The sequence below is a fragment of the Acinetobacter sp. A47 genome (assembly GCF_000805455.1).
Lineage (GTDB): Bacteria > Pseudomonadota > Gammaproteobacteria > Pseudomonadales > Moraxellaceae > Acinetobacter.
The window spans coordinates 1-115,343 of sequence record NZ_JSUS01000071.1; the positions used below are offsets into that span (position 1 = coordinate 1).

General features: G+C 45.2%; 111 protein-coding genes, 2 tRNA genes and 1 pseudogene (1 of these 114 running past the window's edge). 28 read left to right on the top strand and 86 right to left on the bottom strand.

Annotated elements, in window-relative coordinates:
* Together OC23_RS15315 and OC23_RS15320 are read right to left on the bottom strand one after the other, a co-directional pair.
* Positions 1-556, bottom strand: a 556-nt coding sequence (locus tag OC23_RS15315) for a sodium:solute symporter family transporter (RefSeq protein WP_038345786.1), incomplete at its 3' end; no start/stop codon positions are given.
* Between the two features lies 1 nt (position 557).
* Complete coding sequence (locus tag OC23_RS15320) at positions 558-890, bottom strand: DUF485 domain-containing protein (protein ID WP_004773206.1); 333 nt, start codon at positions 888-890, stop codon at positions 558-560.
* A 185-nt stretch (positions 891-1,075) separates the two neighbouring features.
* On the opposite strand from OC23_RS15320, the gene OC23_RS15325 reads away from it, so the two are divergent.
* The 3 genes from OC23_RS15325 to OC23_RS15335 all read left to right on the top strand — a co-directional run bounded on the left by OC23_RS15325 (position 1,076) and on the right by OC23_RS15335 (position 5,900).
* Positions 1,076-4,570: a PAS domain-containing hybrid sensor histidine kinase/response regulator gene (locus OC23_RS15325; protein WP_161792305.1), complete on the top strand. Its 3,495-nt coding sequence runs from the start codon at positions 1,076-1,078 to the stop codon at positions 4,568-4,570.
* A 12-nt stretch (positions 4,571-4,582) separates the two neighbouring features.
* A complete protein-coding gene (locus OC23_RS15330) occupies positions 4,583-4,909 on the top strand; it encodes a hypothetical protein (protein WP_152607852.1) in 327 nt (108 codons plus the stop codon).
* A 229-nt stretch (positions 4,910-5,138) separates the two neighbouring features.
* On the top strand, positions 5,139-5,900 hold the full coding sequence (locus OC23_RS15335) for a hypothetical protein (protein ID WP_038345790.1): 762 nt from the start codon (positions 5,139-5,141) through the stop codon (positions 5,898-5,900).
* Between the two features lie 45 nt (positions 5,901-5,945).
* Here OC23_RS15335 and OC23_RS15340 read toward each other — a convergent pair whose 3' ends face one another.
* The 4 genes from OC23_RS15340 to def form a co-directional block, all read right to left on the bottom strand.
* The gene (locus OC23_RS15340) at positions 5,946-7,142 is read right to left on the bottom strand and encodes a hypothetical protein (protein WP_038346433.1); all 1,197 of its coding nucleotides are present in this window, start codon (positions 7,140-7,142) and stop codon (positions 5,946-5,948) included.
* A gap of 66 nt (positions 7,143-7,208) precedes the next feature.
* Positions 7,209-9,320, bottom strand: a complete 2,112-nt coding sequence (locus OC23_RS15345) for a TonB-dependent copper receptor (protein ID WP_038345791.1) — start codon at positions 9,318-9,320, stop codon at positions 7,209-7,211.
* A 73-nt stretch (positions 9,321-9,393) separates the two neighbouring features.
* The gene (locus tag OC23_RS15350; RefSeq protein ID WP_038345792.1) at positions 9,394-9,831 is read right to left on the bottom strand and encodes a DUF2946 family protein; all 438 of its coding nucleotides are present in this window, start codon (positions 9,829-9,831) and stop codon (positions 9,394-9,396) included.
* 20 nt (positions 9,832-9,851) lie between these two features.
* On the bottom strand, positions 9,852-10,382 hold the full coding sequence (def, locus tag OC23_RS15355; protein ID WP_038345793.1) for a peptide deformylase: 531 nt from the start codon (positions 10,380-10,382) through the stop codon (positions 9,852-9,854).
* Between the two features lie 122 nt (positions 10,383-10,504).
* On the opposite strand from def, the gene OC23_RS15360 reads away from it, so the two are divergent.
* The 3 genes from OC23_RS15360 to OC23_RS15370 are packed head-to-tail and all read left to right on the top strand — an operon-like array spanning position 10,505 to position 13,405.
* Positions 10,505-11,656 (top strand): LysM peptidoglycan-binding domain-containing protein, encoded by a 1,152-nt coding sequence (locus tag OC23_RS15360; RefSeq protein ID WP_038345794.1) that lies wholly within the window; start codon positions 10,505-10,507, stop codon positions 11,654-11,656.
* A 10-nt stretch (positions 11,657-11,666) separates the two neighbouring features.
* Positions 11,667-12,797: a DNA-processing protein DprA gene (gene dprA, locus OC23_RS15365; protein ID WP_038345796.1), complete on the top strand. Its 1,131-nt coding sequence runs from the start codon at positions 11,667-11,669 to the stop codon at positions 12,795-12,797.
* A gap of 38 nt (positions 12,798-12,835) precedes the next feature.
* A complete protein-coding gene (locus tag OC23_RS15370) occupies positions 12,836-13,405 on the top strand; it encodes an L-threonylcarbamoyladenylate synthase (RefSeq protein WP_038345797.1) in 570 nt (189 codons plus the stop codon).
* Between the two features lie 398 nt (positions 13,406-13,803).
* Here the strand turns inward: OC23_RS15370 and OC23_RS15375 are convergent, their stop codons facing one another.
* Both OC23_RS15375 and OC23_RS15380 read right to left on the bottom strand, forming a co-directional pair.
* A complete protein-coding gene (locus OC23_RS15375; RefSeq protein WP_038345798.1) occupies positions 13,804-14,724 on the bottom strand; it encodes a DMT family transporter in 921 nt (306 codons plus the stop codon).
* A gap of 103 nt (positions 14,725-14,827) precedes the next feature.
* Positions 14,828-15,481 carry a TetR/AcrR family transcriptional regulator gene (locus tag OC23_RS15380; protein ID WP_171194812.1) on the bottom strand — a complete coding sequence of 218 codons (654 nt, stop codon included), beginning with the start codon at positions 15,479-15,481 and terminating at the stop codon, positions 14,828-14,830.
* A 135-nt stretch (positions 15,482-15,616) separates the two neighbouring features.
* Between OC23_RS15380 and OC23_RS15385 the strand changes: the two genes are divergently transcribed.
* The 5 genes from OC23_RS15385 to OC23_RS15405 all read left to right on the top strand — a co-directional run bounded on the left by OC23_RS15385 (position 15,617) and on the right by OC23_RS15405 (position 20,494).
* Entirely contained in the window at positions 15,617-16,837 is a 1,221-nt protein-coding gene (locus OC23_RS15385; RefSeq protein ID WP_038345802.1) for an MFS transporter, read from the top strand.
* A 229-nt stretch (positions 16,838-17,066) separates the two neighbouring features.
* Entirely contained in the window at positions 17,067-18,293 is a 1,227-nt protein-coding gene (locus tag OC23_RS15390; RefSeq protein WP_038345806.1) for an MFS transporter, read from the top strand.
* The gene (locus OC23_RS15395) at positions 18,290-19,060 is read left to right on the top strand and encodes a helix-turn-helix transcriptional regulator (RefSeq protein WP_038345808.1); all 771 of its coding nucleotides are present in this window, start codon (positions 18,290-18,292) and stop codon (positions 19,058-19,060) included. Before OC23_RS15390 ends, OC23_RS15395 begins: the two co-directional genes overlap by 4 nt.
* A 118-nt stretch (positions 19,061-19,178) precedes the next feature.
* On the top strand, positions 19,179-19,724 hold the full coding sequence (locus OC23_RS15400; protein ID WP_038345809.1) for a glutathione peroxidase: 546 nt from the start codon (positions 19,179-19,181) through the stop codon (positions 19,722-19,724).
* A gap of 173 nt (positions 19,725-19,897) precedes the next feature.
* Positions 19,898-20,494, top strand: coding sequence for a hypothetical protein (locus tag OC23_RS15405; RefSeq protein WP_038345811.1), 597 nt, complete (start codon positions 19,898-19,900; stop codon positions 20,492-20,494).
* An 80-nt stretch (positions 20,495-20,574) separates the two neighbouring features.
* Here OC23_RS15405 and OC23_RS15410 read toward each other — a convergent pair whose 3' ends face one another.
* The 10 genes from OC23_RS15410 to OC23_RS15455 all read right to left on the bottom strand — a co-directional run bounded on the left by OC23_RS15410 (position 20,575) and on the right by OC23_RS15455 (position 28,750).
* Positions 20,575-20,994 (bottom strand): F0F1 ATP synthase subunit epsilon, encoded by a 420-nt coding sequence (locus tag OC23_RS15410; protein WP_004881989.1) that lies wholly within the window; start codon positions 20,992-20,994, stop codon positions 20,575-20,577.
* Between the two features lie 28 nt (positions 20,995-21,022).
* Positions 21,023-22,417, bottom strand: a complete 1,395-nt coding sequence (gene atpD, locus OC23_RS15415) for a F0F1 ATP synthase subunit beta (RefSeq protein ID WP_004798063.1) — start codon at positions 22,415-22,417, stop codon at positions 21,023-21,025.
* 30 nt (positions 22,418-22,447) lie between these two features.
* Positions 22,448-23,317, bottom strand: a complete 870-nt coding sequence (gene atpG / locus OC23_RS15420) for a F0F1 ATP synthase subunit gamma (protein ID WP_038345814.1) — start codon at positions 23,315-23,317, stop codon at positions 22,448-22,450.
* 77 nt (positions 23,318-23,394) lie between these two features.
* The gene (gene atpA, locus OC23_RS15425; RefSeq protein ID WP_038345815.1) at positions 23,395-24,939 is read right to left on the bottom strand and encodes a F0F1 ATP synthase subunit alpha; all 1,545 of its coding nucleotides are present in this window, start codon (positions 24,937-24,939) and stop codon (positions 23,395-23,397) included.
* A gap of 42 nt (positions 24,940-24,981) precedes the next feature.
* Entirely contained in the window at positions 24,982-25,518 is a 537-nt protein-coding gene (locus tag OC23_RS15430) for a F0F1 ATP synthase subunit delta (protein ID WP_038345817.1), read from the bottom strand.
* Between the two features lie 11 nt (positions 25,519-25,529).
* Entirely contained in the window at positions 25,530-26,000 is a 471-nt protein-coding gene (locus OC23_RS15435) for a F0F1 ATP synthase subunit B (protein ID WP_038345819.1), read from the bottom strand.
* Positions 26,001-26,039: 39 nt separating this feature from the next.
* Positions 26,040-26,285: a F0F1 ATP synthase subunit C gene (gene atpE, locus OC23_RS15440; RefSeq protein WP_000424060.1), complete on the bottom strand. Its 246-nt coding sequence runs from the start codon at positions 26,283-26,285 to the stop codon at positions 26,040-26,042.
* Between the two features lie 82 nt (positions 26,286-26,367).
* Positions 26,368-27,243: a F0F1 ATP synthase subunit A gene (gene atpB / locus OC23_RS15445; protein ID WP_038345821.1), complete on the bottom strand. Its 876-nt coding sequence runs from the start codon at positions 27,241-27,243 to the stop codon at positions 26,368-26,370.
* Positions 27,244-27,341: 98 nt separating this feature from the next.
* Positions 27,342-27,740 carry an ATP synthase subunit I gene (locus OC23_RS15450; protein WP_038345822.1) on the bottom strand — a complete coding sequence of 133 codons (399 nt, stop codon included), beginning with the start codon at positions 27,738-27,740 and terminating at the stop codon, positions 27,342-27,344.
* 170 nt (positions 27,741-27,910) lie between these two features.
* Positions 27,911-28,750 (bottom strand): metal ABC transporter solute-binding protein, Zn/Mn family, encoded by an 840-nt coding sequence (locus OC23_RS15455; RefSeq protein ID WP_038345823.1) that lies wholly within the window; start codon positions 28,748-28,750, stop codon positions 27,911-27,913.
* Positions 28,751-28,916: 166 nt separating this feature from the next.
* Between OC23_RS15455 and OC23_RS15460 the strand changes: the two genes are divergently transcribed.
* The 3 genes from OC23_RS15460 to znuB are packed head-to-tail and all read left to right on the top strand — an operon-like array spanning position 28,917 to position 30,979.
* On the top strand, positions 28,917-29,414 hold the full coding sequence (locus OC23_RS15460; RefSeq protein WP_038345824.1) for a transcriptional repressor: 498 nt from the start codon (positions 28,917-28,919) through the stop codon (positions 29,412-29,414).
* Positions 29,387-30,175 carry a zinc ABC transporter ATP-binding protein ZnuC gene (gene znuC / locus OC23_RS15465; protein WP_038345826.1) on the top strand — a complete coding sequence of 263 codons (789 nt, stop codon included), beginning with the start codon at positions 29,387-29,389 and terminating at the stop codon, positions 30,173-30,175. Before OC23_RS15460 ends, znuC begins: the two co-directional genes overlap by 28 nt.
* Positions 30,176-30,178: 3 nt before the next feature.
* On the top strand, positions 30,179-30,979 hold the full coding sequence (gene znuB, locus OC23_RS15470; RefSeq protein WP_038345828.1) for a zinc ABC transporter permease subunit ZnuB: 801 nt from the start codon (positions 30,179-30,181) through the stop codon (positions 30,977-30,979).
* A 7-nt stretch (positions 30,980-30,986) separates the two neighbouring features.
* Here znuB and OC23_RS15475 read toward each other — a convergent pair whose 3' ends face one another.
* The gene (locus OC23_RS15475) at positions 30,987-31,613 is read right to left on the bottom strand and encodes a LysE family transporter (protein WP_038345829.1); all 627 of its coding nucleotides are present in this window, start codon (positions 31,611-31,613) and stop codon (positions 30,987-30,989) included.
* 158 nt (positions 31,614-31,771) lie between these two features.
* On the opposite strand from OC23_RS15475, the gene OC23_RS15480 reads away from it, so the two are divergent.
* The 3 genes from OC23_RS15480 to OC23_RS15490 all read left to right on the top strand — a co-directional run bounded on the left by OC23_RS15480 (position 31,772) and on the right by OC23_RS15490 (position 35,570).
* Positions 31,772-32,692 (top strand): Dyp-type peroxidase, encoded by a 921-nt coding sequence (locus OC23_RS15480; RefSeq protein ID WP_038345830.1) that lies wholly within the window; start codon positions 31,772-31,774, stop codon positions 32,690-32,692.
* A 174-nt stretch (positions 32,693-32,866) separates the two neighbouring features.
* The gene (argS, locus tag OC23_RS15485) at positions 32,867-34,657 is read left to right on the top strand and encodes an arginine--tRNA ligase (RefSeq protein WP_038345831.1); all 1,791 of its coding nucleotides are present in this window, start codon (positions 32,867-32,869) and stop codon (positions 34,655-34,657) included.
* A 298-nt stretch (positions 34,658-34,955) separates the two neighbouring features.
* A complete protein-coding gene (locus OC23_RS15490; RefSeq protein WP_038345832.1) occupies positions 34,956-35,570 on the top strand; it encodes an SPOR domain-containing protein in 615 nt (204 codons plus the stop codon).
* 58 nt (positions 35,571-35,628) lie between these two features.
* Here OC23_RS15490 and OC23_RS15495 read toward each other — a convergent pair whose 3' ends face one another.
* The 8 genes from OC23_RS15495 to guaA all read right to left on the bottom strand — a co-directional run bounded on the left by OC23_RS15495 (position 35,629) and on the right by guaA (position 42,026).
* Entirely contained in the window at positions 35,629-36,282 is a 654-nt protein-coding gene (locus tag OC23_RS15495) for a glutathione S-transferase family protein (RefSeq protein ID WP_038345833.1), read from the bottom strand.
* Between the two features lie 97 nt (positions 36,283-36,379).
* Complete coding sequence (locus OC23_RS15500; RefSeq protein WP_038345834.1) at positions 36,380-36,778, bottom strand: OsmC family protein; 399 nt, start codon at positions 36,776-36,778, stop codon at positions 36,380-36,382.
* Positions 36,775-37,722 (bottom strand): pirin family protein, encoded by a 948-nt coding sequence (locus OC23_RS15505; RefSeq protein WP_038345836.1) that lies wholly within the window; start codon positions 37,720-37,722, stop codon positions 36,775-36,777. The genes OC23_RS15500 and OC23_RS15505 overlap by 4 nt, the downstream gene beginning before the upstream one ends.
* A 135-nt stretch (positions 37,723-37,857) precedes the next feature.
* Positions 37,858-38,121, bottom strand: coding sequence for a DUF2798 domain-containing protein (locus OC23_RS15510; protein WP_038345837.1), 264 nt, complete (start codon positions 38,119-38,121; stop codon positions 37,858-37,860).
* 10 nt (positions 38,122-38,131) lie between these two features.
* A complete protein-coding gene (locus OC23_RS15515) occupies positions 38,132-38,455 on the bottom strand; it encodes a DUF3861 domain-containing protein (protein WP_038345838.1) in 324 nt (107 codons plus the stop codon).
* A gap of 140 nt (positions 38,456-38,595) precedes the next feature.
* The gene (locus OC23_RS15520; RefSeq protein ID WP_038345840.1) at positions 38,596-39,123 is read right to left on the bottom strand and encodes a PadR family transcriptional regulator; all 528 of its coding nucleotides are present in this window, start codon (positions 39,121-39,123) and stop codon (positions 38,596-38,598) included.
* Positions 39,124-39,296: 173 nt separating this feature from the next.
* Positions 39,297-40,214 (bottom strand): restriction endonuclease, encoded by a 918-nt coding sequence (locus OC23_RS15525; protein ID WP_038345842.1) that lies wholly within the window; start codon positions 40,212-40,214, stop codon positions 39,297-39,299.
* Positions 40,215-40,457: 243 nt separating this feature from the next.
* Positions 40,458-42,026 carry a glutamine-hydrolyzing GMP synthase gene (gene guaA, locus OC23_RS15530; RefSeq protein WP_038345843.1) on the bottom strand — a complete coding sequence of 523 codons (1,569 nt, stop codon included), beginning with the start codon at positions 42,024-42,026 and terminating at the stop codon, positions 40,458-40,460.
* Between the two features lie 442 nt (positions 42,027-42,468).
* Between guaA and OC23_RS15535 the strand changes: the two genes are divergently transcribed.
* Positions 42,469-43,695: a DUF445 family protein gene (locus OC23_RS15535; RefSeq protein WP_171194825.1), complete on the top strand. Its 1,227-nt coding sequence runs from the start codon at positions 42,469-42,471 to the stop codon at positions 43,693-43,695.
* Positions 43,696-43,742: 47 nt separating this feature from the next.
* Here the strand turns inward: OC23_RS15535 and OC23_RS15540 are convergent, their stop codons facing one another.
* Positions 43,743-44,111 (bottom strand): NirD/YgiW/YdeI family stress tolerance protein, encoded by a 369-nt coding sequence (locus OC23_RS15540; RefSeq protein WP_038345846.1) that lies wholly within the window; start codon positions 44,109-44,111, stop codon positions 43,743-43,745.
* A gap of 143 nt (positions 44,112-44,254) precedes the next feature.
* Complete coding sequence (locus OC23_RS15545) at positions 44,255-44,671, bottom strand: DoxX family protein (RefSeq protein ID WP_038345848.1); 417 nt, start codon at positions 44,669-44,671, stop codon at positions 44,255-44,257.
* 236 nt (positions 44,672-44,907) lie between these two features.
* On the opposite strand from OC23_RS15545, the gene OC23_RS15550 reads away from it, so the two are divergent.
* On the top strand, positions 44,908-45,546 hold the full coding sequence (locus tag OC23_RS15550; RefSeq protein ID WP_038345849.1) for a DedA family protein: 639 nt from the start codon (positions 44,908-44,910) through the stop codon (positions 45,544-45,546).
* 12 nt (positions 45,547-45,558) lie between these two features.
* Here OC23_RS15550 and OC23_RS15555 read toward each other — a convergent pair whose 3' ends face one another.
* From OC23_RS15555 to OC23_RS15575, 5 genes are all read right to left on the bottom strand, one after another.
* Positions 45,559-46,149 (bottom strand): LysE family translocator, encoded by a 591-nt coding sequence (locus OC23_RS15555; RefSeq protein ID WP_038345850.1) that lies wholly within the window; start codon positions 46,147-46,149, stop codon positions 45,559-45,561.
* 209 nt (positions 46,150-46,358) lie between these two features.
* Positions 46,359-46,748 carry a hypothetical protein gene (locus OC23_RS15560; protein ID WP_038345851.1) on the bottom strand — a complete coding sequence of 130 codons (390 nt, stop codon included), beginning with the start codon at positions 46,746-46,748 and terminating at the stop codon, positions 46,359-46,361.
* Positions 46,749-46,757: 9 nt separating this feature from the next.
* Positions 46,758-47,600: a ParA family protein gene (locus tag OC23_RS15565; RefSeq protein WP_038345852.1), complete on the bottom strand. Its 843-nt coding sequence runs from the start codon at positions 47,598-47,600 to the stop codon at positions 46,758-46,760.
* Positions 47,601-47,681: 81 nt separating this feature from the next.
* Complete coding sequence (locus OC23_RS15570) at positions 47,682-48,074, bottom strand: SirB2 family protein (RefSeq protein ID WP_038345854.1); 393 nt, start codon at positions 48,072-48,074, stop codon at positions 47,682-47,684.
* A 9-nt stretch (positions 48,075-48,083) separates the two neighbouring features.
* Positions 48,084-48,392: a BolA family protein gene (locus OC23_RS15575; RefSeq protein WP_038345856.1), complete on the bottom strand. Its 309-nt coding sequence runs from the start codon at positions 48,390-48,392 to the stop codon at positions 48,084-48,086.
* 189 nt (positions 48,393-48,581) lie between these two features.
* Here OC23_RS15575 and OC23_RS15580 point away from each other — a divergent pair.
* A tRNA-Gly gene (locus OC23_RS15580) sits at positions 48,582-48,657 on the top strand.
* Positions 48,658-48,702: 45 nt separating this feature from the next.
* A tRNA-Gly gene (locus OC23_RS15585) sits at positions 48,703-48,778 on the top strand.
* 248 nt (positions 48,779-49,026) lie between these two features.
* Here the strand turns inward: OC23_RS15585 and OC23_RS15590 are convergent.
* The 7 genes and pseudogenes from OC23_RS15590 to OC23_RS15620 form a co-directional block, all read right to left on the bottom strand.
* Positions 49,027-50,314, bottom strand: a pseudogene (locus OC23_RS15590) (MFS transporter); the annotation flags it as partial.
* A gap of 122 nt (positions 50,315-50,436) precedes the next feature.
* On the bottom strand, positions 50,437-51,462 hold the full coding sequence (locus OC23_RS15595; RefSeq protein ID WP_038345858.1) for an enoyl-CoA hydratase/isomerase family protein: 1,026 nt from the start codon (positions 51,460-51,462) through the stop codon (positions 50,437-50,439).
* A 12-nt stretch (positions 51,463-51,474) separates the two neighbouring features.
* Complete coding sequence (locus OC23_RS15600) at positions 51,475-52,248, bottom strand: enoyl-CoA hydratase (protein ID WP_038345859.1); 774 nt, start codon at positions 52,246-52,248, stop codon at positions 51,475-51,477.
* 21 nt (positions 52,249-52,269) lie between these two features.
* Positions 52,270-53,397: an acyl-CoA dehydrogenase family protein gene (locus OC23_RS15605; RefSeq protein WP_038345861.1), complete on the bottom strand. Its 1,128-nt coding sequence runs from the start codon at positions 53,395-53,397 to the stop codon at positions 52,270-52,272.
* Between the two features lie 10 nt (positions 53,398-53,407).
* Positions 53,408-55,057, bottom strand: a complete 1,650-nt coding sequence (locus OC23_RS15610) for an AMP-binding protein (RefSeq protein WP_038345863.1) — start codon at positions 55,055-55,057, stop codon at positions 53,408-53,410.
* 80 nt (positions 55,058-55,137) lie between these two features.
* Complete coding sequence (gene mmsB / locus OC23_RS15615) at positions 55,138-56,028, bottom strand: 3-hydroxyisobutyrate dehydrogenase (RefSeq protein WP_038345865.1); 891 nt, start codon at positions 56,026-56,028, stop codon at positions 55,138-55,140.
* An 11-nt stretch (positions 56,029-56,039) separates the two neighbouring features.
* Positions 56,040-57,557: a CoA-acylating methylmalonate-semialdehyde dehydrogenase gene (locus OC23_RS15620; RefSeq protein ID WP_038345867.1), complete on the bottom strand. Its 1,518-nt coding sequence runs from the start codon at positions 57,555-57,557 to the stop codon at positions 56,040-56,042.
* Between the two features lie 165 nt (positions 57,558-57,722).
* Between OC23_RS15620 and OC23_RS15625 the strand changes: the two genes are divergently transcribed.
* Positions 57,723-58,604 carry a LysR family transcriptional regulator gene (locus OC23_RS15625; protein ID WP_038345869.1) on the top strand — a complete coding sequence of 294 codons (882 nt, stop codon included), beginning with the start codon at positions 57,723-57,725 and terminating at the stop codon, positions 58,602-58,604.
* A 60-nt stretch (positions 58,605-58,664) separates the two neighbouring features.
* Here OC23_RS15625 and OC23_RS15630 read toward each other — a convergent pair whose 3' ends face one another.
* The 4 genes from OC23_RS15630 to OC23_RS15645 form a co-directional block, all read right to left on the bottom strand.
* Positions 58,665-60,101, bottom strand: a complete 1,437-nt coding sequence (locus OC23_RS15630; protein ID WP_038345871.1) for an amino acid permease — start codon at positions 60,099-60,101, stop codon at positions 58,665-58,667.
* A gap of 192 nt (positions 60,102-60,293) precedes the next feature.
* Positions 60,294-60,653, bottom strand: coding sequence for a RidA family protein (locus OC23_RS15635; RefSeq protein ID WP_038345873.1), 360 nt, complete (start codon positions 60,651-60,653; stop codon positions 60,294-60,296).
* Positions 60,654-60,663: 10 nt separating this feature from the next.
* On the bottom strand, positions 60,664-61,767 hold the full coding sequence (gene alr, locus OC23_RS15640; protein ID WP_038345875.1) for an alanine racemase: 1,104 nt from the start codon (positions 61,765-61,767) through the stop codon (positions 60,664-60,666).
* 24 nt (positions 61,768-61,791) lie between these two features.
* Positions 61,792-63,048 carry a D-amino acid dehydrogenase gene (locus OC23_RS15645; RefSeq protein WP_038345877.1) on the bottom strand — a complete coding sequence of 419 codons (1,257 nt, stop codon included), beginning with the start codon at positions 63,046-63,048 and terminating at the stop codon, positions 61,792-61,794.
* Between the two features lie 139 nt (positions 63,049-63,187).
* Between OC23_RS15645 and OC23_RS15650 the strand changes: the two genes are divergently transcribed.
* Entirely contained in the window at positions 63,188-63,655 is a 468-nt protein-coding gene (locus OC23_RS15650) for an Lrp/AsnC ligand binding domain-containing protein (RefSeq protein WP_038345879.1), read from the top strand.
* 32 nt (positions 63,656-63,687) lie between these two features.
* Here the strand turns inward: OC23_RS15650 and OC23_RS15655 are convergent, their stop codons facing one another.
* Positions 63,688-64,887, bottom strand: coding sequence for a capsule biosynthesis protein (locus OC23_RS15655; RefSeq protein WP_038345881.1), 1,200 nt, complete (start codon positions 64,885-64,887; stop codon positions 63,688-63,690).
* A 10-nt stretch (positions 64,888-64,897) separates the two neighbouring features.
* Positions 64,898-66,841 carry a capsular polysaccharide biosynthesis protein gene (locus OC23_RS15660; protein WP_227505568.1) on the bottom strand — a complete coding sequence of 648 codons (1,944 nt, stop codon included), beginning with the start codon at positions 66,839-66,841 and terminating at the stop codon, positions 64,898-64,900.
* 219 nt (positions 66,842-67,060) lie between these two features.
* On the opposite strand from OC23_RS15660, the gene OC23_RS15665 reads away from it, so the two are divergent.
* From OC23_RS15665 to OC23_RS15675, 3 genes are all read left to right on the top strand, one after another.
* Positions 67,061-68,071 carry a hypothetical protein gene (locus tag OC23_RS15665; protein ID WP_038345885.1) on the top strand — a complete coding sequence of 337 codons (1,011 nt, stop codon included), beginning with the start codon at positions 67,061-67,063 and terminating at the stop codon, positions 68,069-68,071.
* Positions 68,064-69,068, top strand: a complete 1,005-nt coding sequence (locus OC23_RS15670; protein WP_038345887.1) for a glycosyltransferase — start codon at positions 68,064-68,066, stop codon at positions 69,066-69,068. Before OC23_RS15665 ends, OC23_RS15670 begins: the two co-directional genes overlap by 8 nt.
* 98 nt (positions 69,069-69,166) lie before the next feature.
* Positions 69,167-70,342 (top strand): SGNH/GDSL hydrolase family protein, encoded by a 1,176-nt coding sequence (locus OC23_RS15675; RefSeq protein ID WP_038345889.1) that lies wholly within the window; start codon positions 69,167-69,169, stop codon positions 70,340-70,342.
* A gap of 13 nt (positions 70,343-70,355) precedes the next feature.
* Here OC23_RS15675 and OC23_RS15680 read toward each other — a convergent pair whose 3' ends face one another.
* The 25 genes from OC23_RS15680 to OC23_RS15795 all read right to left on the bottom strand — a co-directional run bounded on the left by OC23_RS15680 (position 70,356) and on the right by OC23_RS15795 (position 95,663).
* Positions 70,356-71,117, bottom strand: a complete 762-nt coding sequence (locus OC23_RS15680; RefSeq protein ID WP_038345891.1) for a heparin lyase I family protein — start codon at positions 71,115-71,117, stop codon at positions 70,356-70,358.
* A 91-nt stretch (positions 71,118-71,208) separates the two neighbouring features.
* Complete coding sequence (locus tag OC23_RS15685; RefSeq protein ID WP_038345892.1) at positions 71,209-72,159, bottom strand: alpha/beta hydrolase; 951 nt, start codon at positions 72,157-72,159, stop codon at positions 71,209-71,211.
* 20 nt (positions 72,160-72,179) lie between these two features.
* On the bottom strand, positions 72,180-73,109 hold the full coding sequence (locus OC23_RS15690; RefSeq protein WP_038345895.1) for an NAD-dependent epimerase/dehydratase family protein: 930 nt from the start codon (positions 73,107-73,109) through the stop codon (positions 72,180-72,182).
* Between the two features lie 4 nt (positions 73,110-73,113).
* Positions 73,114-75,294 (bottom strand): glycosyltransferase, encoded by a 2,181-nt coding sequence (locus OC23_RS15695; RefSeq protein WP_038345901.1) that lies wholly within the window; start codon positions 75,292-75,294, stop codon positions 73,114-73,116.
* A complete protein-coding gene (locus OC23_RS15700; RefSeq protein WP_038345903.1) occupies positions 75,294-75,947 on the bottom strand; it encodes a hypothetical protein in 654 nt (217 codons plus the stop codon). Before OC23_RS15700 ends, OC23_RS15695 begins: the two co-directional genes overlap by 1 nt.
* A gap of 11 nt (positions 75,948-75,958) precedes the next feature.
* Entirely contained in the window at positions 75,959-77,188 is a 1,230-nt protein-coding gene (wecC, locus tag OC23_RS15705) for a UDP-N-acetyl-D-mannosamine dehydrogenase (protein ID WP_038345905.1), read from the bottom strand.
* 55 nt (positions 77,189-77,243) lie between these two features.
* Positions 77,244-78,365 carry a non-hydrolyzing UDP-N-acetylglucosamine 2-epimerase gene (gene wecB / locus OC23_RS15710; protein ID WP_038345907.1) on the bottom strand — a complete coding sequence of 374 codons (1,122 nt, stop codon included), beginning with the start codon at positions 78,363-78,365 and terminating at the stop codon, positions 77,244-77,246.
* 137 nt (positions 78,366-78,502) lie between these two features.
* Entirely contained in the window at positions 78,503-80,200 is a 1,698-nt protein-coding gene (locus OC23_RS15715; protein WP_038345908.1) for a polysaccharide biosynthesis/export family protein, read from the bottom strand.
* A 5-nt stretch (positions 80,201-80,205) separates the two neighbouring features.
* Complete coding sequence (locus OC23_RS15720; protein ID WP_038345909.1) at positions 80,206-81,306, bottom strand: capsule biosynthesis protein; 1,101 nt, start codon at positions 81,304-81,306, stop codon at positions 80,206-80,208.
* Positions 81,287-81,958, bottom strand: a complete 672-nt coding sequence (locus tag OC23_RS15725) for an ABC transporter ATP-binding protein (RefSeq protein WP_038345910.1) — start codon at positions 81,956-81,958, stop codon at positions 81,287-81,289. Before OC23_RS15725 ends, OC23_RS15720 begins: the two co-directional genes overlap by 20 nt.
* A complete protein-coding gene (locus OC23_RS15730) occupies positions 81,955-82,779 on the bottom strand; it encodes an ABC transporter permease (RefSeq protein ID WP_038345911.1) in 825 nt (274 codons plus the stop codon). Before OC23_RS15730 ends, OC23_RS15725 begins: the two co-directional genes overlap by 4 nt.
* A 300-nt stretch (positions 82,780-83,079) precedes the next feature.
* Positions 83,080-83,445, bottom strand: coding sequence for a ribonuclease E inhibitor RraB (locus OC23_RS15735; protein WP_038345913.1), 366 nt, complete (start codon positions 83,443-83,445; stop codon positions 83,080-83,082).
* 128 nt (positions 83,446-83,573) lie between these two features.
* Positions 83,574-84,047: a GNAT family N-acetyltransferase gene (locus OC23_RS15740; protein WP_038345915.1), complete on the bottom strand. Its 474-nt coding sequence runs from the start codon at positions 84,045-84,047 to the stop codon at positions 83,574-83,576.
* Positions 84,048-84,072: 25 nt separating this feature from the next.
* Positions 84,073-84,738 carry an RluA family pseudouridine synthase gene (locus tag OC23_RS15745; protein WP_038345916.1) on the bottom strand — a complete coding sequence of 222 codons (666 nt, stop codon included), beginning with the start codon at positions 84,736-84,738 and terminating at the stop codon, positions 84,073-84,075.
* A gap of 102 nt (positions 84,739-84,840) precedes the next feature.
* Positions 84,841-85,293, bottom strand: a complete 453-nt coding sequence (locus tag OC23_RS15750) for a hypothetical protein (RefSeq protein ID WP_038345918.1) — start codon at positions 85,291-85,293, stop codon at positions 84,841-84,843.
* Positions 85,294-85,866: 573 nt separating this feature from the next.
* On the bottom strand, positions 85,867-86,754 hold the full coding sequence (locus OC23_RS15755; protein WP_038345920.1) for an EamA family transporter: 888 nt from the start codon (positions 86,752-86,754) through the stop codon (positions 85,867-85,869).
* A gap of 72 nt (positions 86,755-86,826) precedes the next feature.
* The gene (locus OC23_RS15760) at positions 86,827-87,525 is read right to left on the bottom strand and encodes a hypothetical protein (RefSeq protein WP_038345921.1); all 699 of its coding nucleotides are present in this window, start codon (positions 87,523-87,525) and stop codon (positions 86,827-86,829) included.
* A 41-nt stretch (positions 87,526-87,566) separates the two neighbouring features.
* Positions 87,567-88,142: a DUF4126 domain-containing protein gene (locus OC23_RS15765; protein ID WP_038345925.1), complete on the bottom strand. Its 576-nt coding sequence runs from the start codon at positions 88,140-88,142 to the stop codon at positions 87,567-87,569.
* A gap of 127 nt (positions 88,143-88,269) precedes the next feature.
* The gene (locus OC23_RS18900) at positions 88,270-88,413 is read right to left on the bottom strand and encodes a zinc ribbon-containing protein (protein ID WP_004637424.1); all 144 of its coding nucleotides are present in this window, start codon (positions 88,411-88,413) and stop codon (positions 88,270-88,272) included.
* A gap of 136 nt (positions 88,414-88,549) precedes the next feature.
* The gene (locus OC23_RS15770) at positions 88,550-89,269 is read right to left on the bottom strand and encodes a PIN domain-containing protein (RefSeq protein ID WP_052209187.1); all 720 of its coding nucleotides are present in this window, start codon (positions 89,267-89,269) and stop codon (positions 88,550-88,552) included.
* Positions 89,250-89,906, bottom strand: a complete 657-nt coding sequence (locus tag OC23_RS18610; protein WP_052209188.1) for a hypothetical protein — start codon at positions 89,904-89,906, stop codon at positions 89,250-89,252. Before OC23_RS18610 ends, OC23_RS15770 begins: the two co-directional genes overlap by 20 nt.
* Before the next feature lie 77 nt (positions 89,907-89,983).
* A complete protein-coding gene (gene acnD / locus OC23_RS15780; RefSeq protein WP_038345927.1) occupies positions 89,984-92,590 on the bottom strand; it encodes a Fe/S-dependent 2-methylisocitrate dehydratase AcnD in 2,607 nt (868 codons plus the stop codon).
* Positions 92,590-93,747: a 2-methylcitrate synthase gene (prpC, locus tag OC23_RS15785; RefSeq protein ID WP_038345929.1), complete on the bottom strand. Its 1,158-nt coding sequence runs from the start codon at positions 93,745-93,747 to the stop codon at positions 92,590-92,592. The genes acnD and prpC overlap by 1 nt, the downstream gene beginning before the upstream one ends.
* Positions 93,748-94,075: 328 nt before the next feature.
* On the bottom strand, positions 94,076-94,960 hold the full coding sequence (gene prpB / locus OC23_RS15790) for a methylisocitrate lyase (protein ID WP_005228322.1): 885 nt from the start codon (positions 94,958-94,960) through the stop codon (positions 94,076-94,078).
* Positions 94,953-95,663, bottom strand: coding sequence for a GntR family transcriptional regulator (locus OC23_RS15795; protein ID WP_038346436.1), 711 nt, complete (start codon positions 95,661-95,663; stop codon positions 94,953-94,955). The genes prpB and OC23_RS15795 overlap by 8 nt, the downstream gene beginning before the upstream one ends.
* Before the next feature lie 451 nt (positions 95,664-96,114).
* On the opposite strand from OC23_RS15795, the gene OC23_RS15800 reads away from it, so the two are divergent.
* A complete protein-coding gene (locus OC23_RS15800) occupies positions 96,115-97,329 on the top strand; it encodes an aromatic amino acid transaminase (RefSeq protein WP_038345932.1) in 1,215 nt (404 codons plus the stop codon).
* A gap of 60 nt (positions 97,330-97,389) precedes the next feature.
* Here the strand turns inward: OC23_RS15800 and dld are convergent, their stop codons facing one another.
* The 4 genes from dld to lldP form a co-directional block, all read right to left on the bottom strand.
* Positions 97,390-99,096, bottom strand: coding sequence for a D-lactate dehydrogenase (gene dld / locus OC23_RS15805; RefSeq protein WP_038345934.1), 1,707 nt, complete (start codon positions 99,094-99,096; stop codon positions 97,390-97,392).
* 294 nt (positions 99,097-99,390) lie between these two features.
* Positions 99,391-100,542 (bottom strand): FMN-dependent L-lactate dehydrogenase LldD, encoded by a 1,152-nt coding sequence (lldD, locus tag OC23_RS15815; protein WP_038345937.1) that lies wholly within the window; start codon positions 100,540-100,542, stop codon positions 99,391-99,393.
* Complete coding sequence (gene lldR, locus OC23_RS15820; protein WP_038345939.1) at positions 100,539-101,291, bottom strand: transcriptional regulator LldR; 753 nt, start codon at positions 101,289-101,291, stop codon at positions 100,539-100,541. The genes lldD and lldR overlap by 4 nt, the downstream gene beginning before the upstream one ends.
* A 19-nt stretch (positions 101,292-101,310) precedes the next feature.
* Positions 101,311-102,978 carry an L-lactate permease gene (lldP, locus tag OC23_RS15825; RefSeq protein WP_171194814.1) on the bottom strand — a complete coding sequence of 556 codons (1,668 nt, stop codon included), beginning with the start codon at positions 102,976-102,978 and terminating at the stop codon, positions 101,311-101,313.
* Positions 102,979-103,360: 382 nt separating this feature from the next.
* Here lldP and OC23_RS15830 point away from each other — a divergent pair, with 382 nt between their 5' ends.
* Positions 103,361-104,731, top strand: a complete 1,371-nt coding sequence (locus OC23_RS15830; protein ID WP_038346437.1) for a phosphomannomutase/phosphoglucomutase — start codon at positions 103,361-103,363, stop codon at positions 104,729-104,731.
* 54 nt (positions 104,732-104,785) lie between these two features.
* Here OC23_RS15830 and galE read toward each other — a convergent pair whose 3' ends face one another.
* The 10 genes in view from galE to OC23_RS15880 are tightly spaced (at most 38 nt apart) and all read right to left on the bottom strand, a layout consistent with a single transcriptional unit that may run on beyond the window.
* Complete coding sequence (gene galE, locus OC23_RS15835; protein ID WP_038345943.1) at positions 104,786-105,802, bottom strand: UDP-glucose 4-epimerase GalE; 1,017 nt, start codon at positions 105,800-105,802, stop codon at positions 104,786-104,788.
* Positions 105,795-107,468 carry a glucose-6-phosphate isomerase gene (gene pgi / locus OC23_RS15840; protein ID WP_081407336.1) on the bottom strand — a complete coding sequence of 558 codons (1,674 nt, stop codon included), beginning with the start codon at positions 107,466-107,468 and terminating at the stop codon, positions 105,795-105,797. Before pgi ends, galE begins: the two co-directional genes overlap by 8 nt.
* A gap of 2 nt (positions 107,469-107,470) precedes the next feature.
* Entirely contained in the window at positions 107,471-108,730 is a 1,260-nt protein-coding gene (locus OC23_RS15845; protein WP_038345946.1) for a nucleotide sugar dehydrogenase, read from the bottom strand.
* Between the two features lie 20 nt (positions 108,731-108,750).
* Positions 108,751-109,626, bottom strand: a complete 876-nt coding sequence (gene galU / locus OC23_RS15850) for a UTP--glucose-1-phosphate uridylyltransferase GalU (RefSeq protein ID WP_038345948.1) — start codon at positions 109,624-109,626, stop codon at positions 108,751-108,753.
* 11 nt (positions 109,627-109,637) lie between these two features.
* Positions 109,638-110,255, bottom strand: a complete 618-nt coding sequence (locus OC23_RS15855; protein WP_038346438.1) for a sugar transferase — start codon at positions 110,253-110,255, stop codon at positions 109,638-109,640.
* Positions 110,239-111,414, bottom strand: a complete 1,176-nt coding sequence (locus tag OC23_RS15860; protein ID WP_038345949.1) for a glycosyltransferase family 4 protein — start codon at positions 111,412-111,414, stop codon at positions 110,239-110,241. Before OC23_RS15860 ends, OC23_RS15855 begins: the two co-directional genes overlap by 17 nt.
* Positions 111,404-112,282, bottom strand: coding sequence for a glycosyltransferase family 2 protein (locus tag OC23_RS15865; protein WP_038345950.1), 879 nt, complete (start codon positions 112,280-112,282; stop codon positions 111,404-111,406). The genes OC23_RS15860 and OC23_RS15865 overlap by 11 nt, the downstream gene beginning before the upstream one ends.
* Positions 112,283-112,308: 26 nt before the next feature.
* A complete protein-coding gene (locus tag OC23_RS15870; protein WP_038345952.1) occupies positions 112,309-113,568 on the bottom strand; it encodes a hypothetical protein in 1,260 nt (419 codons plus the stop codon).
* Positions 113,540-114,643 carry a glycosyltransferase gene (locus OC23_RS15875; RefSeq protein WP_038345954.1) on the bottom strand — a complete coding sequence of 368 codons (1,104 nt, stop codon included), beginning with the start codon at positions 114,641-114,643 and terminating at the stop codon, positions 113,540-113,542. The genes OC23_RS15870 and OC23_RS15875 overlap by 29 nt, the downstream gene beginning before the upstream one ends.
* 38 nt (positions 114,644-114,681) lie before the next feature.
* Positions 114,682-115,343: the 3' portion of a glycosyltransferase family 2 protein gene (locus OC23_RS15880; protein ID WP_038345955.1), read on the bottom strand. The gene runs 178 nt beyond the window's last position; 662 of the gene's 840 nt are visible here — the last part of the coding sequence; its start codon lies beyond the right edge, outside the window — the gene reads right to left on this strand; it ends in the stop codon at positions 114,682-114,684.

Sequence of the window (115,343 nt, forward strand, 5' to 3'; positions counted from 1 at the left end):
AGTTCAGGCCAAACAGGAGCTTGATCAGCTGGCCTGCACCGACCATCTGTGCAATCAGGTAAAACGCCACCACAACCAGTGAGCTGAAGGCCGCCAGAGTACGTACCGGCTTTTCTTCCAGACGGAATGACACCACATCAGACAGGTTATATTTGCCCAGATTACGCAAGCGTTCTGCCACCAGGAACAAAACAATTGGCCAGCCCACCATAAAGCCCAGTGAGTAAAGCAAGCCATCAAAGCCTGAACTGAACACCATTGCCGAAATCCCCAGAAAGGAAGCCGCAGACATATAGTCCCCGGCAATTGCCAGACCGTTCTGGAAACCGCTAATTCCGCCACCTGCGGTATAGAAGTCCTGTGCCGACTGGGTTTGCTTGGCTGCCCACTTGGTAATGAACAGGGTAAAACCGACAAAGATTGTAAACATGATGATTGCATGCCAGTTGGTCGCCTGCTGTTCAGCTGCGCCCAGATCCGGACTGGCAAATGCAATACTGGTAAAGCAAAAGCTAAGTAGCGTAAACAGTATCGCCTTGCATGAAGTTCCTTTCATCTCAATGCATCCCTTTTTCATGTGCAATGGCCTCAACTTCCTTGAGGGCTTCTTCATTTAGCTGGTCAAGCTTATTGTTGGCAATATAGGAATACACACCACATAAGATAAACGACAACACGATAATGCCCAGACCCAGGGGAATACCCCATGTGGTGACACCGCCGCTAAATGAACTAGCTAAAAATTCTTTGTTGTAACCAACCAAAAGCATAAATCCAACATAGATAAACAGCATGATTGCTGTTAATGTCCAACTTAATGTACGCTTTTTGCTGACCATTTCCTGAAACTTTGGATTATGTAGAATTCGATCTACCTGAGAATCATCCATAATCAACTCCTTATTTTTGTGTCCGACCGTGGACCCCTTTTTTACGTGGGATTTTTCATGATCCAACTTAACAAGATTCTGCTTGACTCGTAACTTAGACTTTGGTCTCTAAATGCAATTCTCTACTCCTTGCCGTACCTGCGCTTCAGGTATGATGAAAAATGGAATTTGATCACGTGAGCAATATGAACAGTTGGCTTATTCTTGGGGTACTGGCCCTGTACATTGTGCTGTTATTCGGCTGTGCTTTTTTTGGTGAAAAACATGCCAGCCGGCTGAGTACACGCGGAAGAATGCTGCTGTTCAGCCTGACCCTCGGCGTGTACTGCTCTTCATGGACTTTTTACGGGGCAACGGGAGCTGCGGTTCGCCAGGGAGTGATCTTCCTGCCGATTTATCTTGGCCCGCTGCTTTTTATCTGGTTTGGCTATGACATCTGGAAGCGTCTGGGGCGTATCCGCCAGCATCATGCCATTTCATCAATTGCCGATTTTGTCGCTGCCCGTTATGGCAAGAGCGGCAGTCTGGCCGCTCTGGTCACCATTCTGGCGGTGATTGCGATTGTGCCCTATCTGGCCTTGCAACTACGCGCCATTGCACTGAGCGCCTCGGTGATTCTGGAGCAGAATGCCCATCTTCATACCACCACCAACAGTGTGCTGGTGCTGACCGCTGTACTGGCGATTCTGGCCATGATTTTCGGTACGCGGCATATTGCCCATACCGAACAGCACGGCGGCCTGATGCTGGCAGTCGCCTTTGAGTCCTTTGTGAAACTGTTTGCCCTGCTCAGTGTCGCAGCCTTCTTCTTATTGCAGTCACCCGACAACCTCAGACAGGTCAGTACCGATGTACATCAGCATTTTCATGACCTGCAACAGCTGGGAGTTCCTGAGACCTTCTGGGTGCAGACCCTGTTGGCTGCACTGGCCATGATCTGCCTGCCACGCCAGTTTCACGTGGCAGTGGTAGAATTGCGTGATGAAAAGCATATTCGCGGAGCGCGCCGCTGGTTTGCTGCCTATCTGATCCTGACCGTGATGGCGATCATTCCAATTGCTAGCTGGGCCTTACATTCATTACCCGAATCACTCGGTACCCCGGATATTGCAGTATTGGCCCTGCCCCTGAGCTATCAGCAGGAATGGCTGGCACTACTGGCCTTTCTGGGCGGATTTTCAGCCTCGACCGGCATGCTGCTGGTGGCTTCGGTGGCCTTGTCGATCATGCTCAGTAATGACCTGATCATGCCAGCCTTGTGGCGTTTTAACATTATTTCACGGCATGACCAGCATTTGCCACGCGTGCTCAAGCTGACCCGGCGGATCAGTATTATCAGCGTGATGTTGCTGGGCTTTTTATTTTTCCATTTCTTTAATGATATTAACCAGCTGTCGGTATTTGGCTTACTGGCCTTTAGTGCCGTGGCTCAGTTTTCTCCGGCCCTGATTGGCGGTCTGTACTGGCGTGGCGCAAGCCGTCAGGGGGTCTATGTCGGCCTGTTAATGGGCTTTGCCATGTGGAGTTATACCTTACTGTTCCCAACAGTCTTGCGTAGCCTGCCCGACCAATATCAGGATCTGGCACAGCACATTTTACTGTTCGGGCCGTTCGGGATTAACGCTTTACGTCCTGAAGCACTGCTCGGTTTCGAGTCGTTTGCCCCGCTAACCCACGGTGTGCTCTGGTCACTCGGCCTCAATGTAGCCCTGTATATCTGGGTATCGCGCCTGTATCGTCCCAGCGTGGCCGAACAGATTCAGGCCGAAAGCTTTTTCTATTATGAAAGCAAACCGCTACCTTCGGCGCAGTCCAATACCGATCTCACCGACCTGCACCTCAATGCCGCACGCCTCAAGGTCGGTGACTTGCTGGCGCTGGCCAAACGGGTCACGGGCGACAAGCCGACCCTGCAAGCCTTCCAGCAGTTTTGTGAACAGAATCATGTGGTTTTAAATGAAAACCATGTCGCCAACGGCATGTGGTGGCGCTTTACCGAGCAATATCTGGCCGGAATTATCGGGGCGGCTTCGGCCCGGACCTTACTGACCACGGCCATGATTAACAATGGTCTGGCACTGGGTCAGGTCGCCAATATTCTGGACCAGGCCTCACAATGGCAGCGTTTTAACCAGAACCTGCTGATGACCATGATTGACCACATGACCCAGGGAGTCAGTGTCGTCGACAAGAACATGTGTCTGGTGGCCTGGAACAACCAGTATCTCAAGCTGTTTGATTATCCTAAAGATCTGGTGTATGTCGGCTGCCCGATTGCCGACCTGATCCGCTATAACGCCGAACGCGGCGAATGTGGCCCCGGCCCGGTCGAAGAACATGTGCGCAAGCGGATACACTGGATGAAAGTAGGCAGTGCACATGAATTTGAGCGAATCCGTAAGGATGGTCTGGTGATTCAGATGCGCGGCAACCCGATTGAAGGCGGTGGTTTCGTGACCACCTTTGCCGACATTACCGCGTTCCGTGAAAATGAAGCAGTACTGGAACAACGTGTCAGCGAACGTACCCAGCAGCTTGCCAATGCCCTGACCGAACAGCAACTGGCGCTGGAACAGGCCGACAAGGCCAATCAGTCAAAAAGCCGCTTTCTGGCAGCGGCCAGCCATGACCTGCTCCAGCCCATGCATGCCGCACGCCTATTTAGTACGGCACTGGAGCAAAGCGTCCACACCGCAGAAGACCAGCAGACCCTGCAACAGCTGGACCGTGCCCTGTATGGGGCAGAAAGCATGCTCTCTGCCCTGCTCGATATTGCCCGTCTGGAAGGCGGGACAATTCAGCCAAAACGTCAGGCCTACTCATTGCATGACCTGTTAAATGATCTGGAATTACAGTTCAAGTCGATTGCTGCCCAGCGTGATATCCAGTTAACCGTCCACGATACCCGATTCTGGGTCGACACCGATCCGCAATGGATGCGACGGATTATCCAGAACTTTGTCAGTAATGCACTCCGCTATACCGCGCAAGGTCGCGTGGTGGTGGGCGTGTTACGGTCTGCCCAGCGTCCAGCGCATATCCGGATCGGGGTCTGGGATACTGGTCCCGGCATTAATGAACAGCAACGGGTCAAACTGTTTCAGGAGTTTGAGCGCTGCGGACATACCTCGCCTTGGGGTGAACAGGGACTGGGGCTGGGACTGGCCATCGTACAACGGATGACCAGCCTGCTGGATTTTCCCGTGCATGTGTATTCCGAGCTGGGTAAGGGTTCCTGCTTTATGATTGAAGTCCCGCTTGCCGAAGCGCCGAAAACACAGGCCATCCCTCCTCAGGCCACCGCACTGCAACATACTGCCTATAAGGTACTGTGTCTGGACAATGATGAAACCATTCTGGACGGCATGCGTACCTTGCTCAGCAAATGGGGCTATCAGATCTTTACCGCCACGGAACCGGAAGAAGCATTACGGCTGATTGAACAGGAAGACATTCAGGTCTGGCTGATCGATCAGCATTTAAATCAGGACCAGCGTGGACTGGACTTCATCGAACAATACCGTTCGGCCCATGTACCGGTGGCGCTGATTACCGCAGACTCTGATCCGGAGTTGCCACAATACCTGAAACAGCAGAATATCGTATTGCTCAAGAAACCGCTCAAGCCGGCGGCCTTGCGTGCCTGGCTGTCGGGCCTGAAAATCATGCCGATGCAATAAGTATTGTGGGCGGTGTGGTTCCGGGATCATGATAGGCACGGCGGTTTTTACCGGCTCTGGTTCAAGATCTTTGGCTTAAGTTCCAGACCCGATGCAGCACAGCTGCCCCAAATCGATCCGGATATTCGCCCGAACGGGGCGGCCCGCCGGCAGACAACTGCAATTGCCTGCCGGTATGCCTGGTTTAACAAAGCTTTGGGCATTGCTCATGAGCAGTTCAAGCAAGCCATGACAGGCCGCTCCAGCCTGTGGAATGACCGGATTTTTTGCAGTCATAGGCAAAAACCATCAAAATCCAGTCCTTGGAGCATTGATCGATTGACCAAAGTGCTCAAATGACTTTTGCCTATGGCAAAAATCTCCACTTACATTAGTGTACGTTTGTACACTTACTTACAATTAAATAAATCATTGTTTTTATTTTATAATTTTAACCCAAAAAGCCTATCTACAACTTTAGTCGTATTCTACTTGCTTTCTTGATATTGCATTAATTGATCCATTGAATAGAAACTGTATCTCAGCAGATCAGGTTTCTCAGCACAGACTGTCGAAAAGGACATTGATCATGAAGAATAGCCACCCCACCACAGACCATAGCTCACAACAGTTTTATCGCCAATACAGTGCCAATGCATTATTACCACAACTAGACTGGCAACAGATTTTTGTTCATAGCAAACTTGAAGATACGCACTTACGCGCTTTGGATACGCTGTATCAGGCAGCCGTGCCACTGGCCTTGAAAGTCTTCCATGAGCTTGATTTTGATGTATTTGCACCGGCAGCCTATCATCCACAAGGCCTGGGCTTATTTGAAAAACTGTCCCAGCAAGAAGCAAAGTTTCTGGATGTGCTAGAAGCGGAAACAGCCCATCTTGACCATGAAACACGCCATCAGATCTGGAGCATGCTATTACGTGGCGGTGCCGTACTGGTCTTTAAAGCCTGGTTAAGCCATGCCAAAGGTCATGAAAACCAGCTGGACAAGAACCAGTTTGACGAACTTTCCGATTTGCTGTTTATCAAAACCCCGCCTGAACAGCTGGCACAGCGTTTAAAAGTGGATGCCCATGCACCACTGACCCATATTTTCCTGATGTATGATAATGATGTGTTCCTGGATCACTTCAATAGCCTGGAAACAGCGGCCCTGTTTGTAGATCTGGGGGTGTATGACGCGGCCTTCCTGAGCCTGCGTGATGATCGTGTGGCAGACTACCTCAAGCGTAAGGGCTATGTAACCCAGACCCAGATTGATGACTTGCAATGCGCCTTGAACCCCTTGTATTGCGATAGCCTGATGCCAAAACAGGACTGTCTGGCCTGAACCTGAAAAAGCCACAACCAGCATTGTGGCTTTTGCTTCGGTATTTCATGATGTACGGGCATGCTTCTCTAGACGCTGTTTATGAATCTGCATCACCACATCACTGAACTCGTTCAAGACATAATTGGCCCACAAACGACTATACCAGTTATATTCAGTCGACAAGCGGTAATCAATGCTCAGGATCAGTTTGGTGGTGTGGGCATCGATCTGCTCTAGCTGATAATCGGTTTTTAGCAAATCAAAATACCTGCCACCCATGACCAGATGATCATCCAGTGAACCTTTTGGAAACGAATCCGGTGCAAACTGGTAGTGCCATGACAACAGATACGGCGCATGAGATGCGGTCACCTTTTCTTTAAACCTGACCCCGCGTTCCCACTCGATGGTACGCACCAGTTGCCCATCCTGCTGTTCGGTCATGCCAAATACCGGTTTGGGAAAACCCATGGTAAAAATAAAACTGTCCTTGACTTCCTCGGGATGAATCTTGCCAATCTGGTTAATGGCCTGAAATACCTGCTGTGCTGGCGCATGAATTACCACCGAGCGCCGGGTTTGACCGTATTCGGTACGACTAAAATCAGGTAATAACAACCATAAAATCAAAGGCAGTAGTGCAAAAGAGTAAATTCGGGTACCGGGTTTCCACAAATAACGGCAAATCAGACGCATCAGACCTGCCCCCAGCAGCAAGCCGGTCAGTAAAATCGGTAACAGCATGATCAGGCAGATAATGCCTTCCCGCAAGACAATCACGCAAAATACAATCACCAGTACAAACACCAGCGGCTGGACGCTGAACAGCTTGGACAGGAAAATGGGGTTGGGCTGCTTGCGAATCATGAAGTATTCACATAATGCCCCCAGCAAGGCTGGCACAACCAGAACAATGACAAAGGACATCAGGTCTCTGGCGTAGCTCGTTAACAGTACAGTCGCTGCAATCAGGCCAACCGCCACAATCAGGGGCAATATCATGACCAGTGAGCTTCTGGGTGGATAAGCCTGTTCCAGCGGATAAAGCAGATCCGCTCTGACCCCGTTCAGGACGATCAGGTAAGCCTGGGGCTGATGCTTGATTTTGTGAAATTGGTACTGCTTAAAACCTGCCTGTGTCAGTATTTCATCCAGACTGGCGCGCGTCTGTTCGGTCCATTCTTCGACCTGGATACGGGCATACCCATGTTGTTTTAATTCTTGAATAATTGTTGTTTTTTGTTCCTGAAGTTGATGCATGCTGGCCTCGGTTCCCATCTCAGTCAGCCCAATGCAGGTCATTGAGCTGACTGATTCTAACCTAGCTTAGAACTTCATGCTCATCCGCATCCAGTAATTTCGCCCGGTATTGTTGAATTGTTCTTCACTGGCAAAGCCAAAACCCGAACTCCCTGCTTTATTGAGATGTTCGGTATAGGTCTTATCCAGAACATTGTCCACGCCTACCGAAAGGTCAATATTCTGATTGAGGCGGTAACTGCCATTCAGGGACAGTGTTGAAAAACCTGCACTTGGCTTTAAGTCATAGCCGACGATATTGCCTTGATGCAGGCTGACGCGATTTTGTTGATCCACCACACGCCATAACATGCCGAGCGTATATTGATCAGCCACATAACGGACATTGACCCGACCTTCTAAAGGTGCAATTTGGGGTAATGGCGTATTGTCGCTGGTATTTTTACCCCACGCATACATGGCACTCACATCGGCCTGGATATGATCGCTAAACTGATAGCCAACGCCAGCCTCAGCCCCGGCAATGGTGGCATCGACATTCTTGGCACCTGCGGTAATTCCGCCACCGCCATGTCCGCCTGCATGTAAATGACTATGATCGTGATAACTCATCAGGATATAGTCATCAACCAGTCCGGCATAGGCAGACACCCAGGAGTTAAATGCACCCTGTTGCTGGGTATAGCCAACATCCAGCTGCAAGGTTTTTTCCGGACGCACCCCGTTAAAGGTATTGCTCGAACCGGTATTGCCATGTACAGGGCTAAACAGCTCCCAATAATCTGGCATACGCTCGACATAGCCCAGCCCGACATAACTGTTCAGGCCATGCTCGTCATTTTGATTTTCCAGTCGCACAAAGGCACTTGGCAAGGTCTTGTTCAGTCGGGTATTGAATCCGGCTGTTTTCGAGTCAGCACGTTCATCTTCAACTTTGACACGATCAACTCGCGCACCGGCTACCAACTTGTTCTGCGGATTGAATTGATAGCTCAACTCGCCAAAAGCGCCATAAGACTGGAACCGCATATCCTGACTGAATGGAACATTCATGGACGGCATCGTTGAAGAGGACATACTGCCCCCATGTTTATTGAACTGGGAGTCAACCCCGCTGATCAGGCTCCACTGGTCCCATTCAGAGGTCATGGCCAGACGTGAATTCAGGGTACGGCGGGTTACCTGCATTTCCATTGGCATCGGCATTTTCATGACATGGTCACCGTGCTTCATTTCAACCATAGGCGGGGTTCGCAAGCTGAAATTGTCCATGATGTGATCGTTATAGCTATAGTTCACCTGCCCTTCGATTTTCTTGATCACATCGGTGACATTTTTCTTTTCAAAGCGCAGGCCCAGACTCTCACGGGCAAATTGTGCACCATCCATCCCGCGTCCGGCATATTCAGCCTCGCCATCGGCCTTGCCACCGGTCAGCTCCAACCAGGTATTTTCATCCGGAGTCCAGCCCAGCGCCACATCGGCATTCCAGCGCTCCCATGAAGAAGGCACGGTTTTACCGTCACCATCCTGATAGCTGTTCGACTCGGAACGGTTGGCATTTAAACGGATATATTTTTTCTCATCCCCCAGCGCCGCTTCAACATTCTGGTCTAAACGCCCAAATGAACCCCACAGTACACTGGCCTGTCCACGATACGGTTTGGCCTGAGTCAATTTTTCAGGTTGACGTTCAAAGATCACGGTTGCAGCTGAACCGGTATTGGCATATTGAACCGTTTGCGGCCCTTTAATCACCGAAATACGATCATAGCTTTCAGGTGAAATATAAGAAGTCGGGGCATCCATCCGGTTTGGGCAGGCTCCCAGATTTTCCGTACCATCGGTCAGGATCTTGATGCGTGAACCAAACATGCCACGGAAGGTCACATCACTATTGGTACCGCCACTCTGTATGGCATTAAAGCCCATAATACTTTGCAGGTAGTCGGCGCCATCGGTTGCAGGGATCGGCTGGATCGGTTGTTTTGGGTCGGCCTGCACCACCAGACCATTGCTCTGGTTAGGCTGTTGCGCGGTCACTACAATCGGCGCCAGCGATACATGGGCATGTGAAGATATAGACGAATCGACCGGATTTGCCCACACCAGAGCAGTATTTGAGGCAGCCAGGATCGCAACCGTGAGCGGTTGTAATAAAAATTGAGGTTGAGCCATGAGTGGTCTCTCTTAAAACATAAGTAAAACTGGGCTAGAGTTTTAAAAAACCCTAATGAAAATAACGTTTTATTTATGCAAAGAGTGGTGGGGCGCGCCCTTGGGGCAATAGAAATAAGCGTTGCAGTGCAAAATAAACATGCTTGAACGCTTGCTGATAAGCCACTAAACGGATCTGGATCCGGACCAGTACTTCTTTTACACCCAATTCAGGCGGCAAGACCAGATTGGCATACACCGTACAGTACTGACACTGGTGATTAGGATCGTGATGATCATGTTTCGGCATCTGGGCCTGAGCATGCTCCAGCTGATGGCTATGCGGCTGGGAGTTATGCGCCGAATGGCTCTGCATGCTTTGTACTTTGGGTAACAGTAGCGCCTGGGTGATGGTTTCACACACCGGCGCAATCTGGTATTGCTTCGGAAGCAGCGGCTGCAAGAAAACCGCAATCTGTAAACAGACCGCGGTAAATGCCAGCAACAAGCCCCAACGAAACAAAGACAACATAGATGAGTGCAGTTTGCAGCTTAACGTTTTACTGCAACTTTTTCCTTTTCACGTTGACGAACCACTTTTTCCACTTTTTCGCGGGCACGCTGACGTTTTAAAGGCGATAGATAATCGACAAAAAGCTTGCCATTTAAGTGATCCATTTCATGTTGGATACAAACAGCGAGAAGTTCGTCAGCTTCTAACTCAAATGCTTGACCTTCAAGGTTAATTGCCTCGATTTTTACGCGTGACGGACGCTCAACTTTGTCGTATATTTGAGGCACAGAGAGACAGCCCTCTTCATATGGCTGGGTCTCTTCGGTCAGTGGAGTGACTTTGGGGTTAATGAACACCATCGGTTGATTTTTCTCTTCCGAGATGTCCATAACAATAAGCTGAATATGATGATCAACCTGAGTTGCCGCCAAACCGATACCCGGTGCCTCGTACATGGTTTCAAACATATCTGCTGCAAGCTGACGAATTTCATCAGTGACTTCTTCGACTGGCTTGGCAATGGTACGAAGGCGGGGATCAGGAAAACTTAAAATAGGTAATAAGGCCATACTGTCGTCCTCACTTATGCCATTGATCAAAAAACCAACTGAAGGGAATGCTTGATCAAAAAATTGTGTGTAAAGTCGTTATTATAACGCAACTACACACATAATTTTCAGGAATTATGATAATGAAAAAGGTTTTAAACGGCATACCATCTTTTCATGCCTTGGGGTTAAAAAAACAACTGATTGCGGCTGCAATTTGTGCAGGATTGGGCCTGAGTGTCAATTTTGCCCATGCTGCCAGCCCGAATGTGAGTCCACCTACGGTTAAAGCTGGGGCACCGCATGTCTATGTGGTGAAAAAAGGCGATACCCTGTGGGATATTTCCGGCAAGTTTTTAAAGAAGCCCTGGCGCTGGCCTGAGATCTGGGCAAGCAACAAGCATGTCAAAAATCCGCACTGGATTTATCCGGGTGATCGCCTGCTATTGTGCAGCCTGAATGGCAGACCACTGATTGGTAAGGACGAAGGCGACGGCTGTGACGGTATTATTCGCCGCTATACCGGCAATACCTCTAACCTGCGTCCGCAAGTCCGCATTGAAGCTTTAAATAATAGCGTTCCGGTCATTCCACTCACCCATATCCAGCAATGGCTGGAACGCACCTCTGTCCTGCCTGCAGAAGCAATTGCCAATACTCCTTATATTCTGGGCACTGCAGATAACCGCGTATTGGCAGGCAAAGGCCAGAGCGTATATGTACGCGGCCAGGGCCTTGAAAATGGCCAGCGTTATGGGGTGTTCCGTGAAGGCGAGCCTTACATCGTACTGGACCAGAATGGTAAAAAGCAGAATCTGGGGGTTGAACTGACCCAGGTGGCATCAGGCGTGGCGATTCGTAGTGAAAACGATATCACCACAGTCGAACTGACCGACAGCTATAATGGCGAAGTGCGTCGTGGTGACCGTGTCATGCCGGAACAGGATGCCATGTTGCCTACCCTATTTTATCCAACCGATGCCAATCAGGTTAAAGACGGCGGTAAAATCATCCGGGTAATGGGTTCGATTGGCACAGCCGCAAAAAATGGTGTGGTCACCGTTGACCGTGGCAGCGCAGATGGCGTTGAAATCGGGCAGGTATTCAGTATCTATCAGGATGGAGAAACCGTGCGTGATCCGAAAACCAAAGAGCAAGTCAAGCTTCCTGGCCAATATCTGGGCAGCCTGATGATCTTCAAGAGCTTTGAACGGATCAGCTATGCCTATGTACTCGACAGCGAGCTGCCGATCAAGCTAGGTTCAGAGATCAAACCGCCACGTCTGGACGATTAGGAACCGCACCATGTTGAATCAGCTATCGCCTCATCACTACCATACCGTGCTGGTGTGGTACCTGGTTCAACATTCACTTTCCAGTTTTCAAAAAATCCTGCAGTACTTTGGTAGCTGTGAACAGGCAACCCGGCCACAGCGTTTTGCAGAGTGGTCACAACTCGGCTTGCACGCCAATCATTTAAAACGTCTGGCCGAGTTTCAGACCCCTCAGGGCCGGCAACAGTTTGAACAGCTGGTTCAGCTGGTCTGCCGTCACAGTGACTTTATTTTAACGCCCGAAGATATCGGTTATCCCACCCAGTTACTTCCCTATCCGGACCGCCCTCCGATCCTGTTCGGGCAAGGTCAGGCTCAGGCACTCTTACAACCGCAAATTGCCATGGTGGGCAGTCGCAAGCCAAGTCCGCATGGACGCCAGGTGGCTTATGACTTTGCTTATTATTTAAGTGAAAAGGGATTTTATATTAGTAGTGGCCTGGCACACGGAATTGATCAGGCAGCCCATCAGGGGGGACTGGTTCATCACCGGACCATCGCAGTGACAGGAACAGGCCTGGACACGGTCTACCCTGCCCAGCATCAACAGCTCGCCCGGCAGATCACCTGCTCGGGCGCAATTGTGACGGAATTCCTGCCGACCACCAAGCCTTTACAGCAGCATTTTCCTCGCCGTAACCGTATCGTTAGCGGTTTAAGTCTTGGGGTATTGGTGATTGAAGCAGCACTCAAAAGCGGTTCACTGATTACCGCACATGAAGCCGCCAATCAGGGCAAAATGGTCTTCGCCATTCCCGGCCATATTTATAGCGAGCATCATCAAGGCTGCCATCAACTGATCCGCGAAGGGGCCATTCTGGTCGATCATCCTGAACAGGTGATTGAGGATCTGGCCTTACCGACCCAGTGGCAAGCCCAGCAGCAACCCGCAACAGAGAGCAGCTCGGCACCGCCAACGCTACCCGCACATTTAATTGGGCTGTATCAGGTTTTGGACTGGGTCGGACAGGATCTGGACCAGCTGGCGCAGCGTTACCCGACCCCGATTGCCGACTTAACCGCCCAGTTGATGGAACTGGAATTGCTCGGTTTAAGCATGCAACAGGCCGGTCGCTATTTACGTTGCCGTCCAATGCATTAAACTAGTAACCTCTCCCTCTATCCATACCAGTTTATGCCATGATTACCACGTCGATTCCTGAAGCAGCGCAACTCTTACAACAAGGACAGGTTCTGGCTTATCCGACCGAGGCCGTATGGGGACTAGGTTGCGATCCGTTTAATGAACAGGCTTTTCTACAGATTCTGGAACTCAAACACCGCCCCGTCGAAAAAGGGGTGATTTTACTGGCCGGACACATCGATCAGGTCGAACATTTGCTTCAGGATTTAAGCCCTGTCATCCGCCAGCAGGTCATCAGCAGCTGGTCAAACCGCCAGCCCTCCGAACGTGCCACCACCTGGCTGGTACCCGCCGACCAGCACATCCCGAACTGGATCAAGGGCCAGCATCCGCTGGTGGCAGTGCGGGTCACCACCCATCCGCTCTGTGTGGAGTTATGCCGGCAGTTTGGAGGTTTCATCGTTTCGACCAGTGCCAATCCAGCCGGACAGACACCTGCGCATAACCTGACAGAGGCTCAAGCCTATTTTGGCAATGCATTACATTATCTTGAGGGCGATTTGGGATTGAGTCGGGAACCGAGCCGCATCCTCAATGCGCTGACCGGTGAAATTGTTCGCGCATAGTGATTTAGGTGAATAGCAGACAAAAAAAAGCTCAGTTATATAGGGATAACTGAGCATAAAAAGGATGTGTATAATCACATCCAGAGGGTTCATCAATTCGGTGAGCAACTTGTTCATTCTTAAATGAATCATCTTGCTGTGGCTGGTATTATGAGCTATTCATTCCATTTATACAAATTTATTATTTCACTAACAAAAAGTGTGAAAAGGGCACCAATTTTGTCACTTGAGGTTTTTTAATAAAATTATATTTTTATTTTTATTCAGCTTTTTTCGAGCATAAACCCACGCCCTCATAAAAAAATATAGTTGCAAATCAGATAGAAAGAACATTCTCTCCAAAAAAAACCGGGTGCGTTTGTTGTTTTTTTAACCAAACACACCGCTTCGGTTCATCTTTATGAGGCAGATTCTGCCAGTTTCACCGGTGCTTTCATGCTTTTCTTTTGCGCCATGATAATCCCGACCAGAATCATGATGCCACCAACGCTATGGTAAATCGTCCAGTGTTCCGATAACCAGACACTGGCAATAATGGCGGTAAATACCGGCATCAGGTTCATGAAAATACTGGTCCGGTTAGGGCCAATGGCCTGCACGGCAACCATCCACAACAAGGGAGCAATCAGTGACGGGAACATCCCGGCATAAAGCACGCTTGCCGCATTCGCCGCATTGATGCCATCTAAGCCGAACCAGAGTAAAAACGGCAGGTGATACAATAAGGCAAAAGCAATCTGTACATAAAGACTGATCAACAAGGGCAGTTGCAGTTGCCATTTTTTCAGGAATACCCCATAAAAGGCATAAAACCCGACTGCCAGCACCATCACCGCATCGCCCCAGTGTCCGCCCTGCTCAAACAGGCTGGAGATATGACCTTGGCTCATCACATAGATCAGCCCGGCAAAAGACAGCAGACTCCCAAAAATTGCATAGCGGTTCGGCGCATCTTTTAAAATAATGTACGAGATAAAAATCGTAAAAACAGGCACAAAGGCATTTACAATGCCCATATTGGTCGCAGTGGTGTAATGCGCTGCGGTATAGGACAAACCTTGATACAGCACCATGCCAAACGCACTGAGCACAGCCAGTTTTGGAATAAACGGCCGGATCAAGGCACGTTGCTTCCAGACTTGAGGCAACATAAACGGCGTCAAGATCACAAAGGCAACAAACCAGCGATAGAAACTGATACTGACTGGCGAAATATAATCTGCCACGTAACGGGTAACCGCAATGTTGAGTGACCAAATCAATACGGCAATCAAGGGCAACACAAATGCCCATTTCTGGTATTTACTGAACTGACCCATCATTTTCTCACAATATCTCAGCAATGGGCATATTGTGAAAGATGTCCAAAATAATTGAAATATCGTATTTCAGACATTTATATCGCGCTTACGACATCCTTGTCTAAAACAGCTCCCAGCTGCGCATGGCATGCTCCACCACTTTATGTAACTGCTCGACCGTGGCACCATCTCTTGCCTGCATGGTCAGCCCTTGCAGCACTGTGGCATAAAAGTCGGCCATTTCCTGTAAAGGCGCTGTGGCTGCCAGGTCTCCACTGGCCACCCCTTGCATCAGGCGATCCAGCAGCCTTTGCTTGATCTGCAAGCGTTTTTCCAAAATATTATGCTGAATGGCTTGCGCATTGTCAGAACAGTTCATGGTGGCCACCACCAGCATGCAGCCCGACGGCTTGTCTGGCTGTACTAAACGCTGCACGTTGTCATACAGAAACAGCTCAAAAGCAACCTTGGCAGTTCTGGCTTCTAAAAAGATGGTCTCAATGGGGCAGGCCTCATGCGCCAGATAATAATCGATACATTTATAAAACAGCCCTGCCTTATCCCCAAAACTGCTATACAGGCTCGGTGCTGTCAGTTCAAGTGCATGGGTCAACTCACTGATCGAGGTTGCTTCATAGCCATGCTCCCAAAAGAGCAGCATGGCCTTTTGTAATGCCTGCTGCTCGTTAAAGCACTTCGGACGGCCACGCTTTTTTTTCAAGCTGTCATCACAGGGTGCTACTGTTGGCTCATGCGGATTGGTCATAGCTGTCACAATATTTCATAACGATCACTAATAAATTAATTGACGGGATGATTTTTATCAACTATTTTATTTTATATCGATCGCTATAAAAACTAATATATTTCAATTCTTATTGTTATCTATTTAACAATAAAGGAAATTCTTATGGAAAACTCTACTCCGGCCAAACTCAGCCAACTAGATGCCAGTGTCTCTCAAGGCAACTGGTTTGCCTTGCTCTCAGTCACCTTTAGTGCGTTTGCGCTGGTCACCGGTGAATTTCTGGCAATTGGCGTACTCAATGACATTGCCAGAGACTTTCAGGTTTCTGTCGGTACGGCAGGTTTGACCGTTTCGCTCACCGCAATTGTCGGGATGTTTGCTGCCGTCCTGATCCCGGTATCATCGAAAACGCTGGATCGTCGCTCATTACTGTTACTGTTGACCCTGTTCATGATTATTGCGAATTTGCTGACCGCATTTGCTCCCAATTTTATGATTTTATTAGCAGGACGTATCCTCCTCGGGGTTGCTGTCGGCGGGTTCTGGGCCACAGCCGTAGCATTGAGCGGGCGTCTGGCCCCACCCCATTTGCCAATTGCCAAGGCAACAGCATGGGTTGCTTTCGGAGTGACCTTGGCCAGTGTATTAGGTGTCCCGATGGGCACCTGGCTGGCCCAGTACCAGGGCTGGCAAACCTCATTTACAGCAATTTCATTGATGGGCGTACTCCTGCTTATCTTTCAGTATCTCTATCTGCCACAGCTCAAGCCATCTTCATCTTTGCGCTGGAAAGAGCTGCCGATCCTGCTGCAACACCCTGCCGCCCGCAAAGGACTGATCATTTTTCTGTTTATGGGCTTTGCGCATTTTGCTGCATATAGCTACTTTTCTGCCTTTTTTAAATATGAGCTCGATTTTTCTGACAGCCTGATCAGCCGTTTATTGCTGGTCTATGGTATTGCCGGAATTTTTGGCAATGTTTTTGCAGGTTACCTCGGCCAGATCAATATCCGTTATACCTTTGCCGTGAGTGCGGTTGCATTCCTGCTGGCCTTTTTAAGCCTGCCACTCTGCGGGACACAGGTTTTGCTTGCCATCATGTTAACCGCATTATGGGGTTTTGCTTATGGCATCATTCCAACGGCAGTCAACATCTGGATGTTTACCCATGCGCCTGAAGCGGTTGAAAAGGGCATGCCGATGGTGACCCTGACCTTTTTAATCCTGATTGCACTCGGCAGTATGTTCGGTGGAGTGATTGTCGATCACTTTGACGGAACGGTATTGTTTTTTACAATGCTTCCTTTAATCATTCTGTCCTTGATCCTGATCTTTACCCTGGCACGTGGCCTCAATAATCCGAAAGCCGCCACTCACCGCTAGCCATCCAGCAGGCTGGATCACCCGATCCAGCCGCATGCCTCAGCATGCTTGCCAGTTTCACCGGTCAGATGAATTATTTTCTTTGTCATCTCGCTGAAATATATTTTCATAATGATCACTATAAAATATATTGACGAGCCTGGTTTTGTCCCATATTTTATATCGATCATTACAAAATAAAATTAAAGCTCTCGCTTTTATCAAGGCACTGATCTATCAGGAAACCTCCATGCAAGCATCTTCAGACGTACGCCCCACACCTTCCCCTCAAGGCAGCTGGTATGCCATTCTGGCTGTTGCCATTGCTGCCTTTGCTCTGGTCACCAGCGAGTTTTTACCCGTTGGCGTGCTCAACAGCGTCGCCGCCGACCTGAACACCTCAGTCGGTACCGCCGGCCTGATCATTACCCTGCCCGATGTCATGGCGGCCATTGCAGCGCCCTTGTTGCCAGTTTCAGTGAAACAGCTCGACCGGCGTTATGTCCTGATCTTCCTTACAGCCATCATGGTGCTTGCCAATAGCATGACTGCATTTGCACAAAGCTTTGAGCTGCTGTTGCTCAGCCGTCTGGTGCTGGGGATTTCGATTGGAGGCTTCTGGGCAACCGCCATTGCCTTGAGTGGCAAACTTGCTCCTGCGCATTTACCGATTGCCAAAGCCACGGCCATTGTCATGGCCGGTGTAACCTTTGCCACCGTATTAGGTGTACCGATCGGTACCTGGCTCAGTGAATTTTATGGCTGGCGCAGTGCCTTCGGAATCACTGCGGCGATTGGCCTGATCGTCCTGCTGCTACAGCTGTTTTATCTGCCTGAACTCAAGCCCGAGTCTGCCATTCATATCCGCGATTTACCGGCATTGTTACGCACTCCCAAGGCACGCAGCGGCATGTTAATCGTATTAATGATCGGTCTTGCCCATTTCTGTGCCTATAGCTATCTGGCGCCCTTCTTTAAGAATATTGCCGGCTTTGATGGCACCACCATCAGCTCACTGTTATTGCTCTACGGCATTGCAGGTATTTTCGGCAATGCCTTTGCAGGCTATAGTGGCAACCTCAATGTACGTTATACCTTTGCCTTTATTGGGGTCTGTTTTGCCATCGTTTTCTTTGGCTTCCCGATCTTCGCGATTCATCAATTTGGTGCAATTGTCCTGACCGCTCTCTGGGGCTTCGCTTTTGGTGCCTTCCCGACCTCAGCCAATATCTGGATGTTTGTACACGCCCCACATGCGGTTGAAAAAGGCATGCCACTGTTTGTCGGGATGTTTCAGGTCATGATTGCCACCGGTTCATTGCTTGGCGGTTATGTGGTTGATCATTTCAACGAGAATATCCTGATTTATGGTGTCATTAGCTTTGTGGCTCTGGCATTAATCAGTATCTTTACTTTGGCCAAAGGCCTGAACAACCCTAAAATAACCTACGAAAACGAGCACGGAACGCCCCAATGACGCATGCTGCTGAACAGTTTCCCTTTTTAAATGGTATAGAAGTACATGAATTTCTTTATCAGAAAGATGATGTTGTTACACCGCACTCTTCACTCTGGGGAGATTTTAACTTTAGCCTGAATGGTACCCTTGAGTTTGATATTGAGGGCAAATATTACCTGTCGCCACCCAGCTACGGATTATGGCTACCGCCGCGTACCGAGCATCAGTCGCTGCCCGTTGAGCATGAAATTCACTATATCTGTATCCGCCTGCATCCCCGGCTGGGTGCGTACTTGGGCGAACAGTGCCGCTGTTTCAGTATTGAACCTTTCTTTCGGGCGCTGGTGCTGAAAATCCTTGATCAGCAGAAACAGGCCACTGCTCCTGAATATCTGGAGCATCTGCTTCAGGTCTTGTATGACCAGCTAAAACAGGCCCCTGCTTATTCACATTATCTTCCGCAAAGTAGCCATCCGGTTTTATCCCTGATTCTGCAACAGCTTGCCGATCCTGACCAGTTTGACCAGAGCCTGCAACAGATACTGCAACGCTTTGCGGTCAGTGAACGGCATCTGTTACGCCTGAGCCAGCAGGAATTGCAACTGTCCCTGTCCGAATGGCGTAACCGGGCCAAGATTATTTATGCAATCAACCAGATACGCCAGGGTATGACCATTAAACAACTGGCTTTTAACCTGGGTTATCATCACAGTTCCAGCTTTATCGAGTTCTTTAAACGTTATACCGGACAAACACCGGTACAGCTAAAAAATGCAACGCCCTAACACTTTAGCCTGCTTGGACTGATTATTTGTATGGATTGATTCCCAGAGGATTGCACTCCGGCACAATAGCAGTTAAAACAAACAGGTCTTGTCACAACAACAAATTAGGACTTATCTTATGAGCCAGTCGGTTTATCACATCCCTGTTAAGGACATTCAAGGCCAAGATGTTGATCTTGCACAATATCAAGGCAAAGTCTTGCTGATCGTTAACGTTGCATCAAAATGTGGCCTAACCCCGCAGTACGAAGGTCTGGAAAAACTTTATCAGGCCAAAAAAGATCAAGGTCTGGAAATTCTGGGTTTCCCTGCCAATAACTTTCTGGAACAGGAACCGGGTAGCAATGATGAAATCCAGCAATTCTGTTCACTGAATTATGACGTGCATTTCCCGCTATTTGCCAAGATTTCGGTTGCAGGTGATGACAAGCATGCCCTCTATCAGACCTTGACCCAGGCCATTCCAGAACGCATTGGTGAAGGTCCTTGGTGGAAAGATCTGGTGGATTACGGCCTCACCCCAAACAATCCGCCGGAAGTGTTATGGAATTTTGAAAAATTCCTTGTCAATAAAAACGGCGAGATCGTGGCCCGTTTTGCACCGGACATTACCGCAGATGACGAGCGCATTGTTAGCGCGATTGAAGCTGAACTGGCAAAATAAAAAACATTCGCACCGGGAAAAGAATAGCTGATCTATTCTTTTCTTGTGAATGCTCCGCTCATTTTTTCGCGCATTTTACGCAGGCAAACTGTTGCTAAATTGCAAAAATCACTTTTTTCTTCATACTTTCTCATTATAGTGACTCCCCTCTCATAATCGGGTGCCGTTTAGCCATGATGGACAAGCTATCTTTCAAAACCTTTCTCTCTGTCACGACCCTGGTGAGCCTGTTCACACTGGCAGGTTGCGACCAGGTTCCTCATGACAATGATCAGGCTGAGCAGGACACCACGATTGAACAGCCAATGCCGGCTTCTGAAAATACCCAACACGATGCTATGGTCGCCCAGGACACTCAAAACCTGAGCAAGGGCAATATGCTCAATATCGCCCGCGATATTGCAAAACTCCAGCTCGAAACTGATGACTATGTGACGCTACTTAAACAGTCCCAAGGGAACCTTGAACAGGCCATTCAGGATAAGAATATCCAGAAACTGCAAAGCACCACCGGTGATTTAAAACAGGAATTGCATGGCCTGCATGATGCATTACTGTCATTAAACTTAAAAAGTAATGAAGTGGACCAGATCCGCCAAAGCCTGTTAAGCGCCAATCAACAGCTATTAAATATGCCGTTACTGCATGGTCAAACTGATTTTTCAAAAATTGATTTTGCCAAGCTCGAAAAACAGTTCAACACCATTCAAATGGATATGGTGAAGCTGGCAACCTTAGTTCTGGGTGATAAAGCAGATTCAAACGCTTAAAGCCTGTTTATTTTTAAATTTTGTTGAGGCATAAAAAAGCCACCTGACGGTGGCTTTTTTCAATCTCGAACCTGCAATATTTAAAGAGCGCGGTTCTTGATTTTACGAATCGTTTCAAGCTGAGCTGCAGTCTCTGCAAGCGAAGCAAGTGCAGCAGCAGAATCCAGATCACTCTTTTGATTGGCAAGCAACTGTTCAGCCTGTTTACGGGCTTCCAGAATTGCTGCTTCATCAAGGTTGTCAGCGCGGATTGCAGTATCTGCAAGCACGGTCACAACGTGAGGTTGAACTTCTAACACACCGCCTGATACATAAACGATTTCTTCTGTACCATTTTCCAACTGAACACGAATCGGGCCCGGTTGGAGCAAAGTCACGAGTGGCGCATGGCCAGGTAAAATACCCAGCTCACCGCCCGCACCTTTTGCGATTAACATTGTAACTTGTCCAGAGTAAATCGACTCTTTCACACTTACAACATCACATTGCATCGTCGCCATGAGAATCTCCTTAAATTAGAGTTGCTAATTAAAGTTTCTCGGCTTTAGCAATCACTTCGTCAATACCACCAACCATATAGAACGCTTGTTCTGGAATGTGATCGTATTCACCAGCTAATAGACCTTTAAAGCCACGAATCGTTTCTTTAAGTGGGACTAATTTACCAGGTGCACCAGTAAAGACTTCAGCAACATGGAACGGTTGAGAGAAGAAACGCTGGATTTTACGCGCACGGTAAACAACCAGTTTATCTTCTTCTGCTAACTCGTCCATACCCAAGATTGCGATAATGTCTTTAAGCTCTTTATAACGTTGCAATACGTTCTGTACAGAACGTGCAATTTCATAGTGCTCTTGACCAACAACCAGTGGGTCTAACTGACGTGAAGTCGAGTCAAGTGGATCGATCGCCGGGTAAATACCAGAAGATGCGATGTCACGGCTCAATACAACTGTTGCATCCAAGTGAGCAAACGTTGTTGCAGGTGATGGATCCGTCAAGTCATCGGCAGGTACGTATACCGCCTGGATCGAGGTGATCGAACCAGATTTAGTCGATGTAATACGCTCTTGAAGAACACCCATTTCCTCTGCAAGTGTCGGCTGGTAACCTACTGCAGATGGCATACGACCTAACAATGCTGATACTTCAGTACCTGCAAGTGTATAACGGTAAATGTTGTCGACGAATAACAATACGTCACGACCTTTACCGTTTTCGTCTTTTTCATCACGGAAGTATTCAGCCATGGTCAAACCGGTTAACGCTACACGTAAACGGTTACCTGGTGGCTCGTTCATCTGACCGTAGACCATTGCTACTTTGTCAAGAACGTTAGAATCTTTCATTTCGTGATAGAAGTCGTTACCTTCACGAGTACGCTCACCAACACCAGCAAACACAGATAAACCTGAGTGAGCTTTTGCGATGTTGTTGATCAACTCCATCATGTTAACGGTTTTACCAACACCGGCACCACCGAACAGACCAACTTTACCACCTTTCGCAAACGGGCAAAGCAAGTCGATGACTTTAATACCTGTTTCTAATAGATCGGTAGAAGCCGCTTGTTCAGCATAAGAAGGGGCTTGACGGTGAATCGGCAAACGCTCTTCAGTCGCTACAGGACCTGCTTCATCAATCGGGCGACCCAATACGTCCATGATACGACCAAGTGTCGCTGGACCTACTGGCACAGAAATCGGTGCATTTGTGCTGGTTACGTTCAGGCCACGTTTAAGACCTTCTGTAGAACCCATTGCGATGGTACGAACAACACCATCGCCAAGCTGTTGCTGAACTTCTAAAGTAGTTTCAGTACCGTCAACTTGGAGAGCGTCATAGATCTTAGGAACGCTATTGCGCTCAAACTCGACGTCGATTACCGCGCCGATGATCTGAATGATACGACCGCTACTCATTGCTGTCTCCTCAATTCAAACTTAATAATGTTAAACGGCAGCGGCACCGCCAACGATCTCGGAAATTTCCTGAGTAATCGCGGCTTGACGCAGCTTGTTGTAAATGAGCTGTAGGTCTTTAATCAGTTGTCCTGCGTTGTCTGTCGCTGCTTTCATCGCGACCATACGAGCTGACTGCTCACATGCAACGTTTTCAATCACACCTTGATAAACCATAGACTCGATATAGCGAACCAACAAACCATTTAACAATTCTTCTGCTTCTGGTTCGTAGATATAATCCCAACCATAAGTACGGTTGAGGTCATCGCCTTCTTCTGCCGGTGCTAAAGGAACAAGTTGTTCTACTTTAGGCTGCTGGGTCATTGCATTGACGAAACCATTTGATACGAGATAGATACGATCCAGTTCGCCTTTATCAAATGCATCAAGCATAACCTGTACTGAGCCAGTTAACTGTTCCAAACTCGGCGCATCGCCAAGTTGGGTGGTTGCACCAAGCACTTTACCGCCGTAATTCTTAAAAAACGAAACCGCTTTTTGACCAATCAAAGCAAATTCAACTTCAATTGACTGCTCTTGCTGTGCTTTGACATGCTGCACAACTTTCTTGAACAAGTTAATGTTCAAGCCACCTGCCAAACCACGATCTGAAGATACAACGATATAGCCAACACGCTTAACTGGGCGGTCAACCATATAACGGTGTTTGTATTCAGGGTTTGCCTGTACCAAGTGAGCAATTACACGGCGCATATTATCGGCATACGGACGGCCCTGAGCCATGCGCTCTTGCGCACGACGCATTTTCGAAGCAGCGACCATTTGCATCGCGCGAGTAATCTTTTGCGTGCTCTTGATACTAGCTACTTTGGCGCGAATTTCTTTTAAATTTGCCATACGCTTAACCTAGTAATCGAAAGCTCTTTCGAGCTTCCGAAGGTTGATCCGTGAACCAAACTTAACTAAAGATAAACTTAGTAAGTTTGAGTCGCTTTGAAGCTCTCAATACCTGATTTGATTGCTGCTTCGATGTCTTTGTTGTAATCACCAGTTTCATCGATCTGTTGCATTAACGCAGGATATTCAGAACGGAAGTAAGAGATTAACGCAGTATCAAAGTCTACGATTTTCTTCACTTCTACGTCAGCCATATAGCCTTCGTTAGATGCATATACAGAAACGGCCTGGTCAGCAATTGAGTAAGGAGCATATTGTTTTTGCTTCATTAACTCAGTTACACGTTGACCATGCTCAAGTTGCTTACGCGTTGCTTCGTCAAGATCAGAAGCGAACTGAGCAAACGCAGCCAATTCACGGTATTGCGCCAGAGCGGTACGGATACCACCAGACAATTTCTTGATGATCTTGGTTTGTGCAGAACCACCAACACGAGATACCGAGATACCCGCGTTCACAGCAGGACGGATACCTGCGTTGAATAATGATGTTTCCAAGAAGATCTGACCGTCAGTAATCGAAATTACGTTGGTTGGTACGAATGCAGATACGTCACCCGCTTGAGTTTCAATGATTGGTAATGCAGTTAAAGAACCGGTCTGGCCTTTAACTTCACCATTCGTGAATTTCTCAACATAGTCAGCTGAAACGCGAGAAGCACGTTCAAGTAGACGAGAGTGAAGATAGAATACGTCACCTGGATACGCTTCACGACCTGGTGGACGGCGTAAAAGCAATGAAATTTGACGGTAAGCAACAGCTTGCTTAGACAAATCATCATAAATGATTAACGCATCTTCACCGCGGTCACGGAAGTACTCACCCATTGTACAGCCAGCATATGGAGCCAGATACTGCATTGCTGCAGGATCAGCCGCCGCAGCTGCGACAACAGTGGTATACGCCATAGCGCCAGTTTCTTCCAGCTTGCGTACCACGTTTGCAATTGTTGACTGTTTTTGACCAATCGCAACGTAGACACATTTAATGCCAGAGTTTTTCTGAGCGATGATCGCATCGATCGCCATTGCTGTTTTACCAGTTTGACGGTCACCAATGATCAACTCACGCTGACCACGACCTACAGGGATCATGGTATCAACTGATTTATAACCAGTTTGAACAGGTTCGTCGACTGATTGACGCCAAATTACACCTGGTGCTACTTTTTCAACAGCATCAGTCAGTTTTGCATCAATAGGGCCTTTACCATCAATCGGGTTACCCAAAGCGTCTACGACACGGCCAAGAAGCTCAGGACCAACCGGAACTTCTAATACACGACCTGTACAACGAGCTTTTTGACCTTCTTGAAGGCTTAGGTAGTTACCTAAAACAACGGCACCCACTGAATCCTGTTCTAGGTTCAGTGCCATACCAAATAAGCCGCCGTCGAATTCGATCATTTCACCGTACATTGCATCCGCAAGACCGTGAATACGCACGATACCGTCAGATACCATGACGATGGTACCTTCATTCTTAGCGGTCGCGCTGGTGTCCAGATCGCCGATACGCTGTTTAATGAGCGCACTGATCTCGGATGGATTCAGTTGTTGCATTGCGCTATTCCTCAATCTTTTTTAAGTTCAGTCTTTTTGCTGTTAGGCAAGAAGACGAGTCCGCATTTTTTCAAGCTTGTTAAGCGCAGAGTCATCTATCACTTGGTCGCCTGCACGAATCACAACACCTGCGATCAACGCCGGATTAACGTTAACAGTGACATGAACTGTTCTGTTAAAACGTTTCTCAAGCGCATGAGCCAAAATGTGCTCTTGTGTCGCATCCATTGGGAAAGCAGATTCAATCTCTACTTCCAATGAGTTGTTGTTCTGCGATTTAAGTAATTCGTATTCTGCTGCGATTTCAGGCAATAAAACCAACCGATCGTTATCGGCAAGCAATGTCAGGAAGTTAGACACTGATTGAGACTGATCTTCACCTAAAACCTTTGCAAAAAGACCTACTTGTTCCGCAGGAGTCAGCTCAGGGCGATTTAAATAAGCGGAAAATGCTTCGTCTTGCACCGCAGCACCGAGCAGTTGTAACGCATTTGACCAAGCGTCAGTTGCATTCTGCTCAGATGCATAAGCAAATGCTGCTTTGGCGTACGGGCGTGCTAACGTCAAGAGTTCAGCCATATTCGCCTCGCTTAAAGTTTAGCAGCCAGCTGATTCAGCATGGCATTATGAGCTTCTGCGTCAACTTGTTGGTTCAGAATTTTTTCTGCGCCAGCAACTGCCAAAGCAGCAACTTGTTGACGTAATTCTTCGCGAGCAGAATTGATGTCCTGATCAACGGCTTCTTTCGCCTGTTGACGGATACGCTCACCTTCAGCAGATGCCTGGGTACGCGCTTCTTCGATCAATTGTGCTGCACGACGGTTCGCTTGTTCGATCAATTGAGCCGCTTGTGCTTTTGCTGCGTCTAACTCTGCCTTCACTTGTGCTTGCGCATCAGCAAGGTCAGCTTTTGCTTTTTCAGCAGCATTTAAGCCATCAGCGATTTTACGCTGACGCTCACTAATCGCATTGATTAGTGGTGGCCAGACAAACTTCATGCAGAATGCGACAAAGAACGCAAATGCAATCGCCTGGCCAATCAATGTGAGGTTGATATTCATTTCGCTATTCCTCAATATGTGGATTTAGGAATTAAGCTATTAACCTACAAATGGATTAGCGAAGATGAAGAACAAGCCAATACCAACACCGATCATAGGCACAGCATCAAGAAGACCCGCGATTAAGAACATACGAGTTTGAAGTTGTGGAGCCAATTCTGGTTGACGAGCAACAGCTTCTAAGAAGCGACCACCTAAAAGACCGAAACCAATCGCAGTACCTAAAGCACCGAAAGCGATCAAGATAGCAGATGCAATTGCAACTAGACCTAAAGTGAGTTCCATGAAAAATTCCTCAGAGGTTAGGTTATTACCAAATTAAACTAAAATTTAAGCCCAACCGTCAGGTGACAGTCAGGCAATACCATTAATGCTTTTCGCTTGCCATGCTCAAGTAAACGATGGTCAGCATCATAAAGATAAATGCTTGCAGCGTGATTACGAGAATGTGGAAGATAGCCCAAGGCACAGATAACGCCCACTGGATCCAGAACGGCAATAATGCGATCAAGATGAAGATCAACTCACCCGCATACATGTTACCGAACAGTCGTAGAGCCAACGAAACTGGACGAGCAAGGAAAGTTACCAACTCCAGAACTAAGTTCACTGGAATCAATAACGCTTTTGCAAATTTGTTACTTGGGTTGAATGGGTTAAGTGCCAGCTCACCGACGAAACCGCCGATCCCTTTCTCACGGATACTGTAGAACAGGATCAAGGCAAATACTGACAAAGACATACCTAAAGTAATGTTAGGGTCAGTAGATGGAACGATCTTGAAATACACGTGGTGAGGGTCCATGCCAAACACACTTGCACCAATTTGCTGAGCCAGGTAAGGAACCCAGTCAACCGGGATTAAGTCCATTAAGTTCATGAGGAAAATCCACACGAAAATGGTTAATGCCAATGGCGCAATTAAGCGTGATTTGCCGTGGAAAGTATCACGAACACTTGAGTCAACAAACTCGATAATCATTTCAATTGCTGACTGGAACTTTGTTGGTACACCCGCGTTAGCAGCTTTTGCAACAATCCAGAACAACAGACAGAAAATAACACCAAGTCCGATAGACCAACCCATTGAATCCAAGTGAATTGCAGTGAACCCCATCGATTGAGCTTCTTCAGCAGTCTCAGCCAATTTCCATGTACCGTCAGGCATTTTGCCATAGGTCATATTGGTCAAGTGATGCTTGATATACTCGGTCGAAGTCAGGGCATGTTCTTCAGCAGCCATAAATCACACCTGGTCAATGTCAATCATTAAAAAGAAGAAAAACGAATCATGCGTACTGCAAAATTCCGTTTTCACTTCCAAAAATCTTAAAATGTGCCTTATACCCGTTTTTGTAGACGTGCCACCCAAAATGGCGCGACCCAAGACATTGCCTGTACGAGAATAAATCCACAAAACAATGCAACCGGTGACAGCGGCTTAACATTGCTTAAAATTAATATAAAACCCACAATCACAATCGCAAACTTACCGAGCATCCCTCGGTACATATTCAGCATGACTTGTTTTGATGCTCTTGCGCCTGCCGTTCTAAACGACTGCCAAGCAAAATAACAGTGTGCCAACCAACATACCAGAGCCCCAAGCGCAGCACTCAAAGCAGCAGTTGTATCCTTTATTGCCCATGCCAGCAAAGCGGCGACAGGAATCATACACGCCTGTAAGAAGACCAAAGCTTTTGCTAATCGTCGGTCAATCATGCGACTAGTTTGGCTCATTTTTTATCCACTTACAGTATAACTGCTTGACAAGTTTTAATCATGATCGTTTCGAATCGCAGGCATTATAGAGTTACACCCCTGAACATGCAATCTTTTCTCGACTTAAGTCTGGTTTTTTCGTTACCATATTTTCTGACGATAGAGTCAATTGATTTTTATTTTTTTCATCAATTTTGTGCACTTATTACGCATTTATCGGTTTTTGAAGCCAATTTTTTCCAGGCTGTTACAAAATCGTCTTCCCCGCGCATGCTTTCATCCACAGACTGGAAAACTACCAGGTTCATTTTTTGATATTGATTGGCGCTCGCTGTCGTTTCGGCCAATAAGCACATTTTAGCCTGCGGGCGGTTATCTCTTAAATACTTAATCTGGGCTGCCGTTGGGGCAATGTGCGGATCATCGGTCAGCGCACCGGCAAATTTCAGGTTCAGGGCTCTTTCCAGATACTGGTAGGCATCATGGTATGACCAGTAGGCTTTTGCCTTGCTCGAGCTTTCATATTGTTGTGAAGCCTGTAGCATCTGCTGTGAGAAAGCTTTGGCATTGGCCAGATATCGGGCTTTATTTTCAGGATATTGCTGTGAACGCAAGGTGGCAATAAAGAAAGCAATACGTACCGCATTATTGGGTTCCAGCCAGACATGGCTGTCTACCGTGTTTGCCAGTGATGCGCCACGCAGATTACGTTGCGGCAATATGGTCAGAATGCCCGAATCCAGCAGTGCAATCGCTTTACGGTTTTGATGCAGCAGCTTTTCCAATGGTGCTTCATGGGCTTTACCCAGCCATAACACCAAGGAGGCATCCTGAATGGCCTTACGGTGTGCCGGGGTCAGCTGAACATCGTGTCCGCTCTGATCGCCCAGCAACAGCACAGGCTCCTCTACCCCTTGCGTGACCTCTTTGGCAATCAGGTAAATCGGGTGCGTTGAAACCACCAGACTTTGTGTCCAGCCCCATGTGCTTAACATTGAAAACAAGACAAGAACAATTAGGCGGGACATCTTTGCATTACTCAATCGGGCGAAGCATGTTATAATATAACAAAAGTTAAAAAATGCCTATGTCTATTTTGCAGATTCATCCCCTACTCACCGGTCAGTCGCAGTTAGATCGCTTGTTCAGATGAATTGCATGGTATGATAGGAGGCAAAACAATGAGGTCAACCTATGAGTTCTTGTTCACACGAACATGACAATGCTTTACACGGTGTTCACGGTCATCACGATATCAAAGCCCGACTTGCCGAAGCAGAAATCTTATGCACTGCGGTAGGCGCTCGCCTGACACCTTTGCGTAAAGAAGTCCTTGAACTCATTCTTAACTCATCTGCACCGATGGGTGCCTATGATTTACTGGCCAAAATAAAGGGCCAGGCTGACCGTCCGGCTGCCCCGCCTACAGTTTACCGGACTCTGGACTTTTTACTGGAAAAAGGTCTCATTCACCGTTTAACTTCTATTAATGCCTATATTCCCTGCTGTCACCCGCGCGAAGGGCATCAGGCTGCCTTCCTGATTTGCACCGAATGTCATTCGGTCAAAGAGGCCTCGGCACAGGGCCTGATCCAGCAACTTGACCAGCTTGCCGCTTCGGATCAGTTTGCTGCCCAGCACAGCATTATTGAAATTTCTGGAAAATGTCATCAGTGCAGCACACGTCAGTAAGCACTCCGCTTATTCAACTGGAGAATATCTCTGTCCGGCGTGATGAACGGGATATTTTGAGAAATGTCGATTTTGCCCTGCAGGCAAAAGAGATTGTGACATTAATTGGCCCCAACGGCGCCGGCAAGTCAACCTTAATTAAAGTGCTACTGGGCATCATGTCACCCAATGCAGGCCAGGTCCGCTTCTCGAAAAAATTAAAAATGGCCTATGTGCCACAAAAGTTCAACCCGTCAGCCAGCCTGCCGCTACGTGTCCAGGACTTACTTGAACTGGAGGCTTGTGAAGCAGGTCTGCGGGCCGAGATTATCCGGGACACCGGCATCCAGAAATTACAGCTTTCCAAGGTACAGCAACTGTCAGGTGGGGAGCGGCAACGGGTTTTACTGGCCCGGGCCTTAATGCGCCAGCCTGACATTCTTGTACTGGATGAACCGATGCAAGGTCTGGATATCCAGTCCGAAGCAGAACTTTATGAATATGTACGCAGCCTGCCAGAACGCTATGGCTGTGCCGTGCTCATGGTATCGCATGACTTGCAGTGGGTCATGCAAGGTACGCATCGCGTAGTCTGCCTGAACAGGCATATCTGTTGCAGCGGCCTGCCTGAAAGTATTCAGCAACACCCCGAATATCAGGCTATTTTTGGTACACAACGGATGTTCTACCAGCATCATCATAATCATTGCGGACACAGCGACCATGCCGAGCCCTGCTCACATGATCCACGCCCTCATATTCACCCGGAGCCGAAGGTCTAAGCCATGATGGAATGGTTACAACTCCTCTTACCTGCCTGGATCATGGGGACCCTGCTGGTTTTCCTGACGGCACCACTCGGCTGCCTGATGCTCTGGCGCAGGATGTCTTTTTTTGCCGATACCATGGCCCATGGCACCCTGCTCGGGGTGGCAATCGCAGGTATCCTGCATTTACCGCTATGGCTAGGCGTGGCTTTTCTTGCAGGCTTATTGGTTGCGATTTTATGGGTGCTGCATGACTCCCGCCTACCCAATGATGCCCTGCTTGCCTTGAGCTCTGCTACCCTGCTCTGCTCCGGGCTGCTGTTAATCCAGCAGGTACCGAGCTTGCGCCCTGAATTACTGAGCTATTTATTTGGCGATCTGCTCAGTATCGAATGGGCAGACCTGCCCGTATTTGCCGTGGTGATTGTAGCGGCACTGGCCGTCCTGTACCGTGCCTGGTCAGCACAGATCCAGATGGCCATTGATCCGGATATTGCCATGAGTGAAGGGATCAGTGCTAACTGGCAACGTCTGATTTTCATGTTGTTACTGGCTTTATTTACGGTACTGGCGCTCCGTGCAGTCGGTTCCCTGCTGATGGGAGCCCTGCTGGTGATTCCTGCGCTAAGTGCTCGCCTGCTGGCCCATTCTCCCAAGCAGATGGTGATCTGGGCATTTATACTGGCCCAACTCGGTGTGACCGTAGGCCTGTGGTCAAGCGCAGCCCTGAATATTTCGACAGGCTTAAGCATTGTGCTGTGCATGGCGCTGTGTTTTGCCACAATTTTTATCGCCCAGAAATTAAAGCAGCTGTCCTGATCGGCATTTAAGCTGAGCGCTGGATCACACTCAATAACAGGGCGGCACAGCCAAACATCACTGCAAAAGCGCGGTTCAGATATTTTTGCTGCCTAGGTGAACGTAGCAACCTTAATACTTTCGATGCCAGCCCCGTATAACCGGCCATCACAATCAGGTCAATCATGATCATGGTGATCGCCATGATCAGATATTGCAGCCATTGCGGCCGGCTTAAATCCAGAAACTGCGGCAACACCGCCAGCAAAAATACAATCGCTTTGGGATTACTCATGTTCACCACAAAGCCTTTCAATACCAAAGCGAAGGCGGATTTATCCTTGTGTTCCTGCCGGATCTGGATCGACTCAACCGGGGCTTGCCACTGTACATAGGCCAGATATAGCAGATAGATCACCCCAAACCATTTCACCACCTGAAAAGCCCATGGCGTGGTTGCAAACAGCACCCCGACCCCGGCAGCGACAATCAAGAACTGAATCCCCAATGCCACCTGCAAGCCAATGGCATTCCAGTAGCCATGCCGGAAACCATAGTTAAGCCCGCTCGACATTGAAGCAATTGCACCAGCGCCGGGAGAAATACTAATCACCCAGCAAGCCAACATAAAGGCAAACCAAACCTGCACAGACATGACCGCAGCATCATAAAATAAAAGCTGAATTATACTGTTTTAGCCCGCTATGATGCTGATCTTTTAGGCAATAAAATTTCACAAATACGCTACTCAGCTTCAACAACATCAGGCACAATGAGGCTTTTTTATCCCTTAAAAAAACTAAGGAGATTTTAATGACTGCGCAATCTGTCATTCTTCCGTTACCTTCTGATCATGCACGCTTTATTGTTTTACGCTTAAAAGACCTAACCATTGCCGAATTAAAACAACAGATCGAGGCCCTGCTAACCACACGTGATCGCCTCATTACCCAACACCCAAACGACCAGATTAAAACCGCGATCGCTTTTGGCCCTGAGCTTTGGGCAAAGCTGTATCCACAGACACCCGAAGGCTTTAAACAACTTGATCCTCAAAACGGGGCATTTAACATGCCAGTGGTGCCAGCAGATGTCTTCATCCATATTGCCAGCGCCCGTGCCGATATCTGTTTTGCAATCAGCCAGGCTTTCTTTACCGGCATTCAGGACAAGGTCGAGGTACTGGATGAGCGCGCCTGCTTCCGTTTCTTTGACGGTCGCGACATGACCGGCTTTATCGATGGCACAGAGAACCCGCAATTTCCGGATGATCGCGCCGAGGCAGCGTTACTGCCTGAAGCAGCAGGTACCTTTGCAGATGGCAGCTTTATTTTTGCCCAGCGCTATACCCATGACCTAGCCAAATGGCGACAGCTGAAAGTCGATGCACAGGAACACGTATTTGGCCGTACCAAGCTCGAATCCATTGAACTTGATGATGATGTCAAACCTGCCAACTCCCATGTGGCACGTACCGTAGTTGAAGATGAAGCGGGCGAAGAAATGGAAATCTTGCGCCATAGCCTGCCTTATGGGGATGGCAAGGGAGAACAGGGTCTGTTCTTTGTGGCTTATACCAACAATTTAAGCATTATTGATGAAATGCTGAAGCGCATGTTTGGTACTGCTGGCGACGGCATTCATGATCGCCTGCTGCATTTTACCACTGCAATCGACGGTGCTTATTATTTTGCGCCAAGTGACGAGTTGCTGGAACAGCTTCTGGAACATTAAAACAAACAGAGATGCTATATTAATCAATAATATAGCGTCCAGATAATACCCATAATCGCATCAACTGGAAAAAGATTTATGGGAATATGTTAATTCCGGCAAAATCCCACTCCCCTTCTGCCTTGAAAATTTGCTATATTTGACGTTTTTCCGCGACATTTATTTTCGGTAACTATGAATACGGCAATACAAACAGCTCTTGATCATGCGGTACAAACCCTGCAACAGCAAGGTGTACTTCCTTCAGATTGGACCAACACGAGCCATTTAACCCGTACCAAAGACCGAAGTCACGGAGACTTTGCTTCCAATATCGCCATGATCGGCGCTAAAGCTGCCGGTCTGAAACCACGTGATCTGGCTGAAAAAATCCTGGCTGCACTTCCAGCGGTAGCCGATATCAGCAAGGCAGAAATCGCGGGTCCGGGCTTTATTAACTTTTTCTTAAATGCCGACCAGCGCTATGCCGTTCTCGACCAGATTCAGGCACAGAAAAATCAGTTTGGCCGTAGCCAGGCCAACGCAGCTAAAAAAATCCAGGTCGAGTTTGTTTCGGCCAACCCGACCTCTAGCCTGCATGTCGGGCATGGTCGTGGCGCAGCCTACGGCATGACCGTTGCCAACTTATTAGAAGCCACAGGTGCAACGGTTGATCGTGAATACTATGTCAATGATGCCGGCCGTCAGATGGACATTCTGGCGACTTCAACCTATTTACGTTATTTAGAGCTGACCGGGCAAACACTGGTCTTCCCGAAAAATGCATATCAGGGCGATTACGTTAAAGAAATCGCTCAGGAAATTATTGATAAAGATGGCAATGCACATGTCCGTGCTGTAGCAGACATCTACAAAGATGTGCCAGAAGACGTGCAATATGCCGAGGAACTTGATGCTGAAGGCAACAAGGTTGTGCTTTCAGGTGACAAAGAAAAACATATCGATGGCCTGATCGCAAATTCACAGCAGCATCTGGGTGCAGACTACCGTGTGTTCCATCAGGCAGCACTACATGCCATTCTGGATGATATCAAGGATGACCTTGCCGATTTCGGCGTAACCTTCGACAAATGGTTCAGCGAAGACTCATTGACCGACAAGATTGATGAAGCGCTTGAGACACTTGATCAACGTGGTTACCTGTATGAGAAAGACGGCAATATCTGGTTTAAATCAACCGCATTTGGTGATGAAAAAGACCGTGTGGTCAAACGTCGTAATGGTCAAACCACATACTTCGCCTCTGACATCGCTTATCACCTGAATAAATTACAACGTGGCTATACTGACCTGATTGATATCTGGGGTTCTGACCACCACGGTTATATCTCGCGCGTGAAAGCAGCGATTGATGCCCTGGGTTATGACTCGAAGAAACTGACTGTACTGTTAGTTCAGTTCGTCAGCCTGTGGCGCGGTGGTGAGATGGTACAGATGTCATCCCGTTCAGGCCAGTTCGTGACTTTACGTGACTTGCGTAAAGAAGTAGGGAATGATGCCGCGCGTTTCTACTATGTAATGCGTAAATCTGAACAGCACATCGACTTTGACCTCGATCTTGCAGTGTCACAAAGTAAAGACAATGCCGTGTATTACATCCAGTATGCGCATGCACGTATTTGCCGTATGCTTGAAAAAGCGGCAACAACAGGCATCAATTTAGATCCGGTTGCGGCACGTGAACATGCCAACCGTTTAGAACTGGATGCTGAAACCGAGATCCTGGCCAAGCTGGCTGCTTATCCGGATATTCTGGTACGTGCAGCAAATGCCTATGAACCGCACCAGATCGGTAACTATCTCAAAGAATTGGCTGCCCTGTTCCATGCTTGGTATAATGAACACAAAGTTTTAGGTGATGATGTTGCTCTTTCGCAAGCACGCCTGTTACTTTCAGTCAATGTACGTCAGGTATTGCGCAATGGCCTGGAATTGCTCGGTGTATCTGCACCTGAGACCATGTAATACAAGTGAAGCGATAGCTTCACACATGGTCGCAAGACAAGAGCTATGCTCGCAGTAAAGATGTAAATAGCAAAGTAACACTCTTACGCAGCGTTGCTGCTCATGATGCAAGACCTTGTGCCCTATATGGCCGATGTGCTCGCAGTAAGGATGTCATCAGCAAAGCTTAAAAGCATGTAAACTTAGTCCATCATTGTTAAACAATATGGTAAACAAGGCATTATTTTTTAAAGATAATGCTTTGTTTTTAAGTAGATTCAAGTTACAAATAAACCAATAGGATCAAGAGGAATTTCCGGTGTTTGGAAAAACGCAACGTGGTGTATCTGAACGACCAAACAAGCCTAAAAAACCGCTCATTCCAAAGTGGCTGGGAATGCTTGTGGCTATTCTTGCGATCCTATGTGCAGTCGTGATGCTGATGCTGTGGCAGCCATGGCAACCGGTTCCTGCCAAAAATCAGGTGACATCAGAACACTATCAGGAAGAAAACACCAATAAGGACTACCGTTTCTATGATCTGCTACCTCAACAGCAGGTCACACCGATTCCCGAGCAGGCAGTTCCCGAAACCAAGCGTCAGGGTAATGTTGTCATTATTGAATCGCCAAAAGCAGAAACCACCACGACTGAAAATACAGACAATGGCCTGACCGCAAGCGAACAGCCGGCCGCTCCAGCCCATACCACCTATATTTTACAAGTACGCAGCTATCCTGATCCGGACAGTGCCGATGCACGTCGTGCAGAAATTATCCTAAATGGCCTCTCTGCAGATGTTGTTAAAAGTGTCGAAAATGGCCAGACCTGGTACCGGGTTTTTTCTGGTCCCTACGATAGTCAGGAATCTGCACTTGCAGCCCAGCAAACATTGCAACATAGTGGTATTGACTCGATTGTGATCAAGCAATAACCAGATATCTGATTAAAAAAAGGAGGAAACTGTATTCCTCCTTTTTTTATTTTGAAACTCAGGCACACTGGGAATGTAAGCTTTTCTGTTCGGCTCTCTGAAAAGCAGGACGTTGCTGGACACGTTGTACAAAGGCTTGAATATTCGGATATTTACCATGCAAGCGGTTTTGAATGGCAATCAGTGGAAATGCCATCTGAATATCTGCAAAAGAGAAATCGCCAGCAAAATACTCATGCTCTGACAGATACTGTTCCAGATACAGAATGTGCTCTTTTACCCGTGGCCGCACAAACCCCGCCTTTACACCATTGGTAATCTTTTCGGCAACCGGACGCAACAGCCACGGTACATGCTTACTGACACCATTCATCACCAAAGTCATCACCAGTAATGGCATTAGGGAGCCTTCTGCATAGTGCATCCAGTAGGCGTACTGTCGCTGATCCCTGATGGTCTGTGGCCTGAATGTCTGCTGACTATCATATTGTTGCTGCAAATAGTCTAAAATTACAGCAGATTCGACAATCACCTCATCATTATCAACCAGAATCGGTGCTTTACCTAAAGGATGAATATTCTTGAGGCTCTCGGGTGCCGCATAACTGGGTAACCTTTGATAATACTCAACCTGGTAATCGATCCCAAGTTCCTCTAATGCCCACAAGATGCGGAATGAACGTGAGCATTGTAGATAATGTAAGGTAATCATTTTTGTGCCTGCTTTTTGATGTGCAATTGCGATTTTAGATCCCTCTCACAATTGCACTTAGAATTATGTTTTGCCCAAGCACAATAGCACTTTAGTCTTAAAGAATCATGGTGTGAATGTCTAAACTACGTAACAAAGTTTTAGTCACCGGCGTTTTGTTACAGACATTGAGCAGTTTTTCCTGCAACTCTGCTGTAACAGCTTGCTGGAACACAACCCGGCGTTCAATATGCTCCTGTTGTTCCCGGTTCGTATGAAAATCAACCTCAACCGTAAATTCACCCAAATCGATCTGCTTATGCTGGGCATACATCCGCAAGGTAATCATGGTACAGGAGGCCAGACTGGCCGCCAGCAAATCATAAGGCGCAGGTCCGGTATCATGCCCACCAAACTGTTCTGGTTTATCAGTGAGAAACTGATGTGTACCGCTACTTACCTCACCTTTCCAGGGTTCAGGCAAGGTCAGGACTTTGCTGCTGGCAATAATGCTCATTTTGAGGCCCTCATCTGGTCTGGTAATACCGGCGCTTCCAGACGCTTGCCTTGATAATCAGGAATTTCGCCAAAACGTGCCGCATGATTCACCCAGTCTTCACGTGCCTGCTGTAAGTCTTGCATGCTCCGCCCTACAAAGTTCCACCACAGCAAGATTGGCGATTCAAACGGCTCTCCGCCAATTAACAGCAAGCGATGGCCCTGGGTTAACTCGACCTCGATTTCGGTCAGCCCGGTTTCCAGCACCACCATGTTATCGGCTGTAAGCACATGACCGTTGACACGCGCAGTCCCTTCCAGCGCCATAAAGGCATATTCAAATTCGGGATTTAGTGGAATACGGGTTCGAGTATCGGCCTGTGCGGTTAAATCGACGCCCACCAGAGGTGTATGCACCTGCACCGGGGAAGTGGTTTGCAGAAAATCCCCGACCAGCACGGTAAACTCAACCTGATCCTTACTGACCACAGGTAATTCTGGATAATGTTCAAACTTGGGATCGATATTGAGCTGATCATCAGGCAAGGCAATCCAGAGTTGCGCCGCATGCATCTGGGTTTCACTCTCAGGCGCTACCTCAGTATGCGAAATGCCGCGACCGGCAGTCATCAGGTTCACCTGTTTAGGGCGGATCAACTGTTTTGAGCCCAGACTATCGGTATGCATCATGGTACCTGCAATCATCCAGGTAAATGTCTGCAAACCAATATGCGGATGTGGCCCAACATCCAGTCCGTCACCTGCCGGAAAGCTGACCGGCCCGGCATGATCCAGAAAACACCAGGCACCGACCATGCGCTTATGCCGGCTTGGCAAGGCACGCTTGATTACAGTCCCCTGCCCGATTTCGGCCGAGCGAATGGTAAATTCCTGAATAAACTGGTTAATGTATTGTTCACAATCCTTTGAATCGGAAATAGCGTTGTCATTATTATTGCTCATGATGTTGCTCTCTTTGACCTATAAGCGTGTGGTGCGTTGTTTCAATGATCTTAACAACACCACCACCATTCAATATAGTCATTTGGTAATACGCAGAGTGCCATGCATGAGACAATCCCGCTCATTGTCGTCTGTTCACGAATGAGACGGCATTTCCACAATCAGGCTGGTGAGCCGTCTGACGAGCGGCAGAAACACCAGTACCACCGGATAAGCGATCAACCATGACATCATCCATGTGCCTAACCACTGACTTAGTAACGCCGCTGAAAAACCCAGATGCATCAGCAGGTTTACAAAAGATAAAGTGGCGCTCATGAGACCGGATAACAATAGCGGAATAATCCATGCAGCATGTTTAGCGGCCAGTTTGCGGGGCATTGTTTTAGAGGATTTCAAGGTTTTAGACTCATTTCGGTAGCGCGGAGGTTGATGCAGAAGACTTTACCTGCTGCTTTAAGCTTTTCATAAACTGGCCAAAAGCCGGCCAGAAATCTTCAAATAAAGGATGATCACGATGTTCCAGCATAACTTCACTAAACAGCTTTAGACCTACAGCAAATGACCTGGTGGTCTGTTCGTCAAAAAACTCGGCTTGCTTCAAGCGCTCAACAATCTCGAAAATATCATCATGATTGCCCGTATAAAATTCCAGACGTTCGGTATAGGTTGAAGCCTGCCCTTTGGCATCTTTTAAATGCTGGACAGTAACGTGATATTGGTGTTGTTTCATTGCTGTGCTCCAGAATGCTTGGGCATTCTCTTTTTATTTCAACCTGCAACAGGTCAAATGATCTGGGATAGCCTATTGAATAAATGCCATAAGGGCGCTGTCTGACTCATGGCCGTAGCATTCAAGAAGTGGCTCCCACCTTATAACCGTCCAATGGCTATCGCAGCCTGATCGATCTGTTCTGCGATTTGATGAATCTGCTCGGGCTGTAAATCTGCAACATTCAGCTTTAAACGTAAGGCAGTTTTTAGATTTTCCATGGCACGATGAATATCTATCAGCTGGTCATTGTGATGAATTTCACGTCTCAAACGTAATTTTTCCAGTAGCGCGAGCAACAGTTCCTGCTGTTCTTTTAAATAGGTTTCGCCATAGGGAGTGACCTGGTATTGCTTACGTTCAGCATCAAGCAATGTGATGCAATTCATTTCTTCCAGTGCTGTCAGGGTTGGATAAATCGTACCTGCGCTTGGTGAATAGCCATCGCCGACAAGATCACTAATTTCTTTGATAATTTCATAGCCATGTTTTGGACTTTGCTGAATAAGGTGCAATACCAGCAATTTCATGCGGCCTGATTCAAAAAGGCGGCCACGGCGGCCTGAACGACGCTGCTCCCGATACTGAAAGTCATGTTCGCTATTGTGATGAGCGGATGCATGTTTCATCTTTATTGTTCTCGGCTTGCTTAATTTATGCATATTAAGATATATCTTAATTATTCTTATGGCAAGCTAAGATATATCTTTAAATTTTAAGATTTTGATATTGAATAATTTATTTATTTTTTAAGTGGGTTCTTTAAGCAGCTGAAGCAATAAAAAAGAGCGCCTAAGCGCTCTTAAAAACTATCTTCATCAAACCGATCTTGATCTATTTTATAAATATAAATACTTCGCTCAACTTGTACCCCTAATCCAAATTCAATCATTAAAGAAGTCAGTTTTTCCCCATCAATCAAGACAATTCCAGATTTCTTTGCAGATTCAATTGCTTCCTTACTGAAACTTGAGGTCGTAATAAATACCCCTTTCTTAGCAACCTGATCTGCTAATGCACCTTTGAATTGTTGAATATCTGGACGGCCAACGGTATTTTCCCAGCGCTTGGCCTGAATATAAATTTTATCCAAACCCAAACGATCTTCACTGATAATTCCATCAATACCTCCATCACTGGTTTTACCTATTGCTTGCGCAGCATCTTGATGTGAACCGCCATAACCCATAGCAACAAGCAAATCTACGACTAATCGTTCAAAGAATGAAGGATGCTTCGCTTTTACAAGATTCAATAAATCAACTTTCAAACTGGATAATAAAATTTCATTTATTCTTTGAAGTGACTCTTCCGGCGTTTCTAAATCAGATTTTTCTATCGTAGAGATAGTTTTTTTATTACCTTTAATACTTGGCGGCATTTTAAAATTACGAAAGTTTTCATATTGCATTAAAAAATCATTATCTATTTTATTTAATAACTCTAAATTTAACTTCTTAGCTTCCTCAGATAATTCACATAGCCCCCAATCTGGTTGATGAATTAATCCTGCCTTAACTAAATATGTTTTTGCCCAACCAACACGATCATAAAAAACCGTTCTTTTACCACTAGGAATCATCTGGCTTAATTCTTCTGCCGTTAAATTTGATTGTTCAGCCAATAATTTTCCAGCTTGACTAATTTGAATCGGTTGGCTTTGTTTTTTTAAGAGTTTCAATAACGGTAACATCAATTCTTGATGATTAGGTAAAGCCATACTTTGCTCTTATAAATTTAAGTTTTATAAATTATAAATCAAAAAAAGAGCGCCTAAGCGCTCTTTTTTTAAGTAATTTCTATTCTGCCACGAGTATCTTGCACTTTATTTTAAAGTTTCACTTTAAAACGCGTTCATGAAGTAATTCAGGCAGGAAGCTTCGCTTCTTGAAATCCCGTGCTGCCGCAAGCATAGCTTTTGGCGTAATTCAGGCAAGAAGCTTCGCTTCTTGAAATCCCTGAATTACTCCCATTCAATCGTAGCGGGTGGTTTAGATGACACGTCGTAGACGACACGTGAAACATCTTTAATTTCGTTCATGATACGGGTCGAGATTTTGTCAACCAGCTCGTATGGCAAGTGGGCAAAACGCGCAGTCATGAAGTCAACGGTTTCAACCGCACGAAGTGCAATCACCCATGCATAACGGCGACCATCACCAACCACACCAACCGATTTCACTGGCTGGAATACTGCAAATGCTTGTGCAGTCTTGTCATACCAGCCGCTGGCACGAAGTTCTTGCATAAAGATATCATCTGCAAGACGAAGAATATCGGCATATTCTTTTTTCACTTCACCCAAAATACGCACGCCCAAACCCGGACCCGGGAATGGATGACGGTAAATCATGCTATGCGGCAAACCAAGCGTGGTACCCAGTTTACGGACTTCATCTTTAAACAGGTCACGTAATGGCTCTACCAGATCAAAAGCCAGATCTTCTGGTAAACCACCCACGTTGTGGTGCGATTTGATCACGTGTGCCTTACCTTGCTTGCTTGCTGCAGATTCGATCACGTCTGGATAAATCGTACCCTGTGCCAAGAATTTCACGCCGTCAAGTTTACGTGCTTCTTCAGCAAACACTTCAATAAACTCACGGCCAATGATTTTACGTTTTTTCTCAGGATCAACCTCACCTGCCAGCGCAGACAGGAAGCGTTGTTCGGCATCGGCACGAATCACACGGATGCCCATGTTTTCTGCAAACATTTGCATGACCTGGTCGCCCTCGTTCAGACGAAGCAAGCCATTGTCTACAAATACGCAGGTCAGCTGGTCACCAATCGCTTTATGCAACAACGCTGCAACCACAGATGAATCGACACCACCGGATAAACCCAGTAAGACTTTCTCGTTACCGATTTGTTCACGCAACTGTTCTACACGCAAGTCGATGATGTGTTCAGGTGTCCACAGGCCACGGCAACCACAAATCTTGTGTACAAAGTTAGACAGTAACTCGGCACCCTTGGCAGTGTGGGTCACTTCCGGGTGGAACTGTACGCCATAGAAACGACGGGTCTCATCACTTACTGCAGCAAACGGGCAGCTTGGTGTGCTGGCCGTTACCTGGAAACCTTCCGGAATCGCACTGACCTTGTCGCCATGACTCATCCATACATGAAGCTGGTTCTCACGATCCTGCAAGTGACCAATCAGGTTGTCACGTACCAGAATGTCAACTTCTGCATAACCAAACTCATGGACTTTACCCGGCTCTACTTTACCGCCAAGCTGTTCAGACATGGTTTGCAAACCATAGCAAATACCCAACACCGGTACGCCCAATTCAAATACAACTTGCGGCGCGCGTGGGCTTCCCTCTTCATGTACGCTCTCAGGGCCACCTGATAAAATAATCCCGTTCGGATTAAACGCACGAATGTCTTCTTCAGACATATCGAATGCATACATTTCAGAATAGACACCCGCTTCACGTACACGACGTGCAATGAGCTGGCTATATTGAGAGCCGAAATCCAGAATGAGGATACGATCTTCAGTAATTTGAGTATTGGTCGTCATGGCTAATCATAAAGGCAAATGAATTAAGCGCCATATTCTAACATTTTTCACGCTTGGGCGCACCGCAATTCATCATCTATCTTGTTTTTTCATCTGGCTGTCCGGTCAGGCCTGATATTTAAGCCAAAACGTCTGAAAAATGAGCCTGCTTAAGAGAGTTAAATCAACAATTCAGACCTATTCTGCTCAACACAAAACAAAAATTGGTGCTAAGATGATGACTCGCAACCGGATAGCCATGGAAAGGTATTCAGTCGAGATGCCCGTTTCCTTTTTATACGATTTCGACCTCCTGCACCAAAGGAAAAATTAAAAGCGAATTAAATTCCTAGGGGTCTTGGTAGATCACCAATGTCCTAACCTATTTCACTATCATCTAGCGCTTGCCCGACCACGAGCAACAATTAGGACTTGAAGGACCAATAAAATAATGTTTCAAGAAATGATTGCAGATTTTCATCAAAATTTCTGGCTATATATTTCCATTCCGTTTATCAGTGGCTTTATTGGTTATGTGACCAAAGTCATTGCCATTCAGATGATGTTTTCCCCGCTCGAATTTAAAGGGCTGAGACTCTTTGGCCTGCCACTCGGCTGGCAAGGGATTGTGCCGCGTAAGGCCGAGAAAATGGCCACCACGGCGGTCGAACTGATGACCTCCAAGCTCATCAAACCCGAAGAAATTTTTGCCAGACTCGATCCCAAACGGATCGCCCAGGAAATTGAAAAACCGTTAATGGCGGCAGCTGAAGACATCACCCGTGAAGTGGCACAGCAGTACCAGCCGGGTTTGTGGGAAGGCATGCCCGAATTTGCCCGCCAGCGGCTGATCAAGCGGGTACAGGCCAAAGCACCGGTCATTGTTGAACACATCATGAGTGAAGTACAAAAAGATGTCGCCAAGTACTTCGATATCAAGCATATGGTGGTCAGCAACCTGCTCAAGGACAAGCGCCTGCTCAATGAAATCTTTAAAAAGGTCGGCAAACAGGAATTCAAGTTCTTTAGTAATGTCGGCTTTGTGTTTGGTTTTGCCATTGGTGTGGTACAAATGCTGTGCTGGGTGGTGACTCAGGGCAAATATCCGTGGATGTTACCGATGTTCGGTGGTTTTGTCGGTTTCTTTAGCGACTGGATGGCGTTGCAAATGATGTTCCGGCCGTTATATCCGAAAAAGATCATGGGCTATACCTGGCAGGGTCTGTTCATTAAACGTCAAAATGAAGTCGCTGCCGATTATGCAGCGCTGATTTCCAAACAGCTGCTGACTTCACGCAACATGATGGAAGAGCTGTTCTCGGGTACACATTCCGACAAAGTGGTCGAGCTGGTCAGCCGCCAGGTCAAGCAGGAAATTGATCTACAGGCCGGTATTGTCCGTCCGCTGGTGGTCTATGCCATTGGCGGTGAAAAGTACCAGAGCCTGAAAGATGACGTTGCGGAACGTATTTTAAAACAGCTGCCAGATACCATGCGCTATGTCGAGTCTTATGCTGAAGATGCCATGAACGTCCGCACTACGCTGGTGGAACGGATGCAGAAACTCAGTCCGGAAGAGTTTGAGGGCATGCTACGCCCGGCCTTTAAAGAAGATGAATGGTCATTGATTATTGTTGGTGCAGTACTGGGTTTTCTGGTCGGGGAAATGCAGATTCACTTTATGCTTTAACATTAGGCAATAGCATAAAAAAGGAAGCTTCAGCTTCCTTTTTTTAATTAACGGGCCAGTTTTTCGATTTTAACCACTTCAATATCGGTCGGCTTATAACGATGCGTATCCACTTCACCGATCAGGCGTACACGATCACCTACTTTCAGGTTCGCCTGACGCCAGAGGTCATCATCAATTTCAATCCCGATGCTGCCGCTGCGGTCTTTCAGCTCATAATGATCACCTTGCAAATGCCGGCTGATCTGACCAGTAAGGGTAATGCCTGTTTCATCGGCAAGTTTTGCCACCTGACTGACGGTAACGACATTGTTCGCCGCTTCCTGCACAATCAGCTGATCCGCTTTACCCGCCCAGCTCAAGGTTGAAAGTCCCGCTAAAACCGCCATCCCACAACTTGCGATCAATTTTTTCATGTTATCTCCTGTTTTGTTCTACGATCTGACCATCTAAACAGAAACAGGCGTAGATGTCGGCTTCAGTTTGTAATGAACCAGCAGGCTTGTGCTGTAGGGGCCTGCCTATCTTGCCCCCACAACTAGGCCATTACCCGCCATTTTTATTTTTCAATCAGGTGATCGAGGCTAAAACGGCCAGCACCATAGAGCATGAAAGCAAAGAAACCACCCGCCATCGCAAAATTCTTCATAAAGTTAATGGCATCTTCCGGCCCAGCATGGAAGATAAAGGCGGTGAGAATGCTAAAGATGCCTAAGCCCAATGATGCAAAACGCATCTGGAAGCCAAATAATAAGGCCAGACCACCCCCAAACTCCAGCAGGATGACCAGCGGCAGCAAGCCTCCCGGTACCCCCATTGATTCCATATAACTGGCCGTGCCTGCATATCCCACAATCTTGCCCCAGCCAGCCACCAGAAAGATATAAGCCATCAACACACGCGCCACCAAAATCACGGCATTGGCTACGCCTGGTCGGGTTACGATATTTTTTACCACAACATTCGGATTAAACATGGTCGGTTCCACTCTGTTTGTTTTTTAACATGCTGCCAGTTTAGGGGGCTTTGATTAGGCAATAAACACCAGATCAGTTAACACATCATTCTATAAATGCAACAATTAAATATTTTAACAACCTATCTTCCTGTTTATATAGCTTGTCAGCAGTTACCAATTATTTTGCTTTTTATACTGACATTATATAGCTGCACTGCTAGGATTTAGCTCATATTTATAGCGTTATCACCTTCATGGAACTCATTGATTTTATTCTGCACGTAGACGAACACCTTTTAGAGTTTATTACCAATTATGGCGAGTGGATTTATGCCATTTTATTTTTAATTATCTTTGTTGAAACCGGTCTGGTGGTCATGCCATTTTTACCCGGCGACAGCCTGTTATTCGCAGCAGGTGCACTGGCTGCTTCAACCGGTGCAATGGATCCATGGGTACTGGGAGTTTTATTGTTTATCGCAGCGGTACTCGGCGATACGGTCAATTATCATATCGGACGCTATATCGGGCCACGTGTCTTTGAAATGAATTCACGCTTTATCAATAAACAGCACCTGATCAAGACCCAGCATTTCTTTGAACGGCATGGCGGTAAAACCATTATCTTTGCCCGTTTTGTGCCTTTTGCCCGTACCTTTGCGCCTTTCGTTGCCGGTGCAGGCAGCATGAACTACAAGTTCTTCCTGACCTATAACGTGATTGGTGCATGCTGCTGGATTGCATCGTTTATTACATTAGGATATTTGTTCGGCAACATGCCGATTGTGAAGGATAATTTCACCCACCTGATCTTTGGTATTATCATTATCAGTATCTTACCGGGTGTGTTTGGCTTTATCCGTCAAAAACTCAATGAACGTAAAAGCCGGTAAAACCGGGCTGGCTTAAAATAACCGGAAAATCATCGGTAACATACAAATCAGCAACAACATGGCCGATCCTTTATATAAATGCTCGGCCTTGATTCCAATCAGGCTTCCTGCCAGCAATGCCCGACCAAATAACATCCAGAATATACCGACGGGCAACAAAATCAGACTGAACACGGCAAAAACCAGCGCTGCATTTTCAAGCGAATTCCAGGTTTCAGCAGGAAAAATGCCTGCAGCCAACAGCACCGTTTTCGGGTTTTTTAACGTCGACATGAATAGCTGTCTTTTGCGTATATGGGGATGATGCTGTACATGTTTTTGCAGATGTGAGCTCTTCCACAGATGAAAAGCCATCCAGAGCACATAAAGCAAACTGGCTGTATGCAGGATCGCACCCAGTGCAGGCCAGATCGGGTCAAAAAGATGAATCAACAGTGCCCATAGACTAATGCCGTACACATACCCCAGCCATTCGACTGGAATAAATTTCATGGTTTTGAGTACACCTTGTTGGTGGGTTGCACTGGCAAGTAAAGCATTGGTCGGACCTGGAATAAGTAACACTGCCAACATGGCCAAAACAAAAAACCAACTCTCAATCATACACATACCGAACGACTATACATGGGCGCCACCTTAAACGAATTTAGGGCAAAAATACAAATTCCGATAATCAAAACAGCAGTAGAAACAGGGAAATTTAGAATAGATAATTTTTTAAACGATTCATTTTTATGGTTATTTCTTGAAACATTTTGCGATAATTTAGTTATTTATCACCATAACGAATTATGGTGATAAACAGCTAGAGATTATGATTTTGGACGCTGTTTTACGATAATCGGGCAGCCTTTAAACTTGGCAGCCTGTACGATCGCATCTTGCTGGCCCAGTACATTGGCAAGTTCGGTGTTCTTGGTATTCATGGATTGGCCCATATTCACCGAAATAGAAGGACCAAAGCCCCAACCACCACGGCCCCAGCCTCCACCGAGTCCGACACCCACGCCAACACCGGTACGTTTTGGTGTTTGCACGCCATTTTCAATATATTGCTGAATACGGTTATATTCGGCCTGTAATTGCTGGCAGTTCAAGCCCTGATATTGCGTTGGTGAAACATAAGCCGGCTTGACCGTTGATGCACAGGCACCCAAAAGCATACTCGCCGCCAGCACCGGCATCCAATATAAACGTTTCATAGTGTTCTCTTATTGCTTCGATTCAATCTCATTGAACAGGGTGACATAAGCAAGCGTCAACTTGTGTTCAGATGCCAGATGAACCAGTGGTAAATTCTTTTGATGCGATTCTTTCATCAAGATGGATGGGGGCAACATGCTCTCGAGCACTGGCAGGCCTTCATCTTTGAGTTGCTGAACCACTTCACGGGGTAATTTTGCCTGAGCCTGGAACTGGTTGACCACAATTCCCTCAATCTCAAGGCGATCATTATGATCATCTTGGGTTTCGAGCACATTTTCAATCAAAGTTTGTAACGCACGCTTGGAGAACACATCACAATCGAATGGAATCAGCACCCGGTCTGCAGCAATCAGTGCAGATAGGGTAAAGAAATTGAAGGCAGGCGGCGTATCAATAAAAATCCGGTCATAGCGTGCACTGAGTGACTGAATCGAATCACGTAATTTATAGATCTTGTGCTTACTTTCCAGTGCATGTTCCAGACTTCCCAGACCCGGGCTGGCCGGAATCACATCCAGGTTGGCAAAGGATGAACGGTGCACATAACTGTCCAGCCCCTTGCCCCGAGGCGCCTTTAAAATCGAACCAATGGCGTTGCCAATCAGGCCTTTTTGCTGGGTCGTGGCCAGTACATCATCAAAGAAGTTTTCAATATTGGGCTCTAATGCGGCTTTGTCCGCAGAATAGGTAGCCTCTTCACCTAACAGGTACTGGCTTGAATTTGCCTGGGGATCAAGATCAATAACCAGTGTTCTCAGCCCTTTCTGTGCACTTATTGCGGCCAGATTAACGGTAATACTTGATTTCCCCACACCACCTTTCTGGTTAAACACCACACGCGTTAACATGATTTCCCTCTACCCTGTTTTTTTTAAACTGCACGCAGTTTAACCCAGTGCAAAAACAATTTCTAAAACAATGTCCAACAATCAGGCAAAAACCGGTTTAATCATGACAAGTGCCAGAATCCCGGCCAGTGCCACCGTACCAATCAGCAGCCCGGCACGGCGCTGGGACAATAAAATGCGGTTGTCCTGCTTATAGGTCTTGATCAGTGAAGAGCACAATACAAAGAACAGGATCACTTTGGCATAGAACCACGGCTGCACGTCAAAGTTTTTCATGGCCAGCAAGAACACACCCGTAACAATAATCAGGGTCAAAGATAAATGCTGTAAGCCAACCATCGCTTTACGGGCCTTTAGATTGGGCTGCTGATCCTGTATACCCACAAATAAGGTCGAACCGCGCAATATAAAGCTCACCAGTAACAGCGCCATGGCAACCAGATGCGTGGTTTTAACAAGTAAATGCATGTCCATGGTGATTCCTTAGCTTTTCGGTGCATGGGCACAGTCAGGACTGGCAGGAGCCTCGCCTTGCCATTCACCTGGAATATAGGCATGAATCGCCAGCGCATGGATACGGCCCGGGCTCATTAACTCGGCTGCAACGGCATAAATCTTTTGATGACGCTGCACCAGACGCAGGCCTTGAAATTCGTCACTGACCACAATCACCTTGAAGTGTGATTCCTTGCCAGGGAAATACCCCCCATGCCCTGCCGACTCATTGATCACTTCAAGATGGGTCGGTGCCAGTGTTTGTAAACGTTCAATTAACTGTTGTTCCAGATTCATCAGTCACTCGGTCCGGTCAGATGGAGATAGCTCATTAGTATACATGACCTCTGTTGAAGCGAAACTTTTATCCATTTTTTTGCTTTCTGGACTATTTTTCTTTGAAAATGCTTTTATTTTATGCAATTAAACAATTTCTTTGCATAAAGTTGTTGACCCTTATTTTGCTTAATGTATTATAGCTGGCACGCGGGAATAGCTCAGTTGGTAGAGCATAACCTTGCCAAGGTTGGGGTCGCGAGTTCGAGTCTCGTTTCCCGCTCCAGATTGGTTTTTTTAAGTGTAAGTTTTAGTAAAAACTGCTCAATATGCGGGAATAGCTCAGTTGGTAGAGCATAACCTTGCCAAGGTTGGGGTCGCGAGTTCGAGTCTCGTTTCCCGCTCCAAATTTAAAAGGCCCTTATCGAAAGATAAGGGCTTTTTTCTTTGTCTAAAGCTTATGCTCCACGTGGAACATAAAACCTCAATCAATAAAAGTATTGAGCTCCCCTTCACACAGCCGGCCAAATAAAAAGGTGCCCCTCAGCTAAAAGAAGCACCTTTTTTAAACACGTTTAAAATCAAGGCTATTTAGTCATCCTGGCTTTTAGCTTAACGCCTTGCGGATTGTTCCCGATTCGCAGTTCCTGCTGGTGGTAATCTCGTGGCATAAATAAAGTGGCAATAATGGCAACAACTGCCATCGAAGCAATATACAGCATGATCAGGTCAGGCTTGCCACCGCCAATACTTAATAGTTTGGTCGCAATCAGTGGCGCAAGACCACCACCGATCACCCCTGCCAGCTGAACCGAAATCGAGATGCCGCTATAACGGATGTGTGCAGGAAACTGACGGGCAAACAATTGTGCCTGTGGTGCATACATAATGGGAAAGACCACACCAATGGCCAGTACAATCGCTGTCCACACCAGCACCGGATCTTTACTATTGAGCATGCCAAAGAAAGGATAACAATACAGCGCCAGCACACAAAGACCGAACATGAACATATTACGCTGCCCGACTTTATCGGACAGATGTCCACATAACGGTGTCATCACCATAATCACGGCGGCACCGCAAATGGTGGCAAATAGAATTTGCTGTCTGGCAATGCCCAGTTGTGTGGTGGTATAGGCCAAGGTAAAGGTAGAGGCAATATAAAACCAGGCATTTTCTGCCGCACGCGCCACAATAATGCTGATCAGTTGCTTGGGATGCTGCCTGAATACCTGCAAGGCCGGCACTTTGACGGCTTTAGCCTGCTGTTTGACTTTTTCAAAGTCGGGCGACTCTGGCACTTTCACCCGGATATACCAGCCGACTGCCAGTAAAATGATGCTCGCCAGAAAGGGAATCCGCCAACCCCAGCTAAACAGGGCCTGTTCAGGTAATAAAGACACCAGTCCCAAGGCAATCGAAGCCAGCATCAGCCCGCCACCCGTACTGGCCTGAGGCAGACTGCCCCAGAAGCCTTTTTTACCCTCTGGTGCATGTTCAACGGCCATCAGTACGGCACCGCCCCACTCGCCGCCCATTGCCATACCCTGAATAAAACGTAACATCACCAGGCCAATGGCAGCCCAGTAACCAATCGACTCATAGGTCGGTAACAGACCGATCAGCACGGTGGGGATTCCCATCAGCATCAGAGTCAGCAACAGCATCGATTTGCGACCGATCTTGTCACCAAAATGGCCAAATACCAGACCACCGAGTGGCCGCCCGATAAAGCCTACCGCGTAAGTGGCAAAGGCGGCGAGTACACCCGTCAACGGGTCAAGATTAGGAAAAAATAATTTATTGAAAATTAAGGCGGCCGCTGCACCGTAGATAAAAAAGTCATACCACTCAATAGTGGTTCCCACCATGCTAGAGATACCCGCCAGCCGATGGGAAGACTGCCTAGGAGATGAACCGTTTCCATGTAGTATTTGCATCGTGATGTTCCTTGCTTGAATCTTCTTGTTTTATATGGTTGGGCTGGTGTTCAATCCTGATCACCAGCATGCTTAGGTGGTCGATACTCCTTAAGAAGTGTAGAGATGAGAAAAAAGCGAATTTAGCTCAGTTTTTCCAGTAACTGTTCCAGTTCAGGGTTACGCTGTTGCCATTTGGGCTGTTTGTCTTTATCGACAATCAAGGCACGCACCCCTTCAATAAAGTCGCCATGCTCGAACCAGATATCCTGTAAATCCCGCTCCAGCTGCATGCACTGCTGCAAGGAGAGTCCACGCCCAAGATGTTGCAGTTTCAAACTGGTTTGTTTGGCAATAAAGGATCGCTGTTGCAAAATATCCAGCATTTTGCTGGCCCAGTCGCTGAACCGTTGATCCTGTTCTTGTGCAAGACTGTGCTCGATCTCTTCCAGATGCTGAAAACCGAAATGCTTACGGATCGGCTCGACCAATTGCTGGAGTTCACTGTCAGCAGGACGGGTAATAAAGCCGGCAATGATCTGTTCAATCTTGGCCTTGCTCAGGTTCGGTGCTGCAATCAACGCTGCCTGTAAGGCAGACAATTGCTCACTCGGTACGTGGTAATCGATCAGGTCGAGATAGAGCGCATCGCTGCTACTGATCTGTTCTCCCGTAATCGCCATATACACCCCGATATCATCCAACCGGGACAGGAAATGGGTAGCCCCCACGTCAGGGAAAAATCCAATCGCAGTTTCAGGCATGGCAAATCTGGACTTTTCACTACTGACCACAATATGACAGGCCTGCGCCAGACCAAAACCACCGCCCAGTACATAGCCATCGAGGATGACCAGCACCGGCTTTGGATATTCGCGTAGCAGATTCAGCATGTTATATTCGGCACTGAAATAGCCTTGATAATCTGCGGTTGCATTTTTATAGCTGTCATACAGATAACGGATATCACCCCCAGCACAAAAGGCCTTTGGACTCTCCGATTTGATCAGAACCGCCTGAATCTCAGCTTCATTGCGCCACAGTTGCAGCTGTGTACAAATACCTTCGATCATCTCCAGCGACAAGGCATTTAAATGCTTGACCCGATCCAGACTGATGATGCCTAAACGGCCTTGTTGCTCAATCTTTAAGTGATGTGCTGTATTCATTTTCTTGATCCCTTATTGATTGTTAAAGTTGGCCTGCCGTTTTTCTACAAAGGCCTGCATGCCCTCTTTTTGATCTGAGGTTGCAAAAATCGAATGGAACATACGGCGCTCAAAACGCAGACCTTCGGTGAGATTGACCTCAAAGGCACGATTAATGGTTTCTTTCAGCATCATGTTGGCCGTTAAAGAGCGCGCTGCAATTTTTTCTGCGGCCTGCAAGGTCTGTTCAAGTAATTGTTCTTTGCCAAACACACGTGCCACCAGACCACTTTGCTCTGCCTCGACCGCACCCATTTGCCGTGCTGTCAGACACATTTCCATGGCTTTGGCTTTACCAATTGCGTGGGTGAGACGCTGTGTACCACCAATGCCCGGAATGACTCCCAAGGTCACTTCAGGCAAACCAAATTTGGCATTGTCAGCACAATAGATAAAGTCACACATCAATGCCAGTTCACAGCCGCCACCGAGCGCATAGCCACTGACTGCTGCAATGAGCGGTTTACGGCGCTGCGCGATGCGGTCTGCCAGATGAAAAAAGTCATCAAAATAGATATCTGGAAACCGTAGTTCTGCCATTTCCTTAATATCGGCACCTGCGGCAAAGGCCTTTTCCGAACCTGCCAGCACCATGCAGCCAATCTCGCGATCTTTTTCCAGCTGGTCTAAGGCCTGATTGATTTCACTAATCAGTTCACTATTTAGCGCATTTAAGGCGTGCGGACGGTTCAGGGTGATTAGCCCAACCCCCTGACGCTTTTCCAATACAATACTGTTCCACTGCATGACTTGTTCCTTGTTTTCGTTTTATAAACTACGCGCGATCACCAGACGCTGAATATCGCTGGTGCCTTCATAAATCTGGCAAACACGCGCATCGCGATAGATGCGCTCAATCGGAAAGTCTTTCAGATAGCCGTAGCCACCAAATACCTGCAAGGCATTGGAACAGACGCGCTCGGTCATTTCCGAAGCAAACAGCTTGGCCATTGAGGCTTCATTGAGACAGGGTTGCCCTGCTTCTTTGAGCCGTGCAGCGTAATGCACCAGTTGTCGCGCCGCTTCGATTTCGGTTGCCATACTGGCAAGACGGAACGCCTGTGCCTGATGCTCAAAGATCGGTTTACCAAAAGTCAGCCGTTCTTTGGCATAACGGGTGGCCTCTTCCAGCGCCGCCCGTGCCAGACCGACGGCCTGTGCAGCAATACCGATGCGTCCTCCTTCCAGATTGGCCAGTGCGATTTTTAGACCTTCCCCCTCTTTACCCAGCATCAGGCTGTTATGAATACGCACATCTGTCAGGGCAATCTGGCAGGTATCCGAAGCATGTAAACCGAGTTTTTCTTCAACCCGGATTACCTCGTATCCCGGAGTGTCGCGTGGGACTAAAAAGGCACTAATGCCCTTTTTACCTGCATCCGGATCAGTCACGGCAAATACAATAATTACGCCGGCGTTATTGCCCGAGGTAATAAACTGCTTGGCACCATTGAGAATGTAATGATCACCATCTTTCACCGCGCGGGTTTTAATGGCTGCGGCATCGGAACCGGTATGCGGTTCCGTCAGGGCAAAAGCACCGATCATTTCACCTTGCGCCAGGGGTTTTAAAAAGCGTTGTTTCTGCTCATCAGTACCAAATTTCAAGATTGGCACACAGCCTACCGAGTTATGTACGCTCATAATGGTCGAAGTGGCACCATCGGCTGCTGCGACTTCTTCAAGGGCCAGCACATAGGCCAGATTGCCCGTATCGGAACCGCCCCATTGCTCGGGAACCAGCATGCCCATAAAGCCGAGCTGACCCATTTGTGCCAGCGCATCTTTGGGGAAGGTGCCATGTTTGTCCCAGTCACTGGCATTGGGCTTGATCTGTTCCTGGGCGAAACTTTTCGCCATATCACGAATTAAGACTTGTTCTTCGGTCAATTGCATGTTGTGTTCCTTACTCTGCCTTTGCTTGCTGTTTGGCAATTTCCTGATTGCGTAATAAAAAACGCTGAATCTTGCCACTTGGTGTTTTTGGAAGTTCGGTCACGAACTCGATCAGTCGTGGATAAGCATGGGCTGACAGGCGTTTTTTCACAAACTGGCTCAGCTCTTCTGCCAACTGTTCTAAAGGCCGGAAACCCGCAGCCAGAATCACAAACGCCTTCACCACCTCGGTTCGCTCCGGATCAGGCACGCCGATAACCGCCGCTTCAACCACGGCATCATGCTCCAGCAAGGCACTTTCCACATCAAACGGCCCGATGCGATAGCCTGAGGTGGTGATCACATCATCACTGCGCCCGACAAAACTCATACTGCCATCGGCATGTAACTCGGCAGTATCACCGGTCAGATAGTAATGCCCGACAAAAGGCGATTTACGGCTTTCCTTATAGCCGCCAAACCACATCATCGGCGACTGGCTGACATCGACCGCTAAAATTCCCGGCGTATCTGCAGGCAATTCCTCACCCTGCTCATTGACCACCGCAACGCGATAGCCTGCGCTGGCAAAACCGGCTGAACCGGCACGAATGGTATGAGTTAAACCATGATGGTTGCACACCACCATACCGACTTCGGTCTGGCCATAATGATCATAAATCGGTGCATCCAGCACCTGCTTAAACCAGCGAATCACTTCCGGATTGAGCGGCTCCCCTGCACTGCTGACCACACGGAACTGGCCTTTTAGCGATGCCATCTGTGCCGGATCAGCCGCCATCATCATCCGGTAAGCTGTGGGTGCACCTGCCAGATTGGTAATCTGGTAATCCTTGACGATCTGGCACAGGCTATCGGGACTAAAACCACCTTCATAGAACAAGGTGGCATGACCCAAGAACAGTGGCCCGGTGATGGCATAATACAAACCATAAGCCCAGCCCGGATCGGCAATATTCCAGAAGGCATCTTGTTCTGTCAGACCAATGGCATCTTGCATATAGCGGCCAAACGCCAGCAAGGCTTTTAATGGCACTTCTAACGGTTTGGCGGGCCCTGTGGTACCCGAGGTAAACATCAGCAAAAAAGGATCCTGAATACTTCGCATCACCAGTTCGCATTGATCGGGCTGCTGTTTGACTTTATCCCAAAAGTCAAAGTCACCTGACTTCAGTGGTGTACCGTGTGAATCAGCCACTGTGACAATTGCGGGACAATCTGCAATCTCATCCAGTTTGCTGCGGTTGGTCACATCGGTCACCACCAGCTTGCTTTGTGCCAGTTGCAGACGATGCTCGATTGCCTTCGGCCCAAAAGCTGTGAACAAGGGCTGATAGACCGCACCAATACGCCACGCCGCGAAAATGGTGACCAGCAGTTCTGGTGTTCTGGGCAAGAGCCCTGAAATACGGTCACCCGCCTGCACCCCTTGTGACTTTAAAAAATTGGCAAACTGGCTCGACCATTGCTGCAACTGGCGAAAGCTGTATTGTTGCTTACGACCATCTTTACCTTGCCAGTACAACGCGATCTTGTCGTCATGGGCATGCCGGTCACAACATTCATAACAGGCATTCAGTGCCTGCATTGAACCGGATAACATCTGTTTTGCGGTGCTTTCCAGATCAAAAGCCTGTACCGTCTCTTTATAATCCAACATTTATTTTTTCCCTCAGTCTCTGGACTGATGTTATTCATGACAGGGTTTTATTTATTAAAGGCCATCCTTCGGCCATGCAATTAGACTTCTGGCGGCAGGTATTGCTGAATAATGCTGGAAAAATCAAGATGTGCGTTACCACGCATGCACATCTGCTGATACAGCTGCTGCACCATCCCGCCCAACACCACAGGTTGCTGCACCTGTCCGGCTGCCTGCACCGCCAGCCCCAGATCTTTCAGCATCAACTGGGTGGCAAAACCATCCTGATAGCCCCGTGATGCAGGCGCATTTTCACTGATATGCGGCCACGGATTACAGACTTCCGAACTCCAGCAACGACCGCTTGAGGTGTTGATTACACCTGCCAACGCTTGTGGATCAATACCAAGTTTGGCACCGAGGGCCATGCCTTCTGCCACCGCCGCCATGGAAATCCCCAAAATCAGGTTATTGCAGATTTTGGCAATCTGACCTGCACCAACCTCCCCGCAATGCACCACGTTTTTCCCCATGTGACCAAGTACCGGTTTCACCTCTTCAAAGGTCTGGTCATTGGCACCGACCATAAAGGTCAGCGTACCCGCTTGTGCACCAATGGTGCCGCCGGAAACCGGCGCATCACAGATATGAATGTTTTTAGCTTGCGCAACTGCTGCAATGTCCTTGATGGTTTGCGGGTCAATGGTACTGCTGTCAATACATAAGCTGCCGGCTTTCAGCACTTCCAGCACCCCATTGTCACCCAGGTAAACGTCTTTAACATGCTTTGCTGCAGGTAACATGCTCAGCACCACATCGGCCTGTTTCGCCGCTGCCTGCGGACTGTCACAGACCACACCACCTGCCTCGGCAAAGTGTTGCAAGGCCGCCGGGCTCAGGTCATAACCATAAACGCTAAGTCCGGCTTTAAGCAGGTTCTGGGCCATTCTGCCGCCCATATTGCCTAGACCGATAAAGGCGATATTCATCCGTGATCTCCTTAACGTAAACTGATGGTGGTATTGACAGCGCCAACTTCGTGGCTGTCTTCAAACCAGCGGCTGGTAATGGTTTTGGTCTGGGTATAGAACTGCACCGCCTGTTTGCCGTAAGGGCCCAGATCACCGAGTTTTGAACCACGGGAGCCGGTAAAGCTAAAGAATGGTACCGGTACTGGAATCGGAATGTTGATGCCCACCTGACCGATATCAATCAGGTTCTGGAAAGTACGCGCAATCGCACCACTTTGGGTGAATAGCCCGACACCATTGCCAAATGGATTGGCATTGATCAGCGCAATCGCTTGTTCCAGCGTATCGACGCAGATAATTGACAATACCGGGCCAAAGATTTCTTCTTTATAAATGCGCATGTCGGTATTCACGCCACTAAAAATCGTCGCCCCGACAAAGTTGCCCGACTCATAGCCTGGCACCTCAACCTCACGGCCATCCAGTAACAATTCTGCACCTTGCTCGATCCCGCTATTGATCAGATCCAGTACCCGGGCTTTGGCACGTTTTGAAATGACCGGGCCAATATCGGTATTCGGCTCATGCCCTGCATTGACTGTTAAAGTCCTGGCTTTTTCCACCAGTTCCGGAATCCAGTGCTTGCTGTCACCGACCATCACCGCCACCGACAAGGCCATGCAGCGTTGCCCTGCTGCACCAAAAGCGGCACCGACCAAGGCATTCAGGGTTTGTTCCTTGTTGGCATCCGGCATTACCGCGACGTGGTTTTTCGCGCCCATCATCGACTGCACACGTTTGCCATGTTGTCCTGCAAGGTTATAGACATGGGTGCCGACCGCAGTCGAACCGACAAATGAAACTGCTTTAATATCAGGATGGGTACATAGGCGATCCACCACTTCTTTACCGCCATGCACCACATTGAGTACCCCTGCCGGAATACCGGCCTGAAGCGCCAGCTCTACCAGCATCATGGTCGACAACGGGTCTTGTTCAGAGGGTTTTAAAACAAAGGTATTGCCACACACGATCGCCATCGGAAACATCCACAACGGAATCATGGCAGGGAAATTAAACGGGGTAATGCCTGCGCACACGCCCAATGGCTGCTGCAAGGTATAGGTATCGACCCCACGCGCCACGCCTTCGACGTATTCTCCCATCTGCAAGGTGCCAACGGAACAGGCATGCTCCACCACCTCCAAGCCCCGCTGGATGTCCCCTTCGGCATCGGCCAGGGTCTTGCCCTGTTCTGCGGTCAGGACCTGCGCAATTTCCTTCATGTTGGCCCGGATCAGCTCTTGCAGTTTCAGCATGATGCGCATACGTGCCTGTACCGGGGTTTGGCGCCACGATGCAAAAGCGTCTTGTGCGGCCTGGAACGCAGCATCCACTTCCTGAGCTGTAGCAAACGGCACCCGACCAATCACCTCTTGTGTTGCAGGATTGATAATGTCTTGCCAGTGCTGGGTTTGCGATTCGATAAACTGACCGTTAATGAGTAACTTGGCGGTTTGCAGCTGGATATTCTGGATCGTATTCATAACCTCTCCATAGGTCATCTTGTTATTGTGTTTGCTTATTGGACATACGCTCGGGGGATATTTCCCTGCTGGCGCTTTTATCTGAGACTAACAAAGAAAACTTTGACCACCAATGCAAATTCATGCACGATTATTGTGCAAATATGCACAGGGAATACCATAACAATGAAAGTAGATTGGGATCACCTACAGTTTTTTCTGGTTTTGGCAAGAACCAAGACCCTGACCAGTGCCGCACGCGTGATCGGGGTCGAACACAGTACCGTGGCCAGACGGATTCAGGCACTGGAACAGACCTTAGGCACTCCCCTGTTTAAGCGTGAAGCCACCGGGTATGAGCTGACGCTGGAAGGAATGGCACTGGTACCCCGGGTTGAACAAATGGAACAGGCCTTTTTGCAGATTGAAAAGCCCGATCAGCCTTTGCAAGGACGTGTGCGAATTGGCACACCGGAGGGCTTTGGTACGGCATTTTTAGCGCGTTTGCTGGCCGAGTTTTCGATCCAGTACCCGTTACTCACCATCGACCTGATTCCGGTTCCGAAAATGATCAAGCTGTCCCATCGTGAAGCGGATATCGTGGTCTCGATTGAACGTCCAAGTTCGGGGCCTTATATCATTACCCGGCTGTCAGATTATGGTCTAAAAATTTATGGCAGCCAGCGCTATCTGGCACAACATCCGCCGATTCAGACGCTGGAAGATTTGCCCCGGCACCGTTTCGTCAATTATATTGATGATCTGGTGTACAGCCCGGAGCTATATTGTCTGGAACGGCTTCCCTTGAAACTCAATGCCAACTTCCGGAGCAGCAGTATTCTGGCGCAGCAGATTGCAGTCAGTGCAGGCGCCGGACTGGCCATTTTGCCCAAGTTTCTGGCTGACGATAAACCCGAACTTGAAGCCGTGCTAGAACAGCAGGTGCGTTTTACCCATACCTTCTGGATGCTGACCTTTGTCGATCTGCAGCATGATCCACGGATCAAGCTGGTCTGGGACTATTTACGCCAGCAGGCTGACCAATATCAGCAGTTACTGCTCGATTAAACCCCGCCCCATAAAAAAAGCCGATCTATACAGATCGGCTTTACCTGTGACCGTACAGTTTTACTGCATCACTTCACGACCCAGTTTTTTCATGCGGGGCTTATACAGCAACTGATAAGTCACCGCCAGCAGCAAGACCCAGAGCGGACTGACATACAGTGCTTTTAAGGTATCGGGTTCCAGTGCCAGAATCACCAGCGCAAAAAGCAGGAAGGCGATTACCACATACGACATGAAGATACCACCCGGCATTTTAAACTTCGACTGGGCATGCAGTTCCGGACGTAACTTGCGGTAACGGATATAGCACACCATGATCAGGCTCCAGACACTGATAAACAGGATCACACACAGTGAGCTGGCCAGGGTAAAGGCTTCAATGGTATTCGGTACAAAGTATTGCAATACTGCCCCGCCCATGATGAACACACAGGAAAAGATCAGACCATTGGCCGGTACGGCGCTTTTTGACAAACGTGCAAATGCCTGTGGCGCCTGACCGTCTTTAGACAGGCCAAACAGCATACGGCTGGTCGAGAAAACCCCACTGTTCATGGAAGACATCACTGAAGACAGGACCACCAGATTCATGATAATGGCCGAGGTCACAATCCCTGCATTCAGGAACAACTCCACAAACGGGCTCTTGTCTGCGCGAATCATATTCCACGGCGTGACCGACATCACCACCAGCAAGGCCAGCACGTAAAACAGGATAATCCGAACCGGAATGGCATTGATCGCTTTGGGCAGGTTCTGATGCGGGTCCTTGGTTTCAGCGGCAGTGGTCCCGATCAGCTCCACTCCCACAAAGGCAAAGACGGCGATCTGGAAACCTGCCAGAAAACCATCCAGCCCTTTAGGGAACATGCCGCCATGCGACCAGACATTACTGAGTGATGCAACCGCGCCATGCGGGGCATGGAAATGGCTAAAGATCATATAACCGCCGACACCGATCAGCCCGACAATGGCCAGAATCTTGATCAGGGCAAACCAGAATTCAATTTCACCAAACAGGCGTACCGTCAGCAGGTTCAGGAACAGCACAAACAGGACACAGCCGGCACTGATCGCAGCCTGCCCGATCGGGGTAAACATGGTGCCTTCAGGCAGCCAGAAGGTTAAATAATTGATCACTGCAGCCAGATCGGCAATCCCGACCAGTACCCAGCCCAGCCAGTAGGTCCAGCCCAGATAGTAGCCGGCCCACGGGCCAATCAGGTCATGGGCCATATCGACAAAAGACCTGTAGTGTAAATTTGCCAGCAATAGCTCGCCGAGAGCACGCATCAGAAAGAAAAACATCCCGCCAATAATCATGTAAATAAACAGAATGGACGGGCCTGCCAGTGAAATGGTTTTGCCTGAGCCCATGAACAGGCCGGTACCGATGGCACCACCAATGGCAATCAGTTGCAAATGGCGATTGGAGAGTTTGCGTTGTAAGTCTTGGGGCGACTGTTCGCCGTCTGACTGTTGAGATGTAACCGTCATAACAAAAGTTCCTTTTTACACATTCCTGATGAGCCAGCCTGTGATTGTTGCGCTGTGAACAGCGGCTCACTCCTGCGAGCCGGCTCATTTTTAATTGCAAGAAAATACGTATCTCACTACGTTTTATCTACTGCAAATACGTTACTTTTCTTCTTTTTTTATATTTTTTAAGCAAAAACAAAGCAGATTGCTTTATTTTTGTGCTGCGATCACTGCAATTTCGATCAGCCACTTTGGATTGACCAGATCGGCCTGAATGGTGGCACGTGAAGGTGCAACATGACCTTTTAACCAGTCCACCCACAGCGTATTAACCACAGGAAAATCGGCAAGGTCCTTCAAGAACAACTGGGCAGACAGCAAACGTGACTTGTCCGTTCCTGCCGAAGCAAGCAGCTGATCGATGGTTGCCAGGACTTCACGGGTCTGGCCTTCAATATCCAGATCGGCATTTTTCGGCACCTGACCAGATAAATACACCACCTGATTAAATACGGTCACTGCGCTCATTACTTCAGTGCTATTGAGCTTTTGAATATCCGAATTTGACATGAATGTTTCCTTATTCTTGATTGATAAAATTGACGCGTGCCGTCACGCCACACATCAGTTCATAACCGATGGTGCCTGAGGTCGCGGCAACCTCGTCGATCGGTAAAACCGTGCCGCTCGACGAAGTTCCCCATAACACCACTTCACTGCCCACCCGGGCATCAGGAACCGGTGTCAGGTCGACTGCCAGCATGTCCATGCTGACCCGTCCAATGGTTCCGGTACGGACGCCATTGACCAGTACTGGAGTGCCGGTTGCGGAAATACGCTGATAACCATCGGCATAGCCACACGCAACAATACCGATCGTGATCGGCTGTTCGGCCACATAGCTGGAACCATAGCCGACACTTTCATGAGCATTGAGGTGCTGGATCGCAATAATTTCACTGCGTAGGCTCATGGTCGGCGCAAGGCCCCAGTCCTGAATGCTGTGTTGAGGGTAATCCGGGGAACTGCCATACAGCATGATACCGCCACGGACATAGTCCGATTGCAAGCGGGTCTGGTATCTTAAGATTGCAGCACTGTTGCTGACCGACCTTTCACCCGGCAAATCCTGAATGGTGGCCTCAAATTCACTGAGCTGATAATCAATGCCCTGCTGGCCAAAACGTTGTCCATCGGCATCAGAAAAATGCATCATATGGGTAATACGGGCCACTTTGTCCAGCTGGCTCAGTTGCTGCCAGATGTCACGATACTGCTGCGGTTTGAAACCCAGACGGTTCATGCCGCTGTTCATTTTCAGGAAAATATCAAACCGTGCCGGCTCGGAATGTTGCTGCAACCAGTACAGTTGCTGCTCGCTATGTACCGTAAAACTCAACTGGTAGCGGCTACAGTCAAACAGGTCTTGCGGAGAGAACACCCCTTCCAGCAACAGGATCGGGCTAGTCCAGCCCAAAGCGCGCAAACGCTTTGCCTCTTCAAGATCAAGCAAGGCAAAACCGTCTGCGGTTTTAAAAGATTCATAGACACGTTCAATGCCATGCCCATAGGCATTGGCCTTCACCACCGCAAAAACTTTACTCTCGGGCACCAGTTTTCTCACCACCGCCAGATTCTGGCGTAGGGCTTGAGCATGGATGACCGCCGTAATCGGACGAGGCATACTAAACTTCCTTGTAAACCGGGATTATGCTGCGTGTGAATAACGCTGGATCGACAGGCCATCTGTACTGATGTCCGGACGATGGTTCAGAACCAGATCACTGATCAGTTTTCCGGAACCACATGCCATAGTCCAGCCGAGGGTGCCATGACCGGTATTCAGGAACAGGTTGCTATATTGTGTTGGCCCAATGATCGGGGTACTGTCCGGTGTCATCGGACGTAAACCGGTCCAGAACGATGCCTGAGCCAGGTCGCCTCCCGGGAACAGGTCCTGTGTCACCATTTCCAGCGTGGCACGTCGGTCTTCTTTCAAGCCAAGATTAAAGCCACTCAGCTCGGCCATCCCGCCAACACGAATCCGCTGGTCAAAACGGGTCAAGGCAACTTTATAGGTTTCATCCAGTACCGTTGATTGCGGTGCATATTTCGGCTCGACAATCGGAATGGTCAGTGAATAGCCTTTTACCGGATAAACAGGCAGGTTCAGCCCAAGCGGTTTGAGGAAATCACGTGAATAGCTACCAAATGCCAATACATAGCGATCTGCCGTCAACACTTCACCATTGACTTTCACGCCCTTAATCTGGTCGCCTTCCACAATCAGGTTTTCGACATTCTGGCCGAACCTGAATTCGACACCCAGCTCTTGTGCCAGTTTGGCCAGCGCATTGGTAAACAGGAAACAATCACCGGTTTCATCATTTGGCAAATGCAGGCCACCCACCAGCTTGTCGGTATGGGCCAAGGCCGGCTCTACGCTGGCAAGTTCCTGTGCATTGAGCAAGGCAAAGTCAACGCCACATTCTTTAAGCACCTGAATGTCACGTTGTACCGCTTCAAGCTGCGCTTCACTACGGAATACCTGCAAGGTACCTTTTGAACGGTTTTCGTAGTTAATGCCGGTTTGTGCCCTTAAGTCACGCAAGCAGTCACGGCTATACTCTGCCACACGCATCATGCGTTCTTTATTGACCGCATAACTTTGCGGGTTACAGTTTTTCAGCATCTGGGCCATCCACTGCAACTGCCACATGCTGCCATCAAGATTGATCGCTAAAGGGGCATGATGCTGGAACATCCACTTGACGGCTTTAAACGGAATACCGGGCGCTGCCCACGGGGTTGAATATCCTGGGGAGATTTGGCCTGCATTCCCGAAACTGGTTTCTTTTGCAGGGCCAGATTGACGGTCAAGTACCGTCACTTGCGCACCTTGCTGTGCAAGATAATAAGCACTTGCCACACCAATGACGCCACTTCCTAAAACGATTACGCGCATAGTCGATCCCTCACGCACACACTAGTTTATTTCACTAGTATATTTTTGGATCAATAGTTTTTTTAACTGATTTTATGGCTATAATCTAGGTAATTTCATATTTTCGTCACGGAAAAATTAAAATAAAAGGGAATACATCATGCGTAAATTAGACCGGATTGACCGCCTGATTCTGGAGATCTTGCAACGGGAGGGACGCATCGCGATCAGTGAACTGGCCTCGCGGGTAAACCTGTCTACCACTCCCTGCTCGGAACGGGTCAAACGCCTAGAACGTGAAGGTATCATCATGGGTTACTATGCCCGGCTCAACCCTGCATATGTTGATCGTAACCTGCTGGTCTTTTTAGAAATCAAGCTGTCAGCCAAATCGGGAGACGTATTTGATCAGGTCGCCAGAGACCTGGTGGATATTCCGGAAGTGCTGGAATGTCACCTGATTTCAGGGGAGTTTGATTATCTGGTCAAAGCTCGCCTTAAGGAAATGAGTGCCTACCGGCGCCTGCTGGGCGATTTGCTGAAAAAACTGCCGGCTTCGGCCTCATCACACAGCTATGTGGTGATGGAGGAAGTCAAGGAATCGTTATATCTGGATATGGGGGTTTAAGCTGAACCCTAGTACAGCAAAAAGCCCTAAAATCAGGGCTTTGGTACTTTCATCCAGAAGTTCTTGCCATAATAGGCACCATTGAGCTGGGTTTTTTCAATCAGTTTCAGCCTGAAAAAATGAAAGTAGGCTTCATCTGGGGGGACAGGATTTTTCCAGAACTGGTCCAGACCGGTTTGTACGGTCAGGCCCGGTAAATCATACAATGCATGCCCCAGGGTTTTTACCGGAATATGATGATAAAGTGCCTGAATGCCGGTGGTGCTGTTAATTGTGACCAGACCTAAACCATGTTTTAACAGGGTCGGCAAGTGAATATCACAGAAATAATGCACACGCTCCTGTATCCCCAGCTTTTTTGATAAATCGTGAATCAGCTGCCCATAATGCCGGTAGCCACGATCCATCGGATGGTGCTTCAGAACCAGATGATGCTGCGGCTCTGCATGACGGGCAAACGAGCTAATCACCTCTGCAATACAGTCCCGGATATCCTGATAATCACTATGTACCCGCACCTGAGAATCGTTATGCACCTGCAAGGTATAGATAAAATAGTTCTTGTCATGCTGCTGTATAAAGGCGTCAAAACGCTTGGGCTCCAGCAGGGCATTCTTGAAGCGGCGTAACATGGCCATAAGCCAGTAACCCAGCTCTTGTAGCGGATTATAGCCACGGTGATGCTGGTAAAAGGGATAGAGCCAGAACAACAGGGCCCAACACAGATAATACTGGAAACCGCTCCACAGCATCAGGTGATAGTGGTTGTCACTGGCTTCCCGATGCAGTTCTGGCACCACCTGATCCTGATCTGCTAAAAACTGCTGCTTGAAGCTGGAAAAATTGTTTACACCACCCTCTTCAAAGGTCAGGTAATCTGGCCGGATATAGCCTTCTTCAAAGACATAAAATTGAATACCCAGTTGCTGGGCGACGGCATAGGCCTGCTGGTGATAGTAGCGGCAATCGCCAAAGCAGACTATTGCATCAATCTGATTTTCTTCGATTTTATGAGCAAGCCATACCCCGAAACCGGCAGCTTTTTTACGATAATGCCAAATGTTCGGGCGTGCATGATAGTAACGCCAGTCTCCGGCATTAAAATTTACCTTAAAACATTCAATCTGCTGGGTTGTGAGCCAGTCTGACAAATCAGTAAAAAATGATCCTATTGGCCCTTGCAGTAAAACCACCTTTCTGGATGCCAACAGTCCATCTAAATAAATAGACAATAACTTAACCCTAAATCTTCATTTTCAATTCACGCAAGCGTGTAAACATCCATGACCAAACACTTGATGGAGATTTATCAGTCGTTTGCTGTAGTTTGCATATATGTTCCAGTACATGCTCAGGAGTTACCAGCGGTACCTGTAACTGGCGGGTATGCGGTAAATTGTAAACGGGATACTCCACCAAGACGCTAAATGCTAATTCATCTACTGTTAAATTGCGTTGTCGTCTCGTACATTTATGGCGATCAACCGTGACCCCCCATCCTGCATAAAAAGGCATGCCGTAACAGTATACTTTAATATTTCTTAAGAGTGCTTCAAATCCAGATAACGAGGTAATCGTGTGCAGTTCATCAATATATTCAAATAGCGTGATGATTGATACATTTTTTTCGAGCTGATCGACGATGTCCTTGATCTGTTCCCAGGCAATCTTGCCCTTTCTTAGCCCTTCCTCAACGTCCGGATGCGGTTTATAAATAATATACGCATCAGGGTTGGTGCGACGTACTTCCTGGATCAGCGCCAGGTTGGTTTTAATATCGATGCCGCCCAGCCGGATCGACAAATCATCTTCCACCTGCCCTACCACCAGAATCACTTTCTTTTTATGATCAACCGGTTGCATAGCCTGTGTCGCCTGCATCCCGACATTGTACTTGGTCAGTTTATTGTGGATGATTTGCTGTACCAGCTGCCGGATACGCTGCTGCTGTTCAGCATCAAGCCGGACCTGATTCAGCAACTGTTCCAGACGGGAAGGCCGGGTCGCATCGTAATAAATCCCGACATCATCAAACACCAGTGAAAAAGGCCTAATCAGTTTAGCTCCCAGTCCTAATGAGCGCAAAAAACCATCTTCCACCGTCCAGATGTTCTGGAAACCTTCCGACCGCAATAAAGCCGCTTTTTTACCCCACGCCACAACCGGCTGGCTTTTATCCGGCTTCAGCCATTGCTTAAATCGCAGCTCGACCTGCGGGAAGTCGAGGAAATCCCGGATAAAATGCCTTTTCCAGCGGCTAAAGCCATAAGCCACCAGTTTGCCTTGCGGTAACTGTTTCTGAAAATGCAGATTTGGTGACAAAATCGCGAGGAGGTCTTCCAGCTCACATAAATGCCCGGACACCGGAGAAACATATCTGGCATAGTCCAGATAAGCCGCAACAAACAGTTGCTCCCGCGTTTTGGGCGGTTGCCGCCGGCTCTGAACCGCTCCGGCCTGTGCCTGCCGATCCTGCGTCAGTCCCCAGCCTGCATACCACGGCCAGCCAAAACAATGTACCGGCTTGCCACACAGCAATGCTTCAAAACCAAGCTGTGAGCTGACCACATAGACTTCATCCATCTGCTGGCACAACTCAATCGGGTTATAGTTTTCTGCCAGTACCCTGATATGGTCAGAGTTGAAATCTTCAAGGGAAAAATGGCCCCGGGCCTTACCTGCCAGCACATCTGGATGGGTCTTGACCCAGATGGTGGCCTCCGGATGCTCGCTGGCCGCCTGTTGCAGCATGATTTTAAACTGTTGCGCCGTTGCCAGGGCATAGCGAATCGACTGGTCTCCCAGGGTCTGGTCCACGACCAGTATATTTTTTTGGTTTTTAAATCTGGTCCGATCTAGCGGCTCATAATGCAAATTATATTTGGTGATGCCTTGGGTTAAAATTTTCCGGATTAAAGCCGCTGCCCGTTGTTGCTGTTGTTGAGAAAGGCTGCTCTGTAAGATTAATTTTTCCAGATCAGATGAGCGGGTAGCATCAAAATAAATGCCTGACTGATCTGTAACAATAGAAAGGGGCTGATAACCGGCCTTACCCAAACCGAGCGAACGGATAAAGCCATCTTCTGCACATAAGACTTGACCGTTATGCTCTTGTGCAAGTTTCTCGGCCTGTGTAAAGCTTTTTTTACGTCCCCATCCCCAAAATAGCCTGTGTTTTCCGACCATTGGGTATTTTTGGATAGATTGAATTAAAGATAGATATAAATCATTGTTTTTAAAAAAATATATTTTCTTAATCCCGAATGGAATGTAATCTAACATGTGACCATTTACAATGTTGATGTCATTTATTTACTATTATATCACATATTCTTTTCAAAAATTTTTCTAACCTATGGCGGGGGATATTTGAAACTAAACCACTAATTCAAATTAAGTTTTTTAATGGAAAAATCAATTAACATATTAGCTGTCTTAGATGATTTTACTTTTACAGCCCTCAAGCTGGAGGCACATGTAAATTTAATCTCATACCAGCATTGGTTCTATCACTTTTTCCCGGGGAAAATCGATTTTGTTTTAGTTGAGTCTGCATGGCTGGGGCAAAAACGCAAATGGCAGTACCATATTGCCGATTATCCGGAACACCCTGGTCGTAACAACAATAAACTCAAGACACTGATCCAGTGGGCGCGGAAACATGGTATTCCGACCATTTTCTGGAATAAGGAAGACCCTTATCACTTTGATCAGTTTATTGATTCTGCCGGCTTATTCGATTTTATTTTTACCACCGACAGTGCTTCTGTTGCTAACTATCAAAGCCGTTGCCCGAACTCTAAAATCCATTACCTGAATTTTCCGTTTCAGCCAAAAATTCATTATCCCGCACCGATCAACCAGACAGTTTCGCGTTCCAGTTTGTTTATTGGAAGCTATATGCATCACATGTTTCCGGAACGACGCGAATGGCAGGATTTTGTATTTAAAGCAGCGGCTCCGCATGGACTATGCATTATTAACCGGCATGACAGTAAAAAAGATAAAAACTATAAATTTCCGGCAGAGCTAAAGGCTGAGTATTTACATTCGGTCCGGTACTGCGAGACAGGACAGGTTATGCGCCAGTTCCAGCAAATCATTAATGTCAACTCCGTAACCACCTCGCCGACCATGCTGTCAAGAAGGGTGGTTGAAGGTATGGCCTGTGGCCGGCTGATCATTAGTAACCCAAGCCTGGCACAGCAGAACCTGTTCCCTGATTTATGTGAAGTGCTGGAAACACCGGAACAGGCCGAGGCACTATTTAGCCAGTTAAGTTATGGTTTAACCCGGCACCAGCAAGACAAAGTACGCTATGCTTGTGATCATGTCTTTACCCACTATACGGTAAAGCTATGGTTAAAAGAGCTGCTTAAAATCTGTCAAATCGATCATCCGTATCTATATGCTTAAACTATTTTTTCCGTGCAAGAAACAGCCTGCCCAGCAGTCGATGGATGTATCGATCGTGATTCCGGTCGACCTGAATTATCGCAGTCAGGATATTTTGCAACGGATCAAGACACTGGTTAAAACTACAGCACGGCATCCGGTGCGGATTATTTTGGGATGTAATGCGCAACCTGCAGCTGAAGTGCGCAAACTGGAAAAACTGATCGCCAGTCACGCTCATATCACGCTGGTGCTAGACCAGAGTGCCAGTGGACACCTGTCCAGATTAAGAAATATTGCGCTTGCCCAGGTACAGACCCGGTATGTGTTTTTTCTGGATATTGATATTCATTTTAACCTTCAGCAAATCCGGAATGCCTTGGCGCAAGTACAGCAGCATCCAGCACAACTGTGTATGTACCCCTGCCTGTATTTGAGTAAAAAAGGCAGTAAACAGATACGCCGACTGTCACTGGCAGCGTTTAAACAGGCATATTATGATTTTAGGCGTGACCTGATATTACATCTGGCCTTCCCGTCTTCGATTATTGTGACCGACCTGAAATCGGTTCAGGCCATTCAAGGTTTTGATGAGCAGTTTATTGGGCATGGTTATGAAGACTTTGACTTTATGCTACGCCTGTTCCGGCATAAAGGCCTAATAGACGATCAACCAGACTTACTGATTGATCAAACCTATCTGGCTCCCATGATGGCAACGGGGTTTAGAGCAATTCTGGCCAAGAGCCAACTCGCACAGTTGCTTCAAAAAGAGTATTTTGTACATATTTATCATGCGAAGGATAAACAGAGCCTTTATCACCAGCAACGCCAAGCCAACCAGCAACGCTTTGATATGAAGCTCAAGCAACAGATCAAGCAAAATACAGCTACTACTGATACTGCCCCGCCTTATTTGTTTAAAGCCTTTTGTGATTTATTACAACAACAGCAGCTGGAACGCTCTGAATATGCCGCACTTTGGGCAGAAATTCAGGGGCATAAGTTTAGAAATTAATACTTTAAAAAACATAAATAATACTGAAACAACCCCAATGATTTTTCTAAGTTGTTAAAATAAATCTTAAGAGATTTTACAGTATTAGACTGAGGCCGATGCAAAAACGTACAATTCGACTGAAAGAACTTGGTACCAATATTAATAAGCTATATACGCCAACCTTAGAATATCTAGAAAACTGTCCTCTTCTTAAGAAAAATGAAATATATGAAATAAAAACTGATGAGGAAGGTAATCAGTACAGTATTTTTGGAAACCAATCTGAGAATAAAATTTTTTTGTTAGGAGCTTCTACAGTCGAATGCCTTTATATGGGTAGTAGCAAAAAGCTACATTCTGTCTTGGAAAAAACTTTACTTATAAATGGATATAATTACGAGGTTAAAAATTTAGGAACCTCGGGAACACATACTTTAAATATTATAAATTTAATAATTAATAAGCTAATTGATAAGGCTGGCTCTACTGTAATCTTAGTTCTTCCATCTAATGATGAAGGACCGTTACAATATGAAAAGAATTATTTTTCTTCTCATGTATATCATGCAACTATTTTACCAGCATTAGATAAAAAGGTTAAAAGAGAAGTAGATATTAATGCCGAACTCTATACTAGAAACTTAGGTCTAATAAAGGGTATATGTGATCAATTAAAATTAAAGTTATTTATTACTTCAATCTGCTATACAAATGAGGCTGCTAATTTAAATAGATTAAACAGTATAGCTAAAGAATACTGCTATAATAACAGCATTCCTTTTTTGGACTTAGAAAAAGACTTTCAAGAAAATCAAAATTATTTTTATGATAAATTACATTTTCTTCCTGAAGGTGCTGCTTACTTTTCAGAAAAACTTTTTAATTTTATTAAGGATGAGCTTACTCAAACCAATGAGAAAAATCTAACATTCTTAGATTTTAAATATAGTCATATCTTAGAAAAAAACATGGTTTGGAGTGAAACTATAACAAATATAAGCCATAAAACCAAAATTAAACTAATAATTGATTTTGAACAAATTGATACTTCAAAAGCTCCCGCGCTTTATGCAGTCGATTACTTTTGTACACCCACAAGTACAACATTAATTAAATCTGCAAACCCTGAAATAGGATATTATAAATATATTACAGGTAAGCCTAAAAAAAGAATTGAAAGAGTATTAGATATAGATATTCCTAATAATTGTGAAAAGCTTAAAGTTGGTATTCGCTCTTGGGAAGGTAAGGGAATTATTATACACAATGCATTTCTATCTATAATAAACTAATTAAAGTTTAATTTTAATCAACTTTAATGAATCTCATATCTTTAAAAGAAATATTAAATTTTTTATGAGGTTCATGAAATTTATACATTCCAAACTTTAATCTTAATTTAGAATCAATATCATTTCTGTCTTCTGGATATCCCATATTACCTGCCCAATTTAGAATTTGCTTATTATTTTGATAAATTAATATCTCTCCTTTCATCTCTTTAGTTATTTTAAAGTTCACTCTAAAATTTTGCCATTCACCTCCTAATTTAACGTTTACTAAGTTTTTCCCTGCAATATGATTTTCAGGATTTCTAATCATAAAGGTAGCACGATCATTTGTTCCCCTTTTCATTCTCAAACCGAAAATAGGTGAATATTGAGGTGCCTGCCAAAGTTGTAACAAATAAAAAGATTCATTGGTAATATCAGAGTCTGGCAATACCTTTAACTTAAAATCAATTTGATATTCATGACCAAAAACGATTTTAGGATTTGCAAAAGTTAACTCAACTCTATCACTTTTATTTTTTTTAGTCGAAAAATATGAGCTTAATTTAAATTGTTCAGGTACTGCTGGAACTGAAAAAACTATTGCATCATTAACTACTTTAGGCGCAATTACATTACCTTGACATTTCCCCGAAAGCTTACCATTATTTTTAGAAATATAGTTGCCACCACTTCCAATAACTTCTGAACATTTCTCAGGACTTACTATCTCTGAGGCTCTAATCATAGAGAAAGGGCTTAAAGTAAGACATAAAATGAATATTCTCAAAAACATTCTATTTCCTTTTAAGTAAAATCCTATTTTTGACAATGTATATTACCAATATAATCTTAAAAAACCCTTAACCCATAATTCAGTTTAAAATTTATCCTAGACCATTGTACTGATGAATCCTCTTTATTACGTCTAGATAGTTATGTTCAACAAGATCCATAATAGTATCCTTTAATAAATTATGTGTTATCAATGTTTTAATAACTAAATGCGTCCCATGTTTTACAGGAACCAAATAAGGTAAAGGATAGGCTTTTAAAATTATATCTTTTATAAACCTTACATCACCATTATCTAAAGGATCAAAAATAATAAAGACAGGCTTAGTTGTTTTAGGTACTTTATCTATAGGTACATGCTTATACTCAATCTCTTTATAATCTGGATGCCTAATAGAAGGATGAACTAGAAGTTTTGGTGCTCCTGCAATAATTGTTGCATCTATTACTCCTCCAAAATAACAAGCACAATACCCCCCTAAGCTTGTTCCATAAATATAAGTTTTTTTATCTTTTGTTCTAGGCTTAACAATTCTTTCAAATAACTCTATATTTAAATCTTGATATTGATTCTTATCATGTTTATGTAATGCAATTAGATTCCATCCATTTGATAAAAGAAACTCAGCACCAAATGGAGAAGTAGTTTTATTAGTTTGAGAAGAATTGAAAGTGACAAATGTTATATTTGAATCTTGATCATATTCAGTAATTTTTATCTTTCCATCTTCATATAATAATTCCTCTTTTATGACAAAGATTCGACCGTATTTATCTAAATAGAAAAATCTTTTTAAGGTTATTTTATCTTTTTCTAAAGTTGTATTTTCACATTCTGGACGATTAAACAACTTTAGGCAATAAACCTTATTTCTATCTAAAACTACATCTATGCTAGAACTAGTATTTTTAGTGTAGGACTTTGCTGCTAATCTCTTATTTCCTCTTAATATATAAAAAGCAAAGTCCGAACCTAAGTTCTTTTTTACATATACTGTAAAATTACTATCTGTGTAAGTAACTTTCTCAAAATCAAAGCTCATAAAATTATACCTTAAGCAAATTAAATACAACTCTCAATTTGAGAAAAATTATCACCTATAATACTTATCAATAAACTATTATCAGAAATAGATTCTTTAATATCTCCAATACGTTGATCTTTATAAGTAGGCTTAATATGCTCTGAGTTATACTTTCTCTTTAGAATATTAACCAACTGATTAACTGTAGTACTCTTACCTGTACCAGTACAAACAACTAAAAAATTATTACTATCAATATCATGATTCATAAGTTTTATATTTGCTTGAGCTACATCTTTAACATATATAAAGTCACGGTATTGTTCACCATCGCCATAAATGGTTATTGGAAGTTCTTGCTTAATACGATCATCAAATATAGAAATTACTCCACTATACTCGCTATGTGGATCTTGTCGTGGGCCATATACATTAAAATATCTTAAAGCTATACATTCTAAGCCATATTGATAAGCATATAGCTGCATATATTGTTCAGTAACAAGCTTCTCTAAACCATACGGTGAAATCGGTCTAGTCACTGACTTTTCATTTTTTGGTAAAGTAGGCTCATCTCCATAAACAGCTGCACTACTAGCAAACAATAAACGTTTTACAGCATTCTTCCTTGAAGCTTCAAGAACACTTAATGAACCCCTAATATTAACTTCATTCGTAAATATTGGATTTTCTACAGAAGTTTGAACTGATGCTATAGCGGCCTCATGAAAAACATATTTAATATTATGCTTTTTCATGACTTCACATAACTCATCATGATTGCAAATATCTAAATTATAAAAAATAAAATTATTTGAAATACCTTTTAGGAAATCAATGTTCGATTGTTTACCGGAGTAAAAATTATCAACTCCCACAACAATGTTGTGGGGCTGTCTTAATAACTCTTCACAAATATGAGAACCGATGAACCCAGCTGCGCCAGTAACTAAATATATCTTTTCCATGACATCACCCTAAGTCTTTATATATAAAGTTAAAATATGCTTTTATTGTGATATTTAAATCAAAATTTTCTTTCGCATATTTTTTTACCTTACTAATTTCAGCTTCAGGAAATTGGTCATTACTATATATATATTCAGCGGCTGATTTGGCATCCTTGAATATAGGAACATTTTTATATACTCCTTCAGCACCTGGCCAGTTAAAAATAATAGGTTTTGCACCTGATGCCATACCTTCAGCAGCAGCAGTATGACAGCCTTCAATATCACTAGTTGAAAGCATCCATCCAATTTTTCTAAACCAAGCAGCTACATCGGCACCATATTCGTCAAAAATAACACCATTTTTTAAGATCGGATTATTTTCAATTCTCTGGTATTGCTCTAAAAAGTAATTTTTCTCATCTTCTTTAACCCATACAAAAGGAATATCCCATGGGTGTTTAGACTTTATACGTAATGTATATCTAGAATCTAAACTACGTAAATGCTCAAGAATATCTAAAGCACGATCTAATCTTTTTAAGGTCGGAACCATACCTAGTAGACCTAGAGTATATTGATAAGATCTTGCTTTAGGTCTATTGAATAGATCAATATCTGCATATTGTGGAATAGTAGATATTTTTTCTTCCAGCCAACCATAATTTTCGATACAATGATTTTTTATATAATCACTTACTACTATTACTTTTTCAACATTTTCAAATTTAATTAAATTTGGTTGATTAGTCGTAATCTCAAAACGATGTAAACGAATCAGTAATTTTTGATGAGGCAATTTATTTTGACTATAATAAACTGCTGCTCCTACTGCCCACTCACAAAGAATAACATCTGCCCACTCTAAAAGCTCTTTCGACTTTTTCACATCGTGTCGAAGAGTAGTAATCCAATTATCGAATTTAACTTCCAGATTATTATCTTTGAGCAACTCATTAATAACTCTTGTAAAGAATTTATTATCATGAGATGCAATTAGAACTTTCATTTTCTCCTTAAGAATAGGTTTTTCTATTACTTCTTGCTGCTCATAAAAGGGAGCCAACTTTATTTTATAAGTATTAGAAAAACTATATTCTTGAGCAACTTCCTGTAATTTTTTAGACCAATAAATATATAATTTTGGATAATTAACAAAACTATCTACAACTGATGGAATTTCATCTATTGAGCTAATGAATCCGGGATAGTCATTTCCAACCAATCTTATATTAGCAGCTGTTTTCTTCAATAATGGTAAGGTACCAACTGACATTGCTTCTAATAGTTTAGTTGAAATTTCATTACTAGTATCATATACCTCTTGTCTTAATGAAAGCATAAATGAGGCTTGAGATACTTTTTGAATAGTTGCTTTACGATCTAACTGTTTTATCCATGTAAAATTAGAATAATTTTCAGAATTAGTTAATTTCTCTTTAATTCTGCTTACGAATCCTTTATCGAGTTTAGATGAGTTGATTTTAGAACCAACATACATAAGTTGATATTTATTAAAATTATCAACAAATAGTAGATCTAAAAAATCCTCAACATAGTATTGCTTATCTAGCTTTCCTGCATATATCAAAATAGGATTTTTAATTTTTTTCTGTATTGTTTTAGTCATTGTCTTCTTAAAATCAGGGACAATTGGATTTAAAACAATAACTTTACCAATAAAATCAGGATACTTATAATCAAAGTATGACCGCATCTCCTCAGTTTGAAGAATTACTCTTGCAATATAAGGTAATGCTTTCTTTATAATATCCTGCTCATAATCATCCTCATATATATTTAATTTAGCAAAATATGTATCAACTTTTGATAAAATTTTCTTATAAGATGGATTGTCGGCCTTATTTACTAACTCTTTTAAATATCTTGGAGCTCTTAATATAATATGATCTAAATGGATCTTTTTATCCAAACCATTTAAAATAGTAAACAATTCATAAGTTGAGCAAGGGTTTTCGTTATCTTTTACTATATAAGGATTATTAAAAAGATCTATAATATTTACATGTGGAATTTCATCCAACAAAATACGAGAAGTAATTTTATCTCTTAAAATTAAATAAACATTAAACTTATCTTTTGGAAAAATTGATGATATAGATTGTAACCAGATAGATGAGCCATCTATACCATTAGTTGATATATCACCAAATATAGCAACATTCTTCTTATTTACAATCATTACAAAACGCTCTTATCAAACAATACATTATTAAATACTGACAATCTATCTAAAATAATAGGATATAAAGCTAGATCATTCTGATGAATCAAAACCTTATTAATTCTATTATTTTTCAACAATAGATCTAACAACTGATTTGTTCTAGGAATATCATCGTAAGTACCAAAATAGCTCCATAATGGACTGTCAGTTATATGAGATAAGTTCAATTCTATCTCGTCAAAATTACCATACATTAATAACTCTTTAAAATTATTAGGAGTTACTAATGTCCAGCCATTTTCTTTTGATAGCTCATAACTAAATGTTAATACCTGCTTTCTATCTTTCAAAATAGGTAAAAAATAGTATTGTGGACTTGGTTCATCTTTGTTTATTTGAACTTGTGAGTTATTACTGACTATTTCCTGCTTTAGAATTACCTTACTCTCTTGAAGCGCAGTATTTTTTACACTTGCCTTTTTAGTAGCAGCTAGAAGTTCTTTGATAAACTTATTTAACTCTAAAATTTTTATAGAATTAGGCCTATCATAAAACTTCATAATTGCCATACCAACACGAAAAGCATGTGTATTCTGTAGTTGGAAGACTTTTTTCTCTAAATCATGAATATAATTTTCAATTTCATGAACCGTTTTTAGTTCTTTCATCTTTTGCCTGATTACCCCACAAAACTCATTACAGAATCAGCTGGCAGCTGAATAAACTCGGTATGTTTTACTAAAACAGCACGGACATCTGCTTGCTCTAAAGCCTCTTCCAAGTCTACTAAACGGCCATTTTTAATTTCAGCAGGTAACTTATGAATATTTGGTTCAACCAGGAATAATTCGACATCGTGGTTTAGACCGAACTCTTTAGCGATCTCAACTGCTGGGCTTTCACGCAAGTCATCAATATCTGGTTTAAATGCCAGACCTAGTAGAGCAACTTTTGGTTTACGGCCTAAAGCACCTAGTTTCTCGATTTCATTTTCAATTTGCTGGATTACCCATTTTGGCTTGTAATCGTTCACTTCACGTGCTGAACGTACCATTTTTGCCAGCTCAGGAGTTTTATTGACAATAAACCATGGATCGACAGCGATACAGTGACCACCAACGCCTGCACCAGGTCTTAAAATATTGACACGAGGATGATGGTTGGCAAGCTTGATCAGCTCCCATACATCAATGTCTAATCGGTCGCAGATCAATGAAAGCTCATTGGCAAAGGCAATATTGACATCACGGAAAGCATTTTCAGTGAGTTTGGTCATTTCTGCAGTACGGGCGTTGGTCTCTAGTAGCTCACCTTTTACAAAGATACGGTAAACATCTTTGGCCTTTTGAGTACAAGCTGGTGTCATACCGCCAATGGTACGGTTGTTTTCAACCAGTTCACGAATGACATGCCCCGGCAAAACACGTTCAGGGCAATAGGCAATATGTACGTCTACATCGGTGTCGGTCTCATGCTTAGCAAATTTAAGCTCCGGACGTAACGCAGATAACCACTCTACCATTTGCTCTGTCGCACCGACTGGAGAAGTCGATTCAAGAATGACAATATTGCCCTTCTCCAGTACAGGCGCAATGGTATTGACTGCAGCTTCGATATAAGAAAGGTCCGGTGTATAGTCTTCGCCTTTAAATGGTGTTGGTACCGCAATTAAAAAAGCATCGGCAGGTTCAGGCTGTAAAGAGGCTTTTAAATGGCCAGAAGCGACTACTTTTTTAACGATTTCTTCCAGACCCGGCTCAACAATATGGATTTTACCTTCATTGATGGTATCAATCGCATACTGGTTAACATCAAGCCCTATAACTTGTGCTCCAGCATTTGCAAACATGGTTGCTGTCGGTAAACCAATATAACCTAGACCACTAACTGAAATTTTTAACTCTGACATGGATTTTCTCTACAATCTTAAAAATACGTTTCTATTGTTCGTTGATGCTTTACGATTAGGCAAACTGCTTTAAATGCTCAACAATTCTTTGACAGGCAAGACCGTCACCATACGGGTTGTGCGCCAGGCTCATCTGCTGATGTAGCGCATCATCATCCAATAGTGCAGCGGTTTGCTGAATAATTAACTCTTTTGATGTGCCGACCAGCTTTACCGTACCTGCTTCAACTGCTTCCTGACGTTCTGTGGTATCGCGCATAACCAGTACAGGAATACCTAACGATGGGGCTTCTTCCTGAATACCGCCAGAATCGGTCAAAATGATATGACTGTGCTGCATGAGCCAGATAAACTGGACGTATTCTTGTGGTTCAATCAGCTTAATGTTATCAACACCATCAAGGTACTGATAAACGGGCTGCATCACGTTCGGGTTCATATGCACCGGATAGACAAACTCAACTGCCGGATAACGCTCTGCCAAGGCTTTAATGGCTTTACAGATATTCTCAAAGCCTTCACCAAAGTTTTCACGGCGGTGACCTGTGATCAGGACACGTTTTTTGCTTAGATCCAGCATGTGGAAATGAGCACGCATGTCTTGCTGTAAGGCTTCGTTATTATTGAGCTGGTCTTTGACGTAGAGCAGTGCATCAATCACGGTATTGCCGGTAATGCAGATTTTGCTTTGATCGATATGTTCTTGCAGTAAATGGTTGGCAGAGGTCTGTGTCGGGCAGAAATGCCATTTGGCAATTACACTGGTCAACTGACGATTGGCTTCTTCCGGCCACGGCGAATAAATGTCATAAGTTCGCAAGCCCGCTTCTACATGGCCAACATCAATTTTTTGATAGAAAGCTGCCATCGCAGTACTGAGCGTGGTTGAGGTATCGCCATGCACCAATACCAGATCAGGTTTACAGTCAACCAGAACCTCTTCAAGCGCCAGCATCATGCGGGCATTCAACTCTGTCAGGCTTTGCCCTGCTTTCATAATATTCAGGTCATAATCGGGCTGGATATCAAATACAGATAAAACAGAGTCCAACATTTGTCGATGCTGTGCCGTGATGCAAACCTTGGTTTCAAAAGCAGGATCTGCACTTAATAATTTTACCAGAGGCGCCATTTTGATCGCCTCAGGTCTTGTTCCGAACACAACTAACACTTTCATATTTTCACCAAATTATTCAATAATTTATTAAAAAAATTATTGTTTCAACACCAGACTCTATGAATAGACCTGCTTTCTCCTGAACCCTATATCCATCAGGGGAATACAGCCTATACATATCATCATCAAATTATTTTCTATAAATCCAAGGCGACCTTGGCTGCAATGGCAATCTGGTACAGCACTTGCGTGATACCACGTGTTAACTCCACTACCTTGGTTTGTGCCTTAGGCAAGACTAAAATTTCATCGCCCTGCTGAATCTTATAACGCTTACTGACCAGTTCGGACTCACCATTTTGATGGATCACCACCAGTTTTGATTTATTGGATTTCTGGGTAAAACCACCAACCTGATCAATATAAGATGCGGCAGTCATATTGGGCTGCCAGACCACACCATTCGGGAAGGTGACTTCACCATGCACCATAATGACGGAGGTTTTTTCCGGAATATTCAGAATGTCGCCATTTTCCAGAATGACATCATCAAAGTCTTTCGGATTAAGTACCACTTGCCCCTTCGGCTCAACGGTACGGGCCTTGGCAATAAACTGTTTTACCAGTTCGGCATCTTTTACCCGCAGATTGGCTTCTTCCTGCGTGGTGGAACGTACAGAAAATGTGGCTTCTTCAAGTTTATCTAAAGAAACGTTGAGCATTTCTTTCTGGCGTTTTGCTACCGATGGGCGGAAGAGTTGTAACGCCTGAACTTCAGACAAGGTATTTGGCTGGATCTGCTTGAGCACTTCCGAAAGTTTGGAGCCATAAGGTAATACTACTGCATGGGCACCATTATGGGCACCTTCAATACGTACCTGAATGGTACCTGCATAACGATCGGCCGTAACCGTTAAGATATCACCATCTTCAATCACAACATTACTGGCAGCCGAAAGCGGATAGTATTCACTCCGGTATTCGGCTCCCTGACGGCGCATAATACTGACATTGGTAGCGCCCGGTTTAAGCTTGGCGACGGTCAATGCTTGAGCGACGGTGACTTCGGGAACATTAAACTCGAAATCGTAGGCATTGAACACTTCGCCGGAAACCGAGAAAGTATGACTACGCGGCGCGACCACAATCACATCACCATCACGGAAACTGAACGGTTGCAGCTTACCTGCGATCAGAAAGTCATAAAGATTGACATACTGCTTTAGCTGGCCATTGCGCATAATCCGGATATCGACATAACTGCCGCGCTGTGCATCGACCCCGCCAGCACGGTCCAGATAAGCCAGTACGCTGTCATTGGCGACACCACCGTAAGAACCTGGCTGGTTGACAAAACCAGTGACCATAACCTTAACCGGTTGTGACTGAACCAGTGCGGCATAGACACCGACATTGGCCACATAGGTTTTACGTACATAGCCTTCAATCAGGGACTGCAAGCGGCCATTGGTAGTACCCGCCACCTTCACCGGACCGACATTGGGAATAAAAATATTGCCTTGAGGGTCAACCGTTAAAGTTCCGGCAAACTGGTAAGCGCCCCATAGACGCAAGTTAATATTATCACCCGGGTTAAGCACATAACTGTCATTAAAGGTAGAGCCTGCAGTGCTGGCAAAAGCCCCTTTAAACAGTTGCTCACCAAACATTCTGGTTGCGGTCGGGTATTTCGGTGCACTACTTGGCGAAAGCCCGACCACCGACTGACTTGGTAAAATGGTGTTATCAGCAACATTATTATTTGTCTGGGACTGATTATTATTGGCCTGACCGACATTGCTGGCTAGCTCTTGCGGTAACAGAGACTGTAAATCTGCCGCATAGCTATAAAACGATGACATGGCGAGCATACTGGTGATTAATATCTTTTTCATTTCACTTACTCCTTATGCTCACGGATAATCGAGTAAATCAACATCGTGATACCAAACAAAATATTTAAAATTAGAAAATAGGTTGCAATCAGATACAGTGTTCTTGGATAGACCGCATCTTGCGCCAATTGTGGAGTCGAGACCACCACCAGTTTTTTCAGCTTACGCGAAGCTTCCAGACGGGCTTTTTCCAGTGAAGCCAAAGAAATTTTATATAGATCGGTCGCAAACTCGACATTGGCTTTTAAAGCTTCAAAGTCCGCCACGCTTTTGTTTAACTTGCTGGTATTTGGCGAGGTAAGCTTGGCCTTTTCATCGGCAATCTGCTTTTGTACTGACTCGATCTGGCTACGCACCGATACCACTTGAGGCGCTGTTTCATTTAGATAGCTTAATAAGGTCCGTTCTTCGGTACGTAACTGTGCCAGGTTCGACTCGAGCGTGGCGACAATGGTCGCGACTGCCTGTGCTTGGGCCTGTGGATCGAACATCTGGTTTTTATTTTGATAGTCCAGTAAGGCATCACGAGATTGATCAAGCTGTTGTTTGGCTTCAACCAGCTGTTTTTCAGCAAACTTGAGCTGTTCTTCTGCAATCTGTTGGGAAAGGTCGTTAATAAAGGCTTCACTATTTTTTAGGATTTCCTGATTGAGACGCAGTGCAAAACCTGAACTAAAGCCTTGAGATGCAATGGTCATCATCATGGTTTTTTCATCCAGATCCACTTTAATACGTTTATTAAAGTATTCTACTAAATCTTCAATTGAAGCATCTGGGCTTAGGCCAAAGACCGGATCATTTTGTGCAATAAAGGCTTTACGCAAATTGAGTGTTTTATCCAGACTTTCAACCATATTCCGCGAAGAAATATAGGCGGTTAAGATATGCGCATCTTCATTGCTGGTATTGCTGACACCCAGTAAAGTGCTGAGCCCATTGGTTGCTGCGGCATTAGAGACTTCACCGACCTGTTTTACCAGTAGGGTCGACTGGGAAACAAAGCGTTCCTGGGCAAAAAACACGAGATACGCAATGATAAGCAAAAGTGGCAACATCACTATGGCGATGTAGCTTATGATTAAGCCTTTATTTGTTATTGACCGCATACGCTTTATAAACCTCTATTGCCTCTGCAACATCTGCAAAATATTCCGCCTGACCATTCCGCATTAGAAACGCTACATCACAGTTGCGGGTTAAATCATCTAAATTATGGGACACCATAATAATATTGGACTTCTGTTTTAAATCATCGAGTAAAGCTTGGCTCTTTTTCCTAAAGTTGGCATCACCAACCGCTCCTGCTTCATCAAGCAGATAATAGTCAAAATTAAATGCCATACTTAGGCCAAAGCCAATCCGAGAGCGCATCCCTGATGAATAGCTTTTAATCGGCATATCAAAATATTTACCGATGTCAGCAAAAGACTCGACAAATTTAATCACCTGATCTACTTCATCTTCATGGCTGAGATAAAGCCGTGCCACAAAGCGAACATTCTGGCGTGCTGTCATACTGCCCTGAAAGCCACCCGATAACGCCACAGGCCAGGAAATCGACTTATTGGTTATGACCTTGCCACTGTCAGCAAAATCAATACCACCAATAATGCGTAACAAGGTACTTTTCCCTGCACCATTTTTACCTAAAATCGCAATACTTTTATTCTCGGGTAAGACCGCATTGAGATCTTTAAAGACATAATGACGACCTTTGGGGGTGACGTAAGATTTAGTCAAATTGCGAAGTTCAATCATTTTGACTTCACCATTTGTTGCTCAAAGCGCTTGTAGAGCAACAACCCAAAAAATAAAGATACTATAATCCATAAACTTACATATATAAGGGATACTCCCGAAACTAATGGATAAGTAGGTGCCACAGCATGTCGCATTAATTCAAAAATATGTAAGAGTGGATTCCATAATAGATACTGTTGATACTCAACAGGAACCAAATGAATGGTATAAAGCACCCCAGATAAGAGATAAAGGATAAAAAATAAAGGAGATACAAATTTATTAATTTCGGGTGAAATACTACCGACTACCAGAAGGATTAGCCCTATGCTTAGCGTCAATAAAAATAGTAAAAGCCAGTAACCTAATAGTTGTGGAATCGCCTCAGCACTTATAGTAAAGCTAAACCATAACAGTATCAGACTAAATAATATATAAGCGGTAAAATGTAAAAATAACTCTAAAATACTGCGTGCCAGCAAAGCATCGATCGGTTTGACAGGACGATAAGTAAATAATCCCTTATTGGCTTGTACAGCAGTTAGGGCCTGAGCTGAAATTTTCCTGAACATAAAAAATGGTAAAATGCCATTGAGTAGGAAAATTTCAAAATTCATACCAGGAATAATTTTTTGTCTAATTGTCCCAAATAAAACAAGCATAAAGCCAATATGTAACGCTGGTTCTAAAAAAATCCAAAAATAACCAAGGCGGAACTGACCAAAACGGGTTTGTAACTCCCGTAAAAAAAGTGCACGAACAGATGCATACATGACTTGCAGTCCGCCACGCGGTTTTAACCGTGGTAATCCTTTTAAACTGGATGCTGGCTCATCCATCCGACCCCCTGTGAGTGCTCAATCTTTGCACTGGCTTCATTTTCCAGCGAAGCTTAAATTATTTTTTCGGAAAGTTAAAGTTTCAAAATGTTCCATAATTTTGAATTAGGAGAAAGTTCTTCTATTAAAAAACGACAAAATAGGCCACAAATTAAATTAAAATATGCCAACTGGTCGTTCATCTTATGAAAATAAATAAATTTCAAAAGGTTACAAAATTAAAAATCAATTCTCTCTACGTAAAAACTCATAAAAATAATGTAGTGAATTGTTATTTTGATAACAATTCACATAATTAAATTACTCGTCTTCGTCGTAGATGTAGCTCATGCAGCCCCAGCCATCGTATTCACCGCCAAACTGCCCGGCAATACGGATCATCCATTCTTCCAGATCGGCAATATCCTCATATTCGAGAATCATATTGACATGGATATTTAGCACCCATAAATCCGAGCCATCCGAATGCTGTTCTTCCTGATAGAGCGAGATTTTTTGCTCTTGATGCAGCAGATGCAAGGCGCATTTTTCGATCTGTTCCTGCTGCTCAAATACAATCGAAAATTCAACTTCATGCGGTTCACTGAGGTCATTACCATCCTCAACCATTTGCCACAGTACGTTGCCGTTATCATTATCGGGGAATTGTTCATAATCGCGTGTCATGGTCATATCCTTGGTGTTGTTCTGAAGCTAACATCGGTTATAGATTAACCTACTTTTATGTCATTTTTTAGTCACTTTAATGTCATTATTGTAGCTAAAACCCCAGTCTTTTCAGGCCATTTTCCGGTTCAGGCCCATGTCATCGACAGCACTACCTGATCCAGACAACGAATGCCATGTTCATAAATCGGCTCCGGATAATCGCGAAAAACATCATGCTCGATATGTGACAACCGGAAGCCGCACTTTTGATAAAGGGCCAGCTGATCCAGACTCGAGTTTCCGGTCTTGACCCATAGCGTCCGGATCGCGAGCGCTTTGGCATTTTCTACCACATGACCAATCAGGGCCTTGGCCAGACCCCGTCCCTGGGCCGGCTGAGCGACAGCCAGATTTTTGATTTCGGCTTCATGTTGCCTATGCAACAGGCAAAGTTGCGCCTGAACATTGCCCTGTTCATCCAGCATAAGCAGGATAGTTGCCGTAAACAGATAGGTGCTGACCTGTTTCCAGTCCGGATCGGCCATCAAGAGTAAGGGCTTGAGCTGGGCCTGCTGTGCTTCGGTTAAGCTATTCCATTGGCATTGCAAGACTGGGTACATGCTATTTCACCTCGTCTGGAAGTCTCTAAAATGTTACCTCGGCACGGATTTCAAGCTCATGCCGTTTAAGGGGATGCTGAAAGGCCAGATAGGCTGCATGCAGCGCCATGCGGTTTAAATGAAAGCGGGCGGGTGCAGGATGATACAGTTTATCGCCCATGATCGGATGGCCAATGTGCATCATATGCACTCGCAATTGATGCGAACGCCCCGTGACTGGTTCTAAGCGGACACGGCTTTGATCAGTGGCTGCATCATAGTCAATACGCTGGAATAAGGTTTTGGCCGGCTTGCCCAGTTCAAAATGCACCATCTGGCGTGGGCGGTTTTCCCAGTCGGTGATCAGTGGAACCTCCACACTGCCCTCGGCCTGAATCTCGCCTTGTACCAGTGCTTCATAGTATTTTTTGACGGTTCTGGCCTGAAACATTTTACTGACCGCGACCTCTGCTTCGCGATGCTTGGCAAACATGAGCAAACCCGAAGTGGCCATATCCAGCCGATGCGTCACTTTAGCCGCAGGATGCTGTTGTAAGACCCGTAAATAGGCACTGTCCTGATGTTCAGGTAAACGCCCCATCACCGACAATAGCCCGGCAGGCTTGTTTACCACAATCAGGTCGTCATCTTCATAGATGATTTCTAAAGGCTGTTGTGGAGGCGCGTAAACAAAGTTGTCATTTAAAGGCATGAGAAAATAGCCAAGCAGGCACAAGGACGGAAACAGCAGCGATTATAGTGCTGCACAACAGTTTCGCAACAGGCTTATGTTCTCGGCCAGAGCGTTGAATGATTAAGAATGGGCTTTAATGCCTTTGCTTAGGTTGTCTTTATATTTCTGTTCCAGCAAGGCAATATCCCGGTTTAAAAAAGCAGTCAGATAATCTTTTGCCCGGGCCAGACTCAACTGTTTAAAGGAAATGGTTTCCTTGCTTTTACGGGTCACCAGTCCAAATAGGTCTTTTTTGGGTACAATCACCACAACATCGCTGTCCAGCTTAAATTCCAGCTGTTGCGACTTGGCATAGGCATCGAGGGTAATGGCAATGTTTTGACCGCTTGCATGATCGGTCACCATAAAACGGGTATCGGCACCATTGAGCTGTAACTGGCGAACCAGTTGCTGACGCCAGCTGATCTGGTCAAATCTGGCCAGAACCGTGCTCATGTCAAGCATCCCCACATGCTCGATCTCATTGTGGTGGATATGATGAGGATAGCGGATGTTAAGCTCAAACTGACTCATTCTTGTTTTGACCTGTCCCTGTGATCATGTTTTGATTTTTAGGTATAAATAAAATTATATCATTTTGTTTTTTAATATAAAAATATCGATTTATCTTCATAATGGCAGGATTACAGGATGGATGTCACATTCGTTTTTGCTTTTATTGAACTGGTTTTTATTATTTAAGCCGTTTGGCTGATTTTATATTTGATTAAATTTTTTAGGGTATCAAGGGAAAACAGTGGTTGTTTACTTCAACACCTATGACTTTGTAAGCCATAACCTTTGCCTATAAACTTTTGATCTATAGCGTCCTAAGCCGAATCGAGACCTTTTGGGTTCGTACACACTTGCTTTGTAAGCGTCGGTGCATGCTACTCTTTTCGATCCCTTTCACACCCTTGAGACATAGTTTAGGCAGATCACGGCGGGATTGTTTTCCTAAAAACTGCTATTTTTAACGCTTAATGAAATAATTTTGCATGCCAAAAGATAAATCTTGAAATATTTCCCACTTCCAGTAAAAAACTACGATTTATATTCCGATAAATTCAAATTTACATGTGTATTTTTTCAAATAGATGCTTAAATCTAGGCCCAAATCACCATAATTGCAGCCACAATCACTAGCCATAGTCCCCAATGATCGGTTTTGGCCAGTTTTTCCTTAAAGAAAAAAGCCGAGATCAACAAACTAAATAAGATTTCGACCTGTCCCAGCGTTTTGACGATGGCGACGGTCTGCATACTCATGGCACTAAACCAGCCGACCGAGGCCAGAAAACTACAAATACTCACTCTCAAGGTCAGCCCAACGCGCTGCCACATTTTATAGAGCGTCGGGCGGCTGAAAAATCCGAGATAGATCAGCAGTACCATGCATTGAAAGCTGATCAGGCTACACAGCACCCAAGCGGCACGATGCAGGAATGGCAACATACCCAGTTCCAGACTGGCTTCACGCACCAATAAGGAGGTGATGGCAAAACAAAGCCCACTGCCCAGCCCGATCATCAAGGTTTTAAAAGAAAGGTCTGACTGTTGTTTGCCTTTACTGAGTAAGAATACCGCCACTGCCCCAATCACCACGCCAACCCAGCCCCATGTGCTGAGATGTTCCTGTAAGAACAGTACTCCGACCAAGGCAGCCAGAATTGCTTCACTTTTGGCCAGCCCTACCCCGATGGCATAGTTCTTTTGCTGAAACAGTTTCACCATCAAGGCCGTGGCATAAATCTGGCTCATGCCTGCAATCACGATATAGAACCAGAATTTATCGGAAAAATGCACCGGTGCGGTGACAGGCTGATGCAGATAGAGAAAGGCCAGATAGCTAAAGGCAAAGATCGGTGAAAAGATAAATCGCGCCAGCGTAGTCCCGTAGACATCGACGCTGGTACTGAGTTGTTTTTGAAATGCATTGCGCCAGGCCTGCATAAATGCAGCCATTAGGGTGAACAGAATCCAGGTGATCATCATAAGCTTGCACGCAAGAGCAAAAGTGCCGCTAATTTACGCGGTTCTGGCTGGTTTTTCGATAGTCGTCCGTGCTTAAAAACTTAAATCATTAAAGTCTTTCACTTTAGACAGATAGATCGGCGGCTGCTTGATTTTGCTCCATGTTTCTTTAAATCTTGGCTCCTCCTCTTCGTCTTCACTCATATTTTTCCGTATTACTTTTTTGCCTGTTAAAAAGTTAATACTGGTCTGGCTTTGAATGAGCGGGCCACGATTATTTGAATCATCATAGCCAATCAAGCGTAGATCATTGCCTTCCAGACGGAACAGATAACGCCAATAACCATAACGGCCATGCCCGTAATGAATATCAAGTAAATTATTATTAATCTCAAGCCATAGATCAGGTGGGAAATAAACCCCGCCATCTTCATTTTCCGAGCTAAAACAACTGAGGTTGCTGAGTAGGGTTTTGTATTTGCCTTTTTGATTCAGCAATACAATCACACCACGGCGGTTACGGTCTAACTGCCCACGATATTCATCTTGTACAAAGGCTTTGGGATCGGTGGCTTTGACGATCAGTACCACATCCTTCAAACCATCTTTATTCAGGTCGCCTTCAATCGCTTCAAACAGTTGATATTTTGCAGGGAGATAGGCTTTATAAGTCACTTTATCTTTACGTAGTTTCAGCTCTTCTGCTGTTGGCTGTGCTTGGGCAAACGTTGTTTGCGGCAGTATAGATAGGCTTAAGCAAGCCAAGCTAAGTGCAATACATTTCTTATTCATTTTTATTTCATCATTTAAGTAGTGATTACGGTTATGGCCCTTTAGAGGGAATGGCTGAGTTTCTGCTGGCGTTTTGCACGAATCCAGCGTGCCGTGACGATCACTAAAATAATGACCACAACGGTAATCAGCACAGGCATGATAAAGGCCAGAATGGATAATAAGATCGAGCCAACCAGTTCACCGGTAGCTACCACAAAATTACCCAGCCCTCCTGTGGTTGCCGTCGAAACCCCACGTGCGGCTACGGTACTCATTTGTACCACGCCTGCGGTTCCACCACCGACAATCAGCGCCGCGGCCCAAGTCGCAAACTGCGACATTTCGCCGCTGCTGACTGCCATCGTGGTCAGTGTCCCTGCCACTACAGCCGCAGGTGTGGCAATAGTATCTAATAGATTATCTACCCACGGCACATAGTAAGCTGCAATTTCACAAATGGTAGCAAAGCCCAGCGCCATACACACCGATGGAAGTGCTAGCCATTCAAAGCCTTGGGCAGGTTGATACCAGCCCATGAGAGTGGCAATACTCATCGCCAATAGCGGCACAAAGACACGAAACCCACAGGCTGCGCTGAGTCCAACGCCAATACAGAGTCCTAAAATTGTTTCCATCACGGATTACCTTTCTATGCCTATGACAGGTCTTGTTATTTACATCTTATTTTTAAGGTAACAAAAAGCCCTATCAAGGGATAGGGCTTTTATTCAAACAGTGGGTAACTGTTTGGTATTTTGCGGCTTAGGCATTCTTACTGTTGAATTGATTGCCAAGGCATTTGGTACACGGAGGTAAACGATCAGTACCAATTTCTAAATAGGTGCGGTGTCCGCATTGAACACAAAAATAGAAGCCTGTTCCAGGTTTTTCGCCAGCAGTTACCATCTTTGTTCTCCATAGATTTTAGAAATGGTACATATACTATAGCTTGATAGTTTTGATTATTTATTGACCTTTCCGACGAGCGGTGATGGCGGAAAGGTTAAAACTATCTTATTCTGATTAAACTTTAGTAATTCGTTTAAACTTGTCGCTTTGCTATAGCTAAAACATGTCCAATATTTGTTACCAATTTAGCATTTATTTGCAAAAAATCTTGTTGTAACTGCCCTAAAGGTTCATTCTCTTTGCCATAATCTTCAGTATTATATGTAAAAAATATTATTTTTTCCTGAAATCCAGAAGCTCTCAGCTTACTAGAGAAATCAAAAAAACATTCAAAAACCTCACAATCTTTAAAAGAATCTTTTCCTTTTTTTGATGGGGCTATACATTTATAGACCCTATCACTAGCTTTTAAAGTTTGATCATTTTCTCTACATAAAAGCTTACATGCAAATAGAAAATTCATTGAAAGCTGCTTTAAATTATTCTCTATCATATCAAATAAATTATGAGCAAAATTTTGCAAATTTGTCCCTAGCAAAAGATTAGATAAATGAATAAAAATTGCAGAATTTCGCTGGGTGTTCTTAAAAGAATTTTTTGCATCTGCAATTACTTTTTCAATATTATCATGCCATTCTTTATGCACTACTTCGTTCGCAATCAACCATACTTTATTGGATTTTTGCAAGTTAATAAGCTCACTAATCTCTGAAATATATTTTTCAGATAAAGCCTTTTGATGAGTTGAGTTTATTAAATTAAGAATTGAGCAAGTATCTACAAAAATCACCCTTTGAGGATTTTGTGAAATTTCAGAAATTATATCTGTCGCCTTAACGAATACTGTACTCATCTAAATATTCCAATAATCCCAGCCCAAACTCATACTCTATTACTAAATCTAAAGCTCTATCTTCTTCCCAACCTTGTTCTATCAAAATCTTCTGTAAGAGATCAGTGTTAATTGATTTCGTCTTTGATAAATCAAATGCAAGACAAATAAACTCATACCATCTTTTTCTATCGCATGGATGACTACTGCCTGTAGACATATTTGCTAGAGTTGAAAATCTTCTCAAACATTCTGCTACAGGTTTATTTAAAATATCCTCATCCTGTAAATCATCGTTAGTTATTGTAATACTTATATTATTTTTTTCAGATAAAGGAAGTAGGTAAATATCATAAAATTCTGTTATTAAATCATTATATTGCTCTACCGTAAGCCAACCACTTTCTTTAGGAACAACATTTGGTATATATAAAGTTCTTTGATCTTTGAAAAATATAGTTAGTCCACAACTAGGTAATCTAGGATCTTCATTGCGCTCAAAACAATAAACATCTTCGCTCACGAACGATTTAGCATTTTGTTCTCTATCATAACTTCTTTGCCAAGGCACTGTAATGCTATTAGTAATATCTTCAATGTAATTCTTCACATCTTCAATATTATTGAATGAAATAAAGACATCCTTATAAGTTTTCACTTTAATTTCTCATAAAAAACCCTATCATCAAGATAGGGCTTTTATTAAGCAGAATCAATTACTTTCAGATCAAAGTATTACGCCACCTGACCTTCTAAAAAGTCTTGCGCAAAACGCTGTAATACCCCACCCGCTTCATATACAGACACTTCTTCTTCAGTATCTAAACGACAGGTTACAGGCACTTCCAGAATTTCTTCCTTACCATCCGCTGTGGCACGTTCAATCACCAAAGTTAAAGTCGAACGCGGCGCAATATTACCAATCACGCTATACAGCTCAGTACCATCTAGCTTTAAGGTTTTACGGTTCACACCCGGCTTAAACTCAAGCGGTAAAACACCCATACCCACCAAGTTAGTACGGTGAATACGCTCAAAACCTTCAGCCACAATCGCTTCAACACCTGCAAGACGAACACCTTTCGCCGCCCAGTCACGGCTTGAACCCTGACCATAATCTGCACCCGCGATAATGATCAACGGTTGCTTACGGTTCATGTAGGTTTCAATCGCTTCCCACATCCGCATCACTTCGCCTTCAGGCTCTACACGTGCTTTTGAACCCTGCTTAATGGTGCCGTCGGAACGAACCACCATTTCATTAAACAGTTTCGGGTTGGCAAAGGTCGCGCGCTGTGCCGTCAAATGGTCACCACGGTGCGTTGCATACGAGTTAAAGTCTTCTTCAGGTACGCCCATTTTGTGCAGATATTCACCCGCAGCCGAATCCATCAGGATCGCATTTGATGGCGACAAGTGGTCGGTGGTGATGTTGTCACCCAAGATCGCCAACGGACGCATATTGGCTAAAGTACGTGGTGCAGCCAACGCCCCTTCCCAATACGGAGGACGGCGGATGTAAGTACTTTGCGGACGCCAGTCGTATAACGGACTTTCGGCTTGTTCAACTTCGCCCAAGTCAAACATTGGAATGTAGACTTTACGGAACTGTTCAGGCTTCACCGCTTCTTTCACAAGTGCATCAATTTCAGCATCCGACGGCCAGATATCTTTCAGGTAAATCGGCTTACCGTCTTTGTCATGACCTAACGCATCTTTTTCGATGTCAAAACGAATCGTTCCTGCAATTGCATAGGCCACAACCAACGGCGGGGATGCCAGGAATGCCTGTTTTGCGTATGGATGGATACGGCCATCGAAGTTACGGTTACCCGAAAGTACCGCAGTTGCATACAGGTCACGATCAATGATTTCTTGCTGAATCACGGGATCAAGTGCGCCTGACATGCCGTTACAGGTGGTACAAGCATAAGCCACGATACCAAAGCCCAGCTTCTCAAGGTCTTTGAGTACACCCGCTTCTTCAAGATACAGTGCAGCCGCTTTTGAACCCGGTGCAAATGAGGATTTCACCCAAGGTTTACGCACCAAGCCCAGCTCATTAGCCTTACGAGCCAACAGACCTGCCGCCACGGTATTACGTGGGTTAGAGGTATTGGTACAAGAGGTAATGGCCGCAATAATGATTGCGCCATCTGGCATTAAGCCATCGCTACGGTTCTCAACTACACCGGCAATGCCTTTTTCTTTCAAGTCAGCGGTAGAGACACGTGCATGCGGGTTTGATGGCCCTGCAATGTTACGGGTCACCGTTGAAAGGTCAAAACGAAGGACACGTGGGTACTCCGCTTGGGTCATATCCGATGCCCAAAGACCGATTTCTTTGGCATATTGTTCAACCAAGGCCACTTGCGCATCTTCACGACCGGTCAGACGTAAATAGTCGATGGTATTCTGGTCGATATAGAACATCGCCGCAGTTGCGCCATATTCAGGGGTCATATTCGAGATGGTGGCACGGTCGCCCACCGACATGCTGTCAGCACCTTCACCGAAGAACTCTAAATAAGCACCAACAACACGCTCTTTACGCAAGAACTCGGTCAATGCCAACACGATATCAGTTGCGGTGATACCGGCCTGACGCTGACCCACCAGCTCAACCCCGATGATGTCTGGCAGACGCATCCAGGATGCGCGACCAAGCATCACGTTTTCAGCTTCCAGACCACCGACACCGACTGAAATCACGCCAAGCGCATCGGTATGTGGGGTATGTGAATCTGTACCGACACAGGTATCCGGGAACGCCAAACCCTCACGGTTTTGGATCACCGGAGACATTTTCTCCAGGTTGATCTGATGCATGATGCCGTTACCCGCAGGGATCACGTCAACATTTTTAAAGGCAGTCTTGGTCCACTCAATAAAGTGGAAACGGTCTTCATTACGACGGTCTTCTACGGCACGGTTTTTCTCAAAGGCATCCGGATCAAAACCACCATATTCCACTGCCAATGAATGGTCCACGATCAACTGGGTTGGCACCACTGGATTGACTTTAGATGGGTCACCGCCTTTATCGGCAATCGCATCACGCAAACCAGCAAGGTCAACCAATGCAGTTTGTCCCAAGATGTCGTGACAGACCACACGTGCCGGATACCACGGAAAATCGAGATCCTGACGGCGTTCAATCAGTTGGGTTAAATAGGCCGTTAAATTTTCGGCATCGGCTTTACGCACCAGCTGCTCGGCCAGTACTTTCGAGGTGTATGGCAGCTTTGCGTATGCGCCTGGCTGAATATCTTCAACGGCTTGACGCACGTCATAATATTCGAGCTGGGTTCCTGCCAGCGGTTTACGGTATTTTGTGTTCATTAACCACGCTCCGCCAATGGTTTGAATTCAAGGTTTTCAGGGCCGGTATAGTTGGCGCTTGGACGAATGATCTTGCCGTCCTGACGTTGTTCAATCACGTGTGCAGACCAGCCCGCAGTACGTGCAATCACGAATAATGGCGTGAACATGGCCGTTGGGACACCCATCAAGTGATAGCTTACTGCACTGAACCAGTCGAGGTTCGGGAACATGTTCTTCACTTCTTTCATCACTGCTTCTAAACGTTCCGCAATCAAATACATCTTGGTATTTTCTTGCGCTTGGGCCAGTTCACGCGCCACTTGCTTGATCACTTCGTTACGTGGATCAGACACGGTATAGACTGGGTGACCAAAACCGATGACCACTTCTTTATTTTCAACACGTTTACGAATGTCTGCTTCGGCTTCATCGGCATTGTCATAGCGCTGCTGAATCACGAATGCCACTTCATTGGCACCACCATGTTTAGGGCCACGCAATGCACCAATCCCGCCGGTAATGGCCGAGTACATGTCTGAACCTGTGCCTGCCACCACACGTGAGGTAAAGGTTGAGGCATTGAACTCATGCTCTGCATACAGAATCAAAGAGGTATGCATGGCCTGAATCCATTGTTCCGAAGGCTTTTCACCATGCAGGAGATGCAAGAAATGTGCAGCAATCGAGTCATCATCGGTTTCAACTTCGATACGACGGCCGTTATTACTGAAGTGGTACCAGTACAGCAGCATTGAACCCAGACTTGCCATCAATTTGTCAGCAATGTCTTTGGCACCTGCTTCATTGTGGTCTTCATGTTCTGGGGTTAGGCAACCCAGTACAGAGACACCGGTACGCATCACATCCATTGGATGGGCAGATGGCGGCAGTTGCTCAAGTGCGGTTTTCAGTGCTGCCGGTAAGCCACGGAGTGCCTTTAATTTTGCTTTATAGGCTTTGAGTTCCGCTTTGTTTGGAAGTTTGCCGTGTACCAGCAGGTGGGCCACTTCTTCAAACTGGCTGCCTGCGGCAAGGTCGAGAATGTCATATCCGCGGTAGTGTAAGTCGTTACCGCTACGGCCTACGGTACAGAGTGCGGTGTTGCCAGCGACTTGTCCGCTAAGGGCCACTGATTTTTTTGGTTTGAAGCCTGTTGTTGTTTCATTACTGCTCATAAGATTGTCCTTTTTATATCCTTAGGTGAATTTCGTAGCGGTGTCTTACCGAACTCTCATCTTATTTGAGGATAAGCCTTCGGCCGGACTTACTTTTGATGGATTAAAAGTAAGCAAAAATCCTTTGTTGGCCTGACGGTACTTCCTGAGCAACTTCAAAGTATCGCTTTGAAAGCAGCGCAAGGCAGCCCAACGTGGCGGCATCCATGCCGCCTTCACGATCATTAATACTTTCATGAAACTGATAAAAATACTTTTTTATCTCTACTAGAAAGTCTTAAATTCGTGAAATCCCTCTCCCTCTGGGGGAGGTTAGGAGGGGGCGAAATTATTTATTCTTCGCAAAAGTTCCATCAAGATATTGTTCAAATGCATGGTAATTAATGCGTTCATACAATTCTTGGCGGGTTTGCATGGTATCGACCACATTTTTTTGCGTGCCTTCTTTACGCAACGTCTCATAAACATTTTCTGCGGCCTTGTTCATGGCACGGAAGGCTGAAAGTGGATACAGCGCAATGCTGACATCGGCAGAAGCCAGCTCGTCCGTGGTAAATAATGGGGTTGAGCCAAATTCGGTGATATTGGCTAAAACAGGCACTTTGGTGGCATTTGCAAACTGCTTATACATCGCCAATTCAGTAATCGCTTCCGGGAACAGCATGTCTGCACCCGCTTCGATATACGCCCCGGCACGGTCAATCGCAGCCTGCAAGCCTTCAACTGCAAGCGCATCGGTACGTGCCATGATCACAAAACTGTCATCGGTACGGGCATCAACTGCGGCTTTAATACGATCGACCATTTCTTGCTGGGTGACGATGGCTTTATTCGGACGGTGACCGCAACGCTTGGCACCCACCTGGTCTTCGATATGCATGGCAGCAGCACCAAACTTGATCATCGACTTGGTGGTCCGTGCGATATTAAAGGCAGAAGCACCGAAACCGGTGTCGACATCGACCAGTAACGGCAGGTCACAGACATCGGTAATACGGCGTACATCGGTCAGCACATCATCAAGGTTACTGATGCCCAGATCTGGCAAGCCCAAAGAGCCTGCGGCAACACCACCGCCCGACAAATAGATCGCCTTGTAGCCTGCACGCTTTGCCAATAACGCATGGTTGGCATTGATCGCACCCACCACCTGTAATGGTTTTTCATTTGCGACCGCGTCGCGGAATAGCTGACCAGCTGACTGTTTAGCCATGTTGTTGTTCTCCTTGATTTTGCAGCAATGTCTGCTCAACAATTTTGTAGGATGCATTGATGTGACGATGCATCAGCATTTCAGCCAGTTCACCGTCACCTTCAGCAATCGCATCTAATATGCGGATATGTTCTTCCCAGGCCTTGCCCGGACGATCCGGGGTATTGGAAAACTGGATACGGTACATACGGATGAGGTGATACAGCTCATCACATAACATTTTTTCGAGGGTTTTGTTGCCACTGCTTTTGATAATGCAGTAATGGAAGTCATCCTGACCTTCTTGCAGATAGTAGCCTTTACCGGCTTTAAAATTTTCATCCTCGGCATGCATGCGCAATACATCCCGCAGGGCCAGAATCTGTTTCTTGTCAATATGCTGCGCGGCCAGTTTACAGGCCAGACCTTCTAATGATGCACGGATTTGATAGAGCTCCTGAAACTGTTGCAGTGACAGTGACACAACACGCGCACCGACATGGGCGGTTCGTTCCACCAGTTTCTGCCCTTCCAGACGGTGAATGGCTTCACGTAACGGGCCCCGGCTGATGCCATAAATACGGGCCAGTTCAGGTTCTGAAATCTTGCTGCCCGCAGGGATCTGTCCCAACACAATTGCCGACTGGATTTGCTTGAATACGTGTTCCGTCAGGGTCACTCCCTGACTGGTGCTGAGGGCTTGAGGAACCAGGGTATCTTGCATATTGTCGACAATCTCTACAGTTTTGATGATTTTATAACGGGGTCTCAGAAAAAATGCAATAGGATTGTCGACAATAAAAACGACTGTATCTTTCAGTCCTGCCGCTGAACAATCATCCGGCCAGTTATCTGCAGGGCGATAAAAATTGCTATAAACAAATGTAAAACAAATGCTTATAAAGAAAGTTCGGCAGGGTTTGATGCTCCGTGCTAACCGGTGTCCTGATGGCTGCAAGGTCAGGCTACGACCATGGTCGGACAGCCTGATTGTAGACAATCCTTATAATTGAATCATCCCGACCAGTTTTGTCAGTAAATACTGCACCAAAATGTAAATAACAGCGTGCTTCAAGCAGTCTTTATTGATACATTATTGGGCATCAAAGGTTCCGCGCCTGAAGCGCCAGCCTCCCCAGACATCCATGCACTTTGTTGAAGAAAAGGACATTTTAATGTTTCAACATATCCCACCTTATGCAGGCGATCCGATCCTTTCACTCATGGAACAGTTCAATGCTGATTCGCGTGCTGAAAAGGTAAACCTCAGTATTGGTTTGTACTATAACGAAGACAGTATCGTTCCTCAGCTTGATACCATTATTGAAGCGCAAAAACGTATTGCCCCTAAAAACACGCAAACCAAGCTTTATTTACCAATGGAAGGTTTCAAGCCTTATCGTGATGCGATTCAAGCGTTATTGTTTGGTGCAAATAGCCCAGCCGTTAAAGCTGGCCGTGCTGTGACGATTCAAACACTTGGTGGTTCAGGTGCCTTAAAAGTCGGTGCGGACTTCTTAAAAGCTTATTTCCCGAATTCTGACGTTTGGGTGAGCCAGCCAACCTGGGATAACCACGTTGCCATCTTCAATGGCGCTGGCATCAAGACTCATTTCTACCCGTATTTCGATGCAGAAACGCGTGGTGTAGATTTTGACGGGATGTTGTCGACCTTAAAAACCTTGCCAGAACAAAGCATCGTGTTATTGCACCCATGCTGCCATAACCCAACCGGTGCTGACTTGAACCCGGCACAATGGGATCAAGTGATTGTGGTATTAAAAGAACGTAACCTGATTCCGTTCCTTGACATCGCCTATCAAGGTTTTGGCGATGGTATGGAACAGGATGCGTATGCCATCCGTGCCCTAGACCAAGCCGGTCTGAACTTCATTGTCAGCAACTCGTTCTCTAAAATTTTCTCACTTTACGGTGAGCGTGTTGGTGGTTTGACCTTCGTATGTGACGATGCAACAGCTGCTCAGTGCACCTTCGGCCAGTTGAAAGCAACTGTACGTCGTATCTACTCTAGCCCTCCTACAACAGGTGCCTGGTTGGTTGATGAAGTGTTAAATGACGCTGAACTTAACCAGCAATGGCAAGGTGAAGTCAAAGAGATGCGTGAACGTATTATCAAAATGCGTAGCATCTTGAAGGATGAGTTGACGAAAGCCCTGCCTGACCGTGACTTTAGCTACCTGGTCAACCAAAAAGGCATGTTCAGCTACACCGGTTTAACCGCTGAGCAAGTGGATATTCTACGTGAAGAATATGCCATCTACCTGGTACGCAGTGGCCGTATCTGTGTGGCTGGTCTGAACATGAACAATGTGTACAAGGTTGCCAACGCCATGGCTGAAGTCTTGGCAAAATCTGCTGCAACCGCTTAAGTTGTCACATCTAAAAAAGGCGCTTCAAGCGCCTTTTTTTATGGCTGGTTTGATTGCACTTCAGGACTTGGCCTTGCCCCAATACTTCAATTTAGAGGTGTGGCCAATCCCGACATTGAAACAGTTATTCGGATCAAGCTGCTGGTAAAAACTGGCCAAGGCAGGCTTGGCAATATACAGATGCCCGACATTATGCTCGGCAGGATATTCCGCACGGCGGGCATCGAGTAATTTCCACATCTGATGTTCCATCGCCAAAGGGTCATTGCCCTTTTTCAGGATATAGTCCTGATGGAACACATGACAGAAAAAATGCCCATAATACAGCTTATGAATCATCTGCTGTTCCATCTCTGCAGGCAGCTGCTCGACCCATTCACGATCATTACGACGTAAGGCAATATCTAGCGCCACAATATCTTCAACCTCGTCCCGATGAGTATCACGATAACGAATCGCTGCACCAGCCACTGCAAAACGATGCAAAAAGGCTTTACGCCCTTCCTCTGCATCGCACAGAAAAAAACTGCCTGATGAATGCACCGCAAAATAGTCCTGTAAAAATTGCCCGGTCTGGGCCTTGCAATTATTTTCAACGCGTAACATCAAGTGATGCTCATAACGATCGCGATATTCCGTCATCCGTTTGGGTAAATGACCCGGTAACAAGGACGTGATCGCCTGTAGAATATGATCGGTCAGGCCCTTGATCTTGAATTTTTCTAAAAAGCCATCGATCTTATCCTTGAATGCAAAGGCTTTGGGTACATTGGCGGTGCCAAATTTCTCGATAAACAGGAAGGTATCCTTACCGTATTTCTCACCAATATGATAGGCATCCCGGTGAAGGTATTCCCCTGCAATCGGCAAGCTTGGCAATGCCGTGAGTAAATAACGGCGGATGGCGGTCAGATCATCGGCATCATTTGTGCCAATATAAAAAACACTGCTCTCTACCTTTTCATAGGTATCCAGACGCACCGCAAATACACAGACTTTGCCTGCCGAACCTGAGGCTTCAAACAGACGTGAAGGATCGGCATTAAAACGTGCCGGACTATCGGCATCGACTTGAGAGACATCATGGGCATAACGCTGATCGGATGCCTGTTTATCGGGATCGTCTAAAATATCTGTCACCTGATAGCGCTGCTGCTCTAAACGGGTCAGGATCTCTTCCGGAGTTGAACCCAAGTTCACCCCCAGATGATTCACCAGTTCCAGCTGACCTTGGGCATTGACCTGTGCATATAGTGCCAGTTCGGTATAGGCAGGGCCACGACGAACCAAGGCACCGCCAGAGTTATTACAGACCCCTCCCAGTACCGAAGCACCGATGCAGGAAGAGCCGATCACCGAATGCGGTTCACGGTCATAGCCTTTCAGCAGTTGCTCCAGATTGTCCAGAGTCGCGCCCGGTAAACAGATCACCTGCTTGCCGTCATGGATGACCTGAATGCCTTTTAAACGGCGGGTACTCATCACCAATACAGGACGATCATAATCATCGCCATACGGCGTTGAACCACCAGTGAGTCCCGTATTGGCCGCTTGCATAATCACAATACAGTCCGCTGCAATCGCTGCCTGCAGCACCTGCCACTGTTCCAGCAAGGTCCCTGGTACAACGACTGCAAGCACTTTCCCCTCACCAAAACGACGGCCTTGACGGTACTGACGCGTGTCTTGGTCATCGGTCAAAACATAAGATCGCCCTACTATATTTTGTAAGCGTTCGATCACTGCTTGAGGAGAAAATGTTTGCATGATGGCTCCTTTGAATTATCCATTTATAAAACTAGACCAACACGACGGAGTCTTACTGTTTGTCATTTATCATTTGAGTAGCTCATTCTTCAATTTGAATCAGCCCTTTATTTGCTATCGCGGTTGGCGGCAAGGATGCCGCCTGTTGAGCAACCGTACAAGGAAGTACGGTTTGCTCAACAAAAGGTTTTTGGTTACTTTTGACCTTTCAAAAGTGACAAAGGCCTATACCTCAGACATAAGCATGTCACCAAACTTGGCGGCTGTGCCTACCACTAAACTTAGAAATAATTCTTAAAAATCTTGTTTAATGGCTTGTACCAAACAATCTGCATTAATCTCCTGAATCGACTTGGCACCCGTCAACGTCATTGCCACCCGCATTTCCTTATCAATCAAATCCAGCAAGTTGGACACCCCTTGCCCACCAGCTGCCGCCAAGGCATACACAAAGGCACGCCCCAGTAATACCGTATCTGCGCCCAACGCCAGCATGCGCACCACATCCAGACCGTTGCGAATACCAGAGTCTGCCAGAATCGCCAGCTCTCCTTTGACTGCATCCGCAATCGCAGGTAAAGCCCGTGCAGAAGACATCACCCCATCCAGCTGACGGCCACCATGATTGGAGACCACAATGCCATCTGCCCCAAAACGCACCGCATCCTTGGCATCTTCTGGGTCTAAAATGCCCTTGATCACCATCGGGCCATCCCAGAACTCGCGAATCCATTCCAGATCTTTCCAGGAAATCGACGGATCAAAGTTAGACCCCAACCAGCCGATATAATCTTCAAGCCCGGTCGGTTTGCCCAGATATGTGGAGATATTGCCCAAGTCATGCGGACGGCCACACATGCCGACATTCCAGGCCCAATGCGGATGCAACACTGATTGCAGATAACGGCGCATCGCCGCATTGGGACCACTCATACCAGAATGCGCATCACGATAACGTGCACCCGGCACCGGCATATCTACAGTAAACACCAGTGTTGAACAACCTGCTGCCTTGGCACGTTCCAGCGCATTGCGCATAAAGCCACGGTCACGCAATACATACAGCTGGAACCACATCGGGCGCTTGATTGCAGGCGCCACTTCTTCGATCGGACAGACCGACACCGTCGACAAGGTAAATGGAATACCTTTTTTATCCGCTGCCACCGCCGCTTGCACTTCACCACGACGTGCATACATACCGGTCAAACCGACAGGGGCCAAAGCCACAGGCATGGACAGGGTTTCATTAAACAGTCTGGTTTCCAGACTGAGTGCCGACATGTCATTCAGCACCCGCTGGCGCAAGGCAATCTCGGACAGGTCCTGTACATTGCGTTTCAAGGTATATTCAGAATAGGCGCCCCCATCGATATAGTGAAATAAAAATGGCGGTAACCGGCGCTGTGCCGCAGCACGATAATCATTGCCAGAAGAAATAATCATTTAGAGTCCACTCTTGTTAAACGTGTTGCACGTTTCTGGCGAGCTTCATCTTCATCCAGAGCACGTACATGATTAATCACAAATTCGATATGACCACACACCGCCTGGCGTGCAGCTTCGGGATCTTTACGATCAATCGCATCCATCACCTGAAAATGCTGCTCACTGAGCAAGTCACCATTGACAGGATCGTTATAAACTTTCTTGCGTCCCAGCAAGACATTGTATTGCAGCAAGTCAAACAGGCTGCGCATCATCTGGATCAGCACGATATTGTGCGAGGCCTCGGCAATCGCCAGATGAAATTCGGCATCAGCCACAGCTGCCCGAGCCGAATCACCGGCGTTTTGATGGCGACTGATCTCGTCAAAATAATGATGGATTTTGGCGCGATCTTCAGCGGTTGAGCGCAATGCCGCATACCACGCCGTTCCCCCTTCCAGTAACAAACGGGCTTCTTGCACATCAAAACGGTACAACGGGTCTTCTTCAATCAGGTTACTGATCGGATTCACAATCAACTGTTGTGACCACTGTTCCGGTAACTGCTGGATATAAGTACCATCCCCACGGCGGCTACTGAGCACGCCCTGACTATTCAACTGCTGGATCGCTTCACGCAAGGACGGACGAGACACCCCCAGACTGGCTGCAAGCTGGCGCTCGGCGGGCAAACGATCACCTTGTTGCATCTGGCGCTGCTCAATGAGCGCCTGTAATTTCATGACCACTTGATCGGAGATTCTCATCACGTTCCCTTTACTCGAGTTATGGAATCATCCACGGCAGCAGATAAGCCTGCACCGTAACGATGATGCCAACAAAGACCGTAAATATGATGCTATGTTTTACCGTGAAACGGAACAGGTCCGACTCTTTCCCCACCAGCCCTACGGCGGCACAGGCAATTGCAATCGATTGCGGTGAAATCATCTTGCCGGTTACCCCACCACTGGTATTGGCCGCCACCAGCAACACTTCCGGAATCCCGATTTGCTGGGCCGTGGTCGCTTGCAAGGCTGAAAACAGCGCATTGGATGAAGTATCCGAACCCGTCAGGAAGACACCCAGCCAGCCCAAAAACGGCGAGAAGAATGTAAAGGCATGCCCAGTATGCGATAACGCCAAAGCCAGCGTTGCAGACAGGCCAGAATAGTTGGCAATAAAGGCAAAGGCCAACACCATACCAATCGAATAAATCGGGGTTTTTAATTCATTCAAGGTTTCAGCAAAGGTACTGACCGCCTCACCGGTTTTCATTTTCAGGAAAATGATGGTGATGAGGGCGGCAATGAAAATCGCGGTCCCTGTGGCAGAGAACCAGTCAAATTTATAAATCGCTTCATAGGCCGTAGTGTCAGGCACAATCGGCGCCATTTTTTCCACCAGCTTATGCAGATATGGCACTTCGATTTTCACGATCCAGCCTGCCAATGCCCCATCTTTGGCAAACAAGGCCTTAAATGGCTGAATACTCCAGATAGTCACCATCACGGTTAAAATCATAAACGGCGACCATGCCTTGGCAATCTGCGCCATGCTATAGCGTGGTGGCGTACCTTCTGCCAAGCTTGCCGGTTGTGGCTTGACACCTTCAAAACGGAAAATATGCTTTGGCTTCCAGACGCGGAACAATAAGGTCAGGCTGACCAGTGAAGCAATCGAGGCCGTAATATCCGGTAATTCAGGCCCCAGAAAATTTGAGGTCAGGTATTGTGCAATGGCGAAGGCACTTCCCCCTACCAGCACTGCCGGCCAGGTCTCTTTTACCCCGCGCCAGCCGTCCATGATTGCCATGATCCAGAACAGCACGATAATAACCAGAAACGGCAACTGACGACCGACCATCTGGCTGATTTCCATGGTCTCTACCCCCGAGACCTGCCCTGCCACAATAATCGGAATGCCCATGGCACCAAAGGCCACAGGCGCAGTATTCACAATCAGACACAACCCAGCCGCATAAAGCGGTTTAAAACCGAGTCCGACCAATAATGCTGCGGTAATCGCAACAGGCGCACCAAAACCTGCTGCACCTTCTAAAAAGGTCCCAAAGGCAAAACCGACCAGCAGCATCTGTAAGCGCTGATCTTCGGTAATCGATAAAATACTGGAGCGGATGATATCGAACTGTCCGGTTTTGACAGAAATCTTATACAGAAATACCGCACCGATAATAATCCAGGAAATTGGCCATAAACCGTAAAAAAAGCCATAAATCACCGAAGCAAAGGCCATTTCAGCAGGCATTTGATAAAAGAATAAAGCAACCAGCATGGCAATGATGACGGTACAGGTTCCCGCCACACTGCCTTTTAAACGAAAGACCGCCAAAGCCAGAAAAAAGAAAATAATCGGAATCAGCGCCACTGCACTGGATAGCCAGATGTTATTGAAAGGATCATAAATTTGTTGCCACACATTTAGCATTCTCATCTCCTTGAAATGCTGGGCGTCATTTTGTTTTCACTTCGATATTGAACAAATCTTGCTTAATTGGTATGACCAATATTAAATAAACAGACAAACCATCTCTGTTTGCAACCTTCATGCATCTTAATTATCTGAATTAAAAGCAGCAACCCTGTACAACACCATCAAATTGGTATGACCAATAATAATTAAAAACAAATCAATCCTTTTGTATCACTTGCTTGGGCCGGCCTACGACTAAAGTCGGATAAAAATTTCTGCTGGTACTCTCTCATCCTGTAACCGTTGCTTTCAGCGCTGCCTTTCACAACGGGAAATAGGACTTTCAGATGATATCTGTATAATGTGTTCACAACTCAAATCACATCACTATGAATTGAACAATATGACTCAACTGACTTGCTTTAAAGCCTACGATATTCGCGGCAAACTCGGTACCGAACTCAATGAAGAGATTGCCTATAACATTGGCCGTGCCTATGGACAGATCTATCAACCCAAAACCGTGGTGATCGGTTGTGATATCCGTTTAAGTAGCGAAGGCTTAAAACAGGCGACCATTCGTGGCTTGAATGATGCGGGTGTCGATGTGCTGGATCTCGGCATGACCGGCACGGAAGAAGTATATTTTGCTGCTTTCCATCTCGATGTCCAGGGCGGGATTGAAGTCACTGCCAGCCATAACCCGATGGATTATAACGGCATGAAACTGGTACGTGAAAATGCACGTCCCATCAGTGCCGAGACTGGGCTGAAAGACATTCAGGCCCTGGCCGAATCCGGTCAGTTCACTGAAGTTGCCCAAAAAGGGACGACTCAAAACTACAATATCCTGTCGGAGTTCGTTGAACATCTGCTCACTTATATTGACCCGAAAAAAATTAAGCCGCTTAAACTGGTGGTGAATGCCGGCAATGGTGCAGCAGGCCATGTGATTGATGCGATTGAACAAAAATTCCAGCAACTGGAAGTACCGGTTGAATTTATCAAGATCCACCATGACGCAGATGGCACCTTCCCGAATGGCATTCCCAACCCGATCCTGATCGAAAACCGTGACAGCACCCGTGATGCTGTACTGCAACATCAGGCCGATCTGGGCATTGCCTGGGATGGCGACTTTGACCGCTGCTTCCTGTTTGATGAAAAAGGCCAGTTTATCGAAGGCTATTACATTGTCGGTTTACTGGCTCAGGCCTTCCTGATCAAGCAATCCGGTGAGAAAATCGTGCATGATCCACGTCTGGTCTGGAATACCTTTGATATCGTCGACCAGTATCAAGGTGTCGCGGTACAGTCGAAATCGGGCCATGCCTTCATTAAGGATGTGATGCGTGAACACAACGCGGTGTACGGCGGCGAAATGAGTGCGCACCATTATTTCCGTGATTTTGCGTATTGCGATAGCGGGATGATTCCGTGGCTACTGACCATTGCACTACTGTCAGAAACAGGCCAATCACTGTCCACACTGGTTGAGAACATGATTGCCAAATTCCCGTGTAGCGGTGAAATCAACTTTAAGGTGGCAGATACACAGGCAACCGTACAAAAAATCTTTGATCACTATGCTGTGCAAAACCCGCAAGTAGACCGTACCGATGGCGTGAGTCTGGATTTTGGTGCTTGGCGCCTGAATGTCCGTGCATCGAATACAGAACCATTACTGCGCTTGAATATTGAAAGCCGTGCAGACAAAAATCCGCAACCGATGCAGCACTATGTCGATGAATTAACCGCATTGATTCAGGGCTAATTTAGTCCAAATAAAAAAAGGAGCTTTATGCTCCTTTTTTTATGACAACCAAACTCAGTTAAAACCATTTGGATTTTGCTTTTGCCAGTTCCAGCTGTCTGCCAGCATATCTTTCAGCGTATATTGGGGTTGCCAGTCGAGTTCATTGATTGCACGGCGATTATCAGCAAATGACGTTGCCACATCCCCTGCACGGCGCGGAGCAAATTCAAAAGCAATCGCTACGCCATTTACCTGTTCAAATGTATTTTTCACCTCGAGAACCGATGAACCATGACCGGTGCCAATGTTCCAGGCACGGCAGCCTTGTGCAGCCAGACGATTATTTAAGGCACACAGGTGTGCATTGGCCAAATCCACCACATGGATGTAATCACGGACACCTGTACCGTCGATGGTGTCATAATCATTGCCATAAATCGACAGCTTCTCGCGACGCCCGACGGCTACCTGGGTGACATAAGGCATGAGGTTATTCGGGATACCTTGCGGGTCCTCACCGATCAGGCCACTCTGATGCGCACCGACAGGATTAAAATAACGCAGTAAGGCAATCGACCAGCGTGCGTCTGCCTGGGCAAGTTTCTCCAGCATTTGTTCAACAATCAGTTTGGTATAACCATAGTTATTACTTGGCATACCCGTTGACATCGTTTCATTGAGTGGAGAATGATTCGCCTCATCATACACTGTGGCCGATGAACTGAAGACCAGGGTAAAAACGCCTGCCTTCTCCATTGATTTAAATAACTGGGCACTACCTGCAATATTATTGTCAAAATATACCAGTGGAATTTGCTGGCTTTCCCCCACGGCTTTTAAACCGGCAAAATGGATCACGGCATCAATCTGGTGGTTTTGGAAGACCTGATCCAGTTCATCGGGGTGACGGATATCACCTTTGACAAAAACCAGAGTTTTATCCGCCAGTTTTTGTACACGATGTAACGCTTCTTCCGAGCTATTGGATAAATTATCGAAGACGACAACTTCATGCCCTGCATTTAGCAATTCTAAACAGGTATGTGAACCAATATAGCCAGCCCCGCCTGTGACTAAAATTCTAGCCATCTGTTTTTCCTAACAATATTTTCAATAAACCTTGTGTCGATGCATCAAAAGCCGACAAATCCTGTTGTTCACGATTTAAAATCGGTAACAGTTGATTGGCAATTTCCTTGCCCTTTTCAACGCCCCACTGATCAAAAGGATTGATATTCCACAACACCGATTGCACAAACACCTTGTGCTCGTACAGTGCAATCAGCATACCGAGACTATAAGGATTGAGCTCTTTGAGTAAAATGGTAGAGCTTGGCTGGTTGCCTTCATATTGCTTATAGGCAGGTAAACCCTGAAGCTCATCCGCTGCTAACGCCTGATTACCAAATGCCAGTAAACGCGATTGGGCCAGACAGTTAGAAAGTGCCAGATGATGTTGCTCAACCAGTGCTTCTGCACTTTCTGCATAGGTAAACTGATTGGCGTTATAACGTTTGACCGGGGCAATAAAGTCACAGCTGACCGAATGCGTACCTTGGTGTAACAGCTGGTAAAAGGCATGCTGGGCATTAGGACCTACTTCGCCCCAAACGATTGGACAAGTCGCCGAGCTGACTTTGTCACCATTGCGCTGAATGGATTTTCCGTTCGACTCCATTTCCAGCTGCTGTAAATACGCCGCGAAATACTTGAGCCGCCCATCATAAGGCAGCACGGCATGGGTCTGGATATCCAGAAAATTATTATTCCAGACTCCTAACAGCCCCATCAATACCGGAATATTCTGTTCAAATGGCGCCGTCTGGAAATGCTGGTCAATGGCATACGCACCTGCCAGTAACTGCTTAAACCCTTCCACACCAACGGTCAGAGCAATCGGCAAGCCAATACAGGACCACAGTGAATAACGTCCGCCGACCCAGTCCCAGAGTAAAAGCTGCTTATCTGGTGCAATGCCCCATTCACTCATTTTGTCTGGCTTGGTCGATACCCCGACAAAATGATTATTCAGGATTTTTTCACTGCTTCCCAATGCTTTCTCTAACCATTGGCGCACGGTCTGGGCATTGGAAAGGGTGTCAATGGTGCCAAAGGACTTGGAGGAAATAATAAACAAGGTGGTTTCAGGGCGAAGCTGATGCAATAACTCGGACAGCTGGCTGCCATCCATGGTTGAAACAAAATGGATATCTAAAGGCTTCGCGGTTTTGACCTTAAAATCTGAAAGTGCATGCGTGACCATGAGCGGACCAAGATCGGACCCCCCGACACCAATGTTGACCACATCCTGAATCACCTCACCAGTGGCCCCACGGCACTGCCCGGCATGAATCTTTTCAACCAGTGCAAACATCTGCTCAAGCTGCTCCTGAACAGCCTGATTGACCTCAGGTAACACTGGACTGGATTTTGGCAAACGTAAGGCCCAGTGCATCGCAGCGCGTTGCTCAGTGTAGTTAATCTGATCACATGAGAACAGGCGTTTCATCCAGCCATGCAGGTCTTGAGTCTGGGCCAGCTCTACCAGCCGGCTCAACACCTGCTGATCAATACGATGTTTACTAAAATCGAAAACAATCTGGTCATATTCAACGGAAAAGCGTTTAAAACGTGCCTCATCTGCTGCAAACAGGCCCGTCAGGTGCAGGTCTTTAAACTGTTGTTGTAATACCGAGAGCTGTTCTACAACCGATGTTTGCGGTTTAACAGGAAAAGGATGAATCTGCTTTGTCATGATTAACGCCCCACTCCCATATAGGCAAATCCTTGTGTTTTTACATAGTGCGGGTCATAAATATTGCGGCCATCTAAAATCAGCGGATGTTGCATCAACTGGTGCAACTGCTTGAAATCCGGACTCCAGTATTGCTTCCAGGCAGTTAAGACACATAAACCATGTACCTCTTTCACCGCCTCATATTGATCATGATGCAGTACCAGATCAGGACGCGATCCATACATCATCTCGATTTCATCCAGCGCCTGCGGATCATGCAGATGAACCGTGACCCCCTGGGCCCATAGGGCAGCAAGCATCTGGTGAATCGGGGAATGCTGGATACTGGAGGTATTCTCCTTAAAAGAGGCCCCCCAGATCGCAATGGATTTTGCTTGTAAATCGCCGTGGTAATAATTCCAGAACTTACGGAACAGGATTTCTTTCTGTTGCTCGTTGATCTCCCAAACCTGGGCAAGTAGCTGGCTTTTCACGCCGGTATTGGCAACGGTATTGGCAAGCGTCAAGATATCATGGGAGAAGTTCTCTCCTCCAAAACCGGCGCCGGGTGCCAGATAGGCCGAACCAATACGGCTATCGGCTGCCATGCCCTGCCTCACCGAGACAATATCGATGCCAAGTTTTTCCGCCACCACAGCCAGATCATTAATATAGCTGATTCGCGTCGCCAGCATGCCTGAAATACTCAGCTTGGTAAACTCGGCATCCAGAATCGGCATAAACAGATATTGCTGCTCCAGCGGGAAAAACGGTCTGAGCAACTCTTTGACCTTGACCTGGACTTCACTATTGGTACAGCCCACAATCAGCTGTTTTGCCTGGGTCAGACTCTGTAAGGCATTACCTTCCTGCATGGTATCGGGCAAGTACACCCAGTCATCATCAGACAAGATCTGCTGGAACTTTTCCGTTCCGCGTAAGCCAAAGGTCGAGGCATTGATCATCAGTTTTGGGTGAATGATCGGACGCTGTTTCAGGGAGTTTAACAGCTGGAATACCTGCTGTTCCTGGGTCTGGTTAAAACTGAACAGATAAGCATCAATATCCAGCGGAATACCTGCCAAATCGCTATAGCGCAGGAACCCCGTGGTCAGCTGTTTCTCGAGTAAATGACTGACATTTTCATCATGAAACGAATATTGCTGAGCATCCGCTTTGGTATCGAGCTGAGAGCACCAATACACCAGATGCCCTGTTTCAGATAACAATGCAGACATGACGCCTGCATATAAGGTACTACCAAAGATTGCAACTTTCATAACATGCTTGCCCTAAATGATTACAGGGCCAATTCCTTGATTAGGCCCTTAAACTCTGCGCCCAGTTTTGGATGCTCAATACCGTAATGTAACACAGCTTTAAGATAGCCCAGCTTGCTACCGCAATCGAAAGTCTGGCCTTTCATGCGATACGCCTCTACAGCCTGTGTCTGCTGTAAAGTGGCAATTGCATCGGTCAGCTGAATTTCATTACCAGCACCGCGAGGCGTATTTTCCAGCAACCCCATAATCTGGGCAGGCAGAATATAACGTCCCACCACCGATAAATTTGAAGGGGCTGTACCGATCGCAGGCTTTTCCACAATCCCCTGCATGATGATACTTTCACCTTCATTCGGAGAGACCTCGACATCCACGATACCATATTGGTCAACCAGATGGTCAGGTACAGCCTCAACCATAATTTGTGCAGCTTGAGAGGCGCCAAAACGCTGAATCATCAAGGACAGGTCATTTTCAGTACTCTGGTTTTTGACCAGCACATCAGGTAACAGCACCGCAAAGGCTTCATCGCCAACAATATCTTTGGCACAGAGTACCGCATGACCAAGGCCCAACGGCTGTGGCTGACGCACACTCACCACGCTGACATGTTTTGGCAGAATATCGGTGATTTCTTTCAGCAAGTCGAATTTTTTCTTTTGCTCTAGTGTGGTTTCCAGCTCAAAATTACGATCAAAATAATTTTCAATTGAAGCTTTAGAGGAATGGGTGACCAAAATGATCTGTTCAATACCTGCTTCAACGGCTTCACGCACCACGTATTCAATTGCAGGGCGGTCAACCACAGTCACCATTTCCTTAGGAATCGACTTGCTTGCAGGTAAAAAACGTGTACCTAAGCCTGCAACAGGTAAAATTGCTTTTTTGATCATATTGAAAATCTTTACTTGATGATAGAACTCGACTGTGAATCTGAACCCGTGAAACGGCTTGCCCCGACGGTTTGATCTGGAGCATTGATGCCTTCCCGCTTCAGCATGACATCAACGGTTTTTAACATGATCTTAAAATCTAATAAAGTATTATGTTCTTCTACATACTTTACATCCAGGGCAAATTTTTCTTCCCATGACAGATTATTACGGCCACTGACCTGGGCAAGCCCGGTCATTCCTGGCTTAACTTCATGTCGGCGCATTTGTGCGGGTGTATAATATTCAAGAAACTCAGGCATTTGAGGCCGTGGCCCTACAATACTCATATCCCCTTTTAAGACATTAAACAATTGGGGCATTTCATCAAGTGTTGTAGCACGTAATTTTTGACCAAAAGGTGTGATCCGCAGTTCATCTGGCAAGAGATTACCATGCGGGTCCAGTGCATTTTTCATCGACCGGAATTTAATCATCTTGAATATTTTCCCATCTTTTCCAGGTCTGTCCTGATAGAAAAAGATAGGCGAACCTAAATGCTTACGTACTTTGTAAGCAACAAAAATAAAGACAGGACTAAGAAGTAGAATTGCAATGGATGCTACTACAATATCAACAAGTCTTTTCATTTTCAGCATTTAAACCCATGATTTCAAATAATTTTTGATTTACTTTATTTACATCGAATTTTTCTTGGGCCATCCTGTAACTTTGTCGCCCCATTATATTGACCTGTTCAGGATGCTCAATGAAATAGCACATTTTATCAGCTAATACTTGAACATTCCACTTTGGCACAAGAAAACCATTGACGCCATCTATCACCGTTTCTCTACAGCCAGGAACATCTGTTGTTATTACAGGCCTTCCTATTGCCATGGCTTCCTGTGTACTCCGGGGGACACCTTCTCGATAATATGAAGGTAATACAAAAACAGCTGTATTTTGAATACGTTGTGCAACGTCTGTAACAAAACCAGCATATTCTATAATTTTTAAATTCACCAGCTCATCAAGCTGGGCCTGGGTCAACCCATATGGATTTTCCTTATCCAGCCCACCAATTACCTTAAAAGTGACATGGGGATATTTTTGCTTAACTATTTTAGCAGCTTCTATATATTCATAGATTCCTTTCTCTGCCAATAGCCTTGCAATAAAAATAAATGAAACTGGCTTTGTATCTTCCCATAATGTATAGGAATAATCTTCTAAATTAAGTCCAATAGGTCCTAGCACATTTACTGAATTTGTTTTATGCCAGATTTTATTTTTCTTAACCAGATCTACAGGATCATCCGGATTTAAAAAAATAATTTTATCTAAGAAAGGAAAAACCAATCTATATAAAGTAATCTGTATAAAACGAACCAATTTTACTTTTAAACTTTGTCCATGCTTATGAATCGTAAAAGGCGTTCCCAAGCCTTCTACCATCCCGATAATTTTTGGCGTATGACTAAGTTTTGCAGCCAAAGAACCATAAATAATGGGTTTCGTGAAATATGAAAAAACCAGGTCAGGCTGTATCTCTGAAATCTTACGTTTTAACTCAACAAGCGTTTTAAAGTCGGCAAAAGGATTTAGACCTCCACGACTCATAGAATAAGTAACAGGAATACAACCTAATGTTTTCAACTGCTCCAGATCATGATTAGTATATTCACTGGTAAAAGTATATACTTCATAGCCTAGACTAATCAGTTTCTTAATCATATCTAGCCGAAAGCCTAATAAGCTTGTAGCTGTGTTTCCAATTAAAATGATTTTTGCACTATTATTTTTCATATTTAACACTTAAAATTTTATTTAAATTTTCTTTATATCTTACTTGATCATAATCAGTAATTTCATTTACTCTTCGATTTTGCAAAATAAACATTAAATTAAAAAGATCAAATATTCTCACAATCATTTTTTTCAATTCAAACTTGCAAACAATTTTATTTTTCAAGCTATTAGAAATAACCCCTGAATAATATCTATTAATTACCTCTATCTGGGTATTATAACCTTTAATCATCTTAGCTTTTTTGACATTTTCCACTTCACGATAATAATAAAGCGGCTCTTGTAGCACACTATATTTTAGGTCATTTTTAATAGCAGCTGATAACCATAGTTCATAATCCTCAGCTAAAGCATTATCTTCTCTGTACGGATTGCGCAAGCACCATTGCTTCTTGGCTAACATAGAGGCATGTAATAAATTCGTTAATCCCCCAAGAATCTCACTTGCTTTCATAATCCGGTTTTCAGGTAATCTCTTTCCTAGAACATTGTTATCTTGATCGATAGAATACATACCTGTTGTCACTAAATCATATTCTGGGTTTTGGCTTAAAAAAGTATACTGCTTTTCCAGTCGCTCAACATCCATCAAATCATCAGCATCCATACGAGCAATGAAACCAAATTTTGCTTCATTGATGATTTCATTCAACCGGGCTGGAAGTTTCTTATTCAACCCATCAGAAATTACACGTATTCTTGGATCTAACCGCTCAAACTTTTTCGCTATATTTAGTGAACGATCTGATGAACCATCATCGATCAATAACAGTTCCCACTCCTGAAAAGTCTGTGCCAATACCGATTTAATCGCATCTTCAAGGTATGCTTCAGCATTGAAAAAAGGTATGCCAACAGAGATCATAGAAATATTTCCAAATAAAAACTAGTTTACACTTTTATCTTATTGGGATCATAAATCGCAAAAAGATAAATAAGTAAAAGATATGGCAAAAGATTCGTTACACCTTTAGCATTTAACAAAAGAATTATACCTGCTAAACATAACTTAGCTAAAGTACTTAAATATTTTTTATTTATTTCCCAAAGCACATAAAAGTGGATAAACAAGAAAACTAGCAAACCTATTATTCCATTTACAAAGATAATTCGTAAAAAACCAACATCAATATTCTTATAATAGAAACCAGTATTTATGTCGCGATATAAGCTATCACCTATCAACCAAGTTTTTATATTATCAGGAAGTACACCATACATACTTTGTAAATCAGATACAGAGTCTGAAGCTTGTGAAGATGAAAAATCAGTTAAAAATCCAAAACCAAATTTAATTAAGGCTTCTAAGTCTTGCAAATAGGATGAAATAGCTATTGAGCCACAAAACAACACCCCTCCACCAAAAATAAAATATTTATAAGTAGATTTATTAAAAAACTGAGTTAGCATCAAGCCAAAAAAACAAGCAATTCCAAATATTGTACTTCTAGCACTGAAAAGCCCCAACATCATAATAACTAAAACCATTAAGAAAAAAGAGTATTTCCTCTCATTCTTCATTAAATATTCAGCTGCAATGATTAAAATAAAGCAATTTAAAATAGCTGACCCAAAAAAAGGAGTACCTAATGCTATTAATCGCATCTTAGCAAAACTTTCTACATTATCTAAATATACATTATCAGCAAATATTGAAAATAAAAAACTATAAAATGAAGGGCTCAAAAAAGCAGCAAGACTTAAACACAATTGTACAAAAACACAAAAAACACTTAACCAAAATATTTTATTTATTCCCTCATAGGGGAAAAAATTAAAATATATATAAATTAAAAACCTAATATAAAAAAAAGACAATAGAGTATAAATAAAAAATTCTCTAAAAAAGAAAAAATCATTATACTGATTCACTAAAAAAGAAATCAATCCAACTAAAAAAAACACAAAAATAATTAGAAAAAAATTAACCACTCGTGTATAAGTTTTACCTAATATAAAATCCTTCCCTAGCAATATTAAGCCGAGTGGCGACAAAAAATAAAAAACAGGTAGATCAGAAAAAAAGAACTTAATATTAATTAAAAATATAAATAGGAAAATAAAAAAAACAATGTTTTTAAAAACTCCATTATTTATCACAGCACACCTATACATAGCTATCTCACGAATGCTTAAAGCATAATTGTTCATATACCTGAATCCATTGTTCAAGCATAACCTCTACACTAAACCTCTCAACGGCAATCTTATGGTATAAGCTGCCTATTTCACTATTGTTTTTTAAAAGAGAAGCTTTAACTAGCTGTTTACTTAAAGCTATTTCATCGTTACTATTAACAAGGAAATGATCATTTTCTGGTAGAATCTCAGTTACCCCGCCAACATTTGTAGATACAACTATCTTTTCACAGCTCATAGCTTCTATAATTACTGTAGGTAATCCCTCAGTGGTACTACTTAAACATAAAACATCTATAGCATTTATATAGTCTTCAATATGCTCTGTAAAAGGAATGTAAATCAATTCATTCTTTAAATTTAAATCTTGAATTTTTTTAAAGATATTTTCTTTTTCAGCACCATCTCCAATTAAAAAAACTTTAAACGAAATATTTTCTTTCAATCTTGCAAGAGCATTCAAAAATAATCCAATATTTTTTTCTGGTGCTAAACGACCGAATGAGCCAAAAACCAAGGCCTCTTTGTCAATTGAATATAATTTTCTTATTCTTGCTCTTGCTTCATCATTTTTTTGAAATCTTTTTACATCAATTCCATTATAGATTACTTGGCTATTAACTTCCTTATCAAAAATTTTATATTTTTTATAGCTTTTCAAACTAGCATAGCTTACAAAAGTTATTAAATTCATAACATTATTAATTTTCTTAAATATTTTCATATATAATGTTTTAGATTCACTTGCACTCAAAGTCCCATGCTCTGTACAAACTAAAACTATATTATTAAGAAAAAACTTTTTTACAAGGCAACCTAATAAGTGACTAAAAATAGTATGACTATGGATAAGATCAGGTTTCTCATCTAAAAAAATTTTACGCAACTTTAAAATTGCTTTGGGTAAATCAAAGATACTTTGAACACCTAAAGTTTTTATATCATGATCTAAAAACTTACTTTCTCTATTAAAAATAGAAACCAGTACAACTTGATAGTTTCTTTTTTTTAAATGATTTACTAAATTCTTTACTATTGTAGTTACACCACCCATAGCAAGATCAGGAACAAGAATTAAAACTTTCATATTTAGACCAAGACTTTTATACCAAGTTAACTATATAATTAAAATTTCCATATTTTTTTAAATATTCTTTTCAAAAATATTTTTAGCAACAAACCTGGCTGTGATCTAAATAAATTTATAATTGCCGACATATATATATTAATTAATAAATTTTCATAACCAGCATGCGATTTAAAATGATCAGCAATTTGTAATTGACCAATAGTCATCAAATTATTTTGCTTGGAAAAATTACCTTCATGTGTCCTATATTTAGTAAAAAACTGATTAACATGCGAACAATAACCTCCTTTTTCTAATATTTTCAAAAAGATATACCAGTCTTCAATAAGAAATTTATCATTAAAGCCATTCACATCTTTTAAATCTTGTAATCTAAGTAGCTGTGTTGGAGCAGGAAGGTATTCGGTATACTTAAATAACTCTTTGAAAGAGTATTTTTTTTCTTCTTTTACTTCATATCCGCACTCTTCCCCCATCTCATTAATTAAAATCATATTGCCAAAGACTCCTTTACAAGCATCATCTGATTTGATTATTGGAACTTGTTTTTCTAATTTTTCTGGCAATAAAATATCATCTGAAGCAATTACAGAAAAGAATTCTCCTTGGCACCATTCTAATGCCTCATTTAAAGTAGCACTTAATCCTTTATTTGGTCTGCTTCTAAATTCAAAACGGTTAAATCTTTCCTCACAGA

What these genes read in the sequence shown, in the direction of transcription:
- OC23_RS15520 (WP_038345840.1), bottom strand. Translation starts at nt 39,123, where the DNA reads ATGAAACATGCATCCGCTCATCACAATAGCGAACATGACTTTCAGTAT.
- OC23_RS15435 (WP_038345819.1), bottom strand. Translation starts at nt 26,000, where the DNA reads ATGAATATCAACCTCACATTGATTGGCCAGGCGATTGCATTTGCGTTC.
- OC23_RS15395 (WP_038345808.1), top strand. Translation starts at nt 18,290, where the DNA reads ATGACGCATGCTGCTGAACAGTTTCCCTTTTTAAATGGTATAGAAGTA.
- prpC (WP_038345929.1), bottom strand. Translation starts at nt 93,747, where the DNA reads ATGAGCAGTAATGAAACAACAACAGGCTTCAAACCAAAAAAATCAGTG.
- argS (WP_038345831.1), top strand. Translation starts at nt 32,867, where the DNA reads ATGAATACGGCAATACAAACAGCTCTTGATCATGCGGTACAAACCCTG.
- OC23_RS15460 (WP_038345824.1), top strand. Translation starts at nt 28,917, where the DNA reads ATGAGTTCTTGTTCACACGAACATGACAATGCTTTACACGGTGTTCAC.
- OC23_RS15500 (WP_038345834.1), bottom strand. Translation starts at nt 36,778, where the DNA reads ATGAGCATTATTGCCAGCAGCAAAGTCCTGACCTTGCCTGAACCCTGG.
- OC23_RS15800 (WP_038345932.1), top strand. Translation starts at nt 96,115, where the DNA reads ATGTTTCAACATATCCCACCTTATGCAGGCGATCCGATCCTTTCACTC.
- guaA (WP_038345843.1), bottom strand. Translation starts at nt 42,026, where the DNA reads ATGACGACCAATACTCAAATTACTGAAGATCGTATCCTCATTCTGGAT.
- OC23_RS15600 (WP_038345859.1), bottom strand. Translation starts at nt 52,248, where the DNA reads ATGCAGTGGAACAGTATTGTATTGGAAAAGCGTCAGGGGGTTGGGCTA.
- OC23_RS15845 (WP_038345946.1), bottom strand. Translation starts at nt 108,730, where the DNA reads ATGAAAGTTGCAATCTTTGGTAGTACCTTATATGCAGGCGTCATGTCT.
- OC23_RS15855 (WP_038346438.1), bottom strand. Translation starts at nt 110,255, where the DNA reads ATGAAAAGACTTGTTGATATTGTAGTAGCATCCATTGCAATTCTACTT.
- OC23_RS15695 (WP_038345901.1), bottom strand. Translation starts at nt 75,294, where the DNA reads ATGATTGTAAATAAGAAGAATGTTGCTATATTTGGTGATATATCAACT.
- OC23_RS15715 (WP_038345908.1), bottom strand. Translation starts at nt 80,200, where the DNA reads ATGAAAAAGATATTAATCACCAGTATGCTCGCCATGTCATCGTTTTAT.
- OC23_RS15320 (WP_004773206.1), bottom strand. Translation starts at nt 890, where the DNA reads ATGGATGATTCTCAGGTAGATCGAATTCTACATAATCCAAAGTTTCAG.
- OC23_RS15565 (WP_038345852.1), bottom strand. Translation starts at nt 47,600, where the DNA reads ATGTTAACGCGTGTGGTGTTTAACCAGAAAGGTGGTGTGGGGAAATCA.
- OC23_RS15670 (WP_038345887.1), top strand. Translation starts at nt 68,064, where the DNA reads ATGCTTAAACTATTTTTTCCGTGCAAGAAACAGCCTGCCCAGCAGTCG.
- OC23_RS15725 (WP_038345910.1), bottom strand. Translation starts at nt 81,958, where the DNA reads ATGATTGAACTTCGCAATTTGACTAAATCTTACGTCACCCCCAAAGGT.
- OC23_RS15660 (WP_227505568.1), bottom strand. Translation starts at nt 66,841, where the DNA reads ATGGTCGGAAAACACAGGCTATTTTGGGGATGGGGACGTAAAAAAAGC.
- mmsB (WP_038345865.1), bottom strand. Translation starts at nt 56,028, where the DNA reads ATGAATATCGCCTTTATCGGTCTAGGCAATATGGGCGGCAGAATGGCC.
- OC23_RS15390 (WP_038345806.1), top strand. Translation starts at nt 17,067, where the DNA reads ATGCAAGCATCTTCAGACGTACGCCCCACACCTTCCCCTCAAGGCAGC.
- OC23_RS15685 (WP_038345892.1), bottom strand. Translation starts at nt 72,159, where the DNA reads ATGAGCTTTGATTTTGAGAAAGTTACTTACACAGATAGTAATTTTACA.
- dld (WP_038345934.1), bottom strand. Translation starts at nt 99,096, where the DNA reads ATGCAAACATTTTCTCCTCAAGCAGTGATCGAACGCTTACAAAATATA.
- OC23_RS15865 (WP_038345950.1), bottom strand. Translation starts at nt 112,282, where the DNA reads ATGATCTCTGTTGGCATACCTTTTTTCAATGCTGAAGCATACCTTGAA.
- OC23_RS15645 (WP_038345877.1), bottom strand. Translation starts at nt 63,048, where the DNA reads ATGCGCGTAATCGTTTTAGGAAGTGGCGTCATTGGTGTGGCAAGTGCT.
- OC23_RS15525 (WP_038345842.1), bottom strand. Translation starts at nt 40,214, where the DNA reads ATGGCTTTACCTAATCATCAAGAATTGATGTTACCGTTATTGAAACTC.
- OC23_RS15770 (WP_052209187.1), bottom strand. Translation starts at nt 89,269, where the DNA reads ATGAGTACAGTATTCGTTAAGGCGACAGATATAATTTCTGAAATTTCA.
- OC23_RS15680 (WP_038345891.1), bottom strand. Translation starts at nt 71,117, where the DNA reads ATGTTTTTGAGAATATTCATTTTATGTCTTACTTTAAGCCCTTTCTCT.
- znuC (WP_038345826.1), top strand. Translation starts at nt 29,387, where the DNA reads ATGTCATCAGTGCAGCACACGTCAGTAAGCACTCCGCTTATTCAACTG.
- OC23_RS15535 (WP_171194825.1), top strand. Translation starts at nt 42,469, where the DNA reads ATGATTGCAGATTTTCATCAAAATTTCTGGCTATATATTTCCATTCCG.
- atpA (WP_038345815.1), bottom strand. Translation starts at nt 24,939, where the DNA reads ATGCAACAACTGAATCCATCCGAGATCAGTGCGCTCATTAAACAGCGT.
- OC23_RS15335 (WP_038345790.1), top strand. Translation starts at nt 5,139, where the DNA reads ATGAAGAATAGCCACCCCACCACAGACCATAGCTCACAACAGTTTTAT.
- OC23_RS15740 (WP_038345915.1), bottom strand. Translation starts at nt 84,047, where the DNA reads ATGTACCCAGTCTTGCAATGCCAATGGAATAGCTTAACCGAAGCACAG.
- OC23_RS15555 (WP_038345850.1), bottom strand. Translation starts at nt 46,149, where the DNA reads ATGATTGAGAGTTGGTTTTTTGTTTTGGCCATGTTGGCAGTGTTACTT.
- OC23_RS15480 (WP_038345830.1), top strand. Translation starts at nt 31,772, where the DNA reads ATGACTGCGCAATCTGTCATTCTTCCGTTACCTTCTGATCATGCACGC.
- lldP (WP_171194814.1), bottom strand. Translation starts at nt 102,978, where the DNA reads ATGAGAATGCTAAATGTGTGGCAACAAATTTATGATCCTTTCAATAAC.
- acnD (WP_038345927.1), bottom strand. Translation starts at nt 92,590, where the DNA reads ATGAACACAAAATACCGTAAACCGCTGGCAGGAACCCAGCTCGAATAT.
- OC23_RS15650 (WP_038345879.1), top strand. Translation starts at nt 63,188, where the DNA reads ATGCGTAAATTAGACCGGATTGACCGCCTGATTCTGGAGATCTTGCAA.
- OC23_RS15690 (WP_038345895.1), bottom strand. Translation starts at nt 73,109, where the DNA reads ATGGAAAAGATATATTTAGTTACTGGCGCAGCTGGGTTCATCGGTTCT.
- OC23_RS15405 (WP_038345811.1), top strand. Translation starts at nt 19,898, where the DNA reads ATGATGGACAAGCTATCTTTCAAAACCTTTCTCTCTGTCACGACCCTG.
- OC23_RS15345 (WP_038345791.1), bottom strand. Translation starts at nt 9,320, where the DNA reads ATGGCTCAACCTCAATTTTTATTACAACCGCTCACGGTTGCGATCCTG.
- OC23_RS15570 (WP_038345854.1), bottom strand. Translation starts at nt 48,074, where the DNA reads ATGGACATGCATTTACTTGTTAAAACCACGCATCTGGTTGCCATGGCG.
- OC23_RS15430 (WP_038345817.1), bottom strand. Translation starts at nt 25,518, where the DNA reads ATGGCTGAACTCTTGACGTTAGCACGCCCGTACGCCAAAGCAGCATTT.
- pgi (WP_081407336.1), bottom strand. Translation starts at nt 107,468, where the DNA reads ATGACAAAGCAGATTCATCCTTTTCCTGTTAAACCGCAAACATCGGTT.
- OC23_RS15675 (WP_038345889.1), top strand. Translation starts at nt 69,167, where the DNA reads ATGCAAAAACGTACAATTCGACTGAAAGAACTTGGTACCAATATTAAT.
- prpB (WP_005228322.1), bottom strand. Translation starts at nt 94,960, where the DNA reads ATGGCTAAACAGTCAGCTGGTCAGCTATTCCGCGACGCGGTCGCAAAT.
- wecB (WP_038345907.1), bottom strand. Translation starts at nt 78,365, where the DNA reads ATGAAAGTGTTAGTTGTGTTCGGAACAAGACCTGAGGCGATCAAAATG.
- OC23_RS15375 (WP_038345798.1), bottom strand. Translation starts at nt 14,724, where the DNA reads ATGGGTCAGTTCAGTAAATACCAGAAATGGGCATTTGTGTTGCCCTTG.
- OC23_RS15635 (WP_038345873.1), bottom strand. Translation starts at nt 60,653, where the DNA reads ATGTCAAATTCGGATATTCAAAAGCTCAATAGCACTGAAGTAATGAGC.
- OC23_RS15400 (WP_038345809.1), top strand. Translation starts at nt 19,179, where the DNA reads ATGAGCCAGTCGGTTTATCACATCCCTGTTAAGGACATTCAAGGCCAA.
- OC23_RS15385 (WP_038345802.1), top strand. Translation starts at nt 15,617, where the DNA reads ATGGAAAACTCTACTCCGGCCAAACTCAGCCAACTAGATGCCAGTGTC.
- OC23_RS15455 (WP_038345823.1), bottom strand. Translation starts at nt 28,750, where the DNA reads ATGTCCCGCCTAATTGTTCTTGTCTTGTTTTCAATGTTAAGCACATGG.
- OC23_RS15755 (WP_038345920.1), bottom strand. Translation starts at nt 86,754, where the DNA reads ATGATGATCACCTGGATTCTGTTCACCCTAATGGCTGCATTTATGCAG.
- OC23_RS18900 (WP_004637424.1), bottom strand. Translation starts at nt 88,413, where the DNA reads ATGGTAACTGCTGGCGAAAAACCTGGAACAGGCTTCTATTTTTGTGTT.
- OC23_RS15575 (WP_038345856.1), bottom strand. Translation starts at nt 48,392, where the DNA reads ATGAATCTGGAACAACAGTTAATTGAACGTTTACAAACACTGGCACCG.
- OC23_RS15630 (WP_038345871.1), bottom strand. Translation starts at nt 60,101, where the DNA reads ATGACGGTTACATCTCAACAGTCAGACGGCGAACAGTCGCCCCAAGAC.
- lldD (WP_038345937.1), bottom strand. Translation starts at nt 100,542, where the DNA reads ATGATTATTTCTTCTGGCAATGATTATCGTGCTGCGGCACAGCGCCGG.
- OC23_RS15595 (WP_038345858.1), bottom strand. Translation starts at nt 51,462, where the DNA reads ATGAATACAGCACATCACTTAAAGATTGAGCAACAAGGCCGTTTAGGC.
- OC23_RS15700 (WP_038345903.1), bottom strand. Translation starts at nt 75,947, where the DNA reads ATGAAAGAACTAAAAACGGTTCATGAAATTGAAAATTATATTCATGAT.
- wecC (WP_038345905.1), bottom strand. Translation starts at nt 77,188, where the DNA reads ATGTCAGAGTTAAAAATTTCAGTTAGTGGTCTAGGTTATATTGGTTTA.
- OC23_RS15360 (WP_038345794.1), top strand. Translation starts at nt 10,505, where the DNA reads ATGAAAAAGGTTTTAAACGGCATACCATCTTTTCATGCCTTGGGGTTA.
- OC23_RS15795 (WP_038346436.1), bottom strand. Translation starts at nt 95,663, where the DNA reads ATGCAAGATACCCTGGTTCCTCAAGCCCTCAGCACCAGTCAGGGAGTG.
- OC23_RS15730 (WP_038345911.1), bottom strand. Translation starts at nt 82,779, where the DNA reads ATGGATGAGCCAGCATCCAGTTTAAAAGGATTACCACGGTTAAAACCG.
- OC23_RS15605 (WP_038345861.1), bottom strand. Translation starts at nt 53,397, where the DNA reads ATGCAATTGACCGAAGAACAAGTCTTAATTCGTGATATGGCGAAAAGT.
- OC23_RS15540 (WP_038345846.1), bottom strand. Translation starts at nt 44,111, where the DNA reads ATGAAAAAATTGATCGCAAGTTGTGGGATGGCGGTTTTAGCGGGACTT.
- OC23_RS15720 (WP_038345909.1), bottom strand. Translation starts at nt 81,306, where the DNA reads ATGCGGTCAATAACAAATAAAGGCTTAATCATAAGCTACATCGCCATA.
- lldR (WP_038345939.1), bottom strand. Translation starts at nt 101,291, where the DNA reads ATGAGAATCTCCGATCAAGTGGTCATGAAATTACAGGCGCTCATTGAG.
- alr (WP_038345875.1), bottom strand. Translation starts at nt 61,767, where the DNA reads ATGCCTCGTCCGATTACGGCGGTCATCCATGCTCAAGCCCTACGCCAG.
- OC23_RS15735 (WP_038345913.1), bottom strand. Translation starts at nt 83,445, where the DNA reads ATGACACGCGATTATGAACAATTCCCCGATAATGATAACGGCAACGTA.
- OC23_RS15515 (WP_038345838.1), bottom strand. Translation starts at nt 38,455, where the DNA reads ATGAAACAACACCAATATCACGTTACTGTCCAGCATTTAAAAGATGCC.
- atpD (WP_004798063.1), bottom strand. Translation starts at nt 22,417, where the DNA reads ATGAGTAGCGGTCGTATCATTCAGATCATCGGCGCGGTAATCGACGTC.
- OC23_RS15620 (WP_038345867.1), bottom strand. Translation starts at nt 57,557, where the DNA reads ATGAATACGATCCAGAATATCCAGCTGCAAACCGCCAAGTTACTCATT.
- OC23_RS15750 (WP_038345918.1), bottom strand. Translation starts at nt 85,293, where the DNA reads ATGAGTCAGTTTGAGCTTAACATCCGCTATCCTCATCATATCCACCAC.
- OC23_RS15410 (WP_004881989.1), bottom strand. Translation starts at nt 20,994, where the DNA reads ATGGCGACGATGCAATGTGATGTTGTAAGTGTGAAAGAGTCGATTTAC.
- OC23_RS15830 (WP_038346437.1), top strand. Translation starts at nt 103,361, where the DNA reads ATGACTCAACTGACTTGCTTTAAAGCCTACGATATTCGCGGCAAACTC.
- galU (WP_038345948.1), bottom strand. Translation starts at nt 109,626, where the DNA reads ATGATCAAAAAAGCAATTTTACCTGTTGCAGGCTTAGGTACACGTTTT.
- OC23_RS15495 (WP_038345833.1), bottom strand. Translation starts at nt 36,282, where the DNA reads ATGATTACCTTACATTATCTACAATGCTCACGTTCATTCCGCATCTTG.
- OC23_RS15765 (WP_038345925.1), bottom strand. Translation starts at nt 88,142, where the DNA reads ATGGAAACAATTTTAGGACTCTGTATTGGCGTTGGACTCAGCGCAGCC.
- OC23_RS15475 (WP_038345829.1), bottom strand. Translation starts at nt 31,613, where the DNA reads ATGTCTGTGCAGGTTTGGTTTGCCTTTATGTTGGCTTGCTGGGTGATT.
- OC23_RS15450 (WP_038345822.1), bottom strand. Translation starts at nt 27,740, where the DNA reads ATGAGCCAAACTAGTCGCATGATTGACCGACGATTAGCAAAAGCTTTG.
- OC23_RS15350 (WP_038345792.1), bottom strand. Translation starts at nt 9,831, where the DNA reads ATGTTGTCTTTGTTTCGTTGGGGCTTGTTGCTGGCATTTACCGCGGTC.
- OC23_RS15875 (WP_038345954.1), bottom strand. Translation starts at nt 114,643, where the DNA reads ATGAAAGTTTTAATTCTTGTTCCTGATCTTGCTATGGGTGGTGTAACT.
- OC23_RS15610 (WP_038345863.1), bottom strand. Translation starts at nt 55,057, where the DNA reads ATGTTGGATTATAAAGAGACGGTACAGGCTTTTGATCTGGAAAGCACC.
- OC23_RS15340 (WP_038346433.1), bottom strand. Translation starts at nt 7,142, where the DNA reads ATGCATCAACTTCAGGAACAAAAAACAACAATTATTCAAGAATTAAAA.
- OC23_RS15760 (WP_038345921.1), bottom strand. Translation starts at nt 87,525, where the DNA reads ATGAATAAGAAATGTATTGCACTTAGCTTGGCTTGCTTAAGCCTATCT.
- atpG (WP_038345814.1), bottom strand. Translation starts at nt 23,317, where the DNA reads ATGGCAAATTTAAAAGAAATTCGCGCCAAAGTAGCTAGTATCAAGAGC.
- OC23_RS15325 (WP_161792305.1), top strand. Translation starts at nt 1,076, where the DNA reads ATGAACAGTTGGCTTATTCTTGGGGTACTGGCCCTGTACATTGTGCTG.
- OC23_RS15550 (WP_038345849.1), top strand. Translation starts at nt 44,908, where the DNA reads ATGGAACTCATTGATTTTATTCTGCACGTAGACGAACACCTTTTAGAG.
- atpE (WP_000424060.1), bottom strand. Translation starts at nt 26,285, where the DNA reads ATGGAACTCACTTTAGGTCTAGTTGCAATTGCATCTGCTATCTTGATC.
- OC23_RS15370 (WP_038345797.1), top strand. Translation starts at nt 12,836, where the DNA reads ATGATTACCACGTCGATTCCTGAAGCAGCGCAACTCTTACAACAAGGA.
- atpB (WP_038345821.1), bottom strand. Translation starts at nt 27,243, where the DNA reads ATGGCTGCTGAAGAACATGCCCTGACTTCGACCGAGTATATCAAGCAT.
- znuB (WP_038345828.1), top strand. Translation starts at nt 30,179, where the DNA reads ATGATGGAATGGTTACAACTCCTCTTACCTGCCTGGATCATGGGGACC.
- OC23_RS15625 (WP_038345869.1), top strand. Translation starts at nt 57,723, where the DNA reads ATGAAAGTAGATTGGGATCACCTACAGTTTTTTCTGGTTTTGGCAAGA.
- OC23_RS15665 (WP_038345885.1), top strand. Translation starts at nt 67,061, where the DNA reads ATGGAAAAATCAATTAACATATTAGCTGTCTTAGATGATTTTACTTTT.
- def (WP_038345793.1), bottom strand. Translation starts at nt 10,382, where the DNA reads ATGGCCTTATTACCTATTTTAAGTTTTCCTGATCCCCGCCTTCGTACC.
- galE (WP_038345943.1), bottom strand. Translation starts at nt 105,802, where the DNA reads ATGGCTAGAATTTTAGTCACAGGCGGGGCTGGCTATATTGGTTCACAT.
- OC23_RS15745 (WP_038345916.1), bottom strand. Translation starts at nt 84,738, where the DNA reads ATGCCTTTAAATGACAACTTTGTTTACGCGCCTCCACAACAGCCTTTA.
- OC23_RS15860 (WP_038345949.1), bottom strand. Translation starts at nt 111,414, where the DNA reads ATGAAAAATAATAGTGCAAAAATCATTTTAATTGGAAACACAGCTACA.
- OC23_RS15870 (WP_038345952.1), bottom strand. Translation starts at nt 113,568, where the DNA reads ATGAACAATTATGCTTTAAGCATTCGTGAGATAGCTATGTATAGGTGT.
- dprA (WP_038345796.1), top strand. Translation starts at nt 11,667, where the DNA reads ATGTTGAATCAGCTATCGCCTCATCACTACCATACCGTGCTGGTGTGG.
- OC23_RS15560 (WP_038345851.1), bottom strand. Translation starts at nt 46,748, where the DNA reads ATGAAACGTTTATATTGGATGCCGGTGCTGGCGGCGAGTATGCTTTTG.
- OC23_RS15505 (WP_038345836.1), bottom strand. Translation starts at nt 37,722, where the DNA reads ATGAGCAATAATAATGACAACGCTATTTCCGATTCAAAGGATTGTGAA.
- OC23_RS15545 (WP_038345848.1), bottom strand. Translation starts at nt 44,671, where the DNA reads ATGTTTAATCCGAATGTTGTGGTAAAAAATATCGTAACCCGACCAGGC.